Origin of the sequence: Helicobacter pylori (assembly GCA_008032935.1) — a bacterium.
GTDB classification, from domain to species: domain Bacteria; phylum Campylobacterota; class Campylobacteria; order Campylobacterales; family Helicobacteraceae; genus Helicobacter; species Helicobacter pylori_CX.
In genome coordinates this window covers 977,068-1,092,410 of record CP032039.1, presented here as the reverse complement: position 1 = coordinate 1,092,410, position 115,343 = coordinate 977,068, and the positions used below count along the sequence as shown (strand labels likewise).

The window sequence follows — 115,343 nt, the reverse complement described above, 5'->3', positions numbered from 1 at the left end:
ATTCCTGCTTGAATGGGCGCAATAGCGAGCGCATCGCTAAAGGGTATGGGGATAAGCCCAACCCCTTGCAGCCGCTCCTGATGCAACATGGATAATGGTTTTACATTCCTCTATCATGGCTTGTTTTCTTGCTTGGATATTAGCTTTTTGAATCAGCAAGAAATGGTTTTGTTTGTTTTTCTTAGCTTCTATCAAGCATTTTTTCGTTTCATCTGCCAATTCTTCTAAACCTTCAATGGGGACTTCAATACCTCTAAATGAAAATGCAACGGAATTGACTCTCGCATAGGCTTTGATGAAACCTTTAAAGCCCCATTCTTCATCTATGATCTCTTTAGTTTCTTTAACAAAGGCATCGCCGGCTTCGGCTTGAGTGTGTGTGAAAACGACAATCGTTGGGATATTCCAATCTTTAGCGAAGCTTAATAACTCTCTCTCTTGAACCCTACTAGAAGTCTCTTTAACGCACAAATACGCCACATCAATGGCTTCTTTTTCATCAAGCGTTTTAAAAGAATCTTCCATTTCTTTTTTAATGCTTTGCATGGTATCGTGGTAATCTTTGTCTTCAATACCTTTAGTGTCCCACAAAATCAAGCCCTTCTGTTCATCAATGTATTTTTCAAGGTGCTGAGTGATGGGCTTTCCTACGCCCGCTTTAGCGATTTCTTTACCAAAGAGAGCGTTAATGAGCGAGCTTTTACCCACCCCAGTAGCTCCCATAAGCAAAATATTCATCTTGGGTTTTTCCTTTTTGATAAATTCAAGCATCTTGCTCATGTTCAATCCTCCCTCTTTCCCATCAAGCGTGAACGAGTCGCCTAAAAAACCACGCAAAATGCCGTTCAGTTTATCATGCCCATTATGTTCCATTAGAACCCCTTTTAAAATGATTTGAGCCACACAATGTTGGTGCACCGATTATAGCGTATTCAAATAATGAAATAGGATTTTTTTAAGGTTTTGAGTAGAATAATGGTTTTTAAAAATGCAAAAAAGAGTTTGAATGCAAAAAGTTTTCATCGCCCCTACCCATTACAAACGCATTGATGAATTTTTAGCCAAAGAATTGCAAATTTCTAAAAACCAGGTATTGAATTTGATTAAAGAGGGGTTAGTGTTTTGTCAAAAAAAGGAGGTCAAAAAAGGGGGGCTAGCCTTAAAAGAGGGCGATGAAATCACGCTTTTAACGCCCCAAATCGCGCCCAAACCCTTAAAAAAAGAGCTTGATTTAGAAATAGAAGTCATTTTTGAAGATGAAGACTTGTTGGTGTTGAATAAGCCCCCTAATCTAGTCGTCCATAAAGCCCCAAGCGTGAAAGAGCCTACTTTAGTGGATTGGTTAAAATCTAAAAATTACGAGCTTTCTAATCTGGGATTCAAAGAGCGCTATGGGATTGTGCATCGTTTGGATAAGGACACGAGCGGAGGGATTGTCATCGCTAAAAACAATTTTACCCATGTTCATTTGAGCGAGCAACTCAAAACTAAAACAATGGGGCGCTACTATATCGCCTTGCTTTCAACGCCCTTAAAAGAAGAAAAAATGAGCGTGGAATGCTATTTGACAAGAAACCCTAATAACCGCTTAAAAATGATGGCGCTCAAAGCGGCCAAAAAAGAAAAAAGCCGTTATTCTAAAAGCGAATTTACTAGCTTGCTGACTTCTCCAAATAATCTTAATTTGATAGGGGCTAAATTGTTCACTGGGCGCACGCACCAGATCAGAGCGCATTTAGAATATTTGAACAGACACATCATAGGCGATAACCTTTACGGGCTTAATGGAGCGCTTCCTAAAGAAGAAATAAGGATCATGCTGCATGCCTATTTGATAGAGTTCAAACACCCTAGAAGCGAGCAAAAACTGCGCTTTAAAGTTCCCCTATTAAAGGATATGTTAGAATATCTTAAAAAAGTTTTTGACAAGGAGAATTTAGATGAGGTCTTGGATGAAGAAAAAATACTTCACGCTTTTATTGCAAAGTAGTGTGGTATTAGCGGTTTTTATAGGGTGTTCTTCTACCAGGAATCATACTTTTTCAGCCCTTAATAATCAAGAAAATACAGACACTAAGCTTCCGGTAGTCCATTCTATTAAAACCATTAACGATGTGAGTTCAGTGGGCTTTGAATGGCCTAAAATTGCTGATACTTATGATATTGATGGGTTTATTTTGTATCGTTTGAAAAAAGACTCCAAGCTTAAAAGAATCGCCACGATTAAAAACCCTTATGCGACCCACTATTATGATGAGGGGCTAGAAACAGAGAGTTCTTACACTTACCAATTAGCCACTTACAAGGGCGATAAAATCTCTAACCTTTCAGACCCCATTCTAGTAAAAACCTCTTTTATCAATCCTGTAGAAAGCGTGTTCGCAAGCCTTGAATACCCTAAAAGCGTGAAAGTCTTTTGGAGCCCGCACCCAAATCCCAGCGTTTCTAAATACATCATTCAAAGGCAGAATAAAGACGGCAAATTTTTAAATGTAGGGGCTGTAAAAAACCGCTTGTTCGTGGAGTTTTTTGATAAAGATTTAGAAGATGGGCAAAAATACCGCTACCAAGTCATCGCCGAAAATTTCATGGGGGATAAATCCAGGCCTAGCGTCATAGTGGAGGGGAAAACCAAAGACTTGCCCAAAGAAATCACTAATGTTAGAGTGAGCCAAAACCTCACGCGACAAATTGAATTGAGTTGGGATAAATCCCCAGAAGAAGATGTGATAGCTTATCGCGTTTACGCTTCCAATAACCGCAACGATAAATACAAATTCATCGCTCAAACCACCAACACTTCCTATGTGGATAAGATAGAAAAAGACAACCTCACTCGTTATTATAAAGTCGTCGCCCTTGATAAAACGCATCTTGAAGGGGCGTTACCCAAAGAGCCTGCAATGGGTGAGACCGCTGACAGGCCCGAAGCCCCTATCATCACTAAAGGGACTATTCAAGATTCTTCAGCCTTTATCCAATGGGAAAATAACCCAAGCGCTAAAATAGCCACCTATGCGGTGTATCGTTTTGAAGCCAATTCTAAAACCCCTTTGCGTTTTGGGAATATCACCAAAAACCAATTCGTAGATAAGGACATGAAAGTGGGCGTGGCTTACCGCTATCAAGTGGTGAGCGTGGATAAAGATGGTTTAGAGTCGCACCCCAGCAAAGAAGTGCGTTTGTTTTTAGAGCGCTAAAAGGGTTTTAATGCCCCATTTTTTAGCCAAGCTGGATTTTAAACCTTTAAAATACCCCTTAATTGAGGGGGATTTTTGTTTTCATAAGGAATTTTTAAGCTTAAAACACCCCACTAAAAGCTGTGTGTATGCGAGTTTTAAGAATGATGTTTTTTTATTGCAAAAAATCCGGCGAACGGGTGATTTTTTGATCAAAAGCGAAAAAGCAACGCCCTTAAAAAGAGAAATTTTAAAACAAGCTTTAAGGATTTATTCGCAATCTTTTGAAGTCATTTCGCATAATTTGCAAGAAAATTCTAAACATGCGAGCCAAAAAAAAGCCCTTGATTTAGAGGCTTTTGAATACTTTATCCAAAAAAATCAGGCCCCTATTTTAGCCGAAATTGGTTTTGGGAGCGGGAGGCATTTGATAGAATTAGCCAAAAACAACCCCACTAAAACATGCTTAGGGATAGAGATTCACACCCCCTCTATCGCGCAAGCGTTAAAGCAAATTGAATTGTTAAATTTAAAAAATCTGCACATCTTGCAAGGCGATGGCCGTTTGATTTTAGAAAGCATGCCAAATCACAAATGCGAGAAGATTTTTGTGCATTTCCCTGTGCCATGGAATGAGAAAAAACACCGCCGGGTGCTAAGCGAAAAATTTTTAAACGAAGCTTTAAGGGTTTTAAAGCCTAGAGGGTTTTTGGAATTACGCACCGATGATGGTCTTTATTTTGAAGACAGCCTAAAATTAGCCCTAAAAAACTTTCAATGCGAGGTAGAAATCAAAAAAAACGCTCAAATCCCGGTTATCAGCAAGTATGAAGCGCGTTGGAATAAACTCAAAAAAGATATTTATGATTTAAGAATTTATTCTTTAGAATCGAATGAAACCCCTTTTGATAACCATGCATTTGATTTTTCTTTTGATACAATAACAATGAGTAAAAAGAGCGTTAAAACGATTTTAAAAACCCCAAAAATTATTAAAGAGGGGTATTTTGTGCATGTTTGTAATATTTATGAGAATAAGGGGGATTTTTTAGTGGAATTGAGTATGGGGGATTTTGATTGGCCTGTGCGTTTGTTTGTTTTATTGGCAGAAAATCAGATTTTTTACCTCAATAAAAGCCCTTTAAAAACCTTAAACAACCACAAAGCGCATCTTTTGCTTCAAAATATCCTAAGCCAAAAGGGAATTGGATGAGTGTGATCATCGCAGCGAATAATTTATGCTTACAATACCAGCAAAACGAACCGGTCATTAAGCATGCTAATTTACGCATCAAACGGAAGGATTTTGTGTTCATTTCAGGGCCTAGCGGGAGCGGTAAAAGCACGCTTTTGCGGTCGTTTTATGGGGATTTAAAACTTTTTAGCGGTAAATTAGAAGTTTGCAATATCAACATGAATAACGCTTCAAAATCAACGATTTTAGATTTGCGTAAAAATATTGGCGTGGTTTTCCAAGATTATAAATTGATCCAAGATTATACGATTGAGCAAAACATCAAACTACCCATGGTGATTTGTGGCGTTAAAAAAGAAGAATGCCACTTGCAGCTAGAAAAACTTTTAGGGCACATTGATTTACGCCATAAGGCTAACCGCTACCCCAAAGAGCTCAGTGGGGGCGAACAACAGCGAGTGGCTATGGCTAGGGCCATGGCGAACTGCCCTGAACTCATTTTAGCCGATGAACCTACCGGGAATTTAGACGATTATTCTAGCGATAAAATCTGGAGCCTGTTAAGGGGCATGAACACGCAATTAAACGCTACGATCGTGGTGGTTACGCACAAATTCCCTAAAAATTTTAGCGCTTATCACCGAAAATTTTACATAGAAGATGGGGAAGTTTATGAATACTCTTAAAAAGCATTTAGCCTTTATCATTCCCATAGTAGCGTTATTGTTTAGCTTGGAGTGTGTGTTGTTTATCAATCAAGCGATAGAACAAAAAGAAAAAAAATTGATTGAAGATTATTCAGTCGTGTTAGCCAGCACGCAAAAATTAAGCTTGGAATTGTTGCGTCAAAATTTTAACGAAATCATAGCGTTAAAAGAAATTGATCCTAATTATTCTTTAGAACCTCTTCAAAAAACTTTAGGTACAGACGGGCTTAAGGAATTAAGAAAAAATTTGCCCTTTTTTTATTCTTTACAACTTTCCACATTCCCCACTCAAGAGCGTTTAGAAAACATTAAAGAAAAATTGCTCAAAATCCCTGGCGTTCAAAAAGTTGAAGTCTTTGCCAAAACTTACATGCAAGTGTATGATCTCTTGAGTTTTATTAAAGCAGCGGTCTATATCTTTGCGTTAGTGGTCTTTGTCTTATCGGTTTTATTGATGTTCAAGCAAGTCCGCATCTGGATCTATCAATACCATGAGAGGTTAGAGATCATGGATTTATTAGGGGCTTCGGTGTCTTTTAAAAACGGGTTTTTGTATAAAATAGCTTTAATGGATTCTCTAATCGCTAGTTTTTTAGCCCCCATGCTCATGCTTTATATCACTTCGCAAAAAGGTTTTGAAAAAACGATGGATACTTTGGGTATTATAGGAGGTGCGTTTGTTTTAAACCATTTTTTATGGGGACTGCTTTTTAGCCTTGTAGTCTCATTTGTTTCTGTTTTACTTGTAGCTTGGAGGACTAGACATGTATAAATTAGGGGTGTTTTTGTTAACCACCTTACTATCAGCTAACACGCAAAAAGTGAGCGATATTGCTAAAGATATCCAACATAAAGAAACCCTTTTGAAAAAAACCCATGAAGAAAAAAACCAACTAAACAGCCGTTTGAGTTCTTTAGGCGAAGCGATCCGCTCTAAAGAGCTTCAAAAAGCTGAGATGGAGCGCCAAATGGTCGCCTTAAAAAAGAGTCTTGAAAAAAATCGTAACGAAAGTTTGGCGCAAGAAAAAGTCCTAACCAACTACCGCAAGTCTTTAGATCATTTGCAAAAACAGCGATCATCTTTACAAAAGAGGGTGTTTGATACGCTTTTAGAAGATTTTCTTTTCTCACAAGCCTTAAAGGGGCAGAATTTAGCCTCTTCTAATGATGTGATTTTACAAGTGGCGTTTGAAAACTTGCACCAAAGCACTCTGTCTAAAATGTCGCAACTAAGCCAAGAAGAAAAGGAACTCAATACGCAAGCTTTAAAAGTCAAAAGCAGCATTCAAAAAATCTCCTCTGTCATAGATGAGCAAAAAACTCGTGAAATAACCTTAAAATCCTTGCAAACCGAACAAAATAAGCTCATTTTGAGCATGCAAAAAGATTATGCGATCTATAACCAACGCCTAACCCTTTTAGAGAAAGAGCGCCAGAACTTGAACGCTCTTTTAAAACGCTTGAATATCATCAAACAAAACAGAGAAAATGAAGAAAAAGTCAGTTTGAAAAAATCTTCTCAAGCTTTAGAAGTCAAACAAGTGGCTAGCTCTTATCAAAATATCAACACCACGAGCTATAACGGGCCAAAAACGATCGCTCCTTTGAACGATTACGAAGTGGTGCAAAAATTTGGCCCCTATATTGACCCGGTTTATAATTTAAAAATTTTTAGCGAGTCTATCACGCTAGTGTCAAAAACCCCAAACGCTTTGGTGCGTAATGTTTTAGACGGGAAAATCGTGTTCGCTAAAGAAATCAACATGCTTAAAAAAGTCGTTATCATTGAGCATAAAAACGGCATCCGCACGATTTATTCCCAACTGGATAAAATCGCCCCCACCATTAAAAGTGGCATGCGAATCCAAAAGGGCTATGTTTTAGGGCGCATTGATCAACGCTTGGGCTTTGAAGTTACCATGAGAGAAAAACACATCAACCCCTTAGAACTCATCGCACGCAATTAAACAAATCATTTTTATTGCCGATATTGGCTAAAGAGCTTATGCAAACAAAGAAATAATTATATTTGTAGGCATGGAAAAATTTGGAGGTTTTTATGGTCAATGAAGTTCAAGGGGTTGGGATTCCCACATCTCATGCAAGCGTTCAAACAACCCCCACAAAAGAGATCAGTCGTGCAAACACTATAAACACTATAGAAAACACTATAGATGAATCTAAGACAACGATAGACCCTGATCAATACAAACCCAAACTAGAATTGTTGAGCGAGCGTCTGAATGAAGAAATGAAACGCATTGGCACGGATATTAATTTTAGTTATAACGATACGATCAAAGGGTTAGTGGTTTCAGTCAAAGACGCTAATGGGGATAAGGTGATAAGAGAAATACCCTCTAAAGAAGCCGTGGAGCTTATGCAAAGAATGCGCGATGTGATAGGCATTATCTTTGATGAAAAGGCTAAACATTAGAGGTAAAACATGGCAATAGGTTCATTAAGCTCATTAGGGCTTGGCAGTAAGGTTTTGAATTATGATGTGATTGACAAGCTTAAGGACGCTGATGAAAAAGCGTTAATCGCCCCACTAGACAAGAAAATGGAGCAAAATGTTGAAAAACAAAAAGCCCTTGTAGAAATTAAAACGCTCCTTTCAGCTCTAAAAGGTCCGGTTAAAACGCTTTCAGATTATTCCACTTATATCAGCCGAAAAAGCAATGTTACAGGCGATGCGTTGAGCGCGAGCGTGGGGGCTGGCGTGCCTATTCAGGATATTAAAGTGGATGTGCAAAATTTAGCGCAAGGCGATATTAACGAACTAGGGGCGAAATTTTCTTCAAGAGATGATATTTTTAGCCAAGTGGATACCACGCTCAAATTTTACACGCAAAACAAAGACTACGCCGTTAATATTAAAGCAGGAATGACTTTAGGCGATGTGGCTCAAAGCATCACGGACGCTACCAATGGCGAAGTGATGGGTATTGTGATGAAAACAGGAGGGAATGACCCCTACCAATTAATGGTGAATACCAAAAACACCGGCGAAGACAACCGAGTCTATTTTGGCTCACACCTCCAATCCACGCTCACCAACAAAAACGCCCTTTCTTTGGGGGTTGATGGGAGCGGAAAGAGTGAAGTGAGTTTGAATTTAAAGGGGGCTGATGGGAACATGCATGAAGTCCCTATCATGCTAGAACTCCCTGAAAGCGCTTCTATCAAACAAAAAAACACCGCAATCCAAAAAGCGATAGAGCAGGCTTTAGAAAATGACCCTAATTTTAAAGATTTGATCGCTAATGGGGATATTTCCATAGACACTCTTCATGGGGGGGAATCTTTAATCATTAATGACAGGCGTGGGGGAAGCATTGAAGTTAAAGGGAGCAAGGCTAAAGAGCTTGGGTTTTTGCAAACCGCCACCCAAGAAAGCGATTTGTTAAAAAGCTCTCGCACGATAAAAGAGGGTAAATTAGAAGGGGTAATTAGCTTGAATGGCCAAAAACTGGATTTAAAAGCCTTAACCAAAGAGGGCAACACCAGCGAAGAAAACACAGACGCTATCATTCAAGCGATCAACGCTAAAGAAGGCTTGAACGCGTTTAAAAACGCCGAAGGCAAGCTTGTGATCAATTCTAAAACCGGGATGCTAACGATTAAGGGCGAGGACGCTTTAGGCAAGGCCAGTTTGAAGGATTTGGGTTTGAATGCTGGCATGGTGCAATCTTATGAAGCTTCACAAGACACGCTTTTTATGTCTAAAAATTTGCAAAAAGCGAGCGATTCAGAATTCACTTATAATGGGGTGAGCATCACACGCCCCACTAATGAGGTCAATGATGTGATCAGCGGGGTTAATATCACTTTAGAGCAAACCACAGAGCCTAATAAGCCTGCCATTATCAGCGTGAGCAGAGACAATCAAGCCATTATAGACAGCCTTAAAGAATTTGTCAAAGCCTATAACGAGCTTATCCCTAAACTAGATGAAGACACGCGTTATGACGCTGACACCAAAATCGCTGGGATTTTTAACGGCGTGGGCGATATTCGTGCGATCCGTTCTTCTCTCAATAATGTGTTTTCTTACAGCGTGCATACGGATAATGGGGTAGAAAGCTTGATGAAATACGGGCTTAGTTTAGACGATAAGGGCGTGATGAGTTTAGATGAGGCTAAATTGAGTAGCGCCTTAAATTCTAACCCTAAAGCGACTCAAGATTTTTTCTATGGGAGCGATAGCAAGGATATGGGAGGCAGAGAAATCCACCAAGAGGGCATTTTTTCTAAATTCAATCAAGTCATCGCCAATCTCATAGATGGAGGGAACGCTAAATTAAAGATTTATGAAGATTCCCTAGACAGAGACGCTAAAAGCCTGACTAAAGACAAAGAAAACGCTCAAGAGCTTTTAAAAACCCGCTACAACATCATGGCGGAGCGTTTTGCCGCTTATGATAGCCAAATCTCTAAAGCCAATCAAAAATTCAATTCCGTGCAAATGATGATCGATCAAGCGGCGGCTAAAAAGAATTAAAAAAACAGAGAGTTATCAATTTTAAAGGATAAAGGAACATTATGCAATACGCTAACGCTTATCAAGCCTACCAGCATAACCGAGTGAGTGTGGAGTCCCCGGCAAAACTCATTGAAATGCTTTATGAAGGGATTTTGAGATTTTCTTCGCAAGCCAAACGCTGTATTGAAAATGAAGACATTGAAAAAAAGATTTATTATATTAATAGGGTTACGGATATTTTCACGGAATTGTTGAATATTTTAGATTATGAAAAAGGGGGGGAAGTGGCGGTGTATCTTACAGGCTTATACACCCATCAAATCAAAGTTTTAACGCAGGCCAATGTGGAAAATGATGCGAGTAAGATTGATTTGGTGTTGAATGTGGCTAGGGGGTTGTTAGAAGCATGGAGAGAAATCCATTCAGATGAACTCGCCTAATGCGTTATTAGATTCCTTTAAAATCGCTCTTGTTAAAAAAGATTCTAAACTCGCCTTTTCATTGATAGAGTGCCTTTCTTTAGAGCAAATAAAAAGCTTAGATTTAGACACGCTTTTAAGCCTTAAGGAAATGATAGCCCAAAGCATTGAACTATTAGAAAAAGAAAAAGAAGAACTGCAATTACAAATGCATAAGGCTAAGCAAATCCAAAAATTTTTGTCTTAGATTTTTTAAACTACGATACAATAAAAGCACTATTTTTATTGAAGGCTAAAGGTTGTCTGAACCCATAGATAGATTCACGCGCATAAGGTGGTTGTTTAAAAACGATTTTGAAAAAATCCGCCGACAAAGGGTTTTGATCTGTGGCGTGGGGGGCGTTGGGGGCTTTGTGCTAGACGCTTTGTATCGTGTGGGGATAGGGCAAATCACTATCATTGATAAAGATGTGTTTGATGTTACCAATCAAAACCGCCAGATTGGCTCAGAAAGGATAGGAGAATCTAAAGTGTTGGTGTTGCAAGATCTCTATAAGGGCATTCAAGCTTTGAATTTGCATATAGATGAAGCGTTTTTAAATTCATTTAATTTTAGAGATTATGATTACATTTTAGATTGCATGGACGATTTGCCTATTAAAACAAGCTTAGCGATAAAATGCCAGAATTTCGCTTACGGGAAATTTATCAGCTCTATGGGGAGCGCGAAACGTTTGAATCCTAAACACATCAAAGTGGGGAGCGTGTGGGAAAGCTATGGCGATAAATTTGGGCGTAAATTTAGGGATTTTTTAAAAAAACGCCGTTTTAAGGGGGATTTTAAAGTGGTTTTTAGCCCTGAAGTCCCGCATTGCATAGAGCTTGGGAGCTTTAATGCGGTTACAGCGAGTTTTGGCTTGCAAATAGCGAGTGAAGTCGTGCAAGACATTATCAACAACAATGAAAGGAAGTGGAATGAAAGATTACGAAGACGAATTGGAAGATTTTGAAGAAGAAGAATTAGAGGGCTTTGAAGAAGAAGATGAAGAGTGTAATGATTATAAGAATGTCTATGATGATGACGATTATGAAGACTATAACTCTGATTATGAAGAAGAGTGAAAAATGATTTATGCAGGCGTCCTCCAGCATGCTTATTGCGGCTCTAGAAAAAAGACTATAGAGCATACAGCCAACCTGCTTGAACAAGTGCTAAAAAAACACCCTAAAACCAATTTAGTGGTGTTGCAAGAATTGAACCCTTATAGTTATTTTTGCCAGAGCGAAAACCCTAAATTTTTTGATTTAGGCGAATATTTTGAAGAAGATAAGGCTTTTTTTAGCGCTTTAGCCCAAAAATTTCAAGTAGTTTTGATCGCTTCTTTGTTTGAAAAGCGCGCTAAAGGGTTGTATCACAACAGCGCGGTTGTGTTTGAAAAAGATGGCTCAATCGCTGGAGTGTATCGCAAAATGCACATTCCTGATGATCCGGGGTTTTATGAGAAATTTTATTTCACGCCAGGGGATTTGGGCTTTGAGCCTATTATTACAAGCGTGGGCAAATTAGGGCTTATGGTGTGTTGGGATCAGTGGTATCCTGAGGCGGCTAGAATTATGGCTTTAAAAGGGGCAGAAATTTTAATCTACCCTAGCGCGATAGGGTTTTTAGAAGAAGATTCTAATGAAGAAAAAAAGCGTCAGCAAAACGCATGGGAGACCATTCAAAGAGGGCATGCGATCGCTAATGGCTTGCCTTTGATTGCGACTAACAGAGTGGGCGTGGAGTTAGATCCTAGCGGCACGATTAAGGGGGGCATTACTTTTTTTGGATCTAGTTTTGTGGTGGGGGCTTTGGGCGAATTTTTAGCTAAAGCGAGCGATAAAGAAGAGATTTTGTATGCGGAAATTGATCTAGAACGCACCGAAGAAGTGCGCCGAATGTGGCCGTTTCTAAGAGACAGACGCATTGATTTTTATAACGATTTGTTGAAACGCTATATTTAATCAGTCAATCAATTTAAGATTTAAAGTTAGAAAGGGTTAAACATGGTAGATGCAATTTTTTGCGCTAAACAAGCGCGAAAATTCTATCATTTTTGCGCGGTATCTTTATTTTAACAAGGAGCAAAAATGCTAGAAAATAGCTCTATATGGAGCAATCCTGCCTTTGTGGCTATCATTTGCATGTGCGTTCTTAGCCTTTTAAGGCTCAATGTCATGCTTTCTATGATTAGCGCAACTCTCATAGCAGGGCTTATGGGAGGGCTTGGGATCACAGAGAGTTTTAATGCAATGATAGACGGCATGAAAGGCAATTTAAACATCGCCTTAAGCTACATCCTTTTAGGGGCTTTAGCGGTAGCGATCGCTAAAAGCAACCTCATTAAAGTCGCTTTGAGTAAGCTGATAGGCTTAATGAATTACAAACGATCCACTTTTTGCTTTTTGATCGCTTTCATCGCATGTTTTTCGCAAAATTTAGTGCCGGTGCATATCGCTTTTATCCCTATTTTAATCCCCCTCTTTTGCATTTGATGAACCGGCTAGAATTGGATAGAAGAGCGGTCGCTTGCGCTTTAACCTTTGGCTTGCAAGCCCCCTACTTGGTGCTTCCTGTAGGGTTTGGCTTGATTTTTCAAACCACCATTTTAGAGCAATTGAAAGCTAATGGCGTTAGCACCACCATAGCGCAAATCACAGGAGTGATGTGGATAGCGGGGTTAGCGATGGTTGCTGGGCTATTTTTAGCGGTATTAACGCTATACAAAAAACCCAGACGCTACAAAGAAAAATCTTTTAATATAGAAGATTACGCCTCGCTTCAATTAAACTACCATGACTATTTGACTTTTATAGGGATTGTCGTGGCGTTTGTGATCCAATTAGCCACCGATTCGATGCCTTTAGCCGCCTTTTTAGCGTTAGCGATCATCTTACTAGGCCGTGGCATTAAGTTTAAAGAAACAGACTCTTTAATGGACGATAGCGTAAAAATGATGGCGTTTATCGCTTTTGTGATGTTAGTGGCTAGCGGGTTTGGAGAAGTGTTGCAAAAAGTGCATGCGATAGAGGGCTTAGTGAATGCGATCACAAGCATAATCCAAGGGAAGTTTTTAGGGGCTTTTTTAATGCTTGTTGTAGGGCTGTTTATCACTATGGGGATAGGGACTTCTTTTGGCACGATTCCTATCATTGCTGTGTTTTATGTCCCTTTATGCGCGAAATTAGGATTCAGCACGGAATCTATGATTTTACTCATCGGCATAGCCGCAGCCTTAGGTGATGCAGGCTCACCGGCTAGCGATAGCACCATGGGGCCTACTTGCGGGCTTAACGCAGACAACCAACACAATCATATCTATGACACATGCGTGCCGACTTTTTTAGTCTATAACCTCCCTTTGATTGTTTTTGGAGTTCTTGGAGCGTTACTATTAGGCTAATCTATCAAGTTAAGAAAATCTTTTCTTTAGCCTTACCCTCTGGGGTTAATGCTTTTTTAGATGTGCTGGTGGTCGCGCTCTCGGTTTTTTTTGTGGGTAAGATTTCGCACCATCACATTGTGGCTTTAGGGGTGGGCTTGCAATTTTTGATGCTTTTTTATGGCATCAACACGATTTTATACACCGGCACTAACGCCATTCTGTCTAGGCTTGTGGGGGCTAGGGATTTTGCTCAAATCAATCACGCTTTTTCAAGTATTTTCATAGGGGCGTTTGTGATTTGTTTGGGCGTGCTGTTTGTTTCTTATTTTTTGATTGAGCCTTTTTTAAATTGGATGCAATTACAAGATCCTTCACGCCAATTGACGCAAGATTATTTAGAAGTCTTGGTTATCGCGCTACCGAGTATTTTTTTAAAAAATGTTTTAGTTTCAGCGCTCGCTAGTTTTTCAGACACTCTAACCCCCTTTATTGTCAAAATCATCATGGTCATTGCATGCATTTTCTTGAATCAAGCCTTGATTTTTGGGGATTTTGGTTTTAAAAAAATGGGGATCGTGGGATCTGCTTTAGCGAATGTGGTTGTCTCTTATTGGGAATTACTCGCGCTTAGTCTTTGGATACAAATCAAAAAAATCCCTTTAAAATTCAAAATAACCTTTCATTTTTCTTTTTTAAAAACCATGTTTAGAGTGGGTTGGCCGGCCGGGTTTGAGCGCTTATTGAGCTTGTTTTCTTTAATACTCTTGTCTAAATTTGTAGCGAGCTATGGGGATAAGGTGTTAGCGGGCATGCAAATAGGTATTAGGGTGGAAACCTTTTCGTTCATGCCCGGATTTGGGTTTATGATCGCAGCGATGGTTTTAACAGGGCAAAATTTAGGGGCGAACAAGCCAAAGATCGCCACAGAATACGCGCATTTGATTTTAAAAATCTCTATGGGTTTAATGGGGGTTTTAGGGGTTATTTTAGTCTTATTCGCTAAAGAATTCGCGAGCCTTTTTTCTCAAGATGGAGAAGTTTTGGAAGTGGCGCGATCTTATTTGATCGCTGTGGGCCTCTCTCAAGCCCCCTTAATTGGGTATTTTGTGCTAGATGGAGTTTTTAGAGGGGCTGGCATTTCTAAAGTCTCACTATACATTAACACCTTAAGCTTATGGGGGTTAAGGATCATGCCTATTTACTTGCTTTTAATCTATCATTTTAAGGTGGAATTTATTTTTGTAGTGATCGCATCAGAAACTTTTTTGCGCTCATTCATCTACTATAAGGTTTTTTCTAAAGGCATTTGGAAAAGGTGCGGGAAAAAGGCTTGATCATTGCTTGAGCGTAGCGGTCGTTTTGAAACGATTTTCTCGCACCACTTGCACACCCACTTCGCCCACATACTGAGCGCTCTCTTCTATCCTTTTAGCGATCTTTCTGGCAATAATAGGCACTTGATTGTCCCTGACTTGGTTGGATTTGACAATCACTCTTAATTCTCGCCCACTCTCCATCGCATACGCCTTTTCCACTCCATCAAATTCTAGCGCGATCTCTTCTAAAGCTTGCATGCGTTTAGCGTATTCTTCATCGCTCTTTCTCCTAGCCCCAGGACGCCCTGCTGAAAGCGCATCAGCCGCGCACACGCTCGCGCACTCCACGCTCAAAATCTCTTCATGCCCATGGTGGGCATAAATCGCATTGATCACAACTGGGTCTTCTTTATGGCGCTTGCACACTTCAACGCCTAAATTCACATGGTCTCTCCCAAGCTCTTGAGTGAGCGCTTTACCAATATCATGCAAAATACCGGCTCTTCTGGCAAGTTTTTTATCCCCCTCAAGCTGTTCTGCAATCAAGCCGGCTAAAAGAGCGACTTCTTTAGAATGCTGTAAGGCGTTTTGCCCGAAACTGGAACGATAACGCATTTTGCCTATTAAAATTTTAAGCTCATCTTCCATAGCCCCAAGCTCTAATTCTAGCACCACGCTCTCCCCTTCAGAAAGCAATTCTTTTTCCATGTTGCGCGCGACTCTATGATAAACTTCTTCAATCCTGTTAGGCTGGATACGGCCGTCTTCTATTAAAATTTTAAGCGTTTCGCTCGCTACTTCACGCCGATAAAGATTGAAACTGGACAAATACAATTCGCTGCTACCTTCGCTAAATTCTATATCCACCCCACTGACTTTTTTAAACGCTTCAATGTTTTTTCCGTCTTTGCCTATCACACGACCCACATAATCTGAGCAAGGCAAAGCAATGCGAGTCGTTAAATTCTCTGCCGCATAATTACCCGCAAAACGGGCTGTCGCTTCCGCTAAAATGGCATACGATTTTTTCTTGCCCTCTTCTTTGGCTTCTTTTTCATAACGCTTGATTAATGCGCTTTTTTGCGCTTCTAATTCTTCTTCTAATTGCTCTAAAACCATGCTTTTAATTTCATCTTTGGTATAAGCCATGTAATTGAGCATCGCATCTAGCGCTTTGGCTTGAGCTTCTTTGCAAACAGCGCGCTGTTTTTTAAAATTTTCCCTCTCTTGCTCTAAAATTTGGCGTTCTTTTTCAAGCTCTTGTTTTTCCTTTTCCAAATAGCGTTTTTCATCTCTTACAAATTCTTTGTGTTGCGCTTCTAAATGCTTCAAATGCGCTTCTTTTTTTTCAAAATGGGTTTGGAGTTGCAAATTTTTGTTTTCGTATTGCTGTTGCAATTTGCATTCTTGGCTTTTCATGCGCATCTCTTCAGCTTCCACAAAAGATTTCGCTTGAAATTCCATTAATTTGGCTTTAGCTGAAGCGCCTTTTAAAATGGTTTGCCCTCTAGCGTAATAGATCTTTTTCATCACATAATACATGATTAAAGCGGTAATCAAACACGCTACTAAGACTTCTAATGAAATGTAAATTAACCCGCTGCTCATAATGTTTCCTTTTATCATTCTTCATAACGATACGAGCATTCATGTAAAGATCCGCTTCAATGTCATAAGCGTTTGTAAGAACACCATTAGCTAGAGCTAATTCCCTACTCACAAACACGATTAAGGGGCGTTTTAGCCGCCTTTTGAATAATTGGGGCAAACTCCTATCATACATGCCTAGCCCAAAACCCACGCGCCTAAAGCTTGTATCCATCCCTAAGATCGGCACGACAATACAATCCAATTCCCGCTTATAATAGCGCGATAAACTCGGCTCATCAAACCACCCCAAACGCCTTAAGGGCAACCTAAAGGGCGCGATAGTGAAACCCTCTTTAGAAAAATTAGCGCCTTTTTTGATGCTTTTAGGCAACCACACGCGCTTATTTTTTTGTCTTAACTTCAAAATCAAAGGCCTGATGTCAAGCTCATGCCCTAATGGGCTATACAATAAAATATTTTGATAATCTTTGAGTTTCCAAAATAAAAGCTTGCAAGCCAGTTTATCCCTGAGTGCTTTATCTTTGGTTGGTTTAGCCCTTTTCAAGCGTTCTTTACAAAAATCTCTAAAAATCGTTTTAATGGTTATAATCCTTAAATTTTAGACCTACATTATAGTATAATTTTAGGTTATTAGTTACCATTTTATTATTCTTAAGGATGTGTTTATAATGAGAATTAAGGCTTATTTTTTGCGTTTTATCGCGCTGGTTTTGATCGTTTTGTTGGGTTTTAGCGCTTGTAAAAATTCTCAAAAATCTCAAGATTCTCAAAACAATACCACCCAACAAGATAGCCCTAAAACCTACACCGCTACGGATTTGAATAACCAAGAATACACCATCACAGGCGATTTAGATTCTCTAAATATCAGCCCGGATTCTAACGCCCCTACCCTATTAGTTTTAAGCGCTTTAGATAATTTTTTAAAAGATTACACCCCCAGCTTTAACGTCTTAAAAAAAACTTTTAAAGATCGTTTGAGGGTGCTTATTTTACTCAATCAACCCTATTCAAGCGATGAAATCAAAGACTTTAATACGCATTCTCAAACTGATTTTATGATTTTAAACCCTAAAGATACCGCTCTTTTTGATCATTTAAAGCATGACTCTTTAAACCATTCTTTTAACATGCTCTTATATTACAAACACCAATTGATTAAAATGTATCAGGGGATCGTGCCAATAGAAATGCTCCAATTTGATATTTCCAATTTAAAGGATTAAAAAACCATGTTTAATTTTTTCAAAAAAATTGTCAATAAAATTAAGGGTGAAGAGGTTAAAGAAGAGGCTAAAGAGAAAAAGCGCCAAAGCGTTCCTAAAGAGGAATTAGAAGAAATTTTGATTGGCTTTGACATTCAATACGATTTGATAGAGAGCTTGTTAAATCATTTAGGCGATTCAATCACGCCCAAGCAATTAGAAGTCGCTTTGTTGCGTTTCGTGCGTGGGGAAAGCTATTATGATAAAACCCGCCTAAAGACCATCACCACAAAGCCCTTAGTGCATTTGATCGTGGGGGTTAATGGGGCGGGCAAGACTACAACGATCGCCAAACTCGCCAAGCTCTCTTTAAAACAGCATAAAAAAGCGCTTTTAGGAGCCGGCGACACTTTTAGAGCGGCCGCAGTCAAACAGCTCCAATTATGGGGCGAAAAGCTTAACATTCAAGTCATTAGCGCTAAAGAAGGGAGCGATCCAAGCTCTCTAGCTTATAACACCATAGAAAGCGCGATCGCTAAAAATATAGATGAAGTTTTTATAGACACCGCCGGGAGGTTACACAACCAGACCAACCTTAAAAACGAGCTTTCTAAAATCGCGCGCACCTGCTCTAAAGTTTTAAAAGACGCCCCCTTTTATAAATTCCTTATTTTAGACGGCACGCAAGGGAGTTCTGGGCTCACTCAAGCCAAGATTTTCCATGAGACTTTGGCGCTAGATGGCGTGATCATGACTAAGCTTGATGGCACTTCTAAAGGCGGAGCGATTTTAAGCGTGCTGTATGAGTTGAAATTACCCATTCTTTATTTAGGAATGGGCGAAAAAGAAGACGATTTGATCGCTTTTGATGAAGAACGCTTTATAGAAGATTTGGTTGATGCGGTGTTTGTGGGACAATAAATTAAAAATTATTGATTAAGAATAACCCTAAAACTTATATCCATGTGGTTTGCTTCTTGCAAAGCGTTACAAACCTCTGCGTTTTTGGCATAAAACTCCTTAAGCGGAATGTGGGAATAAAGCTTTTTGTGCGCTCCATCAATCCTGCAAATTAACGGGCGGGATTCATAAATCTTGCACAGATTGGTTTCTAAATCCAAAAATTTACTCCCCTACCCCCCTGTGTAGTAAAACGCCCTTGTGGAAGTGTCGTTATTTTTATCATTCCACATGTTTTTTTCTGGTTTATTGATGATAGATTGTTTTAAAAGCCTTTTCATCATTTTTGTATCTTTATTGATGATCGCCTCTTTAGCGTCTATGGCGTCTTGATAGTATAAACATGGGCAAATCTTGCCATCAGAAGCCAAACGGATACGATTGCAAGATTGGCAAAAGTCATCGCTATGCGGAGCGATAATGCCAAATTGATAGCCATTTTCTAGCGTGTAGATTTTAGAAGACCCTTGTTTGGGTTTTTCCATGCCCATAATCTTATATTTTTGAGCGATCAAATCTAAAATTTCTTCCTCTTTCAAGCCTTTAACCAAACTTTTAGCATGCGTATTTTCCATAAATTCAATGTAGCGGATTTGTATGCTTCTGTTTTTTGCATACTCTAAAAGCTCTAAGATTTCATCATCATTAACGCCTTTCATCACAACCATGTTTAATTTGAGTTTTAAACCCACCTTTAAGGACTCTTCAATCCCTTCTAGCGCATTTTTAAGGGCGTCTTTTTGAGAGATTTTTAAAACCCTATCGCTTTTTAAAGAATCCAATGAAACATTCACCCGTGATAACCCAGCATCTTTTAAACCCTTAGCCATTTTTTTGAGTAAAAAACCATTAGTGCTTAAAACTAACGCCACTTCCTTATTGTAAGCGTGTAGTTTAGCGATAAACTCGTCTAAACCCTTGCGTAACAATGGCTCACCACCCGTGATTCTGATTTTTTTAACGCCTTCATCAATGGCGATTTTAAGAAATTCTAAAGCATTATCCAAAGGCAATAATTCTTCATCATCAAAAAAATCTAATGGCGTGGTAGGCATGCAATACTGACACCTGAAATTACATTGTTTGGTTACAGACACCCTAATATAATCAATAACCCTATTGAAACTATCTACTAACACTCCCTTTTCCCTTATGCCCTTTATTTAAGCTTTTAGTGTAACATGATAAACAATGACTTAACAACATCAAAATGGATAGAACTTTTGAAAAACCCTATCATTGAAAACATTCCTTGCGTTTTATTAGCTGGGGGCAAAAGCTCTCGTTTCACCATCAATAACATTCAAATCAATAAGGCTCTCATGCCTTTAAAATCGTATCCTAGCCTTTTAGAATACCAATACACACGCCTTTTAAAACTTTTCAAACAAGTCATTATCAGCACTAAAAAATCTTACGCACTAAACGCTCCCTATCTTTTAGAAAAAGAGAGCGGCCTTTTTTCACCCCTTTTTGGCATTCATAACGCTTTTTTAACGCTGCAAACCCCTTATATTTTTTTTATCGCCATAGATACGCCTTTAGTGTCCTTTGAAAGCATTAAGGCTCTTTGTGAAATTAAAAACTTTAGCGTAGTCTATGCTAAAAGCCCCACAAAAGAACATTATTTGATTTCTTTGTGGCATCAAAGTATCCTTAACGCCCTTAATTACGCCATTAAAACGCAAAATTATCGCTTGAGCGATCTTATCAAAAACGCCTCTTCAACCGCTATCCATTTTGATAAAGAAGAAGAATTTTTAAACCTCAACACCCTAAAAGACTATGAATTAGCCGTTCAAATTTTAAAAGAGGGAGCAAATGGCTGAAGAAGAAAAAACCGAACTCCCTAGCGCGAAAAAAATCCAAAAAGCCAGAGAAGAGGGCAATGTGCCTAAGAGCATGGAAGTGGTGGGGGTTTTAGGGTTATTGGCTGGGCTGATGAGTATTTTTGTTTTTTTTATATGGTGGGTGGATGGTTTTAGCGAGATGTATCGCCATGTGTTGAAAGATTTCTCCCTAGATTTTAGCAAAGAAAGCGTTCAAGAGCTGTTTAACCAGCTGGCTAAAGACACTTTTTTATTGCTTTTGCCTGTTTTAATCATTTTAATGGTGGTGGCGTTTTTGTCTAATGTCTTGCAGTTTGGCTGGCTCTTTGCCCCTAAAGTCATTGAACCCAAATTTTCTAAAATCAACCCTATCAATGGCGTCAAAAACCTTTTTTCTTTAAAAAAGCTCCTTGATGGGAGTTTGATCACTTTAAAAGTTTTTTTAGCTTTTTTCCTGGGGTTTTTCATCTTTTCCTTGTTTTTAGGGGAATTAAACCATGCGGCTCTTTTGAATCTAAAAGGCCAGTTATTGTGGTTTAAAAGCAAGGCGTTATGGCTCATTTCTTCGCTTTTGTTTTTATTTTTTGTCTTGGCTTTTGTGGATTTAGTGATCAAACGCCGCCAATACACCCACTCTTTAAAAATGACCAAGCAAGAAGTTAAAGACGAATACAAACAGCAAGAAGGAAACCCAGAAATCAAAGCCAAAATCCGCCAAATGATGGTAAAAAACGCCACGAATAAAATGATGCAAGAAATCCCCAAAGCCAATGTCGTGGTGACTAACCCTACCCATTATGCCGTCGCTCTCAAATTTGATGAAGAACACCCTGTGCCGGTGGTGGTGGCTAAAGGCACGGATTATTTAGCCATTAGGATTAAGGGCATCGCCAGAGAGCATGATATAGAAATTATAGAAAATAAAACGCTCGCTAGAGAGCTTTATAGGGATGTGAAATTAAACGCTGCCATACCAGAAGAATTGTTTGAAGCGGTGGCGATAGTCTTTGCTCAAGTGGCTAAATTAGAGCAAGAACGCCAAAAACAAAAGATCATCAAACCTCTTTAAGATTTTTTAAACCCCTTTTAAGCCCCAAAAAGACACTCAATCAAGGACACTCAATCAAAAGGCTTTAGTTATCCCTACTTGAGCTTTAAATTTGATGCTCCAAACGCCTTAAAGTGTTATGGATGTATTCTAAAAGCCACCCTAACAAGCCTAAAAAATAAAAACCCAATCGCACGCCATAGTATTCTTTAGTTTGAATGAACATGCTAGAACACAGCACCACCACGCTAAGCCCCACGATCAAAATAAGTGTGTTAGCGTATTCATACAACCCAAAAAGGCGTTTGTGGTAGATTAAAACCAGTATCAATAAAATAAGAGCGAGGATAAAAAGGGAAAAATCCACGCAATCAGACACGCTTAAAAATCTAAAACTCTGTAAAGAAGAAGCAAAAACCCACACGATGCAAATATTCATAGAGGGCAAGAAAGATTGCTTCATGCTAGCCCCTAAAAAACGCCACAATAAAGTCGCTAACAGCGCAAAATAGAAAAGATAAAGCACGATTAAAGAATGTTTAACAGGAAAATTCCAAGCGTAAAAAGAAAGGCATAATATCCCTACGCAAGCGCATTTTTGGCGCGTGAGGGTGAAAGGCTTTAGAATAAGCGCAAGCAGATAAATCAAAGAAACGCCTATTAACCCCAAGTAATCTAATTTGACAATGAAATCATAAACATGGTTTTCAAACAAAAAAAACAATTGCGAAAAATCGTCGCTGAAATGCGAAAGCAACAAAGTTTCTACATTGAACAAAAACAACAAAAAAAACAATGAAGAAAAAACGACTTTATGCGTGTATATCTTTTGATAAAAATTCATCTATAGCCTAATCATTGCCTAATCATTCTTGCTGAAGAAACTATCAATGCCATCAGCAATGCCCTTAGCCAAGATTTTTTGATACGGTTTGCTTTGGATGCGTTTAGATTCTATCGCATGGGAATTATAACCAATTTCTATTAAAATTGAAGGCATTAAAGCCCCGGCCAACACCCAAAAAGGCCCCTCTCTAACACCCCCATCCACCACATCAGGGTAATTTTTGCGGACACTCTGGAGCATGCCGTATTGCACGTCAATCGCTAATTTGTTAGAGACGATCAATCGCTGCGTGTTCAATGAATTTAAAAACAAACTTTTAGAAAAATAATCCATCAAATTCACATCGTCTTTATTTTCTTGCTCAGCCACTTTCCTAGCCCTTTCACTCCTTGCGGTGGATAAAAAATAAGTCTCTATGCCATGGGCGTTAGAGGTGGAGCGTTTAGGGATGGAATTGGCATGCACTGAGATGAATAAATCCGCGCTTTTTTTATTGGCTAATTCCGTTCGGGCCACTAAATCAATGTAAATGTCCTTATCCCTTGTCAATAAAACGCTATAACCTCTTTTTTTAAGCTCTTTATGCAAAAACTTCACCACTTCTAAAACAATGTCCTTTTCACACACCAAATTCGCGCTCATCGCCCCACAATCTTTCCCCCCATGCCCAGCGTCCAAAACGATCTTTTTGTGTTTTTTGCGCTTGGTTTTGATCCAAGTATCATTTTTTTCTGCTATAAAGATTTGGTTCTTACTCTCATTTTCCGCTTCTTTTTTAGGAATTTCTTTTTTAGGAATTTCTTTTTTAGCGCTCCTTTCGTTCAATGGAGAGTGCGCGTGTTTTGAATGCGCATGCTTAGTTGGCGTTTTCTCCTTAGCCTCTTTAGCCTCTTTTTTAATGGGCTTAGGGGTGGGTTTTGGCGTCTGGTGTTTGAGTGCATGGTGTTTGGGTGGTTTGGGCGTCATTTGATGCCTTATTAAGGGTTTTTTCTCCACGATAGAAACATAGAGCTTGTTTTTAAGGATTTTAATCTCATAAGTCATCTTAGGAGCATAGCCGATAACCACTCGCGCTAATTTAGGGCTGAATTGCACGATCGTGATGAAAGATTGCTTGGAGAATTGGTAATGCTTTTTAGGAATGGTTAGAACCGCTTCTAATTCCAAATAACTCTTAAAATTTTTGAGCGGAACTTCTTTGAATTTTTTAATTTCTTGATTAAACACCATTTTGACACTGCTAGAACCAAAAGGCACAATGTTGATGATTTTAAGGGTTGTCGCATAAGCAAAATGCAACCAAAAAAGACATGCAACAACCCCTAACCTCACAAGCACTACAAATTAACCCTCTGTAAGCTCTTTAATCAATTCATGCACGCTGATAATTTTATCCACTCTATAGCCGTTAGCCCCAGTAAAATAAAGCCCATCTTCTCTGTTTCCTAAATAACTGCGCCCCAAGCCATCAGCGATGCAATAGCCCACCTTTTTAGCCTCTTCACCCCTGTTACAAGGCGCTACACAATTGCTCACGCATGCGATTTTGGGCGCGTTACCCTCTTCAATGCGCTTGATCACCCCAGTATTAATAGCCCTAGCCGGATAGCCTACAGGCGATTTAATGAGTAAAATATCTTCTTTTTTGAGCGTGGGCAAAAGATCGGCATACACTTTAGCGTCGCATTCTTTCGTGCCTAAAAAACGAGTCGCCATTTGCACCCCACTCGCTCCAAGACTTAGCATGGTGTCTATATCTTTTCTATCCCAAATCCCCCCAGCAGCGATGATAGGGATATTCCCCCATTCTTTAGAAGCTTCCACGACTTTAGGCACTAAGTTTTCTAATCGGAATTCTTCTTTGAAACAATCTTCGAATTTAAAGCCCTGATGCCCCCCACTCAACGGCCCTTCCACAATGAATGCGTCCGGGATTCTTTTATACCGATCGCTCCACCTTTTACAAAGGATTTTTAAAGCCTTCGCTGAAGAAATAATAGGGATGAGCGCCACATCGCTAAAACCTTTAGCGAATTCAGGCATGTTAGTGGGCAAGCCAGCCCCTGTAATAATAATATTCGCTCCCGCTTCACAAGAATCCCTTAAAACACGGCCGTAGTCATTGATAGCGTATAAAATATTCGCTCCTAAAGGCTTGTTCCCGCAAATCTTCCTAGCGTTTGCAAAAATCTCATTCAACGCTTTTTTAGAGTAAAAATTCAAGGCTTCAAAGGGTTTTTTAGCCACAATCCTTTCTACAAAACGCATGTTTTTATAATAACCAGTCCCTACGGCTGAAATCACTCCTAAAGCCCCTTCTTTGGCAGCATTTCCAGCTAGTTCATCCCAACTAATCCCCACACCCATTCCCCCTTGAAAGATAGGGAATTTTATGGTGTGCTTACCGATTTTTAGCGGTTTGAGTGTTGATACCATAGCTCTTTCCTTAGTTAATATTTAATTTCATAAATCTTTTCTTACCAAGCTGTATAACATAATTTCCTTTAACAAAACGATAACTCTCATTTTTTACCACTTCTTGATTAATCTTTACCCCTCCCCCTTGAATATCACGCCTGGCTTGTGAAGTGGATGGGCAAAAGCCAATCTGTTTTAAAACATCTAAAATCCCCACTCCCTCATCAAAATCGCTCTCTAATAAAATTTCAGGCAAAAGGTTTGCGCTAAACACTTTAGAAAATTGCTCTTTAGCCTTGATGGCTTGATCATTATCATAATAACGAGCCACGATTTCACCAGCAAGATCTTCTTTAACGGCTTTAGGGTGCAAGGTTTGATTTAAAATACCATGTTTTAAGTCTTCAATTTCTTCTAAAGTCTTAGCACTCAAAAGGGTGTAATAGCGCCACATGAGATCATCGCTCACGCTCATGATCTTCCCAAACATCGCATTAGGCTCTTCAGTGATCCCCACATAATTCCCCAAGCTTTTACTCATTTTTTGCACCCCATCAAGCCCCTCTAATAAAGGCATGGTGATGACAGACTGCTCTTTATTCAAGCCATAAGCCCGTTGCAAAAAGCGCCCCACCAGCAAATTAAACTTTTGATCATTGCCCCCAAGCTCAATATCCGCATCCATCGCTACTGAATCATAGCCTTGCAACAAAGGGTATAAAAATTCCACGATGCTAATGGGGCGGTTTTCTTTGTAGCGTTTAGCAAAATCGTCCCTTTCTAGCATTCTAGCGACTGAAAACTTCGCACACAATTCTATCATGCCCTTTGCACCTAAAGTATCCAACCAAGTGGAATTAAAGCACACTTCGGTGTGTTGTTGATCTAAAATTTTATAGATTTGCTCTTCATAAGTTTTAGCGTTTTCTAAGACTTGCTCCCGGTTTAAGGGCTTTCTGGTTTCATTTTTCCCTGTAGGATCGCCTATCATAGCGGTAAAATCCCCAATCAAAAACTTGACCCTAGCCCCATATTGCTGCAATAAAGCCAGTTTTTGGATCAATACCGTATGCCCTAAATGCAAATCGGGAGCGGTAGGATCAAACCCGGCTTTAACGATAAAGCGTTCATTGGTTTCGTAATATTTTCTCACCAGCTTTTCAATATATTCTAATCCAATGACTTCATTAGCGCCTCTTTTGATCTCTTTTAAGGCGGTACTGATTTTTTGTTCCATGTTCATTCCTTAATTAGGGCTTATTATGACTCATAAGCGTCATCCAGACTGGATAATTCTACAATCCTATCCTGATATTTGCGATTGATTAAGGCTCTGATCCAATCCGCCTTATCCGTGGCTATTTCAAAACTCACTTCACAATGGCTAGAATACTTGTCTTTATAGCCCAAATAAGACACGCCCACAATATTGCATTCATTCCTGTTTAAAAAAGTCAATAAACCCGCTAAAACCGACTTTTTTTCGCCTAAATAAAACATCATTTTATAAATCGTTCGATTGCGCTTGTGCCATTCTATATAAACCATAGGCGCTTTAGCGTCCACTTCTGCTATCGCTTTTTTGCAAAATTTATGGTGTGCAACCGCCTTTGGATCTTTCAAATCCGTTACGATCGCAATGATTTCATCGCCATATTTAGGGTAACAACAATCATTCAATAACACCTGTTTGATTTCTAAAGCGTTGCTTGAACAAACGCTAAAATGTTCTAATTCCTTACACTGCCACTGCCGGTTTGGGGCTAAAAAATTCAAGACATTGGTTTTAAAACCCAAATACCTTAAACCTCGAGTCCATAAACTCATCTCTTGGTATTCTAAAATCGCATCTTCTTTTAAAGAAAACACCTTATTTTCAATTTCTTCAGTGAGCTTGGCTAAATTTTCAAAGCTTTTCATCGCTTCTGTTAAGGTGGTCTCCACCCCACAATCTGTTAATTTTTCTTCAAAGTCTTTATAATCTTTCAAATCCACATCTTCAAAAACAGAACGCCCAAAAAAAGTCGCTAAAATATTAATCATGCTTTTAGTATCAATCTCTTTCAAGCGGTTTCTTCTTTGGATGCGCAAATGGTTTTTAGCCTTAGAAGTTTTAAGCTGATCCATCCAAATGAAACGAGGTATTATTTTATCGCCTTTAATAATTTTAACCACATCCCCGCTTCTTAATTCCTGATTGAGTAAGGCTTTTTTACTATTGATATAAGCGTCCGTGGCTTTATCGCCCAAATCGCTATGCACCATGTAAGCAAAATCTAAAGCAATCGCTCCTACCGGTAAGGTGTAAGTGTTCCCATGAGGCGAAAAAACGACAATATCTTCACGATACAAATCGTTCTTAGCGAGTTCGTAAAATTCCTTAGGGTCGTTTTTTAGATCGCTGTCATGGTATTTAAAATTTTGCAACCACCTCATGCCCTCATGGTGATCTTCATGATCCACGCCCCCGGCTTTATACTTCCAGTGGGCTGAATTACCATACTCCGCCCCCATATGCATATCAAAGGTGCGGATCTGCACTTCATAAACAGAAGATTCATCAAAAATGGTCGTGTGTATCGTCTTGTAGCCATTTTCTTTCGGTAAAGCGATGTAATCTTTAAAACGAGAGACAATGGGTTTGAAATTCAAATGGATAATCCCTAAAACTTTATAGCAATCAATCGGGTTTTTCAATAAAATCCTAATGGCTAACAAGTCCAAAATTTCATCAATATTAACCGCGCCCTTCCGTTGCATCTTAAGATAGATAGAATAAGGGCGTTTCACCCTTGTAACGAGTTTGAAATCCGAATGGCTAAACCCGCTGTCAAAAAGTTTTTTTTCCAACTTGCTCGCAAAAGCGTTGAGTTTTAAGAGTAAAGACTGCTTGTTTTTGTGCAAATACTCCTTAATATTTTATACTCTTCTGGATAAATATAATAAAAGCTCTTGTCTTCTAATTCATTTTTGATTGAAGACATGCCCAATCGGCTCGCTATGGGAGCATACACCGCTAGAGTCTCTTTAGAAATACGCACTTGCTTGTCATGAGGCAAGGCGTCTAAGGTGAGCATGTTGTGCAACCTGTCGCTAATCTTTACCACTAAGGCTCTTGGATCTTGTATCGCGCTAATTAAAATCTTTCTGAAAGTGAGCGCTGAAACCACCATTCTGGGATCTTGAGAGCTCACGCCTAACTCTTCTTTCCTGATTTCAGTGATTTTAGTGAGCGCATCCACTAAATTAGCCACATCTTGCCCAAATTCTCGCTCAATCGTTTCAATTTCACAGGGCGTGTCTTCTACCACATCATGCAAAAGCGCAGCGCACACCATCGCCTCATCGCCCCCACAAAACGCCACCACGCTTGCCACGCAAATAGGATGGACAATATAAGGCTCGCCGCTCTTTCGGTATTGCCCCTTGTGGCTTTTGGTCGCTAAATTTAGGGCGTTTTCAATCTTGGGCGTAAAATCAATTAAAGTCCTTAAAACTTCAATGCCACCCTTTGGGGTTTTAACTTTTTTGATAACATCCAAAATCCGTAAGAATCCGATATCAACGGATTTATCAATTTCGTTCATCTATCCTGTCTATATCAATTTTCCCTTCAGCGATTTCTCTAATGGCAATATCCACTAATTTATGGCGTTTAGGGTCCATATTCACTAAAGTTTTGGCTCCGGCGTTTAATTGCTTCACACGAGCGAAAACTAAATTATCTAGCATGTAGCGATCGTTCCCAATATTTTTTAAGGCTTGAGCGACTAAACTCTCTGTTCTCTCTTTTTTCAAAATGATCCTTTTATTTTGAGTTCTATCCAATTTTAAAGGGCTTATTTTACCATAGAAAACACGCCTTGTTGGTGCTTAATCACTTGCAACAAATTCCCTTTTTTGAACATGTTGCACACCACGATGGGGAGCTTATTGTCTTTAGCTAAAGAAATAGCGGTATCGTCCATCACTTCAATATCCCCTATCAAGGCATCGTTATAGCTTAAAGTGTCTAATTTTTTAGCGTCTTTAAATTTGTTAGGGTCTTTGTCGTAAATGCCATCCACTTTAGTCGCTTTAATGATTAAATCCGATCCAATTTCAATCGCTCTTAAAGTGGCCGCCGTATCCGTAGTGAAAAACGGGTTTCCCGTGCCAGCGCCAAAAATCACCACCCTACCCTTTTCTAAATGCCTGATCGCTTTTCTGTAAATGTAACTTTCACAAATTTCTTTGATTTCAATCGCACTCTGCACCCTTGTGTCTAAGCCGATATGCTCTAAAGCTTCTTGCATCGCTACCGCATTAATCACGGTGGCTAACATGCCCATATAATCCCCACTGGTGCGCCTGATAATCCCCCTTGAGCCGCGCTAACCCCCCTAATGATATTGCCTCCACCAATCACAATACCCACTTCAATATCGTTTTCCACTAAGCTTTTGATCTCTTTAGCGATGTGATCTAACACATGAATGTCAATCCCAAACTGGTTGTCCCCAGCCAACGCTTCCCCAGAAAATTTCACCAAAACCCGTTTGTTTTTTATCTTTGCTTGCATGATCCCTTCTTAATCCATTAATAAAACTTTTGATTGTAACTTAATCTTGCTTAAAAACACCCTTTCTAAATTTTAAGCCTACATTCTCAGCGAATCACTAAAAACGCTTGGGTTTTTGGATGCGTTTGAACAACAATTCACGATAGAACGCTTTAAGGCCTGATTGTTCCTTTTTGCCTAAAGTGTAGTAAATTTTTTGCAAGTAATTTAGAATGTCTTGGCGTTTTAGGTTGGTTTTTAAAGCGGCTTCTTTAAGGATGTAGTAAGGGATTTTTGTTTTTTGATGTTTGAAGGCTAAAGACAAGCGCTTGTAAAAATCCTTGTTTTTATAGTAACACAAACGCCCAAAAACAAACGGCAAGCGTTTTTTTTCATACCACAGAGCGGCTAAATCTATAAAATCTTTTTTAGGGTTGGAATAATAAAATTGCAATGCTTTATTGCCGATTAACACTTCGCCTTTTAACCCTAGCGCTTGAGAGAGAGCGTTTGAAGAAGCGCTCTCTTTATCAAAAGCGTTTTTTGCATCCACAACCAGCACGCTTAAAACTTCTTTATAAGCGACAATGCCTAGAGAATAAGAACAAAGAGCGAATGAATAGCCGGCGATAGAAGAAATAAAGCCCGCATCAATACGCCTGAATAAAAAACTTTGATTGAGTTTGGAAGGGTAGGTTTTTTTAAGCCGTAAAAATTGTTTGAAATAACAAGGGGTAGGGTAGGATTTGATAAACACATCAAAAGGGAGCATGTTCAAATAATCAATTTTACCAAAACGCACTTAAAATCCTTTTTTGTATCGCATGGTAGCTAAAGTTTCTTACAACTTAACTAAAAGTAAAAAGAGTTTTGTTATCATAGGGCAAATGATTAGTGCATTAGTAAATAATGCTATTTAAAAAGGAGAAATGATGAAAGATTTTTTAGAAGATTACAAAAAAAGCGTTTCAGAGAGAAAAAGTGAGGGTATCCCGCCACTCCCCTTAAGCGCTAAACAAGTGGAAGCGGTTGTTGAGATTTTGATGAAAGATCCTACAAACGCCGCTTTCGCTAAAGAATTACTCATTCACAGAGTAAGCCCTGGGGTTGATGAGGGGGCGAAAGTGAAAGCGGAATTTTTAGCTAAATTGTCTCAAAAAAAACTAGAATGCGCGCACATTAGCGCTTTAGAAGCGACCACTCTTTTAGGCACGATGCTTGGGGGGTATAATGTAGAGCCTTTGATTATGGGCTTAGAGAGTCAAGACAAAAACATCGCTAAAGAGAGCGCGAAAGCGTTAAAAACCACTCTTTTAGTCTATGGATCGTTTGATAAAATCGCTGCAATGAGTAAAACTAACGCTTTGGCTAAAGAAGTGCTAGAGTCTTGGGCGAACGCCGAATGGTTTTTGAATAAAGAGCCTTTGAATGAATGCATTGAAGCGTGCGTGTTTAAGATTGATGGCGAAACCAATACCGATGATTTAAGCCCAGCAAGCGATGCTTTCACACGAAGCGATATTCCTTTACACGCCAAAGCCATGCTAAAAAACCGGATTGAAAATTACGAACAACGCATAAAAGCCATTAAAACTAAAGGCGTTCCTGTAGCGTATGTGGGCGATGTGGTTGGCACAGGAAGCTCTAGAAAAAGCGCGACAAACTCTATCATGTGGCATTTTGGCAAGGACATTCCTTTTGTGCCTAATAAAAGGAGTGGGGGCATTGTGATTGGGGGGGTGATCGCTCCGATTTTCTTTGCGACTTGTGAAGATAGCGGGGCGTTACCCATTGTGGCTGATGTTAAGGATTTAAAAGAGGGCGATTTGATTAAAATCTATCCTTATAAAGGCGAAATCACGCTGAACGATAAAGTGGTTAGCACTTTTAAATTAGAGCCTGAAACTTTGTTAGATGAAGTCAGGGCTTCTGGGCGTATCCCTTTAATCATTGGCAGGGGTTTGACGAATAAAGCACGTAAATTTTTAGGGCTAGGCGAATCGGAAGCGTTTAAAAAGCCGGCCGCTCCTAAAAGCGACGCTAAAGGCTACACTTTAGCCCAAAAAATTGTAGGGCATGCTTGTGGGGTAAAAGGGATCTTACCTGGTGCTTATTGTGAGCCAAAGGTTACCACCGTGGGCAGTCAAGACACCACAGGGGCGATGACTAGAGATGAGATTAAAGAATTAGCGAGTTTGAAATTTGATGCGCCTTTTGTGTTGCAGAGTTTTTGCCATACCGCTGCTTACCCAAAACCTAGCGATGTGAGTTTGCATGCAACCTTGCCTAGCTTCATCACTCAAAGAGGCGGTGTGGCGTTGCATCCGGGCGATGGCGTGATCCATACATGGCTGAACCGCATGGGATTGCCTGACACTTTAGGCACAGGGGGGATAGCCATACTCGTTTCCCTTTAGGCATTAGTTTCCCGGCAGGGAGCGGGCTAGTCGCTTTTGCAGCAGTTACAGGCACGATGCCATTGAACATGCCAGAATCCGTGTTAGTGCGTTTTAAAGGGGAAATGAATCCTGGGATCACCTTAAGGGATTTAGTGAATGCAATCCCTTATTATGCCATTAAAAAAGGGTTACTCACGGTGGAGAAAAAGGGTAAAATCAATGTCTTTAACGGGCGTATTTTAGAAATTGAAGGCTTGCCTGATATTAAAATGGAGCAGGCTTTTGAACTAAGCGATGCGAGCGCAGAAAGGAGTGCGGCGGCTTGCGTGGTGCGTTTGAATAAAGAGCCGATGATTGAATACTTGAAATCCAATATCAAGCTCATTGATGAGATGATTGCGAGCGGTTATGAAGATAAAGAGACTTTGAAAAAACGCCGAGATGCGATGCAAGCTTGGGTGGATAATCCGGTGTTGTTAGAGCCAGATAGTAACGCTCAATACGCCGCTGTCATTGAAATTGATGTGGCAGAAATCACGGAGCCTATTTTGGCATGCCCTAATGACCCTGATGATGTCGCCACTTTGAGCGAAGTTTTAGCGGATACGACCGGCAAAAGACCGCACGCTATTGATGAAGTGTTTATTGGCTCTTGCATGACGAATATCGGGCATTTTAGAGCCTTTGGCGAAATCGTTAAAAACGCTCCTCCCAGTCAAGCACGTCTTTGGGTAGTGCCACCCAGTAAAATGGATGAGCAAGAGCTGATTAATGAGGGCTATTATGCGATTTTTGGGGCTGCTGGGGCAAGGACTGAAGTCCCAGGCTGTAGCTTGTGCATGGGCAATCAAGCGAGAGTTAGGGATAATGCGGTCGTCTTTTCCACTTCCACACGGAATTTTGATAATCGTATGGGTAGAGGGGCTAAAGTGTATTTAGGCAGCGCGGAGCTTGGGGCGGCGTGTGCTTTACTAGGGAGAATCCCCACTAAAGAAGAATACATGAATTTAGTGAGCGAAAAGCTAGAGAGCCAAAAAGACAAGATCTATCGCTATATGAACTTTAACTTAATGGAGAATTTCAGGCTCTAGTTTTGTTTTCATTAAAAGGGGCGATCCCTTTTATTTAGCTATGGCTGAGTGTTGAGAGAGGATAAAAAGGGAGAGTGGCGATGAAAAAATCGTTGTGAGTTGGTGTGCAGCGTTGGCTTTTTTAAGCGCAGATTCAACGCAAGCTAATAAAGCGATCAGTAATGCGGATTTGATTAACGAGATAAGGGATTTAAAAAAAATCATCAGCGCGCAAAACACGGAGATTAACCAATTAAGAAAAGTGCAAGAAGTGTTATCTGGGCAATTAGGGGACATGCGTAAGGATATATTAAGCACTAGAGATTACTGCATCAGTTTAAGGCCTTATATCTATAATTGGCGCTAGAGGATCATCAAAGCATGAAAGCATGCACCATTTGTTCCTTTGATGCAATCCTTTAATGGTTGAAAAATATGGTTGAAAAATTAAAGTTAGGGGGTTTGGTTCTCGCTTTGTGCCCTTATAATAGGGATTTCATAGGGTTTGAGTGTTTAAAAGCGCGTTTGATCCCACACGCCTTGAAAAAAGTCCTCTTGTTGGATTGTAGGGGTAAAATTAATCCCCTTGTTAGGGCTAAATGTCCTATAATAAGGTTTTAGGAAATTCAGTTTAAAAGATATTAAAAAATGCCATACGCCTTAAGAAAAAGATTTTTCAAACGCCTTGCGCTGATTGTTTCCACTTTTTGCGCGATAAGCTTGAACGCTAAAAGCTATCTGTTTTCCCCACTGCCTCCAGCACACCAGCAAATCATTAAGACAGAGCCTTGCTCTTTGGAATGCTTGAAAGACTTGATGCTGCAAAATCAAATCTTTTCTTTTGTATCCCAATACGATAACAATAATCAAGATGAGAGCCTTAAAACTTATTACAAGGACATCTTAAACAAACTCAACCCCGCATTTATCGCTTCTCAAACCCCAACTAAAGAAAGCTATGAGCCTAAGATTGAATTAGCGGTTTTACTGCCTAAAAAGGTGGTGGGGCGTTATGCGATTTCGGTGATGAACACCCTTTTAGCGTATTTGAATACCAGAAACAACGATTTCAATATCCAAGTCTTTGACAGCGATGAAGAAAGCCCTGAAAAATTAGAGCAAACCTATAAAGAAATTGAAAAAGAAAAATTCCCTTTTGTGATAGCCTTATTGACTAAAGAGGGCGTGGAAAATTTGCTCCAAAACACCACCATCAGCACCCCTACTTATGTGCCTACCGTGAATAAAACGCAATTAGCAAATCATACCGAGCCTTCTTTAAGCGAGCGTTTGTATTTTGGGGGGATTGACTATAAAGAGCAATTGGGCATGCTCACGGCTTTCATTAGCCCTAATTCGCCCGTGATTGAATACGATGACGATGGCCTGATAGGCGAACGCTTGAGGCAAATCACGGAGTCTTTAAGCATTGAAGTCAAACACCAAGAAAATATTTCTTACAAGCAAGCCACGAGTTTTTCTAAAAATTTTAGAAAAAACGATGCGTTTTTTAAAAATTCTATTTTGATTTTAAACACCCCTACCACTAAAAGCGGCCTAATCCTTTCTCAAATAGGGCTTTTAGAGTATAAGCCCCTTAAAATCCTTTCCACACAAATCAATTTCAACCCCTCTTTACTCTTACTCACCCAGCCTAAAGACAGAAAGGATTTATTCATCGTCAATGCCTTGCAAAATAACGATGAAACGCTGATAGAATACGCTTCCTTATTAGAGAGCGATTTAAGGCATGATTGGGTGAATTATTCCAGTGCAATTGGGCTAGAGGTGTTTTTAAACACACTGGATCCGCATTTTAAAAAGTCTTTTCAAGAGAGTTTAGAAGACAATCAAGTCCGTTACCACAATCAAATTTATCAGGCTTTAGGGTATTCTTTTGAGCCAGTGAAAAACGAAAGCGAAATAAAAAAAGAATAATATTTAGATAATTATTTGAATACTTTTATTTTTAATGGGTTTTTTAATAAAATTGGAATATGATGCGAGGGAAAATTAAACAAAGGTTATTCTGTGTTAAAATTTCAAAAATTACCCTTATTGTTTGTTTCCATTCTTTACAATCAAAGCCCTTTGTTGGCTTTTGATTATAAGTTTAGCGGGGTAGCGGAATCCGTTTCTAAAGTGGGGTTTAACCATTCCAAACTCAATTCCAAAGAAGGCATTTTCCCTACAGCCACTTTTGTAACCACCACAATCAAGCTTCAAGTTGATTCCAATCTGCTCCCTAAAAACATTGAAAAACACAGCCTAAAAATAGGCGTTGGCGGGATTTTAGGAGCGCTCGCTTACGATTCCACAAAAGCGCTCATAGACCAAGCCACGCATCAAATCTATGGCTCAGAACTTTTTTTCATGATGGGGCGTTGGTGGGGGTATTTAGGCAACGCTCCTTGGAAAGACTCTCGCATAGAATCTGACGCTCACACTCGTAATTATGTGCTGTATAATTCCTATTTGTTTTATTCTTATGGCGATAAATTCCACTTAAAATTAGGGCGTTACCTCTCTAACATGGATTTTATGAGCGGTTATACAGAGGGTTTTGAAGTAGAATATAAAATCAAACCTAAGGTGGCGTTAAAATGGTTCAGCTCTTTTGGGAGGGCGTTGGCTGTGGGGCAATGGATACGAGATTGGTATGCCCCTATTGTGACTGAAGATAACAGAAAAGATGTTAATGACGGCATCCATGCGGTGCAACTTTATTTTTCTAGCAAGCATGTTAAAGCCACGCCCTTTTTTTATTTTTCACCTAAAACTTACGGAGCGCCCGGGATTAAAATCCATATTGATAGCAACCCAAAATTTAAAGGTTTAGGGTTACGATCTCAAACCCTTATCAATGTGATTTTCCCTGTTTATGCTAAAGATTTATACGATGTGTATTGGCGTAACTCTAAGATTGGCGAGTGGGGTTCATCGCTTTTAATCCACCAACGCTTTGACTACAACGAATTTAACTTTGGCTTTGGTTATTATCAAACTTTTGGCAACGCTAATGCAAGGATTGGCTGGTATGGTAACCCGATCCCTTTTGATATAAGAAATAACAGCGTTTATGGTGGGTTTTTTAGTAACGCTATTACCGCAGACGCTGTTTCTGGATATGTCTTTGGTGGGGGGTGTATAAGAAATTTTTATGGGGTATTTTAGGCAGATACACTTATGCCACCAGAGCGAGCGAAAGATCCATTAACTTGAACTTGGGTTATAAATGGGGTTCTTTTTTCAGCGTTGATGTGAATTTAGAATACTATGTGGTCACCATGCACAACGGCTATAAATTAGACGATCTTATCGGCCCTTTCAACAAAGCCTTTAAGGCTGATGCGCAAGACAGGAGCAACCTTATAGCTAGCGTGAAGTTCTTTTTTTAAACCCTATCAATTAGGCTTGGTAGAATTGAGCCATTGCTTTTGGAAATTAATGGCTTTTCTCAATTCGGCTTCTAGCTGGGCTAAAACATCTTTTAAGGGCTTAACATCAACCAAATTGTCTTGCTTGAAGGAATCTAGCTGTTTGTCAATTTGCAAAGCGGCGTCTAGCGCGTCTTGGGGGAATACCGGCTCGCCTAAAGCCTTCTTAACCGCTTCGCCGATTTCAATCGTTTCAGAGCCTTGATGATCTTTTAAGTTAGGGTTATTTTCTTTGTCCTTAGGCTTAGGCTCTAAAATCAAGCGCAAATGTTTGATTTTTTCATGCAAATCGCTAAGATCTTTTAAGTGATCGGTATTGTGCCCCCTATCCACCGCTTTTTCTAAAAGCTTATCGCTCAGGCTCACTAACTGATCGCTTAATTTCACGCTGTTAGCTTGAGCTTCTGTCACTTCATCAATATCAATCGCTGCTAAAGCGCTCACAAAATAAAAGGGCAACGCCCACCTTCTAAAACGAGAGAAAAACTTCTGCATTTACCTTCCTTCAATACGCTATAAAAATGATACTTTTTAATATGGTGGAGCTGTGGGGAATCGAACCCCAGTCCAAAAATCTTGTCCTAAACACAAACTTCTACAATGCTTAGAAAATTGGTTAGCTTTTTAGCCTTAAAACTAGCTCTGGTCCAACTTTCTAAAACCTTGAGGTAGTTTCAAGAGTTCTTGTTTCTTAGTTTAAAAGGCGAACCACCTTTTAAAAGCGTCTAGCTTAAGGTTATGGAGTGATTAAAACGCTAGAAATTCTAATCAGTCCAGCTCCAAAAGGAGATTAACTCACGCGGCTTTAGCGTAAGCTGGAGCGTAATCTGCGTTGTTTACAGTTATTTTTGTTGCTGTTTTACAAGCAGTGCTTGGCATGCTATCTGTGCGACAAGAAATCTGTCGAAATCCAAGTCAGCCCCATGATTTCAAAAGCTTGTCTATTTTAGCTAACTTTTGCTAACAAAACGCAATGAATCATCAAAAATCACTGGTGCACAATATCAATATTTTCATCTTTAGGCTTAAAAACAAAGATTTCATCAGCAATGGTGGGGTTGATTTCTGCTTGAGAAAAAGTGATCGTTACAAGATTATTCATTCCATCTTTAAATTCCAGCGAAAAAGGCTTGCCGTCTTTAAAAACCAAACGATAAGTGGTTTTGTTGATAATCGTTTTAAAAGATCCGTCAGCCTGCTTTTTTAGCCGCTTGAGAATGGTGAAAAAATCCGTCTTGTCTTTTAAGGGCGTGATAGTCGCTTGGAATAAATTAGGCTCATAAACCACCACTTCCTTATCGTTCATGTAAATTTCTTTTTTTAAAGGCTTTTCATAAACCCATAAAGCCCAATTAGGGGCTTTAGCCTTTAAAACCCCATAATAAACTAAGGGCTTTTCATTTTTTAACACTTGCTTGAAACTCGCGCTAAAACTTTGCAAATGTTGTAAAATCTCTTCTTCTTTAGAAAGGGCTGGAGGATTTTTAGCGCAAGCAACGCCTATAAAAACCAAAACCATTACAATTTTTAAAAAAGCTTTCATTATTCAAACCTTAAAACAAACTCTCATCTTTAATAAAACCCTTTATTTTACATGACTTTTATTTTATCCATGCTAAAATGGGATTAAAAACTGACGCTTTAATCAAATAAATGGGATTGAAGCACTCTTAAAAGGTTACTACTACCATGATAAAAGCAATCATTGGAAAAATCATTGGCACCAGAAACGATCGCTGGATCAAACAATACAAAAAACAAGTCCTAACTATCAACGCCTTAGAGCCTACTTATGAAAAAATGAGCGATGTTGAATTACAAAACGCTTTTGAAGAATTAAAAAATCGCGTGCGATCCGTAGAAAAAGATTTGCAAGAAAAAACCCTTTTAGAAGTTTTACCAGAAAGCTTTGCTATCACTAGAGAAGCGAGCAAAAGGATCTTAAAGATGCGCCATTTTGACGTGCAACTCATTGGGGGCATGGTTTTAAACGATGGCAAGATCGCTGAAATGAAAACCGGGGAGGGTAAGACTTTAGTCGCTACTTTAGCGGTGGCTTTGAACGCTATGAAAGGTGAAAGCGTGTATGTGGTAACGGTCAATGATTACTTAGCCCATAGGGATTCTAAAGAAATGGAGCCGTTGTATCAATTCTTAGGTTATAGCGTAGGCACGATCACCGCGAGCGTGCGAGACGATGACGAACGCTTAGAGATTTATTCTAAAGACATTGTTTATGGCACTAATAATGAATTTGGCTTTGATTATCTAAGGGATAACATGAAATATTCTTTAGAGCATAAAGTGCAAAAATCGCATGCGTTCGCTATTGTTGATGAGGTGGATTCCATTTTAATTGATGAAGCGAGAACCCCTTTGATCATTTCAGGGCCTGTGGATAGGCGCATGGAAAATTACAACAAGGCTGATGAAGTCGCTAAAAGCATGCAAGTGGAAACCGATTTCACCATAGATGAAAAAAACCGCGCGATTTTAATCACTGAAGAGGGGATTAAAAAAGCCGAAAACCTCTTTGGCGTGGATAATTTATACAAGATTGAAAACGCCGCCTTATCGCACCATTTAGACCAGGCTTTGAAAGCGAACTACCTCTTTTTTATTGATAAAGATTATATTGTAGCCAATAATGAGGTGGTGATTGTAGATGAATTTACCGGCCGCTTGTCTGAGGGGAGGCGCTTTAGTGAGGGCCTGCATCAGGCTTTAGAGGCTAAAGAGGGCGTGAGCATTAAAGAAGAGAGCCAAACCTTAGCGGATATTACTTTCCAAAATTATTTCAGGATGTTTTCTAAACTTTCAGGCATGACAGGCACGGCTCAAACCGAAGCCACAGAATTTTTAGAAATCTACAATTTAGAAGTGGTGTCTATCCCTACTAATCTAGCGATCAAACGAAAAGATTTGAACGATCTAATCTATAAGAGTGAAAAAGAAAAATTTGACGCTGTGATCCTTAAAATTAAAGAATTGCACGATAAGGGGCAGCCCGTTTTAGTCGGCACGGCCAGTATTGAAAAGAGTGAAACCTTGCACGCTTTACTCAAAAAAGAGCGCATCCCTCACACCGTTTTAAACGCTAAGCAACACACTAAAGAAGCTGAAATCATCAAAGACGCCGGGCTTAAGGGGGCGGTTACGATTGCGACTAACATGGCAGGCAGAGGCGTTGATATTAAGCTCACCGATGAGGTTAAAGAACTTGGGGGGCTGTATATCATTGGCACTGAAAGGCATGAGAGCCGCAGGATTGACAACCAATTAAGGGGGCGAAGCGGGCGCCAAGGCGATCCGGGGGTGAGTCAGTTTTATTTGAGTTTAGAAGACAATCTGTTACGCATTTTTGGGAGCGATAGGATTAAGGGGGTGATGGAAAAATTAGGGCTTAAAGACGGCGAACACATTGAATCCAAACTCGTTACAAGAGCGGTGGAAAACGCGCAAAAAAAAGTGGAAAACTTGCATTTTGAAAGCCGTAAGCATTTGTTAGAATACGATGATGTGGCTAATGAGCAACGAAAAAGCGTGTATAAATTTAGAGATGAATTATTAGACGTTAATTACGATATTGGTGCTAAAATCGCTGAAAACAGAGAATACGCGCTCAATCAAATCTTTTCTAAACTCAAAGCCTTTGACCATCAAAACCTGTCTGAAGAGGAGCTTTTAGGGCTTAAAAACATTTTAAAAGAAGATTTTAACGCTAGCGTTGAATTAGAGGATTTAGAAAAAGCCTCCCCTATTGAAAAGTTTGTGTCTGAAAAACTCAAAAACGATTATGAAAACAAAATGAAAGCTTTGGATAGCGAACAAAGAAGCCGGATCGAACGCATCGTGTATTTGCAGATTTTAGACAACGCATGGCGAGAGCACCTTTATACGATGGATAATCTCAAAACTGGTATTAATTTGAGAGGCTATAACCAAAAAGACCCCCTTGTAGAATACAAAAAAGAGAGTTACAACCTTTTCTTAGAACTCATTGAAGACATTAAAATAGAAGCGATCAAAACCTTTTCTAAGATCCAGTTTGAAAATGAGCAAGATTCTAGCGATGCGGAGCGTTATTTGGATAATTTTAGCGAAGAAAGAGAGCATGAGAGCGTAACTTACCGCCATGAAGAAACTTTAGATGAAGATTTGAATGTGGCCATGAAAGCTTTTTCTAAAACCCCTAAAAGAAACGAGCCTTGCCCTTGCGGGAGCGGGAAAAAATACAAAGATTGTTGCGCTAAAAGCGGGCCTAAAAAGGGCTTATTTGCCAAATAGATCCTTAATCTTTTTCCTTATCAAGCGTTATTTGCGTTTTGATAAAAGCCAGCCATTTATTAGCATCACCGCTTTGTTAGCTTTTTTTGGCGTGGCGGTTGGCGTGATGGTTTTAATTGTGGCTATGGCGATCATGAACGGCATGAGTAAGGAATTTGAAAAAAAGCTTTTTGTGATGAATTACCCCTTAACGCTCTATACCACAAGCCCTTATGGGATCAGCGAAGAAGTGGTTCAAGCTTTAGAAAAAAAGTTCCCCAATTTGCTTTTTAGCCCCTATTTGCAAACCCAAAGCCTGATTAAAAGCGTGCATTCTATGAATGGTGGCGTGGTGTTTGGGGTTGATTTTTCTAAAGAAAGACGCATCAATGAGGTTTTAAACGACGCTTTAAAAAACATTAATGAAAACGATCTTTTTAAAAACCCTTTTAGTTTGATCGTGGGGAAAAGCTTGAGATACAGCTTGAATTTAGATCTCAATCAAAAAGCCGATTTGTTTTTCACCGAATTAGAGCCAACCGGTCTCACGCTCTCCCCTATCATGAAGCGTTTTACTATCAAAGGCGATTTTGATTCAGGGCTAAAATCTTATGACATGAGTTACATGTACACGAGCCTTCAAGCCATAAGCGCGATCAGGAGATTGCCTTTAGGGCTTTATGATGGGGTGCATGTCTATTCTAAAACGCCCATGAAGGATATTGAAATTTTACGCAACGCTTTAAAGACCATCAACCATCATGGCATAGGCATTGAAGGGTGGTGGCAACAAAACGGGAATTTTTTCTCGGCGATGGAATTAGAAAAAAGAGCGTTATTCATTGTGCTAATGCTCATTATTTTAATGGCGTCTTTGAATATCATCAGCTCGCTTTTAATGGTGGTGATGAACAGGCGTAAAGAAATCGCCCTACTCTTTAGCATGGGGAGCAGCCAAAAAGAAATCCAAAAAACCTTTTTTTATTTGGGCAATATCATTGGTTTGGGCGGTGTGATTCTTGGGGTGGTTTTAGCGTTTATAAGCATGTATCTTTTAAGCGTGTTCCCTATCATCTCGCTCCCGGCGGATGTCTATGGCATCAACACTTTGCCTTTAGATTTGTCTTTAATGGATTTTACGCTCACTCTAATAGGCTCTATCATTATCGTAGGGCTTTCTTCTTATTACCCGTCTAAAAAAGCTTCTACTATTGACGCTTTAAGCGTGTTAAGGAATGAATAAATTAAAAAATTAAATAATATTGAGATGAAATAAGGCTTTGAGTGTCTGTATTTGACTAGCAAAGAAAAATTTTATTCTTAAAATTAAAAAAAACCATAATATTATGCTAGTATTAACGCACGACTTAGTTAAGAATTAACTTTGTAAGTCGGACTTCGTAGAAAAAAGGACGGAAGATGAACAGACTGATTAGATGTTTAAGATCTGTAAGAAAAAATTTTCTTTGAATGGTGTTGGCTTACTCTATTTAGAATTTTTGGTTTATACTAAAGGTTAAACGCATGAACTACAAAGTTGCATCTGCTAAAAATATCGCAACGCTTCTTTTTTTATTCTCTTCTCAAAGTGAAGCTCTTGATTTGGGTAAAATCGCTAAAATCAAAGCGGGTGCTGAAAGTTTCTCTAAAGTCGGTTTCAATAACAAACCTATCAACACTAATAAAGGGCTTTACCCTACCGAAACCTTTATGACGGTTATGGCTTACATGCAAGTAGATTTTACGGAGCTCTTGCCCAAAAGCGCTACGGCTAACGGGCACCATTTAGACGGGAGTCTTGGAGGTTGGGGGGTGCTGTAATTTATGATACCACTAAGGATTTTATTAACGAAGTTACAGGGAAAACCTATGGGGCTATGACATGGAACTATGTGGGCTATTGGGGCGGTCTTGTAGGGCAAAAACCATGGGCTAGTTGCGGGTTAGCCACAGGGAATTTGACTCAAGGCCAATACGATAAGATGACTCAAGCTGAAATGACGCAGTTGTCTAATCAAGAAGCTTTAGCGGCTTCCACTTGCGCTAAAAGTTATGCCGATCACACCAGAAACTATGTGATTTATAACGCTTACTTGCGCTACAACTACAAAGATATTTTTGAAATTAGGGGCGGGAGATACGAATCCCCAGCGGACTATATGAGTGGTTACAACCAAGGCTTGGACATGACCTTAAATTTAGGGAATTTCAAATTCTGGTGGTTTAGCTCGTTTGGTCGTGGCTTTGCCTATAACGAGTGGCTTTATAATTTCTATTCGCCTAAAACCTACACTCTTAAAAACGGGCAAACCATAAACCCAGGGGTGCATGCCTTTTATATCATTTGGAATTACAAGGGTTTCAGCATTCAGCCTTTTGTCTATTTTTCACCCTTTAACGAATACGACCCCAACTTTACGATCACCTATGATAGTAACCCCACTTTCACTGGCTTGGGGTTTCGCTCTCAAACCGATATTACCGTGCTTAATCCCTTTTATGCTAAAAGGTTTTGGGATACTTATCAGTTTGGCATGCTAGCCGGTAAGAACGCGCACAGCTTGATGATCAAACAAAAGTTTGAATGGAATGAATACAATTTTGGTTTTGGGATTTATAAATCCTTTGGGAACGCTAACTGGATGATAGGCTACCATGGTAACCGCTTGGGCTTTGACTTTTGGACGAACACCGTTTATGCAAACACCCTTAACTCTTTGTCTTACATGATGGATGCAAACGCTTTTACCGTGTTTGCCTTTGGCGGTGGGGTGCATAGGAAATTCCTTTGGGGTTTATTGGGGCGTTTGACTTATGGGCCTAGAGCGAACGAACAAGTCCTATCGCTCAACTTGGGCTATAAATTCACTAAAAATTTTTCAGCCGACATTAAATTTGAATATTATAATGTGTTGATGCATCAAGGCTATAAAATGGGGTGGAACGGGCCAAAATTAGACAGCCAACCCGCCACCGATCAAGACAGGAGCCATATTTTCACCGAAATCGTGTGGAAGCTTTAAACCCCTTTAATAACAACCCTTTAAGGGTTTGTTAAACGCCCAGCCATAAAACAGCCATTAAAACCGATTTATCGCCCATTTTAGGGCTTTTTTTAAAAAGCGTTAGAATTTTTAAACTTTTTTATTACGCTATGGGCATTTTTGGCTCTGTGATACTAAAACTTTTATTTTTAAAAACGGGCTTTTATTTGCTTTGTTTTGTCATTTTAAAACTCATTTTAAAAAATATTTCAAATTCATTTTATAAGGGGATAGGGGGGTATTTTGAAATAATTCTCCCCCTTAACCCCCTTAAGATCCCCCTAACCCAAGAAGACCGCTTTTTTTCAAGAGACTATCGCTTGCTTACGCAAGCTCTTTGTTATTTATTTGGGGTTAGGGGTTTGAAGGTCAGTAATTTTTCTCGGTAATATTCGTATTGTTTTTTTCGGGCTTTTATTTCAGCGGGGATACCGGCTAATAAATCGGTGGTTAAAAGTGAAAATTGATCCAAAATCTTAACGATCTCTTGTTGGATCTCTAGGGGCGGGATGGGGAACTTATGTTTTTTAAAAGCGGTCATATCCACAGAAGCAAAACCTGAAACATTAATATTATTTTTGCACCATTCCCCTAAAAGAAAGCATTGGTAAAAAAAGAATTTCATGTCTAAAGCAAGATCACAATTCGCTTTTTTGCTTAAAAAAGTGAATCGTTGATTCGCTAACGAATCAACGATTAAAAGGGCGTGCTCTCCTATCGTTGCCGTTGTAGAAATGATAATAGAATTTTTAGGGAATAATTTCTTACCCTTTAAAGCCTTTGGGGTAATGTGTTGGATAGAGTCTTTTAAAATCCTCCCATTTTCTCTAAGGTCTTCCATTCTAAACCAAGGGATAGTCCCATTTTTCCAAAATTCAGGATTGTTTTTTGATGGGGTGTAACCATTTTTAATTTCAAAAACCTCTTCAAGCGTTTTAAACTCCACCCCATTAGGCGCTAGAGTTTGGAGTAAGGTTTTCAAGCGTTTAGGGTAGGGTTTTTGTGCTAATCTTTCTTTAGCGTCTTTATGGCTTTGGTTAATATCGTTAAAGTCTAAAAGCATGTTTTGGTAATACTGGTATTGCTTTTTTCGCGCGTTTAATTCTGTGTTTAATTCTGTGAAAGCGTCCAAAATCTTAACGATCTCTTGTTGGATCTCTAGGGGCGGGATGGGGATGGTTATTTGCATAATGTTATTACTAGAAATGCTATAAGGTATAGCGCTTCTATTTGAAATAGAATATAAATAATTTTGCATGTTTGTTAATACATAATAAAGGTATCTATTGATTAGGGTTTCTTTTGGAATGACAGAAAAACAAACATCATTTGCCCAAAACTTTTGATTTTGCCAATTGACAAATCCGGCTGTTCCATATTGAGCTATAGTGATTGTATTTTCCTCTCTGTTATATTCATTTAAATATCCCATAAATCCTATTCCACCAGATACAACGGGATATTTTCCTTTATCTAATATTTCTTTTTTTGTAACCCTTTTACCTCTAATTATTTCACACACCTCCCCCAACTTCCTAAACTCCACCCCCTTAGGCGCTAGAGTTTGGAGTAAGCGCTCTATTTTATGCATTTTGCCCCCCTTCTAAATGGCTAATGATAAATTCAAGGCTTTAAGCCCTCATCGCGCGCATGGAGTTGGCTAAGGCTAAAAGCGTAACCCCCACATCGCCAAAGACCGCTTCCCACAAGCTCGCTACCCCCATAAGCCCTAGCACGATAAAAACCGCCTTAATCCCTAAAGCAAACAAGATATTTTGCCAAATAATGCTTTTCGTTTTTTTAGCGATCGCTAAAACTTTCACTAAAGAGCTTAAGGAGTCATTGGTGATCACAATGTCCGCGCTTTGCTTGCTCAATTCTGAGCCTTTCCCCATGCCAATCCCCACATCAGCACTCGCTAGAGTCGGAGCGTCATTGATGCCATCGCCTACAAAAATCGCTGGGGCTTTATAGCGTTCTTTAAAGGTTTTAAACACGCTCGTTTTTTCTTCAGGCAACAAACTTGCATAATATTCACAGCCTAGAGTTTGAGCGATGCTCTCAGTCGCGCTTTTTCTGTCCCCGCTCAAAATGCAAAAATTTTCTATCCCTTGCACTTTCAAATCCCTTAAACACTCTATGGCGTCATCTTTAATCTCATCGCTAATGACGATATAGCCGATATAAGTTTGGTTAAAAGCCACATGCACGATCGTGCCGTTTTCTTTGGAAGGGCTGTGCGCGATATGGAATTGTTCAAGCATTTTTTCATTCCCTGCGATGATTAGATCCGTATGGCATTGCGCTTTAACCCCCATCCCGCTCAATTCTTCGTAATTTTTAATGTCATGCTGGTGCTTATCGTCCTTTAACATTTCTTCGCATGCTTTTTGAATGGATAAAGCGATAGGGTGCGTGGATAAGAGCTGCGAGCAAGAAGCGTAATGCAAAACTTCTTCTTTAGAATGCCCGTTTTGCGGCACAATATCTACCACTTTAAAAACGCCTTTAGTCAAAGTGCCGGTTTTATCAAAAGCGATGCTTTTAGCTTGGGTAAGCACCTCTAAAACATGCACGCCTTTCATTAAAATCCCCTTTCGGCTCGCCGCTCCCACGCCCCCAAAATACCCTAAAGGCACAGAAATCACTAACGCGCAAGGACAGCTCACCATTAAAGCCACAAGCCCCCTATAAATCCACTCATCAAAGCTCCCCATAGAAAACAAGGGCGGTAATATAGCAATCATTAAAGCAATGAATAAAACGCTTGGGGTGTAGTAGCGTGAAAATTTAGTGATGAATTTCTCGGTTTCGCTCTTTTCATTCGTGGCTTGTTGGACCAAATCCACCACTTTAGCGATAGAAGAATCTTTATACATTTTTTCTACTTTAATTTCAAGGACCGCTTTTAAATTCAAGCTCCCCCCTAAAACTTTAGAGCGTTCGCTGACATTAACAGGCATAGACTCCCCACTCAACGCCCTTTCATCTAGCAAACTTTCACCCTTAACTACCACGCCATCAACAGGCACTTTTTCGCCGACTTTCACCACCACAATGTCATTAACTCTTAAATCTTCAGGCGCAACGCTCACTAATGCATCGCCCTTTTTCAAATAAGCCAAATTAGGAGCGACATCCACTAAAGCCTTAAGGGATTTTTTAGAGCGAGAAATAGCGAGTTTTTGCAAAAATTCGCCCGCTGAATAAAACACCATAATAGACACGCTCTCTTCATAAGCCCCCACGCAAAAAGCCGCAATAGTCGCAATGAGCATCAAAGCGTTTTCATCAAAAAACTGCCCTTTTCTAAGCCCACGAAACGCCCCTAAAATCACATCTTTACCGCTCACTAGATACACTAAAGCCAACACGAAAAACATAGCCTTTTCAATAAAGGGGCTAGGGTTTAGGTGTAAGATTAAAATCGCGCCCAAAAAGACAATGATCGTAATAATGAGTGGCGTAAAACTCAAGGGCTTTTCTGCAGCCTCTTTAAAAGACAGGCTCAAATGCGGTTCATTTTGCTTGATGAAAGCCTTAACTTTTTCAAAATCGCTCGTATCCAAAAACAACTTACTGGTGCTGAAATTGATTTGAGCTTTTTTCACATAGTCTAGTTTGTTTAAATCCCTTTCCAATTTAGACGCGCAATCAGGGCAATCCAAATTATGAATGTGGTATTCTTGCATTTTCTCTCCCTTATAAAAATCCTTTTAAGAAATCTTTCTAAAACTCAGCGCTTTAAGCATGTGAGATTTTTCTATATTCTCGCAAGCGTTTAAATCCGCAATCGTCCTAGCGACTTTTTTGACCTTATTCACAGAGCGCATGGACAGATTAAACCTTTCAATCGCCTGCTCTAACAACTTTTGCGCTTCAGCGTTTAAAGGGCAAAATCGTTCTATCTGCTCTTCATTAAGCTTACCATTAAAAGCGCTCTGTTTCCTTAATTTTTGCTGTTTGAAAGCTAATAATACCAACTGATGCATCTCTTTTGAAGTCCAAGAATGCGACGGCGTGTCTTTATAATTCCCCTCTTCCATTTGCACAAACAAATCAATCCTGTCCAAAAAAGGCTCGCTCAAGCGGTTTTTATACTGCGTGATTTCTCTATCTTGGCAACGGCATGCTTTGGTTGCGCTGAGTAAATTCCCGCACAAGCAAGGGTTTTGAGCCCCCACGAATAAAAAAGAGGTTTCGTATTCAATCTTGCTATGCACTCGTGAAACCACCAATTTATTGTTTTCTAAAGGCTCTCTTAAAGCTTCCAAAATATCCTTTTTAAAATGAGGCAATTCATCAAAAAAAAGCATGCCGTTATGCGCTAGCGCGATTTCGCCAGGTTTTGGCTCTTTTAGAGAGCTTGAGCCTAAAATACTGGATTTTGAAGCGCTTTGGTGAGGGTTTCTAAAACTCCTTAAGGGGTAATAGGCGCTGTCTTGCTCGCTTAAAATGCGTAATTTTGTCGCTTCTAGGATTTCATTCAGGCTTAATGGAGGCAAGATATAACGCATGCGATTAATAATCATGCTTTTCCCACACCCTGGACTTCCCTCTAAAATCAAGTTATGAAACCCAGCGCTAGCGATCAAAGCGGCTTCTTTAGCGACAGCTTGCCCCTTAACTTCTTTAAAATCTAAGGCATAGGCGTCTGAAAAATAATACTCTTTATCGTTCAATTCTATCGTTTTAAAGGGTAGTTTTTTCGTGTGGGTGTCTGCTTTGATTTCAGGGTTTTGCAAGATTTCTAAAGCTTCTTTAAAATGCCCCACAAAAAAGCATTGCAAATTAGGGATAAGCGAAAAAAGCTCTTCGTTAGCCTTAGGCGCAATGACTTTAGCATGGGGGTGTTTAATGGCAATGTCTAAAAGCATGGGGAAAATGTTAGGATTGGGTTTGATCTTGCCATCAAGCCCTAACTCCCCAAAAGCAAACCACTCTTTAAAAGCCAACTCTTGTTTTTGCAAAGCGATTAAAAGAGCGATAGGCAAATCAAAATGGCTCCCGGATTTAGGCAAATCTGAGGGGGAAAGGTTGATGGTGATTTTTAAAGGCGGGAAAGTGAAATCGTTATTCTGTAAAGCCGATTGGACTCTTTGCTTGGCTTCTTGGATAGAGTTATTAGCCAAGCCTGAAATCACAAACGCCGGCAAAGCCCTTGTGAAAGTCGCTTCCACAGCCACGATTTCTGCCACTCCCCTTTGCATGGTCGCGCAAAATATCGTGTTGATCATGGTTGTTACTCGCGTTTTTGTTTTTTTTGCAGCTCTTTGAGTTCTTTTTCAAATTTCTTACGCTTCAAAATGGATAATTTATCCACGAATAACACGCCGTTGAGGTGATCTATCTCATGTTGAATGGCTACCGCTAAAAGTTCGCTCGCTTCTAAAACTTTCACTTCAGCGAAGCGGTTTTGATACTCTATCTTAACCTTTTCAAAACGCTCCACTTCTTCGTAAAATCCCGGCACAGACAAGCACCCCTCTCTATACATCATTGACCCCTTAGTTTCTATCCATTTAGGGTTAATGATTTCTAGGCAATCCTCTTTGTGTTGCACGCCGTCTTCTTGCGGGAGGTTGATAATGAGCATCCTTAAAGGCAAGCCCACTTGAATAGCGGCTAAGCCTATCCCCTCACTAGCGATCATAGTCTCATGCATGTCGTCTAATTGCTGGTGGAGTTTTGCATCAAAAGAAACGACTTCTTTAGAAAGCGTTCTTAAGATTTTAGAAGGGTAATGGATAATCTCTAATAACGCCATGCAATCACTTCACGTTTTTCTGCAACACTTTATCAATCAAGCCATACTCTTTAGCTTCTTTAGCACTCATGTAAAAATCCCTGTCCGTGTCTTTAGCGATTTGCTCCAAACTCTGCCCTGAGTTTTGAGCTAGAATAGAATTCATCAAACCCTTAAGCCTAAGGATCTCGTTAGAAATGATTTCAATATCGCTCGCTTGCCCTTGAGCCCCCCCTAAAGGCTGGTGGATCATAATCCTTGAATGGGGTAGTGAAAAGCGCTTGCCCTTAGCCCCACAGCTTAATAAAAACGCCCCCATAGAAGCCGCTTGACCGATGCAAATCGTGGAAACATCAGGGCGGATAAAATTCATCGTATCATAAATGCTAAGACCGCTTGTTATCACCCCACCGGGAGAATTGATATACAAGCCAATGTCTTTTTCAGGGTCTTCAGCTTCCAAAAACAAGAGTTGGGCCACGATAGAAGACGCCACGCTGTCATTAATTTCACCGCTCAATAAAACAATACGATCCTTTAAAAGGCGTGAGTAAATATCATAACTGCGTTCGCCACGCTCTGTATTTTCTATTACATAAGGAATGTATCCCATCATTTTTCCCTTTTAATCGTTTAACCCACTTGAGTTTTTTGAGCGTTAGGCCTCATTTTTTCCAAAATTTCTTGCTGCTCTTTAGGCAAATTTTTATCCAACAAATAAGCTAACACCCTATCTTCAATCATCGCCATTTTCACCGCCGCTAACATGTTATTTTTGCGGTATTGCTCAATGAGATTTTCTGGGTTTTGCCCTGTCATCATCGCTTCATAATACAAGGTTTGAAAGACTTCATTGTCATGCACGCCAATTTTTTCTTCCTTCGCTAAAGCGTCAATGATAAAAGTGATTTTCACGCTTTTTGTCGCATCATTCCTAAAGCTCTCACGCTTTTCTTTGGCTTTTTCTTGACTTTCTTGTAAAGATTTGACTTCCTCAGCTTGCATGGAATAAAGAGCGTTCCTGAACAACAAATCCATTTCTTGCTCTATGATCGTTTTAGGCAAATCAAAAACAATCTTTTCATCTAAATTTTCAATCAATTTTTCTTTCAGCTCTTCGTTATAGAGCCTGGCTTTATTTTCTAAAAACAACTGCCCCTCAACCCTTTCTTTTAAAAGCTTTAAAGTCGCATTCTCTTCATTAGCCAGCACGATTTTAGCGAGTTCGTCATTGATTTCTAACGCTTCACGCACTTGAATCTGGCGCAATTTCACTTTAAAAAGGGCTTCTTTGCCGGCTAAATGCTCTGCGTGGTATCCGCTAGGGAAAGTCAAAGGGAATTCTTTTTCTTCGCTCGCTTGCATGCCTAAAAGAGCCTTTTCAAAATCTTCTAGCATTTGCTTATTGCCTAAAATCAAACTGAAATTCTCAGCCTTGCCCCCTTCAAAAGGCGCATTATCTATAAAGCCTTCAAAATCAATCGTCAATTTATCGTCATTTTGAGCTTTTCTTTGAGCGTCAGCATCCACAAATTTCGCGTAATCTTTAGCGAGCTGTTTCAAACGCTCATTAATTTTTTCTTCATTGGGGATTTCCACTCCCACGCTAGGCACGCACTCTTTAATCTTGTCTAAAACAATCTTGGGTTTTAAGCCAATATCCGCTTCTATTTCAAAATGCGTGTCTTTTTTTTCAAATTTAGTGAGATTGGGGCTGCCGATTAAATCCTTATTTTCAATCCCTAATTCCTTAAAAGCGTTTTTCAAAACCTCTTGAATCATTTCTTCTTGAGCGTCTTGTTCAATTTGGGCTTGATAACGGGTTTTCACTAAACTAAGGGGGACCTTACCTCTTCTAAAGCCATCAATTTTAACTTTTTGGGCGATTTTTTGAGCGATTTTATCATAACGCTTTTCTAAATTTTCAATGGAAGGTTTAGCGCTCAAATGGGCGTTAGCGGTGTCAATCTTTTTCACTTCAAGATTCATTTTTTTCCTTAAAAAATTAAAAGTTTTATGGGCATTATAGCTTAATTTGTTTTAATTCCGGTTGATAAAAAGCGGTTTTAATTCTGGTTTTCAAAAATTTAAAAAACTAAAAGTCATAAGTTGAAGTGAGATAGACAGAAATATTGCGCTTGAAATGAAGGGTGTATAAAGGGGTTTTAAAATAATCATTGGTTAAAAAAGGGATGCACGCGCCAAATTCTATCGCCCAATTCTTATACCTTGAAAAGCGGTAACGATACCCCACATTCAACATCACTTGAAACATGTAAGGGTGATAAACGCTCAAAGGATCTTTAGCCCACTTTTTAAAAATCTTTGTTTCATAAAACCAGGTTTCTCCCACGAAATTCATCCCTAAAATCAGCGTTCCAAAAGCGCGTTTGTATAAAAAGTCAGCTCCCGCGCCATAAAAAATAGCGTTAATAAAAGTCTCTTTTCTTTGCAACTTTTCTCTATAGCTTTTAGGGATCTGCGAACTCTCCCTCAAACTATCGCCCAATACGCCCTTATTTTTAAGAAAAAACCCATAAGCATAATCCAAAGAAATATAAAAACGGAAACCATAGCGCTCTTTTTTAGGAAAAAATTGTTTATAGCCATAAATCAAACTGACTTCAGCAAAGGGAATGTCTCGGTATTTTGAATGGTTTTCAAATTTTTCCCTGCTCTGTAGCCATGACATTTGCACCACGCTTGTGCCATAATAATGGGAGCTTTTGTCTGTATTAAAAGGTTTTCTTTTGGGCTTTTTAGACTCAGTAAAACATGGGGGGTGGGTTTTGCCCCTTAAACACTTCTTGGCTAAAAACCGCTGGTATCCTAGATCTTCTTTTTTGGCGATCGTATAAGTAACCAGATCATCAGCCCTTAAATACACGCTCAAAAAGAACGCTAAAAACCCCCTTTTAAGCAGTCTGTTCAAGCGTTCTTTTCTTATGCGTTATTTGTCTTTATCGGTTTCTTTTGCCTTTCAATTCCTTGGCGTCTTTTTGATAAGATTCTAAATTCCTTTGAGTGAGCTTTTTGTCTATTTCTTGCATGATACTTGCAAAAATCTTATTCAAAGCGCTCTTGATCGCGTCATTAGAATTATCCGTTCCCTTAACCATAGTGCTAACTAACCCTCCGCTATGGCTTGAATGGGTGGTTTTTAAGAACTTTTCTTGAATGTCTAACTCGCTCAAATCCATCGTAAAGGAATCTAAAGATTCCCCACTCATAGGCTCTAGTATGGTAACTTTGACAAAACCGGCCGGGATTAAAACCCCTTCCATTTTATCCAAACCAGTGGAGAATAACAACCCAGGTTCTGATTTTTTCTGTATGGTCCTTTTAGGATCGGGGCGTAAAACAATTTCGCCATTCATAGCAACCGCCAAATACCCTTCTTTTTTTTGCGCAAAAGAAAAATCGTCTTTGTCGCTGCTATCCACATTGATAACCTTGTAACCCTGATTTTGCAAAATCTGTTCAACCTTAAGCGCGGTTTGATTCTTGAATTTGTTTTCATACTCTTTAGCAATATTATCGCTGTATTGAAAAGCTGGCCTTAAAAGTAGAATCTTTTCATCTAACGCTTGAACTTTCTCGCTAGCTGGATGGTAATTCAACTTCAAAGCGACTTCATTGGTTTCAATAATATGCGGGCTGCATCCCACTAATAAAGCCACCACGCTCGCGCCTAAAAGGCATTTTTTCCATGCAAAATCTTTAAAATGATTATTTGCTCTCATCGTTCTATCCTTGATTGTAATATTTCAGACTTCTATAACAACAAACCCGAAGCAACCAACACGCTTTTGTTGTCAAAATGTTATTTTACCCTAACATCTTTAGATTATTAGTTTTTTTCTATTTTTTAGCGTTATAATCCCCACTTTTGCCTCCACTTTTATGCTCCAACATCACACCGCTAATTGTCATGCTCTTATCAATGGCTTTCACCATGTCATAAATGGTTAAAAGCCCTACGCTCACACTCATTAGCGCTTCCATTTCTACGCCCGTTTTAGCTTGAGTTTTGACTCTCGCATAGAGTTTAAAACTGCAAGTCTCTTTTTCTTCTAAAATATCAATATCCACCCCATTGAGCATGATTGAATGGCACATGGGAATGAGCTCGCTTGTCTTTTTAGCCCCCATGATCCCAGCAATAATAGCAGTCTGTAACACCGGACCCTTTTTGACGCCATGATTGATAATAGCGTCATAAGCTTCTTTATTCATGCTGATACGACCGCTCGCTAGAGCGATTCTTTCAGTGGTTTCCTTATCCCCTATATCCACCATTTTAGGCTGATTTTCTTCATTCAAATGAGTGAGCGGCATTTTTTACCTTATTGTTTGGGGCGAAACGCTTGAATGTTTTTTTCATTCACTTGCATATAATTCCCTAAAATCAAATCCACGCAATAAGGAATCGCTGGAAAAACCGCCTCTAAGCATTCTCTAATGCTTTTTGGCTTACCAGGAAGATTAATGATCAAACTCTTATTCCTAATGCCAGCGCTCTGGCGCGATAGAATCGCTGTAGGCACATATTTTAAACTAGTCATTCGCATAAGCTCTCCAAAACCAGGAAGCATTTTTTGGCACACTTTTTCTGTGGCTTCTGGGGTTATGTCTCTTAAAGCAGGGCCTGTGCCTCCTGTGGTAACGACTAGATCGCATTGGTATTCATCGCACATTTTAATCAGCGATTTTTCAATTAAATCCCTTTCATCAGCGACAATTTCATAATGGAATTCTAAAGGATTGAGCAGGTATTCGCTCAACACTTCTTGTATCGCTTTCCCGCTTAAATCTTCATAAATCCCTTTTGACGCCCTATCGCTTGCGCTCAAAACGCCTATATGAATCGTTTGCATTTTAACTCCTTTTTAAGCTAAAAGCCCACTCCCTTTTAAAAGGTGGCTTCTTTCTTTAGCGTAAATGCGTTTATTATCAATCAAATCGTATTTCCAAATAGGAGCGTTACGCTTAAAATCTTCAATAAAATATTCGTATAGTTCTAAGGCATTTTTTCTATTCTTTCCCATTAAAACGCATAAAAATGAGCTTTGTCCTATCAAAACATCGCCCAGGCTGTGCGCCATTTTTAACACCACGCCCAAATCTTTGGCTTTATGGTGCCATTTTTCAAACCAAGTCTTTAATAGCGCCTCATAAATATCAAAACTCAAGCCTTGAATGTTATCCTCTTTTCTCACAATCCCCACAAACACGCAAAACGCTCCAAAGTTTTTCGCGCAAGCTTCCTCTTGGTAGGCTTTTAAAAGCTTGTCAGTATCTAATGCCCCTTGAATGATTTTTAACACCTAGCCCCCACAAACCGGCGGCAACAAGCTTATTACATCGCCCTCTTTTAAAGGCGTGTTTAAATTATCTATTAAACGATCATTAAGGGCTATCGCGCAAACGCCCAACCACTCTTTTAAGCCCTCTTTTTCTTGTAAAATCGCTCTTAATTCCTTTAAATCACTCGCTTTGATGAAAAAATTTTCTTCTTTTATGGGTCCAAAAAATCGCACTTCTACCATCATTTACCCTTATATTAAATTTTTAAAAGCATGATTTTAATATTTTAAAACCTCTTTAAAGCGCTTCAATGGTTTTCACAATAAATGCCCCATTTTGAGCTTTTTGACTTCCAAATACCCTTGATTGTGCTCATTAGCGCACACGATCAAGCTCTCTCTTGTTACCTCAGCGTATTTTTCTAAAGCGGCGATTTTTAGAGGGTTGTTTGTGAGTAAGCGCATTTTTTTAATGCCGTAATATTCTAAAATTTCACCCGCAATACTATAATCCCTTTCATCGTCTTTAAACCCTATCATTTCATTGGCTTGAATGGTATCATAGCCCTTATCTTGCAAAGCGTAGGCATTGACTTTATTAAATAGCCCTATCCCACGCCCTTCTTGGCGCAAATAAATCACTAGCCCCCCTTCTTTAGAAATCCTTTCTAACGCCATTTGCAACGCCCCCCCGCAATCGCATTTTTGAGAGCCTAGAGCATCACCCGTTAAGCATTCTGAATGCAAACGCACTAAGGGGTTTTGAGAAAAATTAGGGGTGAAAACCACTAAATGATCTTTAGAGCCATTAGAACCCTTTTCTCTAAAACACTGGATACAAAACTCCCCAAATTGAGTGGGTAATTTGGCTTGGTTAGAAACTTCTAATCGTTTCAAGGATACTCCTAAAATTAGTTTTTAAAACGCATCTTTTAAAAAAAGGTATTCTATCAAAACTCTTTATAATTTGTGCCGATAAAAATGTTTTTAAAATCGCTTGATGCGGGTTACTCCTTTAAAATTTGTAAGTCAAATTCAAACCATTGGGGCCTAAGCTAGAACGGATTTCATGTTTATTATGAATCCCTAAAGCTTCCCCAAGCCCTAAATCCCTAATGATAAAACCGATAGGATCCATAAGAGCGATGACCAAGCGCCCTAAAAATAAAGAGCCAAAAAGCTTGCCTTCGTTGCGTTGGATATAGCGCGTGAGCTGATAAAACCCTTCCCCCAATATCGAACCCAATAAAGGCGTGATCACTAGATCCTGCCAGCTAGGCACTTCCACAAACGCTTCCAAGCCATATTCCCAAAAAAGCGTAGAAGTGATAAAAGAAAAAAACGCTGATACCATCCAACCAAACCCAGCCATGCGCGGTTGCATATAATACATAGCCCCAAAATAAGGGTGCAAAATTTCATTGAAAATAAAACTATCATTGTCTAGTTTTGGCCCCATGCGGACATTTTCAAACCAGCTTTTGATCCCAAATTTTTCTCTATCCCAATTCGTTACGCTCTCTGGCATGAGATACAACCCCACAATCCCTATCACCAAAGACACGCCTAAAATCCCAACACTCGTGCCTAAATATTTCCAACGGCTATTTGGGGCATAAGGGATCGTGTTGCTCTTTTTAAACCTCTTTTTAAAGTGTTGCCAAATAAGATTTTTAGGATTTCGTCTGAGCGTTTCTTCTAATTGAACGCTGTTAGCGTTTAAAAAACTACAGCCTAACCCCCAAATAATAACCAAAACCATCCAAATCTTTTGGAATGTTTTTAGGAATATTTTCAATAATATTTTTAGGAATGTTTTTAATGAAATCAGCATAAACTCTATTATTACTCTCATCAGGTTGCAAACTTTATTGCTTGACTTAAAAAGGGTTTATTATACCTTAAAAACATTACAACACATTCAATAAAACCCAACAAGCCTCAAAGGCTAATCGTTTCTACAAGCTTAAGCCCAAACCCGCTCAAAGCCTTATACTGCCTGTCTTCAGAAGAGCTTAAAAGCCTGAAATCCTTTATCCCCAAATTTTTTAACACCAACGCCCCGATCCCAAAATCTTTAACGATATTGTTTTGTTCAGAATGGGTGTTCATAAAGATCAAATAACCCCCTTCGCGCTTCAAATATTCTAAAGCCTTAAAAAACGCTTCAAACGCACCAGTCGTTAAAAAATCAAAATCCTCTTTGATAGGGTGGAAACGCACTAAAGGGGCTAAATCATGGGTTTTTGCACCTTTAAACTTAAAAGCGTAATGGTTTTTTTGCTGGTGGTCTAAAAAAGTGTAGCATTGCGTTTGGTGTTTTAAAAATTCTCTTTCTTCTTGGCAAAACATTTTCAGCAAACTTTCATTTTCCAAACGATAGCTAATCAAATCAGAAACATAGAGGGTTTTAAGATTATGTTTAAGGGCAAAGTCGCTCAAAAATTTATCCCCCCTTCTCGCCATAGAGCCGTCTTCTTTCATGATTTCACAAATCACGCTCACCGGCTTTAATCCAGCTAATTTGCACAAATCCACGCTCGCTTCAGTATGACCGGTGCGCGCTAACACGCCTCCATCTTTTGCAATCAAAGGGAAAATATGCCCCGGGCGCACAAAATCGCTCGGTTTAGTCGTGTCTTTACACAATAATTCAATCGTTAGATGCCTTTCAAAAGCAGAAATCCCGGTTCTGGCTTCTTTAGCGTCAATGGAAACCGTGAAAGCGGTCTCATGGTTAGAATCATTCACGCTAACCATAGGGGGTAATTCAAATTTGTTCGCTAAATCTTTGGTTAAAGACACACAAATCAACCCCCTAGCATGCGTGGCCATGAAATTGATTTTCTCAGGGGTAGAAAAAATCCCAGCCAAAACCAAATCCCCCTCATTTTCCCTATCTTCATCGTCCATGACAATGAGCATTTCGCCATTTTTATACGCTTCTAAAGCCTCAGTAACTCGTTTTAAGATCATTCTAACTCCCTAGTTTTATTCAATAATATTGAGTTTTATAAAAAAAAGAAATATAGCATGTTTAATAACGATTATCACTTGATTATATGATTAGGAAAAAACGATTTCAAAACATTCCATTGTTTAAGCGCGCTTTTATGTAAAAAACGGCCAATCCTAATGCTTAAAGGTAATTTTTTAGGCCTTTGTTTTTCTGTGTTGGAGTTTTGAGTGTTCATTCCATCGCAAGCGATCGCAAATTCTTCTAACACATAGTTTTTGACCCCATGCCAATAATGCCTATCCATCACGCAATCTATAGGCATCACCCATTCTTTCGCGCTGTATTTCAACAATTTTTGCGCGGCTTTTGGGGCTAAAACATACCCTTGAGTGCCAATGCCATCTTTAAAATTTAAGATTTGAGAAACCCCTTTAATGGAAGTTTTTTGTTTAGCCACATTTTCTTCTAAATGCATCAAACGGATATAGCCTAACTCGTTGATGTGTTGGTAACAAAACTCTAGGCTCTCTTTAAAACGCTCTTTTACAATAATATCATCTTCTAAAATACAGATCGCTTCATTGAGCTCTATGCATTTTTGCCACAACGAATAATGGCTCGCATAGCACCCAAGCTCCCCAAACCCCATCCTCTTCCCGCAATGCTTGAGCGCATAAAAGAAATTTTTTAACGTGCAAGGGGGGTGTTTTTTATTTTTACAAAAAGCCCATAAATCTTCAATCATAAAAGAAGGGTGCAAATGCTCTAAAATCAAGGGGTGTAATTGAGTGGGAGAGATTTTAGAATAGATCGCATCAAAAATTTCATAAGAAATCCCTTGAAGTTTAAGGCTCTCTAAAAGGGGGGTTATATGAGTTTCTTTTAAAGAAAAATTTTGACAGGTTTTGGGGCTTAAATGAATAATAAAAACACGCATGTTAGCCTTAATTCTTAATACAAATAAAATCAATATTAAACAGACTTACATTCTAGCGCAAATTTTAGTAAAATACGCATCATGCTAGATGATATTCCTATTACCATTCAAAAAAGTAAAAAAATCAAAACCCTGAGCTTGAATATCACGCCCTCTTTAGAAGTGATTCTAAAAATGCCTGATTCTTGCCCTCAAGTTAGGGCGAGCGCTTTTTTAAAAGAACAAGAAGCTTGGCTAAAAAAAACCTTTTTAAGCATGCAAGAAAAACACTCCCTTTTACACTCGTGCCTAGAAACCTATCAAAATAAAATCCTTGTGTTTGATGAGATGAAAAACGCCAACGATTACACCCTAACAGAACTTAAAAAAATCTTAAAAACTTATTTGGAGCAGAAACTCCCTTTAAGCGCTCAAAAAATGCAAACTGCATACACCGGTTTTAATATTAGAAACAACGCTAAAGTTTTAGGGAGTTGCTCTTATCATAACCGCTTGAGTTTTGCATTATTATTGGTTTGCGCCCAAAAAGAAGCGATTGATTATGTCATCATCCATGAACTCGCCCACACGATCCACAAAAACCATTCCAAAAATTTTTGGCGTTGCGTTCAAATCTTTTGCCCTAATTACCGTGCTCTAAGGGAGCGTTTAAAACAAAGGGTTGTTTTTTATGCCCAACTCCTTAAGCAACTACAGCCATAAAGATTAAACCTTAAAAATGATAGCTCACATACGCTGTGATGCTTCTAGGAGGCGCGGCTTCTTTACCGTTAGGGCTAGTGCCTATCCCGCTAAACCAATATTTCATGTTAAAAATGTTATTGATTTGCAAGCTCGCATTAACGCTTTGCTTTTTGCGTTCCCACAAAGTGCTAGAAATTTGCAAATTCCACACCCAATACCACGGCGTCATGCCCGCTGTTTTGGTGGTGATGGCCCCATTTTTGATCGTGGGCGCGTATTGAGTGAAAGGCACGGTGTTTAGCACATCTGTATAAGCGCGGCTATAAAAGAAAGAGCTCAACCCAATCGTGGTTTTGGCGTAAGTGTAACTCGCGTCTAAAATGAATTGGTGCGGGCTGACAAAAGGGAGTTTTTTGCCAAAAATATCTTTTTTAGGCCCTTTAGGATTAGCAGGGTTAGTAACCATCGTGTGGCTGGTGATATTAGCGTCTATGAAAGTGTAAGCCGCATGGAAATTAAGCCCCCTAATCGGCGTGTAATACAATTCCAGCTCCACGCCTTGCGATCTCGCATTGACCGGCTCTCTGTTATCCCCATAGCGCCCAGTAAAATAATGATTCGCAAAAATCACAAAATAATTCGCATTAAAACTCACTTGGTTGTTGAAATAATATCTTGAGCCGCCTTCCATGACATTAAAGATTTGAAAATAATCCGTGCTTGTGCCTACAAAATTACCGATATTGCTGAATTGGGGCGGGATATAACTTCTTTGATAGTTGAAATAAAACAACCAATCCTTAATGGGTTTATAGCCGACATTCAGCGCCGGATTCCATTGGTTATAACGCTCTTTAATGGTTTTTCCTGTTTGACCTGCTTTAAAAGGAGGAGCGTCTTTTTTTTCGTAATTTAAAAAAGTGTATCTCAAGCCCGGCGTGATCGTTAGCATGCCGTTATTGAAATTGATTTCATCGCTGGCATACACAGCGGTATAATTGTTGAAATTATTGAGTGAAGTTCCTGCATCAAACCCACTCCCATTATTAGGCACGCTAGGGTTTTTCCTGGTAATGGATCGGCGGTATAAATCTTCGGTTAAAAACCGCATCCCCATGTTAAAAGTTTGTTTGACTTTACCGGTATTGATTACGAGATTGAGTTTTGGCTCAAAAGCATTCACCACGAAGCGGCGGATCTGATCAAAAAATTGCCAACAAGGGCTATTCGTATCGCTATAAGAATACAGACCGCAATTAGGGTTAGTCGCGCTGATTTCTCCCTTGCCTTTAAAGGGTAAAATCTTGTTTTGACTGCTCATATACACGCTTTGGTATTGGTTAGAGAATCCAAAATCCCTGCTCATGTCATGCGTGAAATAAGTGAATTTAAAATCGCCCCCCACTTTCCTATCCGGATCGCCAAAATAATTTTGATACACGATCCCAAAGCGCTTGGCTCGCCCTCCATCTTGATTGTCAGGGCGCTCGTTGATGAAGCGGTTATAGGCGTAATCTTGCGCGCTCAAAGTGCCTGGATGGTAAGAGTTGTATTGATAATACTGGTAATAAACTTTAAAAGTGTTGGTCGCATTAATCTTATAGATCGCATCAAGCAAGTAGTTTTGCACCTTTGTAGGGCTGTTTTGCCTGAAACCTTGCCCATTAATCCAATTGCCTTGAGCGCTAATGCCTATATACTTACCCAACATCCCGGCCGTTCGCCCATAAGTGTTAAACAGCATTTGGTTTCCTAAAGTTTGGGCTAAAGGCTTGCCTTTTTCTTTGGGATCGACAAAATTCCCATTAGAAGATCGCCCCCAAAAAGTGATCCTTTCAGCCGCTTGATTTTCCCACTCTTTAGGGATTTCTTTAGTGATGATATTCACCACGCCTCCAAAAGTGTTAGGGCCATATTGCACGCTCGTTCCCCCTTTAATCACATCAATCCTATCCACTGACTGGAAAGTTACAGGGAAAATCGCCAATTCAATATTGGAATACGGCGCGCCATAAATGGGGATACCATTGACTAAAATCATGCCCGTATTGCTATGCCCGTTACCGCCCCCACCAAAACCGCGCACCGAAATTTTAGGCAACACGCCTGTGCCTGTAGCGTCTCTGATTTGAATCCCTGGCACATTTTGCAAAGCGTTTTCAATATTCAAATTACCCGTTTTTTTGAGTTCTTTGTTGGAAATCACCGTGCGAGAGCTTGTGGAATTACGCACCTCTTCGCTTTGATATGAAAGCGGGGCGCTGGAACTGAATTTTTGCTCAGTGGTTGTAACTTTTTTTAAAAAATGGTGCTTATCTTTCGCGCTCATAAAAGAATTAAAAGTCCAAAAAGTCAAAACGACCGACGCTAAAAAATACGGGGTTTTTACCCTCAAATAACCATTCATTATGATAACCTTTCTCATTTAATTCAAACCGATTCATACTATAAGAATAATTATTATAATCAGCTTAAGAATTGAAAATTAATCTTATTTATTTACAATTTGTTATCAAAACGATTTGAAAAAGGTTTTTAGTGTTTTTTTTAACAGCCGCTAAGCGTTTTTTAAAAACAGAATGTTATGGGGGTTTTAGGGTGCGTTATTGATACATTTTACGAAGAAACCATCACAACCGCTATCGCAAAACCAGCGTCATGGCTGATGCTCGCGCTCAAGCTTTGGATGTTAAAATAATCCATTTTTTCTTTGGAAAGGGTGATTAAGGGGGCGTTTTTAGGGCTTTTAGAAATATGCATATCTAAAAAACTCAATTCCTTACCAATGCCCACTTGAAGGGCTTTAGAGCAAGCCTCTTTAAGCGCGAAAAACCCGGCGATACTGCTAAATTTATCCTTGCATAAAACAATCTCGCTTGGGGATAAAAAACGCTCTAAAAACCTCATTTCAAAGCGTTTCACGCACTTTTCTACCCTAGCAATAGAGACAATATCTATGCCAATCATTTAAAATTATTGGATGATAAAATCAGTGAAAAAGACATTTTTAATAAAGCCATCAATCAAAAACGAATTCAAATGGCTCTTAATCTCGTCTTTAAGCTTGTTTTTGCCCTTGTTAGTAACCACTTCTTCCACGCTTTTAGACGATAGAATCTCTATAATCGTGTCTTTAATCGCTGTGTCTTTAACCTTGACTTCATTTAAAAGCTTTTCATTACTCAATTCTAACGAAATAGAAGCCTTAAGGTAGCGTCTGCCATTTTGAGAGACCAGATTCACCGCAAAAGGCGCATCAATCGCATACAAAGGCCCAAGCACCAGATATTGCTGGATATTAGAACCTTCTTTAGCCTCTTGATTTTTGTTCGCCATAGGATTAGCTTGAACTTCTTGGGTGTTTTTAGAAGCGTTTTCTTTAGATTCTTCCTTATTCCCCATAAGCAGCATGATAATCACCCCCACCAACAAAAGCATCACTAACACGCTTCCAATAATGACAAATAAAAGGGCTTTGCTTTTTTTTTGGGGTTGTTGCGCGGTATTTTCTTGTTCTTCTGCCATGCCTATTCCTATTGAAAATAAGTTAAAGTGGTTTTCCCGAATTTTTTCTGTTTGATTATAGCTAAAGTTGCGAGACTTTTAGGCATCTCATGCAAGCTTTCATGCTCAAAAACCACTAAAAGATTTTTTGAATGAGAGCGGTTTAATAACCTTTCTAAAGCGTGAAAACATTTTTCATAAATCCCTAAAAACCCGCTTGTTTCAAAAGGAGGATCCAAATAAAGGATATTCAAAACGCCATTTTTTAAACACAGCGTGGGTAAAAGCTTGAAAGCGTCATCTAAAAAAGTTTGAATTTCAATTTCCTTTTTCAAGCGGTTTTTAAAAAGGGAAATATTTTCTAAAAGCGTCTTATAAGCGCTTTTATTTTGCTCAAAAAACACCGCACTTTTAGCCCCCCTACTCAAAGCCTCTAAACCCATAGAAGCGCTGCCTGAAAACACTTCTATAAAATGCGCTCCATTAATTTCTGCTTGCAAGGTGTTAAAAAACGACTCTCTTACGATCGCTTTGGTGGGGCGCGTGCTAGAAACGTTAGGCAAATTCAAGCCCAATCCCTTGCAAGCCCCCCCAATAATTTTAAATTTTTTTACTGGCTGATGATTTGGCATAATTTTTGGGTGTATTCTTCTAGTAATTGCTGAATCTTTTGCTCTTTAGAAATTTTCATTTCTTCGCAAGGTTTTTCGCTCGTCTTTAAAGCGCGATAAAAATTTTTGATATCTTCTTTCACGCTCTGTTTGGTGAAAGGCTTTCTTAAGCGCTCTTCTATAAAGCATAGGGGCTTATTAATCTCTAGCGTTTCATCATCGCTTAAAACAAGATCGCAAACTTCCATAGGAGAAAGGCAATCGCTCAAATAAAATTCCAAACTCCTTTGAATCAACAAAGACTTGCAAGAAAGAAAAATTTTCAAAAAACCCCTTTTATCCCATCAATAGATTTAAATTGTTTCAAATTATAGCAATTCTTTCTTTTTAATACCAATTTTAAAAAAGAAAAAAGAATGTTAAAAATAGAGTTCAAATAACATCGTTTTTTTTTTTTTTTTTTTTTGGTATAATGCTCGGCGAAGGTAAGGGCAAAAGGCATATTTATATTTATTCCTTCCTTCTTTACTATAACTTATAATAAACTTTTTCATTAAAATGTCCTGATGCTCTTACCTTAAATTGAGAAAGCAAGTTAGCCTCTCTCAACTTTTCATATTAATTAAACCAATCTTGAAAGCTTTAATAGTAAATGCTTTAATATTCTAAAATCCAAGACACCAATCCCCCCTTAAAAATACGAAAATACGCAAACTCTTTATTATTTAAATTGTAAAAATACTTTACATTTTATTTTTTTTCACAAACTCTAACGCTTTGAAACGCTCCCCCAAGCCCCCAGGGCTAATTAGGGGCTTGATTTTAGCCGCTTCTTTTAAATACCTTTCATAACCCACGCTCTTTGAAAATGTTTCTAATAATTCCATAAGCCCCATATCCAACAAAGCGTTAGCCTGCGATTTGAAGAATGAAAATTGTGCATGGTGTTTTTCAAGCAAATTGCGCACCAGAGAAAAATTGACATCATAGGTCAGATCGCTCTTTTGATACAAAGAAGCCAGATTGTTTAAAATATCCTTAAAATCCAGCGCTTGGTGGTTTTTAAAAGCCCTTAAATGCATGTCTTTCCTCTCTATTTCATCGCCATAATCAAAGCTCAAAAAAACCCAAGAAGAAGCCTCATCCAATTTCTCTAACAAATCTTTAATGAAAGCCTCTAAAAATAACGGCGCGCACCCTTGTTTTAAATCCAAATTTTTAAGAAGTTCTTTAGTGGGTTCATCAATAGCGCCCCAAACGCCCTGATGATCATGGGTAATAAAAAGCATTTGGTTATCTTTAATGATCTCGCAAGCGAATGCGTCAAACAATTCATTAGAAACAACAAACGCGCTTTCATGCCCCTTGAAATCTAGATCTTTCAGATCGCAGATCATCAAATCCAATTGCGTGGCTTGTTTAAAAATAGTTCGTTGGAGTTTTTGCAATTCCTTTAAAGGCTCACAGCTGACAAACTCGCATTTTTCCATTACGCCCACGCTCAAAGCGTTCAAAAAATTCGCTATATCGCTCAAAAAATGCCCATGATGAGCGCCAATTTCTACAATTTTTAAAGGCAAAAATAATTTTTCTTCTTCTAAAAGCTTGATGATATAAAACGCAACAGCGCCCCCAAAAAACTTACTCAAAGACACCGAAGTGTAAAAATCCCCTTTTGGACCGATTAGCGCTTTTTTGTAATATCCCTTTTCTCCATAAAGCCACTCTTGCATGTAATTCCCAAACGAACGCATGATTTTCCTTTCATTAAACTCATCTCAACCAACAATAATAGAAGCGCTATTCTAGTCAAAATCGCCTTATTTTTGCGCTATGATATTCAATAATAATGACTTTTTAAGCTAAGTTTGAAGGGAGTTTAGAGTTTGGAAATTTTAAGGCGAGAATGCGGGGCGGTGGAAGAAAACGCTTATATTGTGAAGCTTTCTAGTGGGATAGATTTTATTATTGATCCCGGATTTTCTAGCAGCGAATGGGTGTTAGAAAACGCCAAAAACCCTAAGGCGATTTTAATCACGCATGGGCATTATGATCATGTATGGGATAGCGCTCAATTGTCAAAACTCCTTAAAAACACCCCCATTTACGCCCCAAAAGACGATGTGTTCATGCTAGAAAATGATATTTTCCATTTAGGCATGCCGGTTTTTAGCCCCAATTTCAGCGTGCCTTGCAATAAAGGTTGCACCACTTTAGAGATAGAAAACACCACCATTAAATACTGGCATTTTCCCGGGCACACGCCCGGTTGCTCTATCATAGAAATAGAAGGGGTGATTTTTAGCGGGGATTTTATTTTTTATCGCAGCATTGGCCGTTATGATTTCCCTTATTCTAATGAAAAAGACATGAAAGAGTCCCTGTTAAGGTTTCAAAATTTAGATTTCCCTAAAGACATAGAGATTTATCCAGGGCATGGGGATAAGACAAGTTTTTTTGCCGAAAGAGAGCATTCTAAAATTTGGGTTTCAAGGATGGCTTAATTGTTAAGCCGGCTAGAAAAAGAGCGTTATTTGCGCCATATCATGCTAGAAGATGTGGGCGAAGAAGGCCAATTGAAGCTTTTACAATCTAGCGTTTTAGTTATTGGGGCTGGGGGTCTTGGATCGGCGGTTTTGATGTATCTGTGCGCTGCTGGGATAGGAAAAATCGGTATTGTAGATTTTGATGTGCTAGATATGAGTAATTTGCAACGCCAAATCATCCATTCACAGGATTTTTTAAACCAACCTAAAGCCTCTAGCGCGAAAGCGCGCTTAAAACAACTCAATGCTAGCATTGAAATAAAGGCTTTTGAAGAACGCTTTAAGGCTCATAACGCTCTTTCTCTCATAGAACCTTACGATTTTATCATAGACGCCACGGACAATTTCAACGCTAAATTTTTGATCAATGACGCTTGCGTGTTGGCCCAAAAACCCTATTCGCATGCCGGGGTTTTAAAATACAGGGGGCAAAGCATGAGCGTTTTACCCCATAGCGCATGCTTAGCGTGCGTTTTTGATAAGCCCCCTAAAAAGGGATTAAATCCTATTTCAGGGCTTTTTGGGGTCTTACCTGGAGTTTTAGGGTGTATCCAAGCGAGCGAATGCCTTAAATATTTTTTAGGGTTTGAAACTTTACTTATAAATACTTTACTTATAGCCGATATTAAAACGATGGATTTTAAAAAAATTCAAGCACCCAAAAACCCTAAATGTAGGGTTTGTGGCACGCATAAAATCACGCATTTACAGGATTATGAAATTTAGATTAAGGGGTAAGTTTTGGATTTATCAACCATACTAGGCTTGGTATTGGCGGTCGCTTCTATTTCGCTAGGCGATATTTTAGAAGATGGCAACCCGTTGCACATTATCCATTTGAGTTCAGTCATCATCATCGTGCCTACTTCGCTTTTTGCCGCCATGACAGGCACGCATGCGCGTTACGTGAAAGCCGCTTACAAAGAAATAAAAATTGTTTTTTTAAACCCTAAAATCAATTTAAACGAAACCATTAAAAATTTAGTGGAATTAGCCACTCTGGCAAGAAAAGATGGGGTGTTGAGTTTAGAGGGGCGGGTGGTGCAAATTGAAGACGATTTCACCCGTAATGGCTTGTCTATGATCATAGATGGCAAGGATTTAAAATCCGTTAAGGAAAGCTTAGAAATCAGCATTGAAGAAATGGAAGAGTATTACCACGGCGCCGCTCATTATTGGGAGACGGCTGGTGAGACCGCTCCTACTATGGGGTTAGTGGGGGCGGTTATGGGGCTTATGTTAGCCTTGCAAAAACTAGACAACCCGGCTGAAATGGCAGCAGGGATCGCTGGGGCTTTTACGGCCACTGTTACAGGGATTATGTGTGCTTATGCGATTTTTGGCCCTTTTGGGCATAAGCTCAAAGCTAAGTCTAAAGACATTATCAAAGAAAAAACCGTTCTTTTAGAGGGGATTTTAGGCATCGCTAATGGGGAAAATCCAAGGGATTTAGAAAACAAACTCTTAAACTACATCGCTCCCGGTGAACCTAAAAAATCTCAATTTGAGGGCTAAACATGGCTAAGAAAAACAAACCCACCGAATGCCCCGCCGGTGAAAAATGGGCGGTTCCTTATGCGGACTTTTTGTCGTTGTTGCTCGCGCTTTTTATCGCTCTTTATGCCATTTCAGCGGTCAATAAATCCAAAGTGGAAGCCTTAAAAACCGAATTTATTAAGATTTTTAATTACGCCCCTAAGCCAGAGGCGATGCAGCCGGTTGTAGTGATCCCCCCTGATTCAGGGAAAGAAGAAGAGCAAATGGCGAGCGAAAGCTCCAAACCGGCTTCGCAAAATACCGAAACAAAAGCCACTATCGCTCGCAAAGGCGAAGGCAGTGTTTTAGAGCAAATTGATCAAGGCTCTGTTTTAAAGCTCCCCTCTAGTTTGTTGTTTGAAAACGCTACATCAGATGCTATCAATCAAGACATGATGCTCTATATTGAACGGATCGCTAAAATCATTCAAAAACTCCCTAAAAGGGTGCATATTAATGTGAGAGGTTTTACAGATAATACGCCTTTAAATAAAACCCGTTTTAAAAGCCATTACGAATTAGCCGCCAATCGCGCTTATAGGGTGATGAAAGTCCTTATACAATACGGCGTGGATCCTAACCAATTGTCTTTTTCTTCTTATGGCTCTACAAACCCTATCGCGCCTAATGATTCCCTAGAAAACAGAATGAAAAACAATCGTGTGGAAATCTTTTTTTCAACCGATGCGAACGATTTGAGCAAGATCCATTCTATTTTAGATGAAGAATTCAATCCCCACAAACAGCAAGAATGAATCGCATGAAACCAATTTTTTTGTTAATCTTTTTGTTGTTAGCGAGCCTTATTGCTAGAGAGAAGGACGCTTCTTCAAACCTTTTTGATTTGATTGATAAAGGGATCAACAGAGAACAAGAATTGAAAGAGCAGGAGCAAAAAACGCGCTTAAAACTGGCTCAAAGCCCTTTGGTGGCTTTAGAGATTGTCCCCCAAGAAACGCCCTATTTAGAATGGCAAGGGGCTAGGGAGTCGTATTATTTGAAAGTGAGCGCTGTGGTAGAGAGCGTGGTTATTTTAAAGATTGACATCAATCAGGGGCGTTCTTGCTCGCTCTACCCCACGCCTAAAAGCGTTTCTTTAGTGAGGAATCAAAGCGTAGCCTATGAAATTTTATGCGAAAACCAGCCGCTATGGATAGAAGTTAGCACTAATTTAGGCAAACGCACCTTTCAGTTTTAACCTGCAACCACATTAAAGAATGCCTTTAGCGTTTTAAAACCCCTTTATTCAAATAAGTTTGGTTATAATGCCAAGCATGGGCGTTTTTAAACAATTGATCAAAGAATTGTATGAATGGTTGCTCCATTCTATAGATGTGGCTACGCAGCATTTAGTTGCTATGGTGTTAAAAATAAGCGTGGTAAAATATTTGATAAAAGAATTTCATGATCGCTTCATTTACTTTATAGACTTGCTCGCGCAGCATTTTATCATCGTTGCGCTTTCTAGTCTTCTCGTGTTGGTGTTTGGGGTTTTGATTGGGGTTTTTGTGTTTTATAACTCAAAGGCTAGGGCGTTTTTGCTCCCTGTGGTGAATTTCCTCTACACCATCCCATCGCTGGCGTTATTCGCGTTATTCATTCCTGTGATTGGGGTGGGGTTAAAAAACGCGCTTTTAGTGTTGGTCTTATACGGCTTATTACCCATTGTCCATAGCACTTATAACGCTTTAAAAGAGGTGCGAGAAGAGGTGATTAAGGCCGCTATTGGGCTGGGGTGTAACCCCAAAGAGTTGTTTTTTAAAGTGCGATTCTTGCTCGCTATCCCCCAAATTTTAGTGGGCTTAAGGATTGCGGTGGTGATGCTAGTGGCGATGGCTGGGATTGGAGCGCTCATTGGGGCTGGGGGTTTGGGGCAGGCGATTTTTAGAGGGCTAAACACACAAAACACCACGCTTTTAGTGGCGGGTAGTTTGATCATTGCTCTTTTTAGCGTTTTAGCGGATCAATTCGTGAGCGTCTTTCAGCATGAAAACGCCTTGCAACGCCTATTTTCTCAAAACGCCACCCAAAAACAAAAAAGAAGAGTTTATCTTAATTTAGCGGTTTTTCTTTTTTTATTGCTAGCGAGCGCTTTATGGCTCATTCCTAGAAACGCCATAGAAGAAAAGCCCTTAGTCGTAGCGACAAAACCTAGCAGTGAGCAGTATATTTTGGGCGAGATTTTAAGCCTTTTGTTAGAAAAACACCATATCCCTATCAAGCGGGCGTTTGGCATTGGTGGGGGGACGATGAATATCCATCCGGCATTGATTAGGGGCGATTTTGATTTGTATGTGGAATATACCGGCACCGCTTGGGTGAACACGCTCAAAAACCCTTTGACACAAAAAGTGGATTTTAAAACGATTAAAAAGCGTTATGAGAAGGAATTTAATCTTTTGTGGGTGGGGCTTTTGGGCTTTAATAACACCTATTCTTTAGCGATTTCTAAAGAAGACGCTCAAAAATACGCGATTGAAACTTTCAGCGATTTAGCCTTTCATAGCCCCAATTTTGATTTTGGAGCGGAGTTTGACTTTTTTGAAAGAGAGGACGCTTTTAAGGGCTTAGTGAAAGCTTACCGCTTTCATTTTAGAAGTTTGCATGAAATGGATATTAATTTGCGTTATAAAAGTTTTGAATCCCATAAAATCAACGCTTTAGACGTCTTCACCACAGACGCTCAAATCAAAGAGCTGGATTTAAAGGTGCTTAAGGACGATAAAGGGTTTTTCCCTAATTATCAGGCCGGTATTGTTATAAGAAAAGAAACTATAAAAAAGTATCCTGAAGCACTAGAAATCTTAGAAAAATTGGATTCAAAAATTAACGATGAGACGATGCAGGATTTAAACTATCAGGTGGAAGTGTTGAAAAAAAGCCCTAAAATCGTAGCTAAAGATTTTTTAGAAAGATTAGGGTTATAACATGAAAGAAATCGTCAAGATAGAGAATGTGTCTTTTAACTACCACAATCGCGCTGTTTTTAAGGATTTTAATTTAAGCATTCAAAAAGGGGATTTTTTATGCGTTTTAGGGGAAAGCGGGAGCGGTAAAAGCACGCTTTTAGGCTTGATTTTAGGGCTTTTAAAACCTAATCTTGGGAGCGTTAAAATCTTTAATGAGACCCTTTCAAACAACGCTTTTTTACGCCAAAAAATAGGCTATATCGCTCAAGGCAATTCCTTATTTTCTCATTTAAACGCTCTGCAAAACATGACCTTTTGCCTTAATTTGCAAGGCATAAACAAACAAGCCGCTCAAAAAGAGGCCAAAGCCTTAGCGTTAAAAATGGGGTTAGAGGAGAACCTTATGGATAAATTCCCTAATGAATTGAGTGGGGGCAAGCCCAAAGGGTGGGCATTATTAGAGGGATTATCCACAGGCCAGAACTCATTTTATTAGATGAGCCTTTTAGCGCTTTAGATAGTTTTAATCGTAAGAATTTACAGGATCTCATCAAAGAGATACACCAAAATTCTTGCGCTACTTTCATTATGGTAACGCATGATGAGGAAGAGGCGCAAAAGTTAGCCACAAAAACCCTAGAAATCAAAGCCCTTAAACAAGAGCAGTGATTTTTAAGGCTCGTTTAAAAATTCTGGCGTGGTGTTATTGGTGGGCGTTTGCATAGAAGAATTAGAGCTGTTTGAAGTTTTTTTAGCGGGTTTTTCATTGAATGGGGGGGCTTTATAGCCGCAAGCTTGAATCGTTATTGCCACAAGCGTTAAAAAGCATGTTAAGATCAGTTTATGGAACAAAATATTTTCTCCTTACTCATTCAAAAAAAGTCTTATAAAAAGCTTGAAACCCTTTTGAAACTCAAAAAGCTTAAGGTTTTTATGCCTTTAAGTTTACAAGAAAATTTGCTTTTTATCTTCATAAAAGATTCTAAATTGCTTTTTGCGTTTAAAGATCTTTGGGCTTCTAAGGAATTTAACCAGCGATTCGCTAAAGAAATCAGCCATTTTTTGAACACGCAAGGGCATGCTTATGGGTTTGACGGGTTGAATGGGTTAGAAATTTTAGGTTATGTGCCTAAAGACGCGCTAGAAAAAGCCAATTTTTATGCCCCTATTAAAAAACAAGCCCGATTTTTTCGCCCTAGCGCTTTAGGGTTGTTCCATAACCCCATTAAAGACGCTCGCTTGCATGAATGTTTTGAAAAAGCGCGCGCTTTGATCCACTACCAACGAAGTTTTTTTGAGGAATGAATGGCTGATTTATTGTCCAGTTTGAAAAACCTTCCTAATAGCAGTGGCGTGTATCAATATTTTGATAAAAACCGCCAATTGCTCTATATCGGTAAAGCGAAAAATTTAAAAAAACGCATCAAAAGCTATTTTTCCATCCGTAATAATGAAATCACGCCCAATTATCGTGCTAGCTTACGCATCCAAATGATGGTCAAACAAATCGCTTTTTTAGAAACCATTTTAGTGGAAAACGAGCAAGACGCTTTGATTTTAGAAAACTCTTTAATCAAGCAGCTCAAGCCCAAATACAACATTCTTTTAAGAGACGATAAAACTTACCCTTATATTTACATGGATTTTTCTATTGATTTCCCTATCCCTTTAATCACACGAAAAATTTTAAAACAGCCTGGCGTTAAATATTTTGGCCCTTTTACGAGCGGGGCTAAGGATATTTTAGACAGTTTGTATGAATTGCTCCCGTTAGTTCAAAAGAAAAATTGCATCAAGGATAAAAAGGCATGCATGTTTTATCAAATAGAGCGTTGTAAAGCCCCATGCGAGGATAAAATCACTAAAGAAGAGTATTTAAAAATCGCTAAAGAATGTTTAGAAATGATTGAAAATAAAGACAAACTCATCAAAGAGCTTGAATTGAAAATGGAGCGCCTTTCTAGTAACTTGCGTTTTGAAGAAGCCCTCATTTACAGGGACAGGATTGCAAAAATCCAAAAAATCGCCCCCTTCACTTGCATGGATTTGGCCAAACTCTACGATTTGGATATTTTTGCTTTTTATGGCGCAAGCAATAAGGCGGTGTTAGTGAAAATGTTTATGCGTGGGGGTAAAATCATTTCTTCGGCGTTTGAAAAAATCCACTCCCTTAATGGGTTTGACACCGATGAAGCGATGAAACAAGCCATTATCAACCATTACCAATCGCATTTGCCTTTGATGCCTGAACAGATCTTATTGAGTGCTTGTTCTAATGAAGTGCTTAAAGAATTGCAAGAGTTTATCTCTCATCAATATTCTAAAAAAATCGCTCTTAGCATTCCTAAAAAAGGCGATAAGCTCGCTTTAATAGAAATCGCTATGAAAAACGCTCAAGAGATTTTTAGCCAAGAAAAAACCTCTAATGAAGATCTGATTTTAGAAGAGGTGCGATCGCTCTTTAATTTAGAATGCATGCCTTATAGGGTGGAAATCTTTGACACAAGCCACCATTCAAACAGCCAATGCGTGGGGGGAATGGTCGTGTATGAAAACAACGCCTTCCAAAAAAATTCTTATCGGCGCTACCATTTAAAAGGCTCTAACGAATACGATCAAATGAGCGAATTGCTCACCAGAAGGGCTTTAGATTTTGCTAAAGAGCCACCGCCTAATTTGTGGGTGATAGATGGAGGGAGGGCGCAATTAAACATCGCTTTAGAAATTTTAAAAAGCAGCGGGAGTTTTGTAGAAGTGATCGCTATTTCTAAAGAAAAAAGGGATTCTAAGGCTTATCGTTCTAAAGGGGGCACTAAAGACATTATCCATACGCCTAACAATACTTTTAAATTGCTCCCTAGCGACAAACGCTTGCAGTGGGTGCAAAAATTGCGCGATGAAAGCCACCGGTATGCGATAAACTTCCACAGATCCACTAAACTTAAAAACATGAAACAAATCGCTCTTTTAAAAGAAAAGGGCATAGGAGAAGCCAGCGTGAAAAAATTATTGGATTATTTTGGGAGTTTTGAAGCGATAGAAAAAGCGAGCGAGCAAGAAAAAAACGCCGTTTTAAAAAAACGAATTTAAAGGAAAAAGCATGAAAAAAAGATTGAATATAGGGCTTGTGGGTTTAGGGTGTGTGGGGAGCGCGGTCGCTAAAATCTTACAAGAAAATCAAGAAATCATCAAAGACAGGGCCGGTGTGGAAATTAAAATCAAAAAAGCGGTGGTGCGAGACGTGAAAAAACACAAGGGCTATGCTTTTGAAATCAGTGATGATTTAGAAAGCCTAATAGAAGATAAAGAAATTGATATTGTCGTGGAGCTTATGGGTGGGGTGGAAGCACCTTATCTTTTAGCTAAAAAAACTTTAGCCAAACAAAAAGCCTTCGTTACAGCCAATAAAGCCATGTTAGCGTACCACCGCTATGAATTAGAGCAAACCGCTAAAAACACCCCCATAGGCTTTGAAGCGAGCGTGTGTGGGGGTATCCCTATTATCAAGGCTTTAAAAGACGGCTTGAGCGCTAATCACATCCTTTCTTTTAAAGGGATTTTAAACGGCACGAGCAATTACATTTTAAGCCAGATGTTTAAAAATCAAGCGAGTTTTAAGGACGCTTTGAAAGACGCGCAGCATTTAGGCTATGCGGAATTGAACCCTGAATTTGACATTAAGGGCATTGATGCGGCGCACAAATTGTTGATTTTAGCGTCTTTAGCGTATGGCATTGATGCGAAATTAGAAGAAATTTTGATTGAAGGCATTGAAAAGATAGAGCCAGACGACATGGAGTTTGCCAAAGAGTTTGGTTATAGCATCAAACTTTTAGGCATCGCTAAAAAACACCCAGATTGCATTGAATTAAGGGTGCATCCAAGCATGATTAAAAACGAATGCATGCTCTCTAAAGTGGATGGGGTGATGAACGCTATCAGCGTTATAGGAGATAAGGTGGGCGAGACTTTGTATTATGGGGCTGGGGCTGGGGGAGAGCCTACCGCAAGCGCGGTCATTAGCGATATTATAGAAATCGCAAGGAAAAAAAGCTCTTTAATGCTGGGCTTTGAAACCCCTCAAAAACTCCCCCTAAAACCTAAAGAAGAAATCCAATGCGCTTATTATGCGCGCTTGTTAGTGAGCGATGAAAAAGGGGTTTTTTCTCAAATCAGCGCGATTTTAGCCCAAAATGATATTTCACTCAACAATGTCTTACAAAAAGAAATCCCGCATTCCAACAAAGCTAAAATCTTATTTTCCACGCACACCACCAACGAAAAGTCTATGCTGAACGCCCTTAAAGAGCTTGAAAATCTACAAAGCGTGTTGGATACCCCTAAAATGATCCGTTTGGAAAATTGAATGCGTTTTTTGAACAACAAACATAGAGAAAAGGGCTTGAAGGCTGAAGAAGAGGCTTGCGGGTTTTTAAAATCGTTGGGCTTTGAAATGGTGGAGAGGAACTTCTTTTCACAATTTGGCGAAATTGATATTATCGCTTTGAAAAAAGGGGTTTTGCATTTCATTGAAGTCAAAAGTGGGGAAAATTTTGATCCCATTTATGCGATCACGCCGAGTAAATTAAGAAAGATGATCAAAACGATCCGCTGTTATTTGTCTCAAAAAGATCCCAACAGCGATTTTTGCATTGACGCCCTCATTGTGAAAAATGGTAAATTTGAGCTTTTAGAAAATATCACTTTTTAAATTTTTATCCAAAACCCATGCGATTTCATTAACATTCTTAAGATAATATGATCATCGTTAATCAAAATCATAGAATATTTAGGAGTAACCAATGAGTCACTATATTGAATTAACTGAAGAAAATTTTGAAAGCACCATTAAAAAAGGGGTTGCGTTAGTGGATTTTTGGGCGCCATGGTGTGGTCCTTGCAAGATGCTATCCCCTGTGATTGATGAATTAGCTAGCGAATATCAAGGTAAGGCTAAGATTTGTAAAGTCAATACCGATGAGCAAGAAGAATTGAGCGCGAAATTTGGGATTAGAAGCATTCCTACGCTTTTATTCACAAAAGATGGCGAAGTCGTTCATCAGTTGGTGGGCGTGCAAACTAAAGTTGCTTTAAAAGAGCAATTGAACAAACTTCTAGGCTAGTAGCCATGATAGATTGCGCGATTATTGGAGGTGGTCCTGCGGGTTTGAGTGCGGGGCTTTATGCCACTAGAGGCGGTGTTAAAAACGCCGTTTTATTTGAGAAAGGAATGCCTGGGGGGCAAATCACTGGCAGTAGTGAGATTGAAAACTATCCGGGCGTTAAGGAAGTGGTGAGCGGGTTGGATTTCATGCAACCATGGCAGGAGCAGTGCTTCCGCTTTGGCTTAAAGCATGAAATGACCGCTATTCAAAGGGTTTCTAAAAAAGGCTCTCATTTTGTTATTTTGGCAGAAGACGGCAAGACTTTTGAAGCTAAGAGCGTGATCATCGCTACCGGTGGTAGCCCTAAACGCACAGGCATCAAGGGCGAGTCAGAATATTGGGGTAAAGGCGTGAGCACTTGTGCGACATGCGATGGCTTCTTTTACAAAAATAAGGAAGTAGCGGTGCTTGGTGGGGGCGATACCGCCGTAGAAGAGGCGATTTATCTAGCCAACATCTGCAAAAAAGTCTATCTCATCCACAGAAGAGATGGTTTTAGGTGTGCACCTATCACTTTAGAGCATGCTAAAAACAATGATAAGATTGAGTTTTTAACCCCTTATGTGGTAGAAGAAATCAAGGGCGATGCTTCTGGCGTGTCTTCTTTAAGCATTAAAAACACAGCCACTAACGAAACAAGAGAATTGGTTGTGCCGGGATTTTTTATTTTTGTGGGTTATGATGTGAATAACGCCGTGTTGAAACAAGAAGATAACTCCATGCTATGCAAATGCGATGAATACGGATCTGTTGTCGTGGATTTTTCCATGAAGACGAATGTTCAGGGCTTGTTTGCGGCAGGAGATATTCGCATTTTTGCCCCTAAGCAAGTGGTTTGTGCTGCAAGCGATGGCGCTACGGCAGCCTTAAGCGTGATTTCTTATTTAGAACACCATTAAATCAAGCTTATAACCCTAGATTTAGGGTTATAAGTTCTCACTTCAAACATTCATTGGATTTTCAAAGCTTGTAATGTATTTTAGTTTTTTGTTTAATTGCAATGCGATTTCGTTCTCTTGCTTTGTTTTGATTAAATATTGATCACAAAATTTAAAAACGCTCAAAACATTTTTTACAATCAATATAATAAAAGAACTTGTTTGATCAAAAAAGCGCTCCTTAGGGGGTTGTGGGGATTTAGTTGGGGGCTGTAGGGGGAGAATTATTTTAATACCCCCTATTCTCTTAAGAGTTTTATTGTAAAACAGAGCCTAAAAACGATATACTCTATTAAAAATTATGGGAGTTTAAGCTTTGCGTGTTTTTATCATTTCTTTAAATCAAAAAGTGTGCGATACATTTGGTTTGGTTTTTAGAGACACCACGACTTTACTCAATAGCATCGATGCCACCCACCACCAAGCACAAATTTTTGATGCGATTTATTCTAAAACTTTTGAAGGCGGGTTGCACCCCTTAGTGAAAAAGCATTTACACCCTTATTTCATCACGCAAAACATCAAAGGCATGGGGGGGATTACAACCAATCCTATCAGTGAGGTTTCTAAGTTTTATTACGCTTTAAAATACCATGCGAAGTTTATGAGCTTGGGGGAACTTGGGTGCTATGCGAGCCATTATTCCTTGTGGCAAAAATGCATAGAGTTAGGTGAGCCTATTTGTATTTTAGAAGACGATATAACCTTGAAAGAGGATTTTAAAGAGGGCTTGGATTTTTTAGAAAAACACATCCAAGAGTTAGGCTATATCCGCTTGCATTTGTTGTATGATGCCAGTGTAAAAAGTGAGCCATTGAGCCATAAAAACCACGAGATACAAGAGCGTGTGGGAATCATTAAGGCTTATAGCCATGGGGTGGGGACGCAAGGCTATGTGATCACGCCAAAGATTGCCAAAGTTTTTTTGAAACACAGCCGAAAATGGGTTGTTCCTGTGGATACGATAATGGACGCTACTTTTATCCATGGCGTGAAAAATCTGGTGTTACAACCTTTTGTGATCGCTGATGATGAGCAAATCTCTACGATAGTGCGAAAAGAAGAACCCTATAGCCCTAAAATCGCTCTAATGAGAGAACTCCATTTTAAATTTTTGAAATGGTGGCAGTTTGTATAAATAAAAATTGTAAAAAATACCAACGAGCGTTTTAAAGTTGTCCTTATTTGATTGGAACAAAACCAGTTTTTAACCGCTTTTTAGAATGGATTGAATTTTTAAATGGATTTCAAAAGAGTTTATAGCCTCTTTTAGCTTCTATGTGCGATCTAGATAAGACGCATTAAGAGAATGGAGCACATTAGAAAACTATTTTCTAATTTTCTAATGCTTTAAGATTAAGACTTTTTAGGATTGGCTTCGGTTACCCTAATCGTTCTGCCCATAAAATCCGTATTGTCTAATTTAGCAATCGCTTCCCTAACGCCCTCTTCTTGCATTTCTACAAAGCCAAAACCTTTAGGTTTCTTCGTTTCTCTGTCATAGATCAGTTTGACATTAAACACTTTGCCAAATTGACTGAAAAGCTCCTTGACTTGCTCACTGGTAGCGCTATAAACCAAATTCCCTACATAAATGTTTTTCAAGATAAAATTCTCCGGTAAAAAAATGACAACATACCCATAAGAATATGAAAAAGTTATAAAAAAGTAACACTTCTAAAACCCAAACACATCCAAAACAGAAGTATGGTAGATTTTATCTAATGATTGCTTAAAAAATTATAAAAGCTATTAAAATTGGGTATTGATAATAAAATAGAACTTACACAAGCAAGCGGTAATTTTAAAAAGCGTTATTAAGGGATAAGGGGAATATGGTTTCAAAACCACCCCCCCTATCCTTTTAAAAGCTTTACCATGAAGCAAAGTTTAAAACACCATATCAAAGCCAAACAAGGACGCTTTGTTTAATGCCCTTCATCGGTTAAAACAGCCCCTGCCAAATACACATAAGTGAGGATCATAAAAACAAAAGCTTGTAAAATCCCCATAAAAAACAAGACCATAAAGGGCGCTACAGGAACCGCCCAAGGCACTAACAAAAGCATGATGAGCAAGAACATGTCATCGCCCTTGATATTCCCAAACAAACGAAACGATAAAGACACGATCCTAGAAAAATGCGAGATGATCTCAATAGGGAACATGAAAGGGGCGAGCCACTTCACAGGGCCTGCAAAATGAGCGAAATACTTAAAAAAGCCCTGCACTCTGATGCCTTCAAAATGGTAATAAAAAAACACAATCAGCGCTAAAACCAGCGTAAAGCTCCAGCTAGCCGTAGGGGATTCAAAGCCAGGAATAATGCCTATCATGTTAGAAAAAAAGACATACAAAGCGATCGTGCCAGCTAGGGGGAAGTATTTGCGGGCTAATTCTTCGCCTATAATATCCTTAGCCACGCTCAAAATCGCGCTAATGATGCTCTCATACACATTCTGCAAACCCATAGGCACCATTTGCATTTTGCGCGACGCGCCAAGCGAGATTAAAAACATCAAAACCGCTGTCAAAACAACAAAAAACCCGGTGATAAAATCATGATTGGAGCTAAAAAAATTAGCAATAGTAAATACTCTGTGTTCCATGAAAAAGTTTCTCTAAGCCTTATTGAAAATTTCCTTAATTGTAGCAATTAAGTTTTAAAAACTCATTAAATCAAGCTTTTTAACGAGTTTTCTAACGATTTGTCTTGTTTTCTTTTAAAATTCACCCATAATAATTAGGGGCTTCTTTAGTGATATCCACGCCATGCACATGGCTTTCTTTTAATCCTGCGCTAGTGATTTCTACAAATTCAGCGTTTTGATACAATTCCAAAATATTTTTCGCCCCCTGATACCCCATAGAAGAGCGCACGCCCCCTACTAATTGGAAAATCATATCCGAAACCTTACCACGATAAGGCACACGCCCCTCAATGCCTTCTGGGACTAACTTTTCACTCGCCACGCCCTCTTGAAAATACCTATCAGAGCTCCCTTTTGTCATAGCCCCAATGCTGCCCATGCCCCTATAGCTTTTATATTGCCTCCCTTGGTAAATCATAAAATCCCCTGGAGATTCTTCTGTGCCAGCGAGTAAAGAGCCTATCATCACGCTTGATGCCCCCAAAGCCAAAGCCTTAGCCACATCGCCTGAATAGCGAATCCCTCCATCTGCAATCACAGGAATATCAAATTTAGACGCCACTTCTACGCAATTATCAATCGCGCTCACTTGAGGCATTCCCACCCCGGCCACAATCCTAGTGGTGCAAATGCTTCCTGGCCCAATACCCACTTTAATAGCGTCCGCTCCCGCGCTAATTAAATCGCTTGTGGCTTCTTTAGTTACCACATTCCCCACAATCACATCCACTACCAAGCTTTTTTTAATCTCTTCTAAAGTGTGTAAAATATTCGCTGAATGCCCATGTGCGCTGTCTAGCACCAACGCATCCACCCCCGCTTTAACTAACATTTCAGCCCTATCCAACTGCCCCACTCCAATAGCCGCCCCCACTCTCAACCTCCCAAAATCATCTTTATTGGCCTCAGGGTATTCAATGCGTTTTTGAATGTCCTTGATCGTGATCAAGCCTTTTAAAACATTATCTTTATCCACAATGGGCAATTTTTCAATCTTATGCTTGTGCATCAAATCGCTCGCTTCATCCAAACTAATGCCCACATGAGCGGTAACTAAAGGCATTTTAGTCATCACATCGCCCACTTTTTTACTCAAATCGGTTTCAAAACGCACGTCTCTGTTGGTTAAAATCCCAATCAACAACCCCTTATCATCTACCACAGGCACGCCTGAAATCTTATAATTGTCCGTTATGACTTTAGCGTCCGCTAGCGTCCTGTGCGCATGGATAAAAATAGGATCATTAATCACCCCACTCTCGCTTTTTTTAACCTTAGTGATTTCTTTGACTTGCGTTTGAATATCCATGTTTTTATGCACGATGCCAATACCCCCAAGGCGCGCCATAGCAATAGCGGTTTTATGCTCTGTAACCGTATCCATAGCCGCGCTAATAAAGGGGATATTCAAACGAATGTTTTTAGTTAGGCGAGACTTTAAGCTCACATCTTTAGGTAAAACGCTGGACTTTCTAGGCACCATCAACACGTCTTCAAAAGTCAAAGCCCTTTGTAAAATTCTCATTTTCTATCCTTAATCTAACTTTAAATCTAATTCTTGCTCTAAAGCGTAAGAAACATCTAAAAGGCTTTGCTCATCAAAAGCCTTAGCAATGAATTGCATCCCTATGGGCAAGCCTAAAGGATCTTTGGCGACCGGTAAAGAAAGGGCCGGCAAACCGCTCAAATTCGCCCCAATCGTGTAAATATCGCTCAAATACATTTCTAAAGGGCTTGCATGGTAATTGAACAAATGAGCGCTCGTAGGAGCTACAGGGGTGAAAATCAAATCCACTTCTTCAAAAATCTTGTTGTATTGCTCTTTGATTATCAAACGCATTTGCTGGGCTTTCAAATAATAAGCGTCATAATACCCACTGCTTAAGACAAAATTCCCTAACATGATGCGCCGTTTCACCTCATCGCCAAAACCTTCACTGCGGCTTTTGAGATACAATTCTTTCAAATCTTTAATGTTTTGAGCCCTCCTCCCATAACGCACCCCATCGAATCTGGCCAGATTCGAACTCGCTTCAGCCATGCTGATAATATAATAAATAGAGATTTGATAATGCGAATCCAACATCTTTTTTTCCACAATCTCATGCCCCATTTCTTTCAAGGCTTTAAGGGTGTTTTCATAAGCGAGTTGCACTTCATTGCTCGCGTCTTTAATGTGATCCCTTAAGATAGCGATTTTAAAGCGTTTGTCTCTGTTAAGGTTTTTAAAGGTTTGCGTGGGTTTGAGATTCGCGCTCGTGGAATCCTTGCTATCATACCCACTAATTGCGTCAAATAAAATAGAAGCGTCTTCTACATTTTGCGTGATAGGCCCGATTTGATCAAAACTAGAGCAATACGCGATCAAACCATAACGGCTCACCCTCCCATAAGTGGGCTTTAACCCCACGCACCCACAATAACTCGCCGGCTGTCTGATAGACCCACCCGTATCGCTCCCTAAAGCCGCTACCGCCAAGCCACCAGCTACCGCTGCTGCGCTCCCTCCACTGCTCCCTCCAGGCACTCTGTTCTTATCTCGTGGGTTTTTAGTGATCCCATAGCAACTAGACTCTGTGGTGCTTCCCATCGCAAACTCGTCCATGTTAGAAAGCCCAAACCCTGCCATGCTGTTTTGGTGCAAGTTTTCCATCACGCTCGCATGATAAGAAGCGACATAGCCTTCTAAAATCTTACTGGAGCAAGTGATTTCCCACCCCTTCACGCTGATATTGTCTTTAATAAGAATCGGCACCCCTTTAGCGCTAGCGCCATTAAGGCTAGGGGCTTTAATGTAAGCGTTCAAATCTGAAGCTCTAACCTTAGCGTCAATTTCGTTTTTAAGGGTTTCTAATTCATCTTGGGATAAAGAAAGGGCTTGTTTTAAAGTGATCATGTTTTTAGCCTTACAAAAAATTTAATAGTAGTTTAACATGCTTACATATAAAACGAGCTTATAAGAGCGTTTTTAAAAAGCGTTCAACTCGCTTATTTAAATCTTTTAAACTGGAGCTGTTGTCTATAACATAATCGCTCATGGCGCGTTTTTGCTCTATATCCATTTGACAAGCTAAGCGTTGCAAGATTTCAGCCTCTTTGAGTGTGTCTCGCTCTAAAAGGCGCTCAATTTGTAAGGCCCTAGACGCATAGACTAAAACCACTTTACTCACAGGATAGCATTTTTTACCCCCAACTTCAAAAAACAAAGGGATGTCTAAAAAATACGCTTGATGATCCTTTTCTAATTCACAGGCTTTTTTAAGCATGCGTTCACGGATTAAGGGGTGCAAAAAATCTTCTAGCCATTTTAACTCATTAGGATTTTGAAACACGATCGCGCCAAGTTTTTTTCTGTTTAAAATATCTTTTTCTAAAATATCTGATCCAAAATGTTGGGCGATTTCTAGCCGATGCCCTTGTAATAATTGATGAGCGATCTTATCCGCATCTAGGATCTCATAACCTTGCGATTCCAATATTTTAAGGGTGGTGCTTTTACCGGTACCTATCCCCCCTGTGAGAGCGATAGCGTTTTTTAAGATCATTTTAAGATTTGATATTGTCTTTAAAGACTTCTTGTAAATTTTTAGGCAAAGCGAATGCGGCCCTATGGATGTCTTCGTTATAGTATCTCACGCTTGTTAGCGCTTCTATTTTTGGCACCATTAAATCTTTTAAGGGGTGGTTTTTAAAAGAAGCGTAAATATAACCCTTATTGCTCAAAATCCTTAAAGGCGCTACAAAAGGCATGGCAACAGAAAAAACTCCGCCCATGTTTTTAAGGGCGTTTTGCATGCTCACATGCTCTAATAACGGGTGTTTGGCTACCGAAATAAACACCCCATCTTCTTTAAGCATTCTTTTTAAACCATCTATTTTATGAATATCTGGCTCTTGCAAGCAAAGGATCAAATCGTATTTTTTAATGTCTAAATCTAAAAGTTGTTTAGCGTGCGTGAAATTCTTGTTGTTTTTCACTTCATGGAAATGGGGGAAAAAACTAATGAAGCTGTCTAAAATCTTTTCATCCGCTTGCACAAAATCTATACGCGTGTCGTATTTAAAAAGCTGGTGGGCTAATTCCAAATCAAACCCATCCACAATCAAAACTTCTTTAAGCTCTTTCTTGGTGCAACCTCCCATATGAGCGAGCAACTCGCTTTCAATGTGCAAAAAATTCTTGAACAACAACTGGCGGTTGAGCATCGCAATTTCACCAAAATCCTTAGATTTAAAAATCTCTAAGATATTATGCTCGCTTCTAACATCTAATAATTTCGCTTCTATGGTGTATTCTTTACGCAAATACGGCGTGATTTCTTGGGTGATCCACATAAACATTCCTTACTTTTTAATAATATCCATGCCTTTGAAACGCTAACATGCTACCCAAAAAAATCTAAATTGTCGTAATAAACGCCCTAACTTTGGCATTCTAAAAAAAGTTCCGTATCGCTCTTAAAGCGCTCTTTTTTAAAATCCAAATCAATACTGATGGCTTTATGCTGGCTGTCTAGTTTATCGGTTGAATGCTTTTTTAACACCATTTGACACTTTGAAATCTCAATGGCGTCTAAAGCCTTATCTACCATATAAAGATCATCGCTCTTTTTTTCTAACAAAAAGGATTCATAAAAAGGCCTCAAACTCAAATCGCTGTCATTGGTGGTATAAACATACGAAGAAATCTTGCCCTTAAATTGCGCGATTTGCGTTTTAGTGTCATTAAAAGTGAAAGTTTGGATCTGGCGATCTTTATCGTTTTGATCTTTTAAAAAACGCTTCAAGGCTTTGGATTTGATTTCTACCAACCATTGATCCCCTTCTTTACTCATCACAATATCCCCATTCTTTAAGGGGTAGAAATCTTGTTGGGAATATTCAATGAGTTTTGGATTTTTTGTTTTTCTTTTCGGTTTGTAAAGGAACGGGTTTTTTATATCATTATTGGCATTATTAGTGTTGTTGTGAGACTCATTTGGGTATAAGGGCGGGTTTTTTGTATCGTTATCGCTTGGCTCATTCAATAAAATCACAGAAGTTTCGGGGTTAAAAGAATCGTTTTCATCTTTAGTCAGTTGGGCGAAAGAATCTTTTTCTTCTGTAGGCTGATACACCATGTTTTGTAAAAAAATCGTTTCGCTAAAGACTTCATAATCCGAATCCACATAGCTGGGGCGTTTAGAGCCGTCATTTTCTTGCTCTTGGGTTTTTTTTTGCAATTTGATAAACCTCTCTTGCGAGCAAGCTAAAAAGCATATTAAAATCATTATTACCACGCCTATTTTTTTGACTAAAAACAATGCCAGACCCTTATTTAAGCTTTAAATAACTATAATATTGTAATCTAATTTTGATTAAATTGAAGCGATAAAAAAGATGAATACAAGCCATAAAACTTTAAAAACCATTGCGATTTTAGGCCAGCCTAATGTGGGGAAAAGCTCACTATTTAACCGCTTGGCTAGAGAAAGGATCGCTATCACTTCAGATTTTGCAGGCACTACACGAGACATTAACAAACGAAAAATCGCACTAAATGGCCATGAAGTGGAATTGCTAGACACAGGGGGCATGGCTAAAGACGCTCTTTTGTCTAAAGAAATCAAAGCCCTTAATTTAAAAGCCGCTCAAATGAGCGATTTGATTTTATACGTTGTGGATGGCAAGTCTATCCCTAGCGATGAAGACATCAAGCTTTTTAGAGAGGTTTTTAAGATCAACCCTAACTGCTTTTTAGTGATCAATAAGATTGATAACGACAAAGAAAAAGAGCGAGCTTATGCGTTTTCTTCTTTTGGCATGCCAAAGAGTTTTAATATCTCCGTTTCGCACAATAGGGGCATTAGTGCATTAATTGATGCGGTATTGAGTACGCTGAATTTAAATCAAATCATAGAGCAAGATTTGGATGCGGATATTTTAGAAAGCTTAGAAACCCCTAATAACGCTTTAGAAGAAAATAAAGAAGAAGAAATCATTCAAGTAGGCATCATTGGGAGAGTGAATGTGGGCAAAAGCTCGCTTTTAAACGTGCTCACGAAAAAAGAAAGGAGTCTTGTCTCTAGCGTGGCTGGCACGACCATTGATCCCATAGATGAAACCATTCTCATAGGCGATCAAAAAATCTGCTTTGTGGATACCGCTGGCATCAGGCATAGGGGTAAGATTTTAGGCATTGAAAAATACGCCCTAGAACGCACGCAAAAAGCCTTAGAAAAATCCCACATCGCGCTTTTAGTTTTAGACGTGAGCGCTCCTTTTGTGGAATTAGACGAAAAAATTAGCTCTTTAGCGGATAAACACTCTTTAGGCATCATTCTCATTTTAAACAAATGGGACATCCGCTACGCCCCTTATGAAGAAATCATGGCAACTTTAAAAAGGAAATTCCGTTTTTTAGAATACGCCCCCGTGATCACAACCAGCTGCTTAAAAGCGTGCCATATAGATGAAATCAAGCATAAAATCATAGAAGTCTATGAGTGTTTTTCCAAACGCATTCCCACGAGCTTGCTCAATAGCGTGATTTCTCAAGCCACCCAAAAACACCCCTTGCCAAGCGATGGCGGGAAATTAGTGAAAGTGTATTACGCCACGCAATTTGCCACCAAACCCCTCAAATCTCTCTTATAATGAATCGCCCTAAAGCCTTGCATTTCAGTTACAAACGCTATTTGATCAACACCTTAAGGAAAGAATTTAATTTTTTAGGCACGCCTTTAATCCTTAACGCTAAAGATAAAAAGAGCGTCCAGCAAAACTAATTTTTTATGCATTAAACCCCCTTAAAAAAGCGTTTTTGCTTGATTTATCTTTAGGATTTGATTATAATTACCGCTCAATCAGTCAGGCTAAGCGATTGAACGCTTGGTTTTGGCATCTATTAGAAAAGGGGTTATCCACATGAACAAAGCGGAATTTATTGATTTGGTTAAAGAAGCGGGTAAATACAACAGCAAAAGAGAAGCCGAAGAAGCGATCAGTGCCTTTACTCTAGCGGTAGAAACAGCTTTAAGCAAGGGTGAGAGCGTGGAGTTGGTTGGTTTTGGCAAATTTGAAACCGCAGAGCAAAAAGGCAAAGAGGGTAAAGTTCCAGGAAGCGATAAAACTTATAAAACCGAAGACAAACGAGTACCTAAATTCAAACCCGGTAAAATCCTTAAACAAAAAGTTGAAGAAGGCAAGTAAATTTGATCCACTCAGCAAGGGGCTTACCAACAGATGGTAAGTTTCTTGCTTTATTATGTCCTTGTAGCTCAGCTGGATAGAGCGTATGATTCCTAATCGTAAGGTCGTGGGTTCGAATCCCGCCAAGGACACCATTTGCACTATTTTTACTACCATAAGGATTTAAAATAGTCGTTGTTTGTGTTATTTGTGAAAAAAGTTGGTAGTTAAAAAATTAAAAAAAATTAAAAACTCTTTTTGAATTATTATTAAAAATTTAATCTTATCCTTAAAAAGCACTCAAAAAAATATTTTATTTCTCATCTTATTTAAAAAATATTCAAAGCATTTTTTACAATTAAAAAGATCTTTCAAAAAACAAGCGATAATCTCTTAAAAAGCGCTTTTTAGGGGGTTTTAGTTGTGGGTTGTAGGGGAGAATTTTTCAAAATGCCCCCTACCCCCTTAAGAAAATGAATTTAAAAATCAAACTTAAAAAATGGGTTTTATTATAAGAATAAAACCTTAAAACGATACAATCAAGCCATTAAAATCCCCCTTTTTTAAAAAATTGAGTTATCCCTATTAAAAATTTTAGGAAAGCCAAAAATAAATCATAACCCCTAGACTTTAAACTTAAAGCTCACTAGCCTTATAAGCTTAATAAGAATATCCGCATGACAAATCCCTTCAAAAATGATATAATAGACTTGATGAACTCATTTTAAGGAAAATGCCCATGCGTTTGCACACTGCCTTTTTTGGTATTAATTCATTGCTTGTTGCCTCTCTTTTGATAAGTGGTTGCAGTCTTTTTAAAAAGCGTAACACTAACGCTCAGTTAATCCCCCCTTCAGCTAATGGCTTGCAAGCCCCCATTTATCCCCCAACCAATTTCACCCCCAGAAAGAGCATTCAGTCTCTCCCAAGCCCTCGCCTTGAGAATAACGATCAGCCCATCATTAGCTCTAACCCCACTAACGCTATCCCTAACACCCCCATTCTCACGCCTAATAATGTCATTGAATTGAACGCAGTGGGCATGGGCGTGGCTCCAGAATCCACCATTTCGCCCTCTCAAGCCCTAGCTTTAGCCAAGCGAGCCGCTATTGTTGATGGCTACCGCCAATTGGGTGAAAAAATGTATGGCATCAGGGTGAACGCTCAAGACACCGTCAAAGACATGGTTTTACAAAATTCCGTGATTAAAACGAGGGTGAATGCTCTCATTCGTAACGCTGAAATCACTGAGACCATCTATAAAGACGGCTTGTGTCAAGTGAGCATGGAGCTTAAATTAGACGGCAGGATTTGGTATCGTATTTTGAGCGGAGCGAGAGGATAAACCCTCTTACTCTATAACCATGCGGTATTTTAAAAACGCTTTTTTATTATTTTTCATGACGCTTTTTTTTGTCTCTTGCTCCAAGTACCCTTTTTCTAAGCAAACCCCCAAAACTAGGGAGCAAATCAGACAAGAAGAAGCCAATAAAAAAAGAGAAGAGACTTTGAATGCCTTGCGCCAATTCAGGCTCATTTATATTAACACGCCGGTTTTTCGCTTTTATGATTACGGCACGATTAAAACCGATAAAGACCATAATATTGAAGTAACCCTTTATAAGCTCAGCCAAAGAGTGGGCGATATTTATATGACTAAACGAAACATTTGTTTTAGCCAAAAATGTTCGGCTAAATGGATTGCTGCAAGGGATTTGTTTGGTAAGGTGAGCTATGGGGATTTGTTTGATGACATTGTTTTAGGGAGGGATATTTTTAAAGGCTTAGGGAAACGCCACCTAACCCCTGAATACGTGATCCAAAGGTTTCAAAAAAGCGGGGAAATTATCCTTTATGAAAGAAAAAATGGCCTGATTTCTTTCCAGAATTTGACGCAAAAAATTGCTATTAGGATTGAACCCTATGAGCCTTCTTTGCAAGATTTAGAAGATAATGAAAACGCTGACAGCGAGCTCCAATGAAAAACTTTTCCCCATTCTGTTATTTTAAAAAGCTCAAAAAACGCCATTTAATCGCTTTGAGCCTGCCCTTGCTTTCTTATGCCAATGGCTTTAAAATCCAAGAACAAAGCCTAAATGGCACGGCTTTAGGCTCGGCGTATGTCGCTGGGGCTAGGGGGGCTGATGCTTCCTTTTATAACCCGGCGAATATGGGCTTTACTAACGATTGGGGTGAAAACAGAAGCGAATTTGAAATGACCACCACCGTGATTAATATCCCGGCCTTTAGCTTTAAAGTCCCTACGACTAATCAAGGCTTGTATTCAGTTACGAGCTTACAAATTGATAAAAGCCAACAAAATATTTTAGGCATCATCAACACTATAGGGCTTGGCAATATCCTTAAAGCGCTTGGCAACACGGCCGCTACCAATGGCTTATCACAAGCTATCAATCGGGTTCAAGGGCTTATGAATCTAACCAATCAAAAAGTCGTAACCCTCGCTTCAAATCCTGATTCTCAAATCGTGAATGGCTGGACGGGGACGACTAATTTTGTTTTACCCAAATTCTTTTATAAAACGCGCACGCATAACGGCTTCACTTTTGGGGGGAGTTTTACCGCTCCTAGCGGACTAGGCATGAAATGGAATGGTAAGGGGGGGGAATTTTTGCATGACGTGTTTATCATGATGGTAGAGCTTGCCCCTAGCATGAGCTACACTATCAATAAACGCTTTTCAGTGGGCGTGGGCTTAAGAGGGCTTTATGCGACCGGGAGCTTTAATAACACCGTTTATGTGCCCTTAGAAGGCGCTTCGGTTTTGAGCGCGGAGCAAATCTTAAACTTGCCCAACAATGTTTTTGCCGATCAAGTGCCAAGTAACATGATGACTTTATTGGGCAATATTGGCTATCAGCCGGCGCTTAATTGCCAAAAAGCCGGTGGGGACATGAGCGATCAGAGCTGTCAAGAGTTTTACAACGGCTTGAAAAAAATCATGGGTTATAGCGGTTTAATCAAAGCGAGCGCGAATCTTTATGGCACGACTCAAGTCGTGCAAAAGTCTAACGGGCAAGGCGTATCAGGGGGTATAGAGTGGGTTCGAGTTTGCGTGTGTTTGATCATGGCATGTTTTCTGTGGTGTATAATTCTTCAGTTACCTTTAACATGAAAGGCGGTTTGGTGGCTATCACAGAGCTTGGCCCTTCTTTAGGGAGCGTTTTGACTAAAGGCAGCTTGAATATCAATGTTTCACTCCCCCAAACTTTAAGCTTAGCCTACGCCCACCAATTTTTTAAAGATCGCCTAAGGGTTGAAGGGGTGTTTGAGCGCACCTTTTGGAGTCAAGGGAATAAATTTTTAGTAACCCCTGATTTTGCGAACGCCACTTACAAGGGCTTAAGCGGGACGGTGGCTTCACTAGACTCTGAAACGCTTAAAAAAATGGTAGGCCTAGCGAATTTTAAAAGCGTGATGAACATGGGGGCTGGCTGGAGGGACACCAACACCTTTAGATTAGGGGTAACTTACATGGGTAAAAGCCTTCGTCTAATGGGCGCTATTGATTATGATCAAGCCCCAAGCCCCCAAGACGCGATAGGCATTCCGGACTCTAATGGCTATACCGTGGCTTTTGGGACTAAATACAATTTTAGGGGCTTTGATTTAGGCGTAGCGGGGAGTTTCACTTTTAAGAGCAACCGCTCCAGTTTATATCAATCCCCAAGTATTGGGCAATTGAGAATCTTTAGCGCTTCCTTAGGCTATCGCTGGTAAAACATGCCAAATCATCAAAACATGTTGGATAACCAAACGATTTTAATCACCGGAGGCACCGGGAGTTTTGGCAAACGCTTTGCGCGTAAAGTTTTAGACACCACCAACGCTAAAAAAATCATCGTTTATAGCCGAGATGAATTAAAGCAAAGCGAAATGGCCATGGAATTTAACGATCCCAGGATGCGTTTTTTTATCGGCGATGTTAGGGATTTAGAGCGCTTGAATTACGCTTTAGAGGGCGTGGATATTTGTATCCATGCAGCCGCGCTCAAGCATGTGCCTATCGCTGAATACAACCCCCTAGAATGCATTAAAACCAATATCATGGGAGCGAGCAATGTGATTAACGCATGCTTAAAAAATGAAGTGAGCCAGGTCATCGCTCTAAGCACCGATAAAGCCGCTAACCCCATTAACCTCTACGGTGCAACCAAATTGTGCAGCGACAAGCTCTTTGTGAGCGCGAATAATTTTAAAGGCTCTTCTCAAACGCAATTTAGCGTGGTGCGTTATGGTAATGTGGTGGGGAGTCGTGGGAGCGTGGTGCCGTTTTTTAAGAAATTAGTCCAAAACAAAGCGAGTGAAATCCCTATCACCGATATTCGCATGACACGATTTTGGATCACCTTAGATGAGGGGGTTTCTTTTGTGCTTAAAAGCTTGAAAAGAATGCATGGGGGGGAAATTTTTGTGCCTAAAATCCCTAGCATGAAAATAACTGATCTCGCCAAAGCCCTAGCCCCCAATACCCCTACTAAAATCATAGGGATTCGTCCGGGCGAAAAACTCCATGAAGTGATGATCCCTAAAGATGAAAGCCATTTAGCCCTAGAATTTGAAGACTTTTTTATCATTCAGCCCACCATAAGCTTCCAAACGCCTAAAGATTACACGCTCACCAAACTCCACGAAAAGGGTCAAAAAGTCGCCCCTGATTTTGAATACAGCAGCCATACTAATAACCAATGGCTAGAGCCTGATGATTTATTGAAATTATTATGAATTTTTTAGAAGATTTGTTTTACCCCTTAAGATTGTTAGAAAACAAGCGTGTTTTATTGCTCGTGAGTGGCTCTATTGCGGCGTATAAATCCCTAGAATTAGTGCGTTTGTTGTTTAAAAGCGGGGCTAGTATCCAAGTGGTGATGAGTGAGAGCGCAAAAAAATTCATCAAGCCCTTAAGTTTTGAAGCTTTGAGCCACCATAAAGTCTTGCATGATCGTAATGAAAAATGGTATTACAACCACCAAAACGCCTTACACCATAACCACATCGCATGCGCTGCTAATGCTGATTTACTCATCTTTGCCCCTTTAAGCGCTAACAGCCTGTCTAAAATCGCTCATGCTTTAGCGGATAATACCATCAGCGCAACTTTTTTAGCTTGCGCTTCCCCTAAAATCCTAGCCCCTAGCATGAACACTAACATGCTCAATTCCCCTATCACTCAAAGTAATTTAAAACGCTTGAAAGATTCCAACCACATTATTTTAGACACGCAAAACGGTCTTTTAGCATGCGACACTAAAGGCGATGGAGCGATGGCTGAGCCTTTAGAAATCCTTTTTAAAGCCGCTCAAACGCTCCTAAAAGACGCTTATTTTGAAAACAGAGAAGTCATAATCATGGGCGGCGCAAGTATAGAAAAGATTGACAGCGTTAGAATTATTAGCAATCTTTCTAGCGGGATTCAAGCGAGCGCTTTGGCTTTAGCGTTATATTTTAAGGGAGCCAAAGTTACTTTGATTGCATCAAGCTTCCCCACTCCTTTGCCTAAAGAAATCGCAAGCGTTTCCGTTAGCGACACCGCTTCTTATGAAAACGCCCTGAATAACGCCGCTAACAACTTGCAAAAACATGCCTTAAAACCCCTACTCTTCAATTTAGCCGCCATTAGCGATTATTTGCCTAAAACTTCTTTCAACCATAAGCTTAAAAAAAGCGAACTGGGCGAAACCCTAAACATTGAATGCGTTCAAAATAAGGATCTACTGGCTTCTGTCAATCCTAATCAATTCGTTAAAATCGGCTTTAAAGCCGAAGACGATCAACAAAACGCTATCAAAAACGCTCAAAATCTTTTAAAACCTTTTCAAGATAACGGCAAGGATTGCTCTGTGGCCGCTTTGAATCTCATTAAAGATTCACGCCCTTTTGGATCATTAGAGAATGAATTGTGGCTCTTTAGCCATAAAAAAACCCAAAAAATCCCTTCTATGAATAAATTAGAAGCGAGTTTTAAAATCCTTGATTTTATCAAAGACAACGCCCTTTAATGCTAGAAGCCCTAAACGCCCTAAACCAGCTTAATGCTCTTCATTCCAAAAACGCCGCACACCATTTTAACGCTGCCTTACCCATTCTTTTAAAGGTTTTAGAAAAACAAGATAAAGATCTTTTTCTTTTGCAAGTGGGTAATAAAATTATCCCCACCAGAAGCGAACAGGAATTGAAAATCAATCAGCCCTATTTTGCGACTATGCAAAGAAATCAGCTGGGCGATATTGTGCTTAAAAATTTAGTGCCTGCCCCAAAAATCTTAGACGCATTAAACGATTTGCCCACCCTTGAAATGAAACAAATCAAAGAAATATTGAGCACCAAAGACAATACCCCTTTAAAAGAATACAAAGAACTTTTGAGCGAAAAATTAGTCCATGCTAAAAATCCGCAAGAGTTTTTGAATACAGCCAACATGCTTTTGAGCTTGCAATCGCAGGTTTTAAGCTTTGTAATTGAAAACGAACGCAAAAAAGCCTTTTTACAGATAAAAGCCAAAAAACAAAGCGTTGATTTTTACGCTCTGTATCCTAACTTGGGCGAAATTGGCGGCGTTATTTATTTGAAAGAAAAAGAAAAACAACTTTTTTTAAAAACCACCCTCCAAAGGACCAAAGAGGTTTTAAAAGAGGCTCAAAACACCCTTTTAGGCTTTTCTTTTGTGGAAATTGTGTGCGAAAAAACCCCCATGCTTTTTGCCTTTGAAGAGCGCTTATTGGATACGCTGGGGTAAAACTTTTAGCGTTTTAAAACGCCTTTATGATGGATTTCAGCGCTTTTAAATCCAATAAAAAAGCGATACCTTTTTTTACTTTAATCCATGCAAAATTTTAAAATCCCTCACGCATTGTTTAAAAGTTTTCCAACCGCTAAGGCTTTATCTTTGGCTTGCGTGATTGCGCTAATGACTGCGATACCCCCATATTCGCGCAATTTTGAAGCGTTATGCATCGTGATGCCCCCAATCGCTATGAGAGGTTTTTTTACCCCGCTGTCTCGTATTTTTTTTAAAAGCTCTACGCCTACAACTTGTTTAGCGTCTTTTTTAGATGGTGTGGGGAAAATAGGGCCTACCCCTAAATAGGCTATATGATCTAAATGGCGCGCTTTTAGGGCTTGCTCTAAAGTGTTGACGCTCAAACCGATAAAAAGGCGCTTTTTGCATAAAGTTATTACCTCTTCTATAGCCATGTCTTCTTGCCCCACATGCACGCCATCAGCCTTTAATTCTAGCGCGAGTCGCACCTCATCATTAATAATAAAAGGCGCGCCGTATTTTTGGCATAATTTTTGACACTCTAGGGCTAATCGTTTGATTTGAGTAGGATCTTGTAAGGCTAAATCGCCTTTTTGGCGGAATTGAAACGCTGTGATTTGAGATTGTAAAGCTAATTCTAAAGTGTCTAAAAGCGCGTTTATCCTATCGTTTTTGCCGCCCTTTATGTGGTAGAAGTCTTGCGAACCAGCCACAAACATGAGTTTCAAACAATTCGCATCAAACAAGCTTTTTAACGCTCCACAAATTCAAAGGCCCATGCCCATGCCCAATGTTTAAGGGGTTTTGAATGATGATAGTTAAAAGCTCTTTAGCCTTTGTGATAGCGTTTTTTAAATCCAACCCTTGAGCGAGTAAGCCCACAATCAAGCTAGACAGAACACAACCCGTGCCATGCGTGTTTTTCGTGTTAAAGCGCTTGGCGTTTAGGATAAATTCAATATCTTCTAAAAACACCCAGTCGTTGCTAAATTCCCCTTGAAAACGCTCTGTATGCCCCCCTTTAATCACAGCGTTTTTAACGCCTAAATCCCTTAAAATACCCATCGCTTTTGAAGCGCTTTTATCGTCTCGCACTTGAACGCCTGTGAGCGCATAAACTTCAGGGAGGTTAGGGGTTAGTAAATTGGTTTTAGGTAAAAGGCGTTTTTTTAAGCTTAAAATCGCCTCTTCTTCTAAAAGCAAGGCCCCATTCTTTGCCACCATGACCGGATCTAAAACGCACAACCCAAAATCACAAGTTTCTAAAGCGTCTGCCACGCATTCAATGATTTGATTATTGCATAACGCCCCCATTTTGAACGCCTTGATAGAAAAATCATCTCTAATGGCTAAGATTTGCGCTTCCACGCTCTCAACGCTCAACGGATAAACCCCATGCACGCCCTGTGTGTTTTGCGCGGTGATGCAAGTGATCACGCTTGTCCCAAACACGCCCAAAGTTTGAAACGCTTTCAAATCGGCCTGTATCCCAGCGCCCCCACCGCTATCGCTGCCAGCAATACTTAAAACTTGCGGATAAACTTTCACAATACTTCCTTAATAAGGCTATTTTCTAACTTTATGGGCAAGCTTAGAGCGTCTAAAAAATAAAACAAGAACGAACCATTGGAGCCGTTATTTTCCAACACTTTTTTTTGCGCATTAAAAGCGGCTTGTTTATAGAAAGCACAAAGTTGCGCCATAGAATCTAGGGGGTCTTTTTTCAAACCTAAAAAGCTCGCACATGCTGCACTATGCAAACACCCAGCCCCAGTAATAAGCGCTAAATATTCGCTCCCCCCAGTAATACTCAAAACTTTTTTCCCATCGCTCACGTAATCTGTTTTACCCGTCATTACGGCTATCACAGAATATTTTTGAGCCGCTCGTTTGATTATTTCTACAGGCGTGTTGGCATCATGAGAGTCTAACCCCTTACTTTCGCAAGAAATACCCACTAAAGAGCCTAATTCGGCAGCATTGCCCCTAAGCGCGCTAACCCCTTCGCTTTCTAAAAGCTCTAAACTTGTGTCATAGCGCAAAGCGCTCGCTGAACACCCCACAGGATCTAACACGATGGGTTTATTCAGAGCCTTGTAACGTTTGATAGCCTCTTTAGCACATAAAATGGTGCGATCATTAAGGGTGCCAATATTGATAGCGAGCGCGTCAGAAATTTTTGCTAAATCGGGCATTTCAGCAATCGCATCGCTCATCAAAGGCGATGCCCCTAAGGCTAACAAACCATTAGCCACAAATTGCGCCGCCACATAATTAGTGATATTATGCACTAAAGGGCGTTTTTGGCGTAATTCCTTTAACACCACAAGCCTCCTTAAAATTTCTTTTATTTTACAAAAAATCCATTAAACGGCGCTGTCTTTGAGCTTTAATACAAAAGCGTTCATGAACTATTTTTCATTAACCCCATTTTTCTTAACCCCATTTTTCTTAACCCCATTTTTCTTAACCCCATTTTTCTTAACCCCATTTTTCTTAAATATAGCGCTAGTGAGATCACAAAAGCGGTGGAAAAAACGAGAAAGGCTTGCAGCGACTTTTTCTTTCACCTCTTGATAGCGCGAATTTTTGTCAAACCTGGAGGGTTTTTCTTCAATGATTTCAGGGAATTTTGTCCCGCTGAAATTGATTTCACCCCCACTAAAGGCATGCTGCATGAACGAATAGGCTTTTTCTTCATTCAAGCGGTTTTCTTCTATGATATTTTGGAATTCCTCTTCTCTTTTTTGGTGGATATAATCTTGAAAATACGCATGGACTTCTTGGTCTTTGTTGTATTTGTCAATGAAATCCATGATCAAATCTTTTTTATTCCTTAACTCTATGCTGGAGTTAAGGATCGGCTCTATTTTGGTTTTAACGCCTTGAATTTCTAGAACATCCTCTTTAGCAAACTCTTCAATCAAATTCAAAATATAGTCAATATTGACTTCCACTTGCTTGATGAGTTCAATTTCAAAAATCAAATCATCATTAATCTCTTCTTTATCCCTCCCTTTTTCTGACCTCATTGCATCGTAAAAATCAAGGTATTTGCTTTGATAGTCTTGAAAATCCCTGGGATTGATGTAATCGTCTTTGTTGAAATTTTCAAAGCTGTTTAAAATATTTTCCAATTTCAAAATCTTGCCAAAAAGCTTAATGAAATCCTTTTTCTGGCTTTCTGAAATGATGGGCTCTTTTAAGGGAAATTCGCTTAAAAGCCTTCCAATCAAACCCTCATAGCCCTCGTATTCTTTATGATTATCCGCATAGCCTTTCAAATAATCTTCGTATTTCCTTAATAGCGCAATAGATTGAGCGTCCTTATTGCCAAAAAGCATGAGAGCGTCATTCAAATCCTGCTCTAAATCCCTAAAACACACGATATTCCCATGCGTTTTAACGCTGTCTAAAATGCGGTTGGTGCGTGAAAAAGCCTGAATTAGCCCATGGTATTTCAAATTTTTATCCACCCAAAGGGTGTTGAGCCTTGTAGCGTCAAACCCGGTAAGGAACATGTTTGCCACCATTAAAAGATCGATTTCACGATCCTTCATTTTTTGAGAAAGATCCTTATAATAGCTTTGGAATTTTTGATCCGAAGTGTCAAAAGAAGTTTTAAACATCCCGTTATAATCCGCAATCGCACTCTCTAAAAAATCCCTTAAGCTTTCGTCTAGCCCACTAGCGCTTTCATTGTTTTCATCTTCTAACGCTTCAATTTCTTCATTAGCGCTATAACTGAAAATGGCAGCGATTTTAAGGTCGTGTTTTTCTTCTTTAAAGGCTTGGTAGTATTTTTTCAACGCTTCTATACTAGAACAAGCCAGAATGGAATTGAATTTTTTATTTTTAGTGGCTTGATTGAAACGCTCTACAATGCATTTAGTAATTTTTTTGATCCTCCTACTATCTAAAAGGGCGTTTTTTTCATCAACCGCTCTAACCTTATTATCTTTAATGTCCTCTTTAGCTTTAATGGTGTTGTGGTATTCCACCCTAAAGGGCAAAACATTTTTATCCCTGATCGCATCAATAATGGTGTATTGGTGGAGGCATTTCCCAAACTTCTGCTCTGTCGTGCCTAACGGGTTGTTTTTATCGCAATTCTTTGCAAAAATGGGCGTGCCGGTGAAGCCAAAAAGGTGGTATTTTTTAAACGCTTTAGTGATAGTTTGATGCATGGAACCTAACTGACTCCTGTGGCATTCATCAAAAATTACCACCACTTCTTCATTAAAAATCGCATGCCCTTTAGAGTGGGCTTTAACGAATTTGTCTAATTTTTGGATCGTGGTGATAATGATTTTAGCGCTAGGGTTTTCAAGCTGTTGTTTTAAAATCTTGGTGCTTGTGTTGGAATTAGCGCAATCTTTTTGGAATTTATCGTATTCTTTCATGGTTTGATAGTCCAAATCCTTCCTATCCACCACAAACAAAACCTTTGAAACATGTTCTAATTCTTTAGCCAACGTTGCGCTTTTAAAGCTCGTTAAGGTTTTACCGCTCCCTGTCGTGTGCCAGATATAGCCTCCGCTCTGGCTTTTCGTTTTACTATTTTGCGCGGTTTTGATTTGTTCTAAAATCCTTTCGGCCGCCACGATTTGATAAGGCCGCATCACCAATAAAACCTCTTCGCTCGTGAAAACGCAATAGCGCGTTAAAATATTCAAAAGGCTGCGCTTTGCAAAAAACGACTTGGCAAAATCCATTAAATCCTCAATATTATGATTCTTGCTGTCCGCCCAATAATTCGTGAATTCAAAAGTATCGGCTTTATGGTTTTTTTCCAGTTGGGCTATTCTGGTGGTGTTTGAATAGTATTTAGAGCTCGTGCCGTTACTGATGACAAAAATCTGCACGAATTCAAAAAGCCCGTCTTCAGCGCTAAAACTATCCCTTTTATAGCGCTTGATTTGATTAAACGCCTCCCTGATCGCCACGCCTCTTTTTTTCAATTCCACATGCACTAAAGGCAAGCCATTCACAAGGATGCTCACGTCATAGCGGTTTTGATACTTCCCCCCTTCATTGCTGTATTGGTGGATCACTTGCAAGGCGTTTCTATGGATATTTTTCTTATCAATGATTTTAACGTTTTTGGTTTGGCCATTCTCTAGGGTTAAATTAAAAATCGGATCTTCTTGGATTTTTTTCGTTTTAGCCTTATAATCTTCGTTTTTATTAGCGATGAATTGAGAATAAAGAGTGTCCCATTCTTTAGGCGTGAAACAATGATCATTAAGCTTTTCTAACTGCTCTTTTAAATTGTCTTTTAATTCCTTTTCATTGTGGATTTTTTTAAATTCATAGCCTTGTTTTTCTAAAAGCGCGATAAACGCCCTTTCTAGCTCTGCTTCGCTCCCATAAGCGCTTTTCCTCTCACTATCGCTATGAAATTCCGCTACTACCGTGCTTTCATTGCTTTCTGCGATCGTCTCATAATTCATGTTATTCCTTGTCAACTTCTTTATTTGGGGTTAGGGGTTTGAAGGTCAGTAATTTTTCTCGGTAATATTCGTATTGTTTTTTTCGGGCTTTTATTTCAGCGGGGATACCGGCTAATAAATCGGTGGTTAAAAGTGAAAATTGATCCAAAATCTTAACGATCTCTTGTTGGATCTCTAGGGGTGGGATGGGGATGGTTATTTTTTTTAAATTTTCTTGGTTTATTTTTGGCGGAGTTCCAGCAACACAATAGCTAACATCTATCGTTTGTAAATAAAAATATAAAAACTTTAATTTTAATTCATTTTTTGTTTGAAGCACATGAGCATGATTATTCACCCATATTTTTCCGCTTGCCCAATTCACAACAGGAGTATTATCCTTATTGATAACGCTCCCATCTTCACCAACTAGCACAAAATCCCCATCAAAAATATAACTATCAATATAATCTTGAATTCCATTTGCTCCATAATAAGGATAAATTCCCGGATTTCTTTTATTTTTCGCAATTGGGATACGCCGATTATCTAAAATTTCACACACCTCCCCCAACTTCCTAAACTCCACCCCCTTAGGCGCTAGAGTGTGGAGTAAGGTTTTCAAGCGTTTAGGGTAGGGTTTTTGCGCTAATCTTTCTTTAGCGTCTTTATGGCTTTGGTTAATATCGTTAAAGTCTAAAAGCATGTTTTGGTAATACTGGTATTGCTTTTTTCGCGCGTTTAATTCTGTGTTTAATTCTGTGTTTAATTCTGTGAAAGCGTCCAAAATCTTAACGATCTCTTGTTGGATCTCTAGGGGCGGGATGGGGAACTTATGTTTTTTAAAAGCGGTCATATCCACAGAAGCAAAACCTGAAACATTAATATTATTTTTGCACCATTCCCCTAAAAGAAAGCATTGGTAAAAAAAGAATTTCATGTCTAAAGCAAGATCACAATTCGCTTTTTTGCTTAAAAAAGTGAATCGTTGATTCGCTAACGAATCAACGATTAAAAGGGCGTGCTCTCCTATCGTTGCCGTTGTAGAAATGATAATAGAATTTTTAGGGAATAATTTCTTACCCTTTAAAGCCTTTGGGGTAATGTGTTGGATAGAGTCTTTTAAAATCCTCCCATTTTCTCTAAGGTCTTCCATTCTAAACCAAGGGATAGTCCCATTTTTCCAAAATTCAGGATTGTTTTTTGATGGGGTGTAACCATTTTTAATTTCAAAAACCTCTTCAAGCGTTTTAAACTCCACCCCATTAGGCGCTAGAGTTTGGAGTAAGTGCTCTATTTTATGCATTTTGCCCCCCTTAAGCTTCTAACTCTTTGATGATTAATTCAAGGCGGTTCCTTAAAGCGCTTTGTTTTTCTACGATTTGAGAAATCTCACTATTGAGCGCTTTAATGTCAATGGCTTCTTTGGTGTCTTCTTGCTCCACATAGCGGTTGACGGAGAGATTGTAATCGTTTTCTTGGATTTTCTCTATATTAGCTAGAGCCGAAAAATGCTTGATGGCTTTCCTTTCAATATAGGTTTGCAAAATCCTTTCTCGGTTATACTCTTTGAGCTTGTTTTTCTTGCCTTCTTTGACAAATTCCTTACTCGCATCAATAAAAAGCGTGGTGTCGTCTTTTTTGTTTTTCTTAAGCACTAAAATGCAAGTAGCGATACTCGTTCCAAAAAAGAGGTTATCAGGCAAAGCGATCACGCAGTCAATGACATTCTCTTTGACTAAATATTCTCTGATTTTTGCTTCAGCGTTCCCTCTATAAAGCACCCCGGGAAATTCCACGATCGCAGCCGTGCCGCTATTGGATAAATAAGAAAGCATGTGCATGGTGAAAGCGAGATCGGCGGCGTTTTTGGGCGCTAGCGCACCGGCCGGGCTAAAGCGCTCATCATTCATTAAAATGGGGCTGTTATCGCCCACCCATTTAGTGGAATAGGGAGGGTTGGAAACGATCGCATCAAAAGGCTCATCGTCTTCATGTTTTGGATCTAAAAGCGTGTCCCCTAGCGCGATGTGGAATTTAGTGTAATTGATGTCATGCAAAAACATGTTGATGCGGCAAAGGTTGTAAGTGGTCAAATTGATTTCTTGCCCAAAATACCCTTTTGAGACGTTTTTATCGCCTAGCACTTTAGAAAATTGTAAGAGTAAGCTCCCGCTCCCACAGCATGGGTCATAAACTTTATTGACGCTCTCTTGGCCGTGCAGGGCGATTTTAGCGAGCAGTTCGCTCACTTCTTGGGGGGTGAAATATTCCCCTCCGCTTTTGCCGGCATTGCTCGCATACATCGCCATTAAATATTCATAAGCGTCGCCAAAAACATCGATCCCGCTTTGTTGGTAGTCGCCTAATTGCATGCCCCCTATGGCTTGAAGGATTTTAGTCAATTTTTCCACCCTATTTTGATGAGAGCTCCCTAACTTGTTGCTATTGACGTCTAAATCCGCAAACAAGCCTTTGACGTTTTCTTCTGATGGAGTGCCAAGGCTGGATTTTTCTATTTCGTTAAAAATGTTTTGTAAGGTTACATTGAGATCTTCGTTACTAGGCGCGTTTTTTAAAACGTTACAAAATAAAGCACTTGGCGGGATGAAAAAGCCTTTTTCTTCAATGGTTGATTTTCTTACGATTTGAGCCTCTTCATCGCTTAATGAAGCGTAATCAAAATTCGGATCAAGCTTTCGCTCGTATTCATTGTGGTGATTAGCCATGTTTTCTGAAATGTAGCGGTAAAAAAGAACGCCTAAAACGTATTGCTTGAAATCCCAGCCATCCACTGAGCCTCTCAATTCGTTCGCCACTTTCCAAATGGTGTTGTGCAATTCGTTACGCTCTAATGAAGAAGATGCATGCTCGTTGTTTTTCCCATTCGCTTGAGTGTTTTTGTTTTCCATGATGGTATAAGCCCTTTTTTGTGTTTTTTTGATTGGCGGTTTTGTTTGGCGTTGTCAGCCTTTAAAGGTTTCATTATAGCAAAGAATATTATTTTTTTATTCCTTGCGCTTTCCATGCGTTTGTGGGATAAATAAGCTATAATCCCATTTCTAAAAGTCATTTTTTAAAAGGGGTTTGAATGGTATTTGACAGAACAATCAGCGTAAGAGAGAAAAAAGCGGCTAAAACGCTTGGGATTATTGGGATCGTCTTTTTTATTTTGTTTGGCGTCGTAATAAGCGGGGTGGCTTTTCAAAAAGAGTGGGTGCAACAATTGGATTTATTTTTTATAGACTTGATCCGCAATCCTGCCCCCATTCAAAAAAGTGCATGGCTTTCTTTCGTGTTTTTTAGCACTTGGTTTGCGCAAAGCAAGCTCACCACTCCTATAGCCTTACTCATTGGCTTGTGGTTTGGGTTTCAAAAACGCATCGCTTTGGGGGTGTGGTTTTTCTTTAGCATCTTATTAGGTGAATTCACCTTAAAATCCCTTAAGCTTTTAGTGGCGCGCCCACGGCCTGTAACCAATGGCGAATTGGTTTTTGCGCATGGCTTTAGTTTCCCCAGCGGGCATGCTTTAGCTTCAGCGCTTTTTTACGGCTCCTTGGCGTTGTTGTTATGCTATTCTAACGCCAACAATCGCATTAAAACTATTGGTGCTATTATTTTGCTTTTTTGGATTTTTTTAATGGCGTATGATAGGGTTTATTTAGGGGTGCATTACCCTAGCGATGTTTTAGGAGGGTTTTTATTAGGGACTGCTTGGTCGTGCTGTTCTTTAGCGCTTTATTTGGGGTTTTTGAAACGCCCTTACAAAATCGCTTAAAGCGTTTTTTAAAAGAAAGTTATGAGTTAGGGTATAACTCCTCTTTCTTTTTGATCTCATCAAATTCATCTTTATAGCGGTTTTGGTTTTTTGGGTCATAATCCACAACGCTCTTTAAAAAACCGCTGAATTCTTCATTTTTTTCGCTAAGCTCTAAAGCCACGGTGTAATCAATTTTTTCTTTGTATTTAGCGTTCAATAAAATAGCGCTTTTGTCCTCATTAGTTCTCAAATCAATCACGCCAATCCCAAAACTCGCATGCAAACGCTTCAATAAATCCATGAGTTTGGGATTATGCGTATCAATATGATGGCCCACTAAATACCCTTCATTAGCCCACGAGCTATTAGAAATCGCTTGAAAATAACACTCCCTGCAATTATGCACGCTGATTTCTTTTTTCAATTCAAAGCTCACCAATTTAACGGGCAAAGTGTCAAATTTCTTAGAAAAAGCGATTAAATTTTCATTAGACAATTCAGCGTGTAAAAACCTAACCCCCACCATGTCCGGATAAAGCCACCTGTCCATGCCTTTTATTGATTTTGAACTCTCTTCATGAAAAATGGTTTTCGTGTAGCATTTCAAATTTTCATTATGAAAAGCCATGTAGGTTAAAAAGGGGTGCAAATCCCTTTCATGCGCGATTTTATTATGCGCGATTTTAGCGTTTGGAGCGCTTATTTTTTCAGCGCTTAAAACCGGCTCTTTGGCTGCACTTTTTAAAGCGATTAAAGCTGGATTTTCTTGCACCTTAAAAAAAGGCAGCTCTTCGCCCTTGTTTAAGGCTGTATAAATAAAAGAGCTAACACTCTGATCGGGAGTGTTGCCCCCATAATCAAACATGTTTTCAATCTCGCCTTTTTCAAAAAGCTCTTGGGCTTTATGATAAATTTCAGTAACCTTAATAGGCTCTTTGATAATCTCTAAAACGCTTTGAATGATTTTAATATCTTGTGGTTTCATTTTTTGCTCGCTAAATACTCTTCATAACTGCCTTTAAAATCAATGATTGAAGCGCCTTTAGGGCTTGGGACTAATTCAATGATTCTATTAGCATACGCATCAATGAGCTCTCTGTCATGGCTTATGCAAATCAGCGCCCCATCAAATTTAAAGAGCGCTTCGCCTAGCGCGATAATGGATTCTAAATCTAGGTGGTTGGTTGGCTCATCTAAGACTAAGAAATTCCCCCCCTCTAGCATGAGCTTGGATAAAACCATTCGGTGTTTTTCGCCCCCACTTAAAGCGTTCACGCATTTTTCTTGCTCTTCGCCATTAAAAAGCATCCTCCCTAAAGCGTTCCTAACCTCTGCGCTTTCAATCTTTTTATTGAAATTAAAAAGCCATTGATACAAGGTCTCTTCCCCGCTGATTTCTTCGCTCACATTTTGAGGGAAATAGCCTTTTGAAACGGTCGCTCCCCATTTCACCACGCCCGTATCCGGCTTTAACTCTTCTACTAAAATCTTACAAAGCGTGGATTTACCCACGCCGTTTGGCCCTATGAGGGCGATCTTGTCTTTAGGCATCACTTTCAAGCTCACTTGATTTAAAACCATTTGCCCATCATAACTTTTAGAGATGTTTTCGCACTCTAAAGCTTCATTCCCAATGGTGCGTTTGGGTTTAAAAATAATGCTAGGATCCCTCCTGCTAGATACCGCTAAGCTTTGAATGTCTAATTTATCCAGTTGTTTTTGGCGGCTGGTGGCTTGCTTGGCTTTAGAAGCGTTAGCGCTGAAACGCGCGATGAATTTTTCTAGCTCTTCTTTTTCTTTGAGTTTTTTATTGCGTTCGGCCTCTTGCTGTTTAATCATCAAAGTAGAAGCGATATACCAATCGTCATAATTCCCGCTAAATTCGCGCACGCTGTGGAAATCCAAATCCAAAATATGCGTGCATACCGCATTTAAAAAATGCCTGTCATGGCTGATGACTACCATCGTGCCTTCATGGCGTTTGAGGTTGTTTTCTAGCCACTCAATGGCGTTTAAATCCAGGTTGTTGGTCGGCTCATCTAAAAGCAAAATATCCGGTTTAGGGAACAAGACTTGAGCGAGAAGGATTTTAAATTTATCGCTACTTGGCAAGGTTTTCATCAAATCATTGTGTTTAGAGCTAGGAATGCCTAAATCTTCTAGGATTTTTTCAATCGCCACTTCGCATTCATACATGGGATCTTCTTCTACACAAATGGTTTCTAGCTCCCCTAGTCTCGCATTCACTTTATCATCGCTCAAATCGCCTTCGGTGTATAAGCGCTCTTTTTCTTTGATAGCGTCATACAAACGCTTATTGCCTATCAAAACCGCATCTTTAAGGCTCAAATCTTCAAAAGCGTATTGATCCTGCCCTAAAACCCCCATTCTCATCCCGCTTGTAATGATGACTTCCCCACTGCTGCAATCAATGCTCTTGCTTAAAATCTTTAAAAAAGTGGACTTCCCTGCCCCATTAGCCCCAATCAGCCCGTAGCGCTTGTTTTTATCCAGCTTGATATTCACGTTTTCAAACAATTTTTTAGTCGCATAGCGTTGCGTTAAGTTGATGGTTTGTAGCATCTTATGATTTCCTTATTTTTTGTGATTAGAGAAAGCTTATTGTAGCGTTTTCTTTGCAATATTGTAACCCTTGCTTATTATGGTTATTCATAAGGCCTTTGACGCCCAAAATTTGATCGAGCCTATATCATTTTCTCTTGATTTTTTATTCAATTTAAGGTAAAAATAATGTTTTAAAGCAAAAAAGGATCATGTCATTGAAAGTATTTGATTACGAAGATGTCCAACTCATTCCTAATAAATGCATCGTGAATAGCCGTTCAGAGTGCGATACGACCGTTATTCTAGGCAAACACGCGTTTAAAATGCCTATAGTCCCAGCCAACATGCAAACAATCATCAACGAACCGATCGCAGAATTCCTAGCAGAAAATGGCTATTTCTACATCATGCACCGCTTTAATGGATCGACAAGAATCCCGTTTGTCAAAAAGATGAAAGAACGCCAGTGGATCAGTTCGATCAGCGTTGGGGTGAAAAAGGAAGAATATCTTTTTATAGAAGAGTTGGCCAAACAAAAATTAGCGTCAGATTATATCACGATTGATATTGCGCATGGCCATTCAAATTCTGTCATTGAAATGATCCAACGCATCAAAACGCATTTTCCAGAAACTTTTGTGATTGCCGGGAATGTTGGCACACCAGAAGCAGTCCGTGAATTAGAGAATGCCGGTGCTGACGCTACAAAAGTTGGCATTGGACCTGGGAAAGCGTGTATCACCAAAATCAAAACAGGCTTTGGCACAGGTGGTTGGCAACTGGCAGCTCTTAGATGGTGCGCTAAAGCAGCAAGAAAACCGATTATTGCAGATGGTGGTATTCGCACGCATGGCGATATTGCAAAATCAATACGCTTTGGCGCGACAATGGTAATGATTGGCTCGCTTTTTGCAGGGCATGAAGAATCATCTGGAGAAACAAAAATAGAAAATGGTATCGCATATAAAGAATATTTCGGTTCGGCATCAGAGTTCCAAAAAGGTGAAAAGAAAAATGTTGAAGGTAAGAAAATTTGGATCCAACATAAAGGCTCATTAAAAGACACGCTGATTGAAATGCATCAAGATTTGCAATCTTCAATCTCCTATGCAGGCGGGAGAGACCTTGAAGCGATCCGAAAAGTGGATTACGTGATTGTGAAAAATTCAATTTTCAATGGGGACACAATCTAAAAAAAATCAATGAAAAGCAATTTGCTTTGACTTGGGTTTTTGTTGTTTTTTGATCCTTTCTTTATTTTTATCGCATCTTGTGGGATCATTTTTTTTTTTTTATATAATGTTAGCTTCCATCATCTCAATCTTAAGGGTTTTTGTTTGTTATTCAACACGCCGTTATTCATCTTTGCTTTTTTGCCTGTTGTCTTTTTAGGGTATTTTATCTTGCAAGCTTATGTTAAAAATCCCCTATTCCCTAAACTATGGCTCGTATTGGCTAGTTTGTTTTTTTATGCTTTTTGGAATGTGAAGTATTTGCCCTTATTGGTTGGCTCTATTGTGTTTAATTATTTTGTGGCTTTGAAAATCACCCAGCAAAATGCCTATAAAAGATTATGGCTTATTTTGGGCCTGATCGCTAATGTTTCACTTTTAGGATTTTTCAAATATACTGATTTTTTCTTAACCAATTTCAATCTAATATGGAAGAGCCATTTTGAAACCTTGCATTTAATCTTGCCTTTAGCGATCAGCTTTTTCACTTTGCAACAAATCGCTTACCTGATGGACACTTATAAGCAAAATCAAATCATGCAGCCCAAAACGAGAGAGAGAGAGAGAGTGAAAACGCTCCTATTTTATTAAATCCCCCTCCTTCATTTTTTTCATTTTCGCATTTTTTAGATTACGCTTTATTTGTGAGTTTCTTCCCTCAACTCATTGCAGGACCCATTGTGCATCATAGCGAGATGATGCCTCAATTTAAAGATAAAAATAATCAATTTTTGAATTACAGAAATATCGCTTTAGGCTTGTTTATCTTTTCTATCGGTTTGTTTAAAAAGGTCGTGATTGCGGATAATACCGCTCATTTTGCTGATTTTGGATTTGATAAGGCGGCCAGCTTAAGTTTTATTCAAGCATGGATGGCGTCTTTATCTTATTCGTTCCAGCTGTATTTTGATTTTAGCGGTTATTGCGATATGGCTATAGGCATTGCCCTCTTTTTTAATATCAAACTCCCTATTAATTTTAATAGCCCCTATAAGGCTTTGAATATCCAAGATTTTTGGAGGAGGTGGCATATCACTTTGAGCCGCTTCTTAAAAGAGTATTTGTATATCCCTTTAGGGGGTAATAGGGTGAAAGAATTAATCGTGTATAGGAATTTAATTTTAGTGTTTTTAATTGGGGGGTTTTGGCATGGGGCTGGTTGGACTTTTATCATTTGGGGGCTATTGCATGGGATTGCTTTGAGCGTTCATAGAGCGTATTCTCATGCCGCTAGAAAATTCCATTTCACTATGCCAAAGATTTTAGCATGGCTAATCACTTTTAATTTCATCAATCTTGCATGGGTGTTTTTTAGAGCGAAGGATTTGAATAGCGCCTTGAAGGTTTTAAAGGGGATGGTTGGTTTGAATGGCGTTTCGCTTTGCCATCTTTCAAAAGAGGCATCAGAGTTTTTAAATCGTGTCAATGATAACATGATCATGCACACCATGATGTATGCATCCCCCACATTCAAAATGTGTGTTTTGATGGTAATCATCTCTTTTTGTTTAAAGAATAGTTCCCATTTATACCAATCCAATCAAATGGATTGGATTAAAACAACAAGCGCTTGTTTGTTGCTCTCTGTAGGTTTTTTATTTATTTTTGCCAGTTCTCAATCGGTATTTTTGTATTTTAATTTTTAGGACACTGCTATGGAATTTTATAAAAAACAGACTTTAATCATTGTTTCTTTTTGCCTCTCTCTTCTTGTAGGTGTTGGATTGTTTAATTACCTAATCGATCCTTTTGAGTATTTCAGGAAAGCAAAATACCCCATTGATTGGCATGAAAGAGTTGGGGGAACTTTATTGTCTTTTGAGGGGGTGATCAAGCATTACCCTTATAACAGCTTGTTAATAGGAACAAGCATCAGTTTGAATTTTAGCTTAAAAGACATCCATGACTTGCTGGGGTTGAAAGATCCTATCAAACTCACCGTCTCTGGTATGAATATTGGAGAAATATTATCATTGCTTCCTTTTGCTTTCAAGCACCAACCAGTCAATACCGTTGCCATGGATTTGGCTTTTTTTGAATTTATTTTGAATAAGGAATCCAAATACTTTTTTGAATACCCCTATTTTACTGGAGGTTTTGTGTATTTATACAACTTTAGAGTCTTTAAAAACGCGTTGTTCTACTTTTCTAAAGATTACCTCAAAATTAAAGAAAAATCTTTTTGCAAATTCAATTCTTGGTTCCAATTATATGATTTTTGCAACAGTGTTTTAAATCGTTATGATTATAATTTCATGTTTGGTCATAATAACCCCTATGACTATACGCTGGATAATGTGAAAAGATCCTATTTATCAGCGTTAAAAAATCCTAATCAATTAGCCATAGATGAAGAAAATGCTTATAAAATCACCAAACAGCTAGGGGATTTTATTCAAAAACACAGCGATAAACATTTTATTTTATGGACAAGAACGGACTCGCTTTTAAAATATAAGGTTTATAACCATACCATTTTAACACGCAATTTAAACGCCATCCACAACGCCTTAAAAGCGCTTTTAAAATACCCTAATGTAGAAATCCATGACCTACGCACCATGCCATTAGCTAAAGAGATAAAACGCTATAAGGATATAGGACACTATGACCCCATAGGTTCCAAAGAAGTCTTGCAAGCCATAGCGAGCAAGAGATATCTACTCAATCCCAATAACATTGACTCTTTCAAGCAAAAACTCATCCAAACGATAGAAAACTATCAAATCCCTAAAGAAATCCAAAATTAGGGCTAATTTTTATGAGCGAAATGCCTTTCAATGCAATCGCATAAGATGTGGATCATAAGAATGTGCATTTCTTGGATTCGTGGGGTATCATCGCTAGGGACAATCAAAGCCATATCGCTTAAAGGCTTCATTTTCCCCCCATCACGCCCCGCTAAACTAAGCGTTTTCATCCCTAAATCTTTGGCTTTTTCATAAGCTTTTAGGACATTTTTGGAATTACCGCTTGTAGAAATCCCTATCAAAACATCGTTTTTTACCCCTAGTGCTTCTACTTGTCTGGCAAACACTTCTTCATAACCATAATCGTTCGCAATGGCGGTAAGAGCTGAGGTATCCGTGCTTAAACTTAAGGCACTCAAGCCTTTCCTTTCCAATTTATAGCGCCCGGTCAATTCAGCGGCAAAATGCTGCGCATCGCTAGCGCTCCCCCCGTTACCGCAAATAAGGATTTTCCCTTGATTTTCTAAAGTTTCTATCAAAAGATGAACGCTTTGCTTTAACGCTTCTTGCAAACTCTCTAAACTTTTTTCTAACGCTTCCTTATGGGCTAAAAATTCTTTTTGAATCAAATCATCAATCATTATGTGTCCTTTTAATTTTTTCTATGATAGCGCTTGTGGAATAACCTTCTTCAAATTCTATCAAACGGGTTTCTTTAGCCAACTCGCTCCCTATGACTTCTTTATTGAGGTAGTCCGCTCCCTTGACTAAAATATCAGGCTTTAGGGCTTGAATCAATTTTATTGGTGTGTCTTCTTCAAACACCACAACATAATCCACGCAAGACAAACTCGCTAAAAGGAACGCTCTGTCTTTTTCGCTCACTATGGGGCGTTTATCCCCCTTAAGCCTTTTAATGGAATTATCGCTATTTAACCCCACAACAAGAATATCCCCTAAAGCTTTAGCCTTTTGCAAATAACTCGCATGCCCTTTATGGAGGAGGTCAAAACAGCCATTGGTGAAAACGATTTTTTGCTGATCTAAAGTTTCTAACAGCTTTTCTAAAGGGAGAATTTTAGGGTGCGTTTGGTTCAAAATCAAAGCGATTTCTTCTAAACTCGCTAACGCGCTCCCCATTTTACCCACCACCACCGCCGCAGCCGCATTGGCAAACTCGCAAGCATCTTTTAGGCTCTTTGATTCTAATAAAGAAAGCGTTAAAGACGCTATCACCGTATCGCCTGCTCCCGTTACATCATAAACTTCTTTAGCGATAGTGGGGCAATTGACCAGCTCGCCTTTTTCTAAAAAAGCGATGCCCTGTTCGCTCAAAGTGACTAAAGGCATGGCGATTTGATAAGTTTCTTTTAAGATTTGGAGCGCTTTTGATAAATTCGCATGGCTGTCTAATTTCAAATGGAGCGCATGCTCTAATTCAGCGCGATTAGGCGTGATCAAACTCGCATGAGAATATTTGCTATAATCCTTCCCTTTAGGATCGCATAAAATGAGCTTGTGGTGCTTGTTGGCTAGAGCGATCATTGTTTGAGTGAGTTCAAAATCCAACACGCCCTTATTGTAATCTGAAAGGATAACGCCATCTATTTCTTGGATTTTTTCTGTGAAAAAATCTAAAAGTTTTTTTCTTAAATCAGCGTTTAAGGGGTCTTTGATTTCCTTATCCACGCGCGCGATTTGCTGGTTTTGCGCGATAATGCGTGTTTTAAGCGTGGTGCAACGGGTTTTATCTATTAAGACGCCTGAAGTGTCAATATTCCTAGCTTTGAGAGCGTTCAAAAAATGCTTGCCCTCTAAATCATCGCCCACTGCCCCACATAAAAAGACTTTAGCTTTTAAAGAGGTAAGGTTATTAGCCACATTGGCCGCTCCGCCTAAATTCTTGCTCTCTTTTTTGACTTCTAAAACAGGCACAGGGGCTTCAGGCGAAAGCCGTTCGCTCTTCCCCCACAAATAATAATCAGCGATCAGATCGCCTATGACTAGGATTTTTTTCATGCGTGTTGCTCTTTGAAAATCGCATGGATATGGGGCAAATAATCTTTAATACCGCTTTCTAAATCGTATAAAGGGGTGTAATCCAAATCCAAAATAGTAGGTTCAATGTGCGCTTGGGTGTGCTTTTGGAAAAAAGCGTAAGGGTTTTTAATATAGCTCACTTTAAAATCCCCTAAATGCTCTTTTAAAATGCTAACGATTTCATTATAACTTCTGGCTTGCGAATAACCCACATTATAAACCCCGCTTTTTTGAGCCTTCATCGCTTTCACATTCGCTTGGATCACATCTTCAATATAGACAAAATCCCTTAATTGCTCGCCAAATTCAAAAAGCTTGACTTCCTTAAACGCCATCGCGCTTAAAGCGATCTGCAAAACCATAGAAGCGGTTTTTTCTTTATAAAATTCCCTAGGCCCATAGACATTGAAATACCTTAAGCCCACTTGAATGTTATCGCTTGAATGCGAAAGAATAAATTCGTCCATGCAAAGCTTAGAAAAGCCATAAACATTTTCAGGGCTTTCGTTTGAGCCCACCACATTGGGGGCTTTGGTATTGCCATAAACGCCCGCTGAAGAAGCATAAATCACTTTAGCCTTTTTTGATTGAGCGATTTCTAAAAGGTTTAAAAAAGCCTGATAATTGGTTTTCATCACTAATTCTTGATTGAGCATGGTCGTATCAGAAACAGCCGCTTGGTGGAACAAATAATCAAAATGCAATTTTTCTAAATGCCTTAAATCTAAGGGATTATTAATATCAGCTACAATCACTTCGCCCTTAAAACCGATTAAATTCTTAAAATGCCCTAAGGAACTGGGGTGCTTATTACTGAAAAGCGTGTTATTGCGAAACTTATCCAAAATTACCACTTTAGCTTTAGGGTGGTTCTCTTGAAAATAAAAGGCTAAATTACTGCCTACAAAGCCAGCCCCACCGGTGATTAAAATCGTTTGATTTTCTAATCCATCATCAATATAACGCATGATTTATCCTTATTTAATCCAATCAATCATCTCTTTAAGATCTTGACATTGTATCCAAGAATGAGGAGTTTTTAAAAAATTTGTAGTCAATAAAAGGTTATTTTTAACTTTAGCGTTCAAGCCGGCTAACATGTCGCTCTCCTTATCGCCTATCATAAAAGATCGCTCCAAGCAAATTTGATGCTCTTTAGCGGCTTGTAAAATCAAAAAGGGTTTTGGCTTCCTGCAAGCGCAATTTTCTTCTGGGGCGTGCCTGCAAAAATAGACGCCATCCAGATTAAAACCTAATTCTTCAAGCAAGCTTTCTTGGAGATATTCAGTGAGATTTTCAAAATCTTTAAGGGTGTAATAGCCCCGGTTGATCCCGGATTGGTTGGTGATTAAAAGCAGTTTGTAGCCCAAAAATTTCGCATGCTTTAGCAATTCAAAAATCCCTTTTTGAAACTCAAAATCTTCTTTTTGACTCACATAGCCTTTGTCAATATTGATAATGCCGTCTCTGTCCAAAAAAAGGGCTTTGTTAGTGTTCATGCGAATGCACTCCTTTATGATCATGCTGAGTGGTGCTGTTTTGATGATGCATCGCATGAGACATTTTGTGGCTAATGAGCATGATCCCCATATAAAGGACATAAAGCCCAAAAACCCCCATTAAGCCTTTAGACAAAAGATTGAAAAATTTCCTGTAAGAAATGGAAATTTTGCTTAAAAAAATCCCCATTAAAAACAACGGCATGCTGGTGCCAAGCCCAAAAGAAAGGCCTAGCATCGCTCCCATAAACGCGCTATGACTGAGAATCACGCTCGCTAAAAACGAATACACCATCATGCAAGGCAAAAACCCGTTCAACACACCTAAAAAATACAGCCCTAAAATGTTTTGAGATTGCAAGGTTTTTTTCATCAAAAAAGAGATGAAAGGGATTTGAAAGCTTAATTTTTCCGCTTTAGATCCCAAGAGCGCTAAAAGGATTAAAACAACTCCCATGCTCATCAATAAAACGCCCCTAAAACCCATGTTCACGCTAAGACTACGCCCTAAACCTGCCGTTATAGCCCCTAAGAGCATGTAAGTGCTGATCCTCCCCACATTATAAAGGGCATGGCAAGTGAGCTGGTAAGAAAAGCTTGTAACTTTAGAAAATCTTATTTGACTAAACGCGCTCACAATCCCCCCACACATGCCCACACAATGCCCTAAAGACATGCTCAAAGCGGCTAAAAACATGCCCAAAAAACTCAAATTCTGCATCATTTGCATTCTAGTATCCCTGCTTTTTTAAGAGCGATTTCCATCCCGTCAAAAACCAAACGCTCCTTGCAAACAGAATGGGGTAAAAACGCGCTCAAATACTTCGCATCGCCCCCACAAAGATAGATTTTTTGATTTTTGGCTAAATGTTGGATACAAGCAATGACGCTCAAAACCATGCCGTAATTCACAGCGTCTCTGGTGTTTTTAGGTAAAACTTCTAAAGAATCTAAGGCTTTGAAAGGTTGCTCTAAGATTTTAGCGCTTTTTTTATACGCATGAATATATTGGGCTAAACCGGGTAAAATACACCCTCCTAAATGCTTGCCCTCTTTGACTAAATCAATCGTAATCGCGCTCCCCGCATCCACCACCACGCCATTATTTAGCGCTAAACATGCCATTTGCCGGTCTATCCCAAGCCCTATATAGTCGGTTTCTAAATGAAAAAATCCTGCAATATTTTTAGCGTTAGGGTAACAATTTAAAAGGGCTTTTTCATTTTCTTCATTCACGCTAATGTAAAAGATTTCCTTTTGAATACCCAAACGCTTTAAATCTTCTTTAGCGCTTGAAAAGAGCTGGTAGTTTTGTGCGAAATGGATGCGCGTGTTGCCTATATCGCATAAAACCAGGTTTTTCAAATCTGTAAAAGATTGCCTAGCTGGCATAGACTCACTTCTTATTCATTTCTAAAGCTTTTTTTCTTTCTTCAAGCTCTTTTTCATCTCTTTCTTGATGCTCCCTCGCTCTTTGTTCAAATTCCCTCGCTCTTTGTTCGGCTTTGGCTTTTTTCTTTTCTTCTTTCAAGCGGCGTTTTTCTTCTTTAGGGCTGAGTTTTGGCACTTCTTTAATAGCGTTATCCTCTTTTGAAACAGGAGCGTTTTCTGCGTCTTTTTCGTTACTCTCTTTTGAAGCAGGAGCGTTTCTATTTTCTTGATTTTCTTTCATGCCTTTTTGGATAGCGTTATTTTGATCCTTAATAGGCTCAGGCCTTCTGGTTTTAACTTCTTCTTCTTCAAACCCGCTATTTCTTGGCTTAACTTTGTTTTCTTCTAAAGGCTTTTCTTTAGCTTTATGCCTTTCTTGCAAATAAATAGGAGCGTTCCCTTTTTCGCCTTTTTGAGATTTTTTAGATGCCGATTTTTCCACAACGGGGTAAAGTTTTGGTTTAAAATCATTATAATCTAAATAGTAGCGATCATAATACACCCGATTTTTATCATAAAACACCCCTTTATCCAAACGATTGGATGAAAAAAACTTAAAACTGCCTATAGTTGGTGTTTTATAGACATTATACGAATCAAAATCATTCAAATCCACCTCTATCACATACCCTCGTTTTTCTAAAGAATACAATTTATTATGGTTTAATACAATCGTATTGAGCGAAGCAAAGGGCAGTTTCACGCTGTTTAATTCCCTCAAACTCTTATCCATTTGCAAAATCTGCCCGTCTAAAGTCAGCACGTATAAAGTCCCCTTATCATAAAGCAAGTCTATAATATCCCCATCATAGTTGAACTCTTGACCGCTCACGACTGAGAGTATTCTTTTCCCTGTAGAAGCGATCATGTTATTGCCATCTACAATAAGGTAGGTGATATTGTTAAAAAACTTATCGCTGCTGATAACAATGTTTCTAATAGGCGTAGGGTTTCCATGCACATAATCCACGACCAACAAGCGCCCATCTAGCATAGGGAACACCACGACCGTATCCATAAAAATAGGCATCGCCATTAAAGAATTGATCGTGGTGCTTGGGGAACCTTTCTCGCTAAAAAGCAATTTTTGAGAAGTGATGTCGTATAAATTCGCTGAATTGTCCGCTAACACCACCGCTAAAAGATTCCCTTTAACGCTCGCGCTCAAGGCAAAAGTCTCCAAAGGGATAACGATAGATTGTTGGCTGGCGTTAGGGTTATTGCTAATCAATTCCACTTGATGACAGACTTTATCTTGGACTTCCGCTTCAACGCCCTTTAATTTCAATTCCGTTTCTTCAGTCTTAGCCACCTTGCTTTTGCTTGTTTTTTTATCAATCTTGTTCAAACAATCTTGCGCAAGGATGAAAAACCCTTGACTCTCATTTAAAAAACTGCTTTCGTAATTGAAATTCTTACCGATTCTTAGCTGCGTTAAACCTTTATCGCCTATAACCGCTCCATTTTTCAAAATGGCTCCATAACGATTAGACGAGACGATACTTTCTTGCAAATGGTTAGGGAAATACGCTTCGCCTTTAACCTGGTGTTTAGCGGGTTTGAAATATTTCCTCATGTTACAGCCGCTAAAGACAATTAGGGCTATGAGTAAGATTAAAAATGGTTTATTCATCAAATCAATGCGTTCCTTGAATGGTTTCTTTTTTTAGATTGGTTGGTTTGGAAGGGTTTTGCTGAATATCTTCTAACATTCCATAGTGTTTTAAAACAGAGATTATAGCATAGAGTGAAGAACTTAGAGGGATAGTGGATAAACTTTGATGCGCTTTTTTGATTGCGTCTTTAGAATTTTCTTCATACAACAAGTTCACTTCTTGTAAAGCGCTCAT

The 115,343-nt window shown here is 39.3% G+C and carries 107 protein-coding genes, 1 tRNA gene, 1 other RNA gene and 11 pseudogenes (2 of these 120 only partly in view); 57 read left to right on the top strand and 63 right to left on the bottom strand.

Annotated elements, in window-relative coordinates; genetic code table 11:
- Positions 1-873, bottom strand: a pseudogene (locus D2C78_05515) (DUF697 domain-containing protein) (it extends 334 nt beyond the left edge of the window).
- 133 nt (positions 874-1,006) lie between these two features.
- Here D2C78_05515 and D2C78_05510 point away from each other — a divergent pair.
- The 15 genes and pseudogenes from D2C78_05510 to D2C78_05440 all read left to right on the top strand — a co-directional run bounded on the left by D2C78_05510 (position 1,007) and on the right by D2C78_05440 (position 14,745).
- A complete protein-coding gene (locus D2C78_05510; GenBank protein ID QEF35386.1) occupies positions 1,007-1,990 on the top strand; it encodes an RluA family pseudouridine synthase in 984 nt (327 codons plus the stop codon).
- Complete coding sequence (locus D2C78_05505; protein ID QEF35385.1) at positions 1,941-3,200, top strand: fibronectin type III domain-containing protein; 1,260 nt, start codon at positions 1,941-1,943, stop codon at positions 3,198-3,200. Before D2C78_05510 ends, D2C78_05505 begins: the two co-directional genes overlap by 50 nt.
- A 10-nt stretch (positions 3,201-3,210) precedes the next feature.
- The gene (gene trmB, locus D2C78_05500; protein QEF35384.1) at positions 3,211-4,392 is read left to right on the top strand and encodes a tRNA (guanosine(46)-N7)-methyltransferase TrmB; all 1,182 of its coding nucleotides are present in this window, start codon (positions 3,211-3,213) and stop codon (positions 4,390-4,392) included.
- Positions 4,389-5,060, top strand: a complete 672-nt coding sequence (locus D2C78_05495) for an ABC transporter ATP-binding protein (protein QEF35383.1) — start codon at positions 4,389-4,391, stop codon at positions 5,058-5,060. The genes trmB and D2C78_05495 overlap by 4 nt, the downstream gene beginning before the upstream one ends.
- Complete coding sequence (locus tag D2C78_05490; GenBank protein ID QEF35382.1) at positions 5,047-5,853, top strand: ABC transporter permease; 807 nt, start codon at positions 5,047-5,049, stop codon at positions 5,851-5,853. The genes D2C78_05495 and D2C78_05490 overlap by 14 nt, the downstream gene beginning before the upstream one ends.
- Positions 5,846-7,048: a M23 family peptidase gene (locus D2C78_05485; protein QEF35381.1), complete on the top strand. Its 1,203-nt coding sequence runs from the start codon at positions 5,846-5,848 to the stop codon at positions 7,046-7,048. Before D2C78_05490 ends, D2C78_05485 begins: the two co-directional genes overlap by 8 nt.
- A gap of 92 nt (positions 7,049-7,140) precedes the next feature.
- On the top strand, positions 7,141-7,518 hold the full coding sequence (locus D2C78_05480; GenBank protein QEF35380.1) for a flagellar biosynthesis protein FlaG: 378 nt from the start codon (positions 7,141-7,143) through the stop codon (positions 7,516-7,518).
- Positions 7,519-7,527: 9 nt separating this feature from the next.
- Positions 7,528-9,553, top strand: a pseudogene (gene fliD, locus D2C78_05475) (flagellar filament capping protein FliD).
- Positions 9,554-9,626: 73 nt separating this feature from the next.
- Positions 9,627-10,007: a flagella export chaperone FliS gene (fliS, locus tag D2C78_05470; protein ID QEF35379.1), complete on the top strand. Its 381-nt coding sequence runs from the start codon at positions 9,627-9,629 to the stop codon at positions 10,005-10,007.
- Positions 9,994-10,233, top strand: coding sequence for a hypothetical protein (locus D2C78_05465; protein ID QEF35378.1), 240 nt, complete (start codon positions 9,994-9,996; stop codon positions 10,231-10,233). The genes fliS and D2C78_05465 overlap by 14 nt, the downstream gene beginning before the upstream one ends.
- Before the next feature lie 91 nt (positions 10,234-10,324).
- Positions 10,325-10,996 carry a tRNA threonylcarbamoyladenosine dehydratase gene (locus D2C78_05460; GenBank protein QEF35822.1) on the top strand — a complete coding sequence of 224 codons (672 nt, stop codon included), beginning with the start codon at positions 10,325-10,327 and terminating at the stop codon, positions 10,994-10,996.
- Positions 10,962-11,108, top strand: a complete 147-nt coding sequence (locus D2C78_05455; GenBank protein ID QEF35377.1) for a hypothetical protein — start codon at positions 10,962-10,964, stop codon at positions 11,106-11,108. The genes D2C78_05460 and D2C78_05455 overlap by 35 nt, the downstream gene beginning before the upstream one ends.
- Positions 11,109-11,111: 3 nt before the next feature.
- Positions 11,112-11,990: a carbon-nitrogen hydrolase gene (locus tag D2C78_05450; protein QEF35376.1), complete on the top strand. Its 879-nt coding sequence runs from the start codon at positions 11,112-11,114 to the stop codon at positions 11,988-11,990.
- A 126-nt stretch (positions 11,991-12,116) separates the two neighbouring features.
- A pseudogene (locus D2C78_05445) lies at positions 12,117-13,429 on the top strand (sodium:proton antiporter).
- Between the two features lie 17 nt (positions 13,430-13,446).
- Entirely contained in the window at positions 13,447-14,745 is a 1,299-nt protein-coding gene (locus tag D2C78_05440; GenBank protein ID QEF35375.1) for an MATE family efflux transporter, read from the top strand.
- On the opposite strand, the gene rny is transcribed toward D2C78_05440, so the two are convergent.
- Entirely contained in the window at positions 14,746-16,335 is a 1,590-nt protein-coding gene (gene rny / locus D2C78_05435; protein QEF35374.1) for a ribonuclease Y, read from the bottom strand. It abuts the gene before it with no gap.
- Positions 16,235-16,909, bottom strand: coding sequence for a 5-formyltetrahydrofolate cyclo-ligase (locus tag D2C78_05430; GenBank protein QEF35373.1), 675 nt, complete (start codon positions 16,907-16,909; stop codon positions 16,235-16,237). Before D2C78_05430 ends, rny begins: the two co-directional genes overlap by 101 nt.
- A gap of 97 nt (positions 16,910-17,006) precedes the next feature.
- On the opposite strand from D2C78_05430, the gene D2C78_05425 reads away from it, so the two are divergent.
- Together D2C78_05425 and ftsY are read left to right on the top strand one after the other, a co-directional pair.
- The gene (locus D2C78_05425; protein ID QEF35372.1) at positions 17,007-17,564 is read left to right on the top strand and encodes a hypothetical protein; all 558 of its coding nucleotides are present in this window, start codon (positions 17,007-17,009) and stop codon (positions 17,562-17,564) included.
- Between the two features lie 6 nt (positions 17,565-17,570).
- Positions 17,571-18,464: a signal recognition particle-docking protein FtsY gene (gene ftsY / locus D2C78_05420; GenBank protein QEF35371.1), complete on the top strand. Its 894-nt coding sequence runs from the start codon at positions 17,571-17,573 to the stop codon at positions 18,462-18,464.
- Positions 18,465-18,472: 8 nt separating this feature from the next.
- Here the strand turns inward: ftsY and D2C78_05415 are convergent, their stop codons facing one another.
- Both D2C78_05415 and moaA read right to left on the bottom strand, forming a co-directional pair.
- Entirely contained in the window at positions 18,473-18,664 is a 192-nt protein-coding gene (locus D2C78_05415) for a YkgJ family cysteine cluster protein (protein ID QEF35370.1), read from the bottom strand.
- A gap of 12 nt (positions 18,665-18,676) precedes the next feature.
- Positions 18,677-19,642 carry a GTP 3',8-cyclase MoaA gene (moaA, locus tag D2C78_05410; protein ID QEF35369.1) on the bottom strand — a complete coding sequence of 322 codons (966 nt, stop codon included), beginning with the start codon at positions 19,640-19,642 and terminating at the stop codon, positions 18,677-18,679.
- Positions 19,643-19,726: 84 nt separating this feature from the next.
- Here moaA and mobA point away from each other — a divergent pair, with 84 nt between their 5' ends.
- Positions 19,727-20,332, top strand: coding sequence for a molybdenum cofactor guanylyltransferase MobA (gene mobA, locus D2C78_05405; GenBank protein QEF35368.1), 606 nt, complete (start codon positions 19,727-19,729; stop codon positions 20,330-20,332).
- A complete protein-coding gene (gene flhB / locus D2C78_05400; protein QEF35367.1) occupies positions 20,325-21,401 on the top strand; it encodes a flagellar biosynthesis protein FlhB in 1,077 nt (358 codons plus the stop codon). Before mobA ends, flhB begins: the two co-directional genes overlap by 8 nt.
- A gap of 85 nt (positions 21,402-21,486) precedes the next feature.
- Here the strand turns inward: flhB and D2C78_05395 are convergent, their stop codons facing one another.
- The 8 genes and pseudogenes from D2C78_05395 to D2C78_05360 all read right to left on the bottom strand — a co-directional run bounded on the left by D2C78_05395 (position 21,487) and on the right by D2C78_05360 (position 29,987).
- A complete protein-coding gene (locus tag D2C78_05395) occupies positions 21,487-22,224 on the bottom strand; it encodes a hypothetical protein (GenBank protein ID QEF35366.1) in 738 nt (245 codons plus the stop codon).
- An 18-nt stretch (positions 22,225-22,242) separates the two neighbouring features.
- A complete protein-coding gene (locus tag D2C78_05390) occupies positions 22,243-23,565 on the bottom strand; it encodes an N-acetylmuramoyl-L-alanine amidase (GenBank protein ID QEF35365.1) in 1,323 nt (440 codons plus the stop codon).
- A gap of 6 nt (positions 23,566-23,571) precedes the next feature.
- Positions 23,572-24,663 carry a nitronate monooxygenase gene (locus D2C78_05385; GenBank protein QEF35364.1) on the bottom strand — a complete coding sequence of 364 codons (1,092 nt, stop codon included), beginning with the start codon at positions 24,661-24,663 and terminating at the stop codon, positions 23,572-23,574.
- A gap of 10 nt (positions 24,664-24,673) precedes the next feature.
- Positions 24,674-25,882 (bottom strand): tyrosine--tRNA ligase, encoded by a 1,209-nt coding sequence (locus D2C78_05380; protein ID QEF35363.1) that lies wholly within the window; start codon positions 25,880-25,882, stop codon positions 24,674-24,676.
- A 23-nt stretch (positions 25,883-25,905) separates the two neighbouring features.
- Positions 25,906-28,232: pseudogene (locus D2C78_05375) on the bottom strand (RelA/SpoT family protein).
- Positions 28,219-28,473, bottom strand: coding sequence for a DNA-directed RNA polymerase subunit omega (locus tag D2C78_05370; protein ID QEF35362.1), 255 nt, complete (start codon positions 28,471-28,473; stop codon positions 28,219-28,221). Before D2C78_05370 ends, D2C78_05375 begins: the two are co-directional and overlap by 14 nt.
- Positions 28,474-28,484: 11 nt before the next feature.
- Positions 28,485-29,206, bottom strand: a pseudogene (locus D2C78_05365) (UMP kinase).
- A gap of 97 nt (positions 29,207-29,303) precedes the next feature.
- The gene (locus tag D2C78_05360) at positions 29,304-29,987 is read right to left on the bottom strand and encodes a menaquinone biosynthesis protein (GenBank protein ID QEF35361.1); all 684 of its coding nucleotides are present in this window, start codon (positions 29,985-29,987) and stop codon (positions 29,304-29,306) included.
- A gap of 127 nt (positions 29,988-30,114) precedes the next feature.
- Between D2C78_05360 and acnB the strand changes: the two are divergent.
- The 6 genes and pseudogenes from acnB (at position 30,115) to D2C78_05330 (ending at position 36,052) form a co-directional block, all read left to right on the top strand.
- A pseudogene (acnB, locus tag D2C78_05355) lies at positions 30,115-32,675 on the top strand (bifunctional aconitate hydratase 2/2-methylisocitrate dehydratase).
- A gap of 61 nt (positions 32,676-32,736) precedes the next feature.
- Complete coding sequence (locus D2C78_05350) at positions 32,737-33,021, top strand: hypothetical protein (GenBank protein QEF35360.1); 285 nt, start codon at positions 32,737-32,739, stop codon at positions 33,019-33,021.
- A gap of 68 nt (positions 33,022-33,089) precedes the next feature.
- Positions 33,090-33,275 carry a hypothetical protein gene (locus tag D2C78_05345; GenBank protein QEF35359.1) on the top strand — a complete coding sequence of 62 codons (186 nt, stop codon included), beginning with the start codon at positions 33,090-33,092 and terminating at the stop codon, positions 33,273-33,275.
- A gap of 27 nt (positions 33,276-33,302) precedes the next feature.
- Positions 33,303-34,592, top strand: coding sequence for an IS701 family transposase (locus D2C78_05340; protein QEF35358.1), 1,290 nt, complete (start codon positions 33,303-33,305; stop codon positions 34,590-34,592).
- Positions 34,593-34,685: 93 nt separating this feature from the next.
- The gene (locus D2C78_05335) at positions 34,686-35,828 is read left to right on the top strand and encodes an outer membrane family protein (GenBank protein QEF35357.1); all 1,143 of its coding nucleotides are present in this window, start codon (positions 34,686-34,688) and stop codon (positions 35,826-35,828) included.
- Positions 35,780-36,052, top strand: coding sequence for a hypothetical protein (locus D2C78_05330; GenBank protein QEF35356.1), 273 nt, complete (start codon positions 35,780-35,782; stop codon positions 36,050-36,052). Before D2C78_05335 ends, D2C78_05330 begins: the two co-directional genes overlap by 49 nt.
- A 6-nt stretch (positions 36,053-36,058) precedes the next feature.
- Here the strand turns inward: D2C78_05330 and D2C78_05325 are convergent, their stop codons facing one another.
- The 3 genes from D2C78_05325 to lolA all read right to left on the bottom strand — a co-directional run bounded on the left by D2C78_05325 (position 36,059) and on the right by lolA (position 37,634).
- The gene (locus D2C78_05325) at positions 36,059-36,586 is read right to left on the bottom strand and encodes a hypothetical protein (protein QEF35355.1); all 528 of its coding nucleotides are present in this window, start codon (positions 36,584-36,586) and stop codon (positions 36,059-36,061) included.
- Positions 36,587-36,628: 42 nt separating this feature from the next.
- Positions 36,629-37,014, bottom strand: a transfer-messenger RNA (tmRNA) gene (gene ssrA / locus D2C78_05320).
- Positions 37,015-37,079: 65 nt separating this feature from the next.
- Positions 37,080-37,634 (bottom strand): outer membrane lipoprotein chaperone LolA, encoded by a 555-nt coding sequence (lolA, locus tag D2C78_05315; GenBank protein QEF35354.1) that lies wholly within the window; start codon positions 37,632-37,634, stop codon positions 37,080-37,082.
- 146 nt (positions 37,635-37,780) lie between these two features.
- Here lolA and secA point away from each other — a divergent pair, with 146 nt between their 5' ends.
- The 4 genes and pseudogenes from secA to D2C78_05295 all read left to right on the top strand — a co-directional run bounded on the left by secA (position 37,781) and on the right by D2C78_05295 (position 43,790).
- Entirely contained in the window at positions 37,781-40,378 is a 2,598-nt protein-coding gene (secA, locus tag D2C78_05310) for a preprotein translocase subunit SecA (GenBank protein ID QEF35353.1), read from the top strand.
- Positions 40,368-41,600 carry an ABC transporter permease gene (locus D2C78_05305; GenBank protein QEF35352.1) on the top strand — a complete coding sequence of 411 codons (1,233 nt, stop codon included), beginning with the start codon at positions 40,368-40,370 and terminating at the stop codon, positions 41,598-41,600. The genes secA and D2C78_05305 overlap by 11 nt, the downstream gene beginning before the upstream one ends.
- A gap of 281 nt (positions 41,601-41,881) precedes the next feature.
- Positions 41,882-43,380 (top strand): annotated as a pseudogene (gene hofF / locus D2C78_05300) (outer membrane beta-barrel protein HofF).
- Positions 43,381-43,568: 188 nt separating this feature from the next.
- On the top strand, positions 43,569-43,790 hold the full coding sequence (locus tag D2C78_05295; GenBank protein ID QEF35821.1) for a hypothetical protein: 222 nt from the start codon (positions 43,569-43,571) through the stop codon (positions 43,788-43,790).
- Here D2C78_05295 and D2C78_05290 read toward each other — a convergent pair.
- From D2C78_05290 to D2C78_05215, 16 genes are all read right to left on the bottom strand, one after another.
- The gene (locus tag D2C78_05290) at positions 43,742-44,992 is read right to left on the bottom strand and encodes a restriction endonuclease subunit S (protein QEF35351.1); all 1,251 of its coding nucleotides are present in this window, start codon (positions 44,990-44,992) and stop codon (positions 43,742-43,744) included. The genes D2C78_05295 and D2C78_05290 overlap by 49 nt on opposite strands.
- Before the next feature lie 40 nt (positions 44,993-45,032).
- Positions 45,033-47,093, bottom strand: a complete 2,061-nt coding sequence (cadA, locus tag D2C78_05285; GenBank protein ID QEF35350.1) for a cadmium-translocating P-type ATPase — start codon at positions 47,091-47,093, stop codon at positions 45,033-45,035.
- A gap of 24 nt (positions 47,094-47,117) precedes the next feature.
- Complete coding sequence (locus D2C78_05280; GenBank protein QEF35349.1) at positions 47,118-48,638, bottom strand: ATP-binding protein; 1,521 nt, start codon at positions 48,636-48,638, stop codon at positions 47,118-47,120.
- A gap of 5 nt (positions 48,639-48,643) precedes the next feature.
- Positions 48,644-49,168, bottom strand: coding sequence for a peptide deformylase (locus tag D2C78_05275; GenBank protein ID QEF35348.1), 525 nt, complete (start codon positions 49,166-49,168; stop codon positions 48,644-48,646).
- A 4-nt stretch (positions 49,169-49,172) separates the two neighbouring features.
- Positions 49,173-49,763, bottom strand: a complete 591-nt coding sequence (locus tag D2C78_05270; GenBank protein QEF35347.1) for an ATP-dependent Clp protease proteolytic subunit — start codon at positions 49,761-49,763, stop codon at positions 49,173-49,175.
- Positions 49,764-49,780: 17 nt separating this feature from the next.
- Positions 49,781-51,136 (bottom strand): trigger factor, encoded by a 1,356-nt coding sequence (locus tag D2C78_05265; protein QEF35346.1) that lies wholly within the window; start codon positions 51,134-51,136, stop codon positions 49,781-49,783.
- Between the two features lie 106 nt (positions 51,137-51,242).
- On the bottom strand, positions 51,243-52,079 hold the full coding sequence (locus tag D2C78_05260; protein QEF35345.1) for an outer membrane protein: 837 nt from the start codon (positions 52,077-52,079) through the stop codon (positions 51,243-51,245).
- Between the two features lie 28 nt (positions 52,080-52,107).
- Positions 52,108-52,890, bottom strand: a complete 783-nt coding sequence (locus tag D2C78_05255) for a neuraminyllactose-binding hemagglutinin (GenBank protein ID QEF35344.1) — start codon at positions 52,888-52,890, stop codon at positions 52,108-52,110.
- A 118-nt stretch (positions 52,891-53,008) separates the two neighbouring features.
- Positions 53,009-53,485, bottom strand: a complete 477-nt coding sequence (gene moaC / locus D2C78_05250; protein QEF35343.1) for a cyclic pyranopterin monophosphate synthase MoaC — start codon at positions 53,483-53,485, stop codon at positions 53,009-53,011.
- Between the two features lie 8 nt (positions 53,486-53,493).
- Positions 53,494-54,024, bottom strand: coding sequence for a molybdopterin adenylyltransferase (locus D2C78_05245; protein QEF35342.1), 531 nt, complete (start codon positions 54,022-54,024; stop codon positions 53,494-53,496).
- A 12-nt stretch (positions 54,025-54,036) separates the two neighbouring features.
- The gene (locus D2C78_05240) at positions 54,037-54,474 is read right to left on the bottom strand and encodes a molybdenum cofactor biosynthesis protein MoaE (protein ID QEF35341.1); all 438 of its coding nucleotides are present in this window, start codon (positions 54,472-54,474) and stop codon (positions 54,037-54,039) included.
- A complete protein-coding gene (locus D2C78_05235) occupies positions 54,475-54,699 on the bottom strand; it encodes a molybdopterin synthase sulfur carrier subunit (GenBank protein ID QEF35340.1) in 225 nt (74 codons plus the stop codon). It lies immediately after the preceding gene.
- A gap of 72 nt (positions 54,700-54,771) precedes the next feature.
- Complete coding sequence (gene ribA, locus D2C78_05230) at positions 54,772-55,350, bottom strand: GTP cyclohydrolase II (GenBank protein QEF35339.1); 579 nt, start codon at positions 55,348-55,350, stop codon at positions 54,772-54,774.
- Between the two features lie 118 nt (positions 55,351-55,468).
- Positions 55,469-56,308, bottom strand: coding sequence for a DUF3943 domain-containing protein (locus D2C78_05225; GenBank protein QEF35338.1), 840 nt, complete (start codon positions 56,306-56,308; stop codon positions 55,469-55,471).
- Positions 56,309-56,394: 86 nt separating this feature from the next.
- Positions 56,395-57,429: a bifunctional 3,4-dihydroxy-2-butanone 4-phosphate synthase/GTP cyclohydrolase II gene (locus D2C78_05220; protein QEF35337.1), complete on the bottom strand. Its 1,035-nt coding sequence runs from the start codon at positions 57,427-57,429 to the stop codon at positions 56,395-56,397.
- Between the two features lie 74 nt (positions 57,430-57,503).
- The gene (locus tag D2C78_05215; GenBank protein QEF35336.1) at positions 57,504-58,349 is read right to left on the bottom strand and encodes a glycosyltransferase family 25 protein; all 846 of its coding nucleotides are present in this window, start codon (positions 58,347-58,349) and stop codon (positions 57,504-57,506) included.
- Between the two features lie 81 nt (positions 58,350-58,430).
- On the opposite strand from D2C78_05215, the gene D2C78_05210 reads away from it, so the two are divergent.
- Positions 58,431-59,051, top strand: a complete 621-nt coding sequence (locus D2C78_05210) for a M48 family peptidase (GenBank protein QEF35335.1) — start codon at positions 58,431-58,433, stop codon at positions 59,049-59,051.
- A 10-nt stretch (positions 59,052-59,061) separates the two neighbouring features.
- Here D2C78_05210 and D2C78_05205 read toward each other — a convergent pair whose 3' ends face one another.
- The 6 genes from D2C78_05205 to D2C78_05180 all read right to left on the bottom strand — a co-directional run bounded on the left by D2C78_05205 (position 59,062) and on the right by D2C78_05180 (position 64,902).
- Positions 59,062-61,440: a ligand-gated channel gene (locus D2C78_05205; GenBank protein ID QEF35334.1), complete on the bottom strand. Its 2,379-nt coding sequence runs from the start codon at positions 61,438-61,440 to the stop codon at positions 59,062-59,064.
- Positions 61,441-61,649: 209 nt separating this feature from the next.
- The gene (locus D2C78_05200; protein QEF35333.1) at positions 61,650-62,000 is read right to left on the bottom strand and encodes a holo-ACP synthase; all 351 of its coding nucleotides are present in this window, start codon (positions 61,998-62,000) and stop codon (positions 61,650-61,652) included.
- 6 nt (positions 62,001-62,006) lie between these two features.
- Entirely contained in the window at positions 62,007-62,558 is a 552-nt protein-coding gene (fliL, locus tag D2C78_05195) for a flagellar basal body-associated protein FliL (protein QEF35332.1), read from the bottom strand.
- Between the two features lie 8 nt (positions 62,559-62,566).
- Positions 62,567-63,169, bottom strand: a complete 603-nt coding sequence (gene rsmD / locus D2C78_05190) for a 16S rRNA (guanine(966)-N(2))-methyltransferase RsmD (protein ID QEF35331.1) — start codon at positions 63,167-63,169, stop codon at positions 62,567-62,569.
- Positions 63,148-63,474 (bottom strand): dihydroneopterin aldolase, encoded by a 327-nt coding sequence (locus D2C78_05185; protein ID QEF35330.1) that lies wholly within the window; start codon positions 63,472-63,474, stop codon positions 63,148-63,150. The genes rsmD and D2C78_05185 overlap by 22 nt, the downstream gene beginning before the upstream one ends.
- 417 nt (positions 63,475-63,891) lie before the next feature.
- Positions 63,892-64,902, bottom strand: a complete 1,011-nt coding sequence (locus D2C78_05180; protein ID QEF35329.1) for a class I SAM-dependent methyltransferase — start codon at positions 64,900-64,902, stop codon at positions 63,892-63,894.
- Between the two features lie 132 nt (positions 64,903-65,034).
- On the opposite strand from D2C78_05180, the gene D2C78_05175 reads away from it, so the two are divergent.
- The 7 genes and pseudogenes from D2C78_05175 to D2C78_05145 all read left to right on the top strand — a co-directional run bounded on the left by D2C78_05175 (position 65,035) and on the right by D2C78_05145 (position 70,808).
- On the top strand, positions 65,035-65,652 hold the full coding sequence (locus D2C78_05175) for an MBL fold metallo-hydrolase (GenBank protein ID QEF35328.1): 618 nt from the start codon (positions 65,035-65,037) through the stop codon (positions 65,650-65,652).
- Positions 65,653-66,420, top strand: coding sequence for a HesA/MoeB/ThiF family protein (locus D2C78_05170; protein QEF35327.1), 768 nt, complete (start codon positions 65,653-65,655; stop codon positions 66,418-66,420).
- 15 nt (positions 66,421-66,435) lie between these two features.
- Complete coding sequence (gene motA, locus D2C78_05165; protein QEF35326.1) at positions 66,436-67,209, top strand: flagellar motor protein MotA; 774 nt, start codon at positions 66,436-66,438, stop codon at positions 67,207-67,209.
- 2 nt (positions 67,210-67,211) lie between these two features.
- Positions 67,212-67,985, top strand: coding sequence for a flagellar motor protein MotB (gene motB, locus D2C78_05160; GenBank protein QEF35325.1), 774 nt, complete (start codon positions 67,212-67,214; stop codon positions 67,983-67,985).
- Positions 67,982-68,428 (top strand): hypothetical protein, encoded by a 447-nt coding sequence (locus D2C78_05155; protein QEF35324.1) that lies wholly within the window; start codon positions 67,982-67,984, stop codon positions 68,426-68,428. Before motB ends, D2C78_05155 begins: the two co-directional genes overlap by 4 nt.
- 67 nt (positions 68,429-68,495) lie before the next feature.
- On the top strand, positions 68,496-70,157 hold the full coding sequence (locus D2C78_05150; GenBank protein QEF35323.1) for an ABC transporter permease subunit: 1,662 nt from the start codon (positions 68,496-68,498) through the stop codon (positions 70,155-70,157).
- A 1-nt stretch (position 70,158) separates the two neighbouring features.
- Positions 70,159-70,808, top strand: a pseudogene (locus D2C78_05145) (ATP-binding cassette domain-containing protein).
- A 3-nt stretch (positions 70,809-70,811) separates the two neighbouring features.
- Here D2C78_05145 and D2C78_05140 read toward each other — a convergent pair.
- The gene (locus D2C78_05140; protein ID QEF35322.1) at positions 70,812-70,991 is read right to left on the bottom strand and encodes a hypothetical protein; all 180 of its coding nucleotides are present in this window, start codon (positions 70,989-70,991) and stop codon (positions 70,812-70,814) included.
- Here D2C78_05140 and D2C78_05135 point away from each other — a divergent pair.
- The 7 genes from D2C78_05135 to D2C78_05105 all read left to right on the top strand — a co-directional run bounded on the left by D2C78_05135 (position 70,983) and on the right by D2C78_05105 (position 77,380).
- Positions 70,983-71,444, top strand: coding sequence for a hypothetical protein (locus tag D2C78_05135; protein ID QEF35321.1), 462 nt, complete (start codon positions 70,983-70,985; stop codon positions 71,442-71,444). The genes D2C78_05140 and D2C78_05135 overlap by 9 nt on opposite strands.
- On the top strand, positions 71,445-73,229 hold the full coding sequence (gene uvrC / locus D2C78_05130; GenBank protein QEF35320.1) for an excinuclease ABC subunit UvrC: 1,785 nt from the start codon (positions 71,445-71,447) through the stop codon (positions 73,227-73,229).
- A 10-nt stretch (positions 73,230-73,239) separates the two neighbouring features.
- Positions 73,240-74,505 carry a homoserine dehydrogenase gene (locus D2C78_05125; GenBank protein ID QEF35319.1) on the top strand — a complete coding sequence of 422 codons (1,266 nt, stop codon included), beginning with the start codon at positions 73,240-73,242 and terminating at the stop codon, positions 74,503-74,505.
- Complete coding sequence (locus D2C78_05120; protein QEF35318.1) at positions 74,506-74,850, top strand: YraN family protein; 345 nt, start codon at positions 74,506-74,508, stop codon at positions 74,848-74,850. It begins immediately after the preceding gene.
- Positions 74,851-74,941: 91 nt separating this feature from the next.
- A complete protein-coding gene (trxA, locus tag D2C78_05115) occupies positions 74,942-75,262 on the top strand; it encodes a thioredoxin (GenBank protein ID QEF35317.1) in 321 nt (106 codons plus the stop codon).
- A 5-nt stretch (positions 75,263-75,267) separates the two neighbouring features.
- Entirely contained in the window at positions 75,268-76,203 is a 936-nt protein-coding gene (gene trxB / locus D2C78_05110; protein ID QEF35316.1) for a thioredoxin-disulfide reductase, read from the top strand.
- Positions 76,204-76,558: 355 nt separating this feature from the next.
- Positions 76,559-77,380 (top strand): glycosyltransferase family 25 protein, encoded by an 822-nt coding sequence (locus D2C78_05105; protein QEF35315.1) that lies wholly within the window; start codon positions 76,559-76,561, stop codon positions 77,378-77,380.
- A 218-nt stretch (positions 77,381-77,598) separates the two neighbouring features.
- On the opposite strand, the gene D2C78_05100 is transcribed toward D2C78_05105, so the two are convergent.
- The 7 genes from D2C78_05100 to D2C78_05070 all read right to left on the bottom strand — a co-directional run bounded on the left by D2C78_05100 (position 77,599) and on the right by D2C78_05070 (position 84,196).
- Complete coding sequence (locus tag D2C78_05100) at positions 77,599-77,847, bottom strand: RNA-binding protein (protein ID QEF35314.1); 249 nt, start codon at positions 77,845-77,847, stop codon at positions 77,599-77,601.
- A gap of 323 nt (positions 77,848-78,170) precedes the next feature.
- A complete protein-coding gene (locus D2C78_05095; GenBank protein ID QEF35313.1) occupies positions 78,171-78,851 on the bottom strand; it encodes an ATP synthase subunit A in 681 nt (226 codons plus the stop codon).
- Positions 78,852-78,972: 121 nt separating this feature from the next.
- The gene (locus D2C78_05090; protein ID QEF35312.1) at positions 78,973-80,418 is read right to left on the bottom strand and encodes an IMP dehydrogenase; all 1,446 of its coding nucleotides are present in this window, start codon (positions 80,416-80,418) and stop codon (positions 78,973-78,975) included.
- A 9-nt stretch (positions 80,419-80,427) separates the two neighbouring features.
- Positions 80,428-81,789, bottom strand: coding sequence for an Asp-tRNA(Asn)/Glu-tRNA(Gln) amidotransferase GatCAB subunit A (gene gatA / locus D2C78_05085; GenBank protein ID QEF35311.1), 1,362 nt, complete (start codon positions 81,787-81,789; stop codon positions 80,428-80,430).
- 58 nt (positions 81,790-81,847) lie between these two features.
- The gene (locus D2C78_05080; GenBank protein QEF35310.1) at positions 81,848-82,438 is read right to left on the bottom strand and encodes a dephospho-CoA kinase; all 591 of its coding nucleotides are present in this window, start codon (positions 82,436-82,438) and stop codon (positions 81,848-81,850) included.
- Position 82,439: 1 nt separating this feature from the next.
- Positions 82,440-83,228: a spermidine synthase gene (speE, locus tag D2C78_05075; protein ID QEF35309.1), complete on the bottom strand. Its 789-nt coding sequence runs from the start codon at positions 83,226-83,228 to the stop codon at positions 82,440-82,442.
- Between the two features lie 86 nt (positions 83,229-83,314).
- Positions 83,315-84,196, bottom strand: coding sequence for a hypothetical protein (locus D2C78_05070; protein QEF35308.1), 882 nt, complete (start codon positions 84,194-84,196; stop codon positions 83,315-83,317).
- Between the two features lie 76 nt (positions 84,197-84,272).
- Between D2C78_05070 and der the strand changes: the two are divergent.
- The 9 genes and pseudogenes from der to D2C78_05025 all read left to right on the top strand — a co-directional run bounded on the left by der (position 84,273) and on the right by D2C78_05025 (position 92,820).
- A pseudogene (gene der, locus D2C78_05065) lies at positions 84,273-85,660 on the top strand (ribosome biogenesis GTPase Der).
- A 139-nt stretch (positions 85,661-85,799) separates the two neighbouring features.
- Positions 85,800-86,084: an HU family DNA-binding protein gene (locus tag D2C78_05060; GenBank protein QEF35307.1), complete on the top strand. Its 285-nt coding sequence runs from the start codon at positions 85,800-85,802 to the stop codon at positions 86,082-86,084.
- A 57-nt stretch (positions 86,085-86,141) separates the two neighbouring features.
- Positions 86,142-86,218, top strand: a tRNA-Arg gene (locus D2C78_05055).
- A gap of 584 nt (positions 86,219-86,802) precedes the next feature.
- Positions 86,803-87,408, top strand: a complete 606-nt coding sequence (locus D2C78_05050; protein QEF35306.1) for a hypothetical protein — start codon at positions 86,803-86,805, stop codon at positions 87,406-87,408.
- A gap of 19 nt (positions 87,409-87,427) precedes the next feature.
- Positions 87,428-88,045 carry a hypothetical protein gene (locus D2C78_05045; GenBank protein ID QEF35305.1) on the top strand — a complete coding sequence of 206 codons (618 nt, stop codon included), beginning with the start codon at positions 87,428-87,430 and terminating at the stop codon, positions 88,043-88,045.
- Positions 88,042-89,804, top strand: a pseudogene (locus D2C78_05040) (transporter). The gene D2C78_05045 and the pseudogene D2C78_05040 overlap by 4 nt, the downstream one beginning before the upstream one ends.
- A gap of 3 nt (positions 89,805-89,807) precedes the next feature.
- On the top strand, positions 89,808-90,809 hold the full coding sequence (gene pseB / locus D2C78_05035) for a UDP-N-acetylglucosamine 4,6-dehydratase (inverting) (GenBank protein ID QEF35304.1): 1,002 nt from the start codon (positions 89,808-89,810) through the stop codon (positions 90,807-90,809).
- Entirely contained in the window at positions 90,806-92,083 is a 1,278-nt protein-coding gene (gene coaBC / locus D2C78_05030; GenBank protein ID QEF35303.1) for a bifunctional phosphopantothenoylcysteine decarboxylase/phosphopantothenate--cysteine ligase CoaBC, read from the top strand. Before pseB ends, coaBC begins: the two co-directional genes overlap by 4 nt.
- Positions 92,083-92,820, top strand: coding sequence for a hypothetical protein (locus tag D2C78_05025; protein QEF35302.1), 738 nt, complete (start codon positions 92,083-92,085; stop codon positions 92,818-92,820). The genes coaBC and D2C78_05025 overlap by 1 nt, the downstream gene beginning before the upstream one ends.
- Before the next feature lie 107 nt (positions 92,821-92,927).
- Here the strand turns inward: D2C78_05025 and D2C78_05020 are convergent, their stop codons facing one another.
- The 7 genes from D2C78_05020 to D2C78_04990 form a co-directional block, all read right to left on the bottom strand.
- Positions 92,928-93,590, bottom strand: coding sequence for a thiamine phosphate synthase (locus tag D2C78_05020; protein ID QEF35301.1), 663 nt, complete (start codon positions 93,588-93,590; stop codon positions 92,928-92,930).
- Positions 93,583-94,395, bottom strand: coding sequence for a bifunctional hydroxymethylpyrimidine kinase/phosphomethylpyrimidine kinase (gene thiD / locus D2C78_05015; GenBank protein ID QEF35300.1), 813 nt, complete (start codon positions 94,393-94,395; stop codon positions 93,583-93,585). Before thiD ends, D2C78_05020 begins: the two co-directional genes overlap by 8 nt.
- Complete coding sequence (gene thiM, locus D2C78_05010) at positions 94,389-95,207, bottom strand: hydroxyethylthiazole kinase (protein QEF35299.1); 819 nt, start codon at positions 95,205-95,207, stop codon at positions 94,389-94,391. Before thiM ends, thiD begins: the two co-directional genes overlap by 7 nt.
- 48 nt (positions 95,208-95,255) lie before the next feature.
- Positions 95,256-98,183, bottom strand: coding sequence for a type I restriction endonuclease subunit R (locus D2C78_05005; GenBank protein QEF35820.1), 2,928 nt, complete (start codon positions 98,181-98,183; stop codon positions 95,256-95,258).
- Between the two features lie 115 nt (positions 98,184-98,298).
- A complete protein-coding gene (locus D2C78_05000; protein QEF35298.1) occupies positions 98,299-99,582 on the bottom strand; it encodes a restriction endonuclease subunit S in 1,284 nt (427 codons plus the stop codon).
- Between the two features lie 10 nt (positions 99,583-99,592).
- Entirely contained in the window at positions 99,593-101,188 is a 1,596-nt protein-coding gene (locus tag D2C78_04995; GenBank protein ID QEF35297.1) for a type I restriction-modification system subunit M, read from the bottom strand.
- Complete coding sequence (locus D2C78_04990) at positions 101,128-101,349, bottom strand: type I restriction endonuclease subunit M (protein QEF35296.1); 222 nt, start codon at positions 101,347-101,349, stop codon at positions 101,128-101,130. The genes D2C78_04995 and D2C78_04990 overlap by 61 nt, the downstream gene beginning before the upstream one ends.
- Positions 101,350-101,367: 18 nt before the next feature.
- On the opposite strand from D2C78_04990, the gene D2C78_04985 reads away from it, so the two are divergent.
- Positions 101,368-102,054, top strand: coding sequence for a PAP2 family protein (locus D2C78_04985; protein ID QEF35295.1), 687 nt, complete (start codon positions 101,368-101,370; stop codon positions 102,052-102,054).
- Between the two features lie 19 nt (positions 102,055-102,073).
- Here the strand turns inward: D2C78_04985 and D2C78_04980 are convergent, their stop codons facing one another.
- Positions 102,074-103,021 (bottom strand): HrgA protein, encoded by a 948-nt coding sequence (locus D2C78_04980; protein ID QEF35294.1) that lies wholly within the window; start codon positions 103,019-103,021, stop codon positions 102,074-102,076.
- On the bottom strand, positions 103,018-104,619 hold the full coding sequence (locus tag D2C78_04975; GenBank protein QEF35293.1) for an ATP-binding cassette domain-containing protein: 1,602 nt from the start codon (positions 104,617-104,619) through the stop codon (positions 103,018-103,020). Before D2C78_04975 ends, D2C78_04980 begins: the two co-directional genes overlap by 4 nt.
- A gap of 191 nt (positions 104,620-104,810) precedes the next feature.
- Here D2C78_04975 and D2C78_04970 point away from each other — a divergent pair, with 191 nt between their 5' ends.
- The 3 genes and pseudogenes from D2C78_04970 (at position 104,811) to D2C78_04960 (ending at position 108,583) form a co-directional block, all read left to right on the top strand.
- The gene (locus D2C78_04970; protein QEF35292.1) at positions 104,811-105,794 is read left to right on the top strand and encodes a GMP reductase; all 984 of its coding nucleotides are present in this window, start codon (positions 104,811-104,813) and stop codon (positions 105,792-105,794) included.
- A 144-nt stretch (positions 105,795-105,938) separates the two neighbouring features.
- Positions 105,939-107,479 (top strand): annotated as a pseudogene (locus tag D2C78_04965) (MBOAT family protein).
- Between the two features lie 9 nt (positions 107,480-107,488).
- Positions 107,489-108,583, top strand: coding sequence for a hypothetical protein (locus D2C78_04960; GenBank protein ID QEF35291.1), 1,095 nt, complete (start codon positions 107,489-107,491; stop codon positions 108,581-108,583).
- 2 nt (positions 108,584-108,585) lie between these two features.
- Here D2C78_04960 and gmhA read toward each other — a convergent pair whose 3' ends face one another.
- The 8 genes in view from gmhA to D2C78_04920 are tightly spaced (at most 9 nt apart) and all read right to left on the bottom strand, a layout consistent with a single transcriptional unit that may run on beyond the window.
- A complete protein-coding gene (gene gmhA, locus D2C78_04955) occupies positions 108,586-109,164 on the bottom strand; it encodes a D-sedoheptulose 7-phosphate isomerase (GenBank protein QEF35290.1) in 579 nt (192 codons plus the stop codon).
- Entirely contained in the window at positions 109,157-110,542 is a 1,386-nt protein-coding gene (gene rfaE1 / locus D2C78_04950) for a D-glycero-beta-D-manno-heptose-7-phosphate kinase (protein ID QEF35289.1), read from the bottom strand. Before rfaE1 ends, gmhA begins: the two co-directional genes overlap by 8 nt.
- Complete coding sequence (gene rfaD, locus D2C78_04945) at positions 110,539-111,531, bottom strand: ADP-glyceromanno-heptose 6-epimerase (protein QEF35288.1); 993 nt, start codon at positions 111,529-111,531, stop codon at positions 110,539-110,541. The genes rfaE1 and rfaD overlap by 4 nt, the downstream gene beginning before the upstream one ends.
- A 9-nt stretch (positions 111,532-111,540) precedes the next feature.
- Positions 111,541-112,062 carry a D-glycero-beta-D-manno-heptose 1,7-bisphosphate 7-phosphatase gene (gmhB, locus tag D2C78_04940; protein ID QEF35287.1) on the bottom strand — a complete coding sequence of 174 codons (522 nt, stop codon included), beginning with the start codon at positions 112,060-112,062 and terminating at the stop codon, positions 111,541-111,543.
- Complete coding sequence (locus tag D2C78_04935; protein QEF35286.1) at positions 112,052-112,792, bottom strand: sulfite exporter TauE/SafE family protein; 741 nt, start codon at positions 112,790-112,792, stop codon at positions 112,052-112,054. The genes gmhB and D2C78_04935 overlap by 11 nt, the downstream gene beginning before the upstream one ends.
- Positions 112,783-113,454: a type III pantothenate kinase gene (locus D2C78_04930; protein QEF35285.1), complete on the bottom strand. Its 672-nt coding sequence runs from the start codon at positions 113,452-113,454 to the stop codon at positions 112,783-112,785. The genes D2C78_04935 and D2C78_04930 overlap by 10 nt, the downstream gene beginning before the upstream one ends.
- A 4-nt stretch (positions 113,455-113,458) precedes the next feature.
- Entirely contained in the window at positions 113,459-115,126 is a 1,668-nt protein-coding gene (locus D2C78_04925; GenBank protein ID QEF35284.1) for a plasmid stabilization protein, read from the bottom strand.
- Positions 115,127-115,130: 4 nt separating this feature from the next.
- Positions 115,131-115,343, bottom strand: partial view of a hypothetical protein gene (locus D2C78_04920; protein ID QEF35283.1) — the 3' end only. Its footprint extends 444 nt past the window's final position; only the last 213 of its 657 coding nucleotides appear in the window; its start codon lies beyond the right edge, outside the window — the gene reads right to left on this strand; it ends in the stop codon at positions 115,131-115,133.

Bases quoted from the DNA above. Each gene is read 5' to 3' on its own strand.
- D2C78_05510 (QEF35386.1), top strand. From the start codon at position 1,007: ATGCAAAAAGTTTTCATCGCCCCTACCCATTACAAACGCATTGATGAA.
- D2C78_05505 (QEF35385.1), top strand. From the start codon at position 1,941: ATGAGGTCTTGGATGAAGAAAAAATACTTCACGCTTTTATTGCAAAGT.
- trmB (QEF35384.1), top strand. From the start codon at position 3,211: ATGCCCCATTTTTTAGCCAAGCTGGATTTTAAACCTTTAAAATACCCC.
- D2C78_05495 (QEF35383.1), top strand. From the start codon at position 4,389: ATGAGTGTGATCATCGCAGCGAATAATTTATGCTTACAATACCAGCAA.
- D2C78_05490 (QEF35382.1), top strand. From the start codon at position 5,047: ATGAATACTCTTAAAAAGCATTTAGCCTTTATCATTCCCATAGTAGCG.
- D2C78_05485 (QEF35381.1), top strand. From the start codon at position 5,846: ATGTATAAATTAGGGGTGTTTTTGTTAACCACCTTACTATCAGCTAAC.
- D2C78_05480 (QEF35380.1), top strand. From the start codon at position 7,141: ATGGTCAATGAAGTTCAAGGGGTTGGGATTCCCACATCTCATGCAAGC.
- fliS (QEF35379.1), top strand. From the start codon at position 9,627: ATGCAATACGCTAACGCTTATCAAGCCTACCAGCATAACCGAGTGAGT.
- D2C78_05465 (QEF35378.1), top strand. From the start codon at position 9,994: ATGAACTCGCCTAATGCGTTATTAGATTCCTTTAAAATCGCTCTTGTT.
- D2C78_05455 (QEF35377.1), top strand. From the start codon at position 10,962: ATGAAAGATTACGAAGACGAATTGGAAGATTTTGAAGAAGAAGAATTA.
- D2C78_05450 (QEF35376.1), top strand. From the start codon at position 11,112: ATGATTTATGCAGGCGTCCTCCAGCATGCTTATTGCGGCTCTAGAAAA.
- rny (QEF35374.1), bottom strand. From the start codon at position 16,335: ATGAGCAGCGGGTTAATTTACATTTCATTAGAAGTCTTAGTAGCGTGT.
- D2C78_05425 (QEF35372.1), top strand. From the start codon at position 17,007: ATGAGAATTAAGGCTTATTTTTTGCGTTTTATCGCGCTGGTTTTGATC.
- ftsY (QEF35371.1), top strand. From the start codon at position 17,571: ATGTTTAATTTTTTCAAAAAAATTGTCAATAAAATTAAGGGTGAAGAG.
- flhB (QEF35367.1), top strand. From the start codon at position 20,325: ATGGCTGAAGAAGAAAAAACCGAACTCCCTAGCGCGAAAAAAATCCAA.
- D2C78_05395 (QEF35366.1), bottom strand. From the start codon at position 22,224: ATGAATTTTTATCAAAAGATATACACGCATAAAGTCGTTTTTTCTTCA.
- D2C78_05385 (QEF35364.1), bottom strand. From the start codon at position 24,663: ATGGTATCAACACTCAAACCGCTAAAAATCGGTAAGCACACCATAAAA.
- D2C78_05380 (QEF35363.1), bottom strand. From the start codon at position 25,882: ATGGAACAAAAAATCAGTACCGCCTTAAAAGAGATCAAAAGAGGCGCT.
- D2C78_05345 (QEF35359.1), top strand. From the start codon at position 33,090: ATGGTTGAAAAATTAAAGTTAGGGGGTTTGGTTCTCGCTTTGTGCCCT.
- D2C78_05340 (QEF35358.1), top strand. From the start codon at position 33,303: ATGCCATACGCCTTAAGAAAAAGATTTTTCAAACGCCTTGCGCTGATT.
- D2C78_05325 (QEF35355.1), bottom strand. From the start codon at position 36,586: ATGCAGAAGTTTTTCTCTCGTTTTAGAAGGTGGGCGTTGCCCTTTTAT.
- lolA (QEF35354.1), bottom strand. From the start codon at position 37,634: ATGAAAGCTTTTTTAAAAATTGTAATGGTTTTGGTTTTTATAGGCGTT.
- secA (QEF35353.1), top strand. From the start codon at position 37,781: ATGATAAAAGCAATCATTGGAAAAATCATTGGCACCAGAAACGATCGC.
- D2C78_05290 (QEF35351.1), bottom strand. From the start codon at position 44,992: ATGCATAAAATAGAGCGCTTACTCCAAACTCTAGCGCCTAAGGGGGTG.
- cadA (QEF35350.1), bottom strand. From the start codon at position 47,093: ATGCAAGAATACCACATTCATAATTTGGATTGCCCTGATTGCGCGTCT.
- D2C78_05280 (QEF35349.1), bottom strand. From the start codon at position 48,638: ATGATCAACACGATATTTTGCGCGACCATGCAAAGGGGAGTGGCAGAA.
- D2C78_05275 (QEF35348.1), bottom strand. From the start codon at position 49,168: ATGGCGTTATTAGAGATTATCCATTACCCTTCTAAAATCTTAAGAACG.
- D2C78_05270 (QEF35347.1), bottom strand. From the start codon at position 49,763: ATGATGGGATACATTCCTTATGTAATAGAAAATACAGAGCGTGGCGAA.
- D2C78_05265 (QEF35346.1), bottom strand. From the start codon at position 51,136: ATGAATCTTGAAGTGAAAAAGATTGACACCGCTAACGCCCATTTGAGC.
- D2C78_05255 (QEF35344.1), bottom strand. From the start codon at position 52,890: ATGAGAGCAAATAATCATTTTAAAGATTTTGCATGGAAAAAATGCCTT.
- moaC (QEF35343.1), bottom strand. From the start codon at position 53,485: ATGCCGCTCACTCATTTGAATGAAGAAAATCAGCCTAAAATGGTGGAT.
- D2C78_05245 (QEF35342.1), bottom strand. From the start codon at position 54,024: ATGCAAACGATTCATATAGGCGTTTTGAGCGCAAGCGATAGGGCGTCA.
- D2C78_05235 (QEF35340.1), bottom strand. From the start codon at position 54,699: ATGATGGTAGAAGTGCGATTTTTTGGACCCATAAAAGAAGAAAATTTT.
- D2C78_05225 (QEF35338.1), bottom strand. From the start codon at position 56,308: ATGAGAGTAATAATAGAGTTTATGCTGATTTCATTAAAAACATTCCTA.
- D2C78_05220 (QEF35337.1), bottom strand. From the start codon at position 57,429: ATGATCTTAAAACGAGTTACTGAGGCTTTAGAAGCGTATAAAAATGGC.
- D2C78_05215 (QEF35336.1), bottom strand. From the start codon at position 58,349: ATGCGTGTTTTTATTATTCATTTAAGCCCCAAAACCTGTCAAAATTTT.
- D2C78_05210 (QEF35335.1), top strand. From the start codon at position 58,431: ATGCTAGATGATATTCCTATTACCATTCAAAAAAGTAAAAAAATCAAA.
- D2C78_05205 (QEF35334.1), bottom strand. From the start codon at position 61,440: ATGAATGGTTATTTGAGGGTAAAAACCCCGTATTTTTTAGCGTCGGTC.
- D2C78_05200 (QEF35333.1), bottom strand. From the start codon at position 62,000: ATGATTGGCATAGATATTGTCTCTATTGCTAGGGTAGAAAAGTGCGTG.
- fliL (QEF35332.1), bottom strand. From the start codon at position 62,558: ATGGCAGAAGAACAAGAAAATACCGCGCAACAACCCCAAAAAAAAAGC.
- rsmD (QEF35331.1), bottom strand. From the start codon at position 63,169: ATGCCAAATCATCAGCCAGTAAAAAAATTTAAAATTATTGGGGGGGCT.
- D2C78_05180 (QEF35329.1), bottom strand. From the start codon at position 64,902: ATGCGTTCGTTTGGGAATTACATGCAAGAGTGGCTTTATGGAGAAAAG.
- motB (QEF35325.1), top strand. From the start codon at position 67,212: ATGGCTAAGAAAAACAAACCCACCGAATGCCCCGCCGGTGAAAAATGG.
- D2C78_05155 (QEF35324.1), top strand. From the start codon at position 67,982: ATGAATCGCATGAAACCAATTTTTTTGTTAATCTTTTTGTTGTTAGCG.
- D2C78_05150 (QEF35323.1), top strand. From the start codon at position 68,496: ATGCCAAGCATGGGCGTTTTTAAACAATTGATCAAAGAATTGTATGAA.
- D2C78_05135 (QEF35321.1), top strand. From the start codon at position 70,983: ATGGAACAAAATATTTTCTCCTTACTCATTCAAAAAAAGTCTTATAAA.
- uvrC (QEF35320.1), top strand. From the start codon at position 71,445: ATGGCTGATTTATTGTCCAGTTTGAAAAACCTTCCTAATAGCAGTGGC.
- D2C78_05125 (QEF35319.1), top strand. From the start codon at position 73,240: ATGAAAAAAAGATTGAATATAGGGCTTGTGGGTTTAGGGTGTGTGGGG.
- D2C78_05120 (QEF35318.1), top strand. From the start codon at position 74,506: ATGCGTTTTTTGAACAACAAACATAGAGAAAAGGGCTTGAAGGCTGAA.
- trxA (QEF35317.1), top strand. From the start codon at position 74,942: ATGAGTCACTATATTGAATTAACTGAAGAAAATTTTGAAAGCACCATT.
- trxB (QEF35316.1), top strand. From the start codon at position 75,268: ATGATAGATTGCGCGATTATTGGAGGTGGTCCTGCGGGTTTGAGTGCG.
- D2C78_05095 (QEF35313.1), bottom strand. From the start codon at position 78,851: ATGGAACACAGAGTATTTACTATTGCTAATTTTTTTAGCTCCAATCAT.
- D2C78_05090 (QEF35312.1), bottom strand. From the start codon at position 80,418: ATGAGAATTTTACAAAGGGCTTTGACTTTTGAAGACGTGTTGATGGTG.
- gatA (QEF35311.1), bottom strand. From the start codon at position 81,789: ATGATCACTTTAAAACAAGCCCTTTCTTTATCCCAAGATGAATTAGAA.
- D2C78_05080 (QEF35310.1), bottom strand. From the start codon at position 82,438: ATGATCTTAAAAAACGCTATCGCTCTCACAGGGGGGATAGGTACCGGT.
- speE (QEF35309.1), bottom strand. From the start codon at position 83,228: ATGTGGATCACCCAAGAAATCACGCCGTATTTGCGTAAAGAATACACC.
- D2C78_05060 (QEF35307.1), top strand. From the start codon at position 85,800: ATGAACAAAGCGGAATTTATTGATTTGGTTAAAGAAGCGGGTAAATAC.
- D2C78_05050 (QEF35306.1), top strand. From the start codon at position 86,803: ATGCGTTTGCACACTGCCTTTTTTGGTATTAATTCATTGCTTGTTGCC.
- D2C78_05045 (QEF35305.1), top strand. From the start codon at position 87,428: ATGCGGTATTTTAAAAACGCTTTTTTATTATTTTTCATGACGCTTTTT.
- pseB (QEF35304.1), top strand. From the start codon at position 89,808: ATGCCAAATCATCAAAACATGTTGGATAACCAAACGATTTTAATCACC.
- coaBC (QEF35303.1), top strand. From the start codon at position 90,806: ATGAATTTTTTAGAAGATTTGTTTTACCCCTTAAGATTGTTAGAAAAC.
- D2C78_05025 (QEF35302.1), top strand. From the start codon at position 92,083: ATGCTAGAAGCCCTAAACGCCCTAAACCAGCTTAATGCTCTTCATTCC.
- D2C78_05000 (QEF35298.1), bottom strand. From the start codon at position 99,582: ATGCATAAAATAGAGCACTTACTCCAAACTCTAGCGCCTAATGGGGTG.
- D2C78_04995 (QEF35297.1), bottom strand. From the start codon at position 101,188: ATGGAAAACAAAAACACTCAAGCGAATGGGAAAAACAACGAGCATGCA.
- D2C78_04990 (QEF35296.1), bottom strand. From the start codon at position 101,349: ATGACTTTTAGAAATGGGATTATAGCTTATTTATCCCACAAACGCATG.
- D2C78_04985 (QEF35295.1), top strand. From the start codon at position 101,368: ATGGTATTTGACAGAACAATCAGCGTAAGAGAGAAAAAAGCGGCTAAA.
- D2C78_04980 (QEF35294.1), bottom strand. From the start codon at position 103,021: ATGAAACCACAAGATATTAAAATCATTCAAAGCGTTTTAGAGATTATC.
- D2C78_04975 (QEF35293.1), bottom strand. From the start codon at position 104,619: ATGCTACAAACCATCAACTTAACGCAACGCTATGCGACTAAAAAATTG.
- D2C78_04970 (QEF35292.1), top strand. From the start codon at position 104,811: ATGTCATTGAAAGTATTTGATTACGAAGATGTCCAACTCATTCCTAAT.
- D2C78_04960 (QEF35291.1), top strand. From the start codon at position 107,489: ATGGAATTTTATAAAAAACAGACTTTAATCATTGTTTCTTTTTGCCTC.
- gmhA (QEF35290.1), bottom strand. From the start codon at position 109,164: ATGATTGATGATTTGATTCAAAAAGAATTTTTAGCCCATAAGGAAGCG.
- rfaE1 (QEF35289.1), bottom strand. From the start codon at position 110,542: ATGAAAAAAATCCTAGTCATAGGCGATCTGATCGCTGATTATTATTTG.
- rfaD (QEF35288.1), bottom strand. From the start codon at position 111,531: ATGCGTTATATTGATGATGGATTAGAAAATCAAACGATTTTAATCACC.
- gmhB (QEF35287.1), bottom strand. From the start codon at position 112,062: ATGAACACTAACAAAGCCCTTTTTTTGGACAGAGACGGCATTATCAAT.
- D2C78_04935 (QEF35286.1), bottom strand. From the start codon at position 112,792: ATGCAAATGATGCAGAATTTGAGTTTTTTGGGCATGTTTTTAGCCGCT.
- D2C78_04930 (QEF35285.1), bottom strand. From the start codon at position 113,454: ATGCCAGCTAGGCAATCTTTTACAGATTTGAAAAACCTGGTTTTATGC.
- D2C78_04925 (QEF35284.1), bottom strand. From the start codon at position 115,126: ATGAATAAACCATTTTTAATCTTACTCATAGCCCTAATTGTCTTTAGC.